A 110225-nucleotide genomic window follows, 5' to 3' on the forward strand; every position below is an offset into this window, starting at 1 on the left:
TTCCGGCGCTTCGCTGGCAAGGGCGTCCGTACTGCCGTCCCTGTCTGGACTCGTGCCGGGCCTGCGCGGCGATCCAGCCGGTGGCGACGCTGAGCGCGGAACACCTCTGCGCGGCGTGCAGCGGCTGACCGCCGCGCCAAGGCACCCACAGGTGACGGATGGTGGTCAGTCCACGTTTTCGCGGCCGTCGGCCTCCAGCTCGCGCAGCCGCTGGTCCGCCTGCCGGGCCGACTCCCGCGCCGACTCGGCCTGCTTGCCGGCCGCGTGAGCCGCATCCTGGGCGGCCCGCGTCCGTTCCTCGGCGCGCGCGAGATCGTTCTGGGCGCGGGTGTCGCGCGCCTGGGCCTCGGTGAGCGCGGCGCGGGCGTGCTCGGCTTCCACCGCTGCCCGTCGGCGGGCCGCCTCGGCGTCGGCGAGCGCGCGCGCTGCGTCGTCGAGGTGGCCTGCGGCGTCGTCCGCGGCTCGCCGGGCCGCGGCTGCCGCCTCCCGGGCCCGTTCCTGGTCGCGTAGCCGCTCTCGTCGGGCCGCCTCCCGGGCCGCGGACCGTTCCTTCGCCCCGGCGGCCGCCTCGGGCGAGGGCGCCGCGCGGTGCCCGGGTGCCGGCCCGCGCAGCGACACGGGAGCCTTCCGAGCGCCGTCGTGTGGACCGCCCGGCGCGTCCGGCTCTTCGGCCTCCGGCGCAGCGCCCGGCCAGAGCACCGGTTCCAACGGGGCGGTCAGCCGGCCCGCGGCGAGGGCCTGCCCGGCATCCCGATCGGCTAGCGCGGCACTCAGCGTTCGATCGAGGTCGGCGACGGCTGCTGCGCCGAGCGGATGGCCGGCCGCCGCCGTGTCCCGTTCCGCCTGCTCGGTCAGCGCCCGCACCAGACGGCGGCGCTGCTCGGCGAGGGCGCGCAGTTGCTCCCCGGCGAGGTGCTCCTGGGCGTCCCGTAGGGCCTGGCCGAGCTCCAGCAGCTGCTCGACCAGGTCGCTGTGGCGGTGCGCGAGAAGGTTCGCGGCCCATGCGGCCTGGGCGGGGCGGTGCAGCGCGCGGACCCGCTTGGCGAGCTGCGGGTGGCTCTTCCTGAGCTCGGTAGCGCGCTGGTTGCGGGCCGCGGTGAAGTCGGCCGGGGCGAGGAGGTAGAGCTCGTCGGCGGTCGCCTCGAAGGTGGGCTCACTGGTGGTCATCGTCTCGGACTGTACGGGCGCCGGGGCGGTTGCGCGCGGTCGGCCGCGGGGGCCCGTTGTCGGTGGTGGCCGGGATGCTGGGGGTATGGACGACGATGCGCTGATGCGGGGCCGGGTGTACGGGGCGGACCATGACGATCCGGATCCGGGGCCGCGGCGAGGGCGTGTGTACCGGGAGCTGGTGGCAGGCCCGCTCGACGGGCTGTTGCTCGACGTCACCGGCTGGAGCCGGCACGAGCTCGAGGACGGTGCGGCGCTGGTCACCGAGATCGGCGCCCACGGCGCGGGCGGGCGCGCCCACTACGGGCCCCGGCCGGGCAGCGACCGGTACTGGGACTGGGAGGGCGACAGCGCCTGAGGTCTGACCGGCCGGAAGGCCGCCGCCCGATGGCGGCCCGGAGCAGGTGCGGATTCGGGTGGGCGCCGGCGTTGCCTGAGCGGGTGTTCGCGGAGTTGATCGTGCACGCGCCTGCCGGTCACGACCCCTGAGACCGGACCTGCCGTCACCACCTTCGATCCCTCGGGGCTCCGCCGGGATCCCGGCGGTGCTGGTCCACGGCCGGCACGACATGGGCAGCCCGGTCCAGACGGCGTGGGAGCTGGCGAAGGCGTGGCCGGACGCGCGGCTCCACATCTTCGAGGACTCGGGGCACGTCGGAAGCGACGCGATGGGAAAGGCGGTCCGGGAGGCGATCGAGGAGTTCAAGAAGCGCTGATCCTCGGGGCGCGTTCGTGCAGGCCCCACGTGAGACCTCCGGGCCCCGCGGCACGTGGCGCGGCGTCAGGCGGGCGCGGGGGCCGGGTCGTGGGGGCTGAAGGTGCGGCGGTAGGCGGCGGGCGAGACCCCGAACGCCGTCCTCATGTGCGTGCGCAGGGAGTTCGCGGAGCCGAGGCCGGCCCGGTGGGCGACCAGGTCGATCGACAGGTCGGTGGTCTCCAGCAACTGCTTGGCCAGCTCCAGGCGCTGCGCGGTGAGCCACTGCACCGGGGTCATGCCGGCCTCGTCGCGGAAGCGCCGGGTGAAGGAGCGCAGGCTCATCCGGGCGTGTTCGGCGAGCCGGGTGAGGGGCAGCGGCTCGCCGAGGTGCTCCAGGGCCCAGGCGCGGGTGGCGGTGGTGCTGGCGACGGTGGGTTCGGGGACCGGGCGGTCGATGTACTGGGCCTGTCCGCCGTCGCGCCACGGCGGCACGACGCACATGCGGGCGGCCCGGTTGGCGACCGCCGCGCCGTGGTCGCGGCGGATCATGTGCAGGCACAGGTCGACGCCGGCGGCCACGCCGGCGGAGGTGAGCACGTCGCCGTCGTCCACGAAGAGGACCTCCTCGTCGACCCTCACCTTGGGGTAGGCCGCGCGGAACTCCGGGGCCAGGTTCCAGTGGGTGGTGGCCGGCCGGTCGTCGAGCAGCCCGGCTGCGGCGAGCACGTAGGAGCCGGAGCAGATGGACACCAGCCGGGTGCCGGGCCGGATGCCGGCGATGGCCGCGCCGACCTCGGGGGGCAGGGGGCCGCCGCGGCCCAGCTCGGGCATGGCGTGCGTGGGCGGCAGGATCACGGTGTCCGCGGCGGCCAGGGCCTCGGGGCCGGCGGCCGGCTGCACGGTGAAGCCTGCGTCGCTGAGGACGGGTGCGCCGTCGGCGGTGCAGACGACGACGTCATAGAGCGGGCGGCCCTCGGTGTCCTGCGCACTGCCGAAGACCCGGGAGGGGATCCCCAGCTCGAAGGGCGGGACCCCGGGCAGGGCGAGCACGGCGATCCGGTGCCGCCGTGGTGGCGCCCCGGCCGCCCCGTCCCGCTCGCTCTCCGTCACTGCCACCTGGACTCCACCCATGGCCAAATCCTGTCACATAGTGGCCAAACGGCCAACACCGTGGCGGGCCGGGATGCCGGATCGTGGACTGCGTCGCCCGGGAACCCCGCGGCGTACGGATCGAAACGGACGACGGAGGCGGAACAGCATGCGAGCGGTGGTCGTGGAGCAGTGGGGCGGGCCGGAGAACCTGGTCGAGCGCGAGGTCGAGCGCCCCGAGCCGGGGCTGAACGAGGTCCTGGTGCGCGTGCACGCGGCCGGAGTGAACCCGGTGGACTGGAAGACCCGGGCCGGCGGCGGCCTCATCGAGTGGGGCGCCGTGCCGGCGGTCGGCTGGGACGTCTCCGGCACGGTCGAGGCCGTCGGACCCGGCGTGGGGATGTTCCGCCCCGGCGACGAGGTCTTCGGGATGCCGCTGTTCCCGCGCCAGGCGGGCGGATACGCCGAGTACGTGGTGGCGCCGGCCCGGCACCTCGCCCCCAAGCCCGCGGGCCTGACGCACGTGGAGGCGGCGGCGCTGCCGCTGGCCGCGCTGACCGCCTGGCAGGCCCTGGTGGACACGGCCGACGTGCGCCCCGGGGAGCGGGTGCTGGTACACGCGGCGGCCGGCGGGGTCGGCCACTTCGCGGTGCAGATCGCCAAGGCCCGCGGCGCGTACGTCATCGGCACGGCCAGCGCCGGCAAGCACGGGCTGGTGCGGGAGCTGGGCGCGGACGAGGTGGTCGACTACCGCGCCGTGCGGTTCGAGGACGTTGTGTCCGACATCGACGTGGTGCTGGACGGGCTCGGCGGCGAGACGGCCGAGCGCTCCCTGAAGGTGCTCCGGGCCGGCGGCCGGCTGATCACCCTGCCGGGGCCCGACGACGTTCCCGCCGCCCAGGACGGGGTGCGGGCCGTGTGGGTCCTGGTCGAGCCGGACCACCTGGGCCTGCGGGAGATCGCGGCCCTGGTGGAGCGGGGCGCGCTGAAGCCCGTGGTCGAGACGGTCCTGCCGCTGGCGGAGGCCGCGAAGGCGCACGGGATCGGCGAGCAGGGCCGCACCACCGGCAAGATCGTCCTGACGGTCGCCTGAGCCGAGGCGGCGGGCGGACGCCGCCCCGGGCGCCCCGTTGCCGCTCGTCGGCCGGGTGGTCCGCGACCGACCCGGCGGGGGCCGGCCGCTCCGCCCGGCCCCGGTGCCTGCCCCGGCGCGGCCGACAGGCGGGCGGTCTCCGCTCGTGCGCGCCCCGTTGCCGCTCGTCGGCCGGGGACGGGCGAGCGGCGGCGGGTCAGCCCTCGGACGGGTGTGTTCCCCCGGGTGTGTCGTCGGGGCGGCCCGGTCGGGGTTGGTGCACCGTCGATGTCATGACGACGACTGCACAGGGCTCGCTCGTGGAGCCGGCCCGCGGTATGGCGTGGATCCCGGGCGGTGGCTTTCTGATGGGATCCGAGGATTTCTATCCGGAGGAACGGCCGGTGCACCCGGTTTCGGTCGACGGGTTCTGGATGGACGAGCACCCGGTCACGGTGGCCGCGTTCCGGCGCTTCGTGAAGGCGACCGGCTACGTCACCGTGGCGGAGCGTCCTCTCGATGCGGCCGACTACCCCGCCGCCGATCCGGCCGGGCTCGTCCCCGGGTCGCTGGTCTTCCGGATGGCCTCCGGGCCCGTCGACCTGGATGACTGGCGGCGGTGGTGGCACTACGTCCCGGGCGCGTCCTGGCGCCACCCGCACGGTGCCGGCAGCACCCTGAACGGGCGCGAGCGGCACCCGGTCACCCAGGTCGCCCACGAGGACGCCCGCGCCTACGCGGACTGGGCCGGCAAGGACCTGCCGACGGAGGCGGAGTGGGAGTTCGCCGCCCGGGGCGGCCTCGACTCGGCCGTCTTCCCCTGGGGCGACGTCGTCGCACCCAGAGGCCGTCGGATGGCGAACACCTGGCACGGCCGCTTCCCGTGGGAGTACCTGCCCGCCGGGAAGACCAACCCCGCCCCCGGCACCACCCCGGTCGGCTCCTACCCGCCCAACGGCTACGGCCTGTACGACATGGCCGGCAACGTCTGGGAATGGACCACGGACCACTACACCACCCGCCATCGAGACCCCGCGCCCAGCGCCTGCTGCGCGCCGCGCAACCCCCGCGTCGACGCCCCGCCCGCGGCCGGCCCCGGCGGGTCGCTGCCGGAGCGGTTTCCACGACGGGTGATCAAGGGCGGGTCGCACTTGTGTGCGCCGAACTACTGCCTGCGTTACCGGCCCGCGGCCCGGCAGGGGCAGAGCGAGGACACCGCGACCTGCCACCTGGGTTTCCGCTGCGTCGTCCGCTGACGTCCACCCACCCGGTCAGCCCGTGCACGGCCGCATCGGCCGCCGTCCCGTCAGTCGAGCAGGACGCCCGGGTTGAGGATGCGGTGGGGGTCCAGGGCGTCCTTGGCGGCGCGCAGGGCCAGCGCGAAGGGCTCCGGCCGCTGGCGGTCGTAGCCCGGGCGGTGGTCGCGGCCGACGGCGTGGTGGTGGGTGATGGTCGCGCGGTGGCGGTGCAGGACGTCGGTGGCGACGGCCTTGATGTCGTCCCAGACCTCGACCTCCTCGCCCGGCCGGCCGGCGACGGCCACGGTGAAGTAGGGGGCGGCGCCGTCGGGATAGACGTGGGTGAGGCGGCAGTTGACGGTGGCCGGGTGTCCGGTGGCCTTGAGGGCGGCGGCGCCGACCTCGGCGCGGACGGCGTCGATCAGGGCGGGGATCCTGTCCCAGGTGGCGGCGGTCTCGAAGGTCTCGACGACGGCGCCCATGCGGGCCAGGCCGTCGCGCAGGTAGGGCATGCGCAGGAAGGCCGAGCGCCAGGCACCCACGGCCGCATCGGCCGGGGCGTCGCCCTCCGCCGCGGCCGCCCCGCCACGGCCGCCGTGGGCGCGGGCCAGCTCCAGGGCGCTCGCGAGCCGGTCGGCGACGCGGGCGGTGGCGGACTCGAAGCCCAGCACCAGGACGGCGGAGCCGTCGTGCGAGGCGCCGGACAGCAGCGCCTCGCCGGGGTCGAGCAGGCGGCAGTTGGCCGGGGCGAGGTCGGACTGCGCGATGGCGCGCACCGCGTCCAGCGCACGGTGGAGGTCGGCGAAGGCCACCGAGGTCGAGGCCCTGTGCCGGGGGCGTTCCTGCAGGCGCATCCAGGCCTCGGTGATGACGCCGAGCGCGCCTTCCGATCCGAGGAACAGGCGGTCGGGCGACGGTCCGGCGCCGGATGCGGGCAGCCGCCAGGACGCGCCGGTTCCCGCGGGCGTGACCACGCGCAGGGACTGGACGAAGTCGTCGATGCGGGTACGGCCGGTGGCGTAGTGGCCGCCGGCCCGGGTGGCCAGCCAGCCGCCGAGGGTGGAGAACTCGAAGCTCTGCGGGAAGTGGCGCAGGGTGAGGCCGTGGGGCCGCAGCTGCGCCTCCAGTACGGGGCCGAGCGCGCCGGCCTGGATGCGGGCCGAACGGCCGGCGGTGTCGACCTCCAGGACCCGGTCCATGGAGGTGAGGTCGAGCGACAGCACGGCGCGGTGGGCGTCGCCGCGGTACTCGACCCCGCCGACGACCGAGGAGCCGCCGCCGAAGGGGATGACGGCGACGTCCTGCTCGCCGGCCCAGTCCAGCAGGTCGGCCACCTGCCGGTCGTCGGCCGGGCGGGCGACCAGGTCGGGGATCCGGCCGGGCCGGCCGCGCAGCGCCCGGATGACGTCGCGGTAGGCCTTGCCCATCGCGTGCGCGGCGCGCGCCTCGGGGTCGGCGGTGACCAGGTGCGCCAGGGCCGGCGGGGGTGTCGCGCGGGGCCGGGCGACGGTCAGGTCGGCGACCCGGGGGACCGGCAGTGGGCGGGCCAGGGTGCCCGGCAACAGCGCTCCCAGCGCGGCGCACTCCGCGTCGCCGGGGTGGGCGTCGGCGTAGCCCCAGCCCCACCAGGACCGGGGACGGGAGGTGCCGGGGACGGGCGGGGCGACAGGCATGAGTGTGCTCCCAGCAGGGTCCAGGTAACTTACCCAACAGAAAGTTACCCTAGGGTAATATCAGGCCCATGACAACACCTCCTTCCAAGGCCGGCACCAAGGGTGTGCCGAGGGCCGAGCGAGAACGACAGGTCCTGGCCGCGGCCACCGAGGAGTTCGGCCGCCGCGGCTACGAGGCCACCACCGTGGCCGCCGTCGCCGCCCGCGTGGGCGTCACCAAACCGCTCCTGCACCAGTACTTCGGCAGCAAGCAGAACCTCTACCTCGCCTGCCTGGACCCGGTCGGCGACCGGCTGCTGGACGCCGTCCGCACCGCGATGGCCGAACACCCCGCAGGCGCACCGCCCACCTCCCTGCGCGTGCTGAACGCCCTGTTCGGCGCCCTGGACGGACAACGCGAGGCATGGTTCGTCCTCTACGACGCCACACTGCCGCCCGGCAGCGACGCCGCCCACCGTGCGGCGCACTACCGCGACGCCATCGACGACCTCGCCGCGACCGGCACCTCCGACCTCCTGTACGCGGCCGGATCCGGCGACCCGCTCGACGCCGACGCCCTCAAGTACGCCTGGCGCGGCCTGTGCACCGCCCTGGTCCGCTGGTGGATCAACCACCCCGACCAGTCACCCGAGGCCATGACGCAGCGCTGCGCACGGCTCTTCGCCGCCGTCCGCTCCGTCGAGCCGGATGAAGCCGTCCACCCCGTCGGCGGGCGGAGCTGATGGGACCGATGGGCATGTCCTCCCGGGAGGTCCGCCTCCCGCTCGACCGGGGGTGACCCTGCCCCGAGAGGGGCGTGCCGTGGACCGGCCGGGCGATCGTTTCCGCCCAGCCTGTTCGGGCTGCGAGACTGGGATCATGACCCCAGACCGTCGCAGCCTCGGGCTGCCCGCATTCTCCGAGCCCGCCGCCGACGCGGCCGTGCCCGCCCAGTCCGGCGTTCGCCCGCCGCTGCCGGTCGCGCAGGGCGCCGACTTCCGCCAGCCGCCCGGCGAAACCGCGACCGACCCGGCCCCGGCCCCAGCCCCGGTCCGGCACCTGCTCGCCGCCGGCGGCCCGGCCTTCTCCGACCCGGCCCGGCAGATCTGACCGGCTCCCACACGGCTGCCCGGCAGGGGTAGGGGACTCTGGTCGCCTGGCATGTCCGCGGCCGGAAAATTGCAGGTCAAGGCCCTGTTCAAGGGCATCGAGCCGGTCTAGCATTCCGGTCACAGCAGCCCCACCACCCCCTCGACGGGCTGCTGAGCAGACCGGCTGCGCCTCCATACGGCCGGTACCCCCCCACGGCCGGGACCCCGGGGCGCCCCCCGTCCCCGCGGTCCCGGCCGACTGCACCTCCACCGATCACCCTCCACCGGCCTGACTCGCCCGGCCCGCCTCCCTCGGCCTCGGTTCCGGCCCCGCCACGGCTCTCCCGCGCGCGCGTCCCAGAAGCCTCCTACCGTGGAGGGGCAGCCCGGCCGGCGCCCGTCTGTCTGTTCCCGGCAGCGCCCCGGCGTCGGTGCCGAAGCACCAGGAGGCCCCTCACCATGTCCACCTCATCGGAAACGCCCGTCCTGGACACCCTCGCCGCCATGACCATCGACTCGATCGAGCGGTGCGGCCTGGCCCCGGACACGCTCATCCTCACCCGGATAGCCGCACTCGTAGCCTGTGACGCGCCCCCCATCTCGTACCTCGCCCACATCGATCCCGCCCTGCGGTCCGGCCTGACCGCCGAGAAGCTCCAGGACGTCCTGGTGGCGATCGCCCCCATCGTCGGCACCGCCCGCGTCATGACGGCGGCCGGCAACATCGCCGCGGCGCTCGGCGTCGCGATCGCCGTCGCCGACGCGGAGATCGAGGCCGCGATGGAGGCCGAGGGCTGACCCCGGCCGTCCGGCCCCGTCCGAAGGCGGCGTTCGGACCGGCCCCCGGCGATCCACGTCCACAGGCCATCGCCGTCTCCGGGGGCGGCTCCCAACCGCTCATTCGGTCCCGGTACGACAGGCTCCTGCCGTACCGGGGCTCCGGCGTGCCGGGACCTCGGCGCGCCGCCGGCCGTGGCCGGCCCTCCACCGAGCCGAGCGGATGCGTGAACCGGGGGCCGCGCGCAGCATGAGGACATGAGTGAGCGCACACCCGTGCCGCCCTCGGTGACGACGTCCGTTGCGGTCGCCGCCCCGATCGACCCGTTGCACGTCGGCCCCACCCGGCCCGACGCCGCCGCCGGAACCCGGATCCAGACGCTGCCCGGAAACGGCTGGTCCGCCCTCCTGCCCCCGCGCAGCGCGGAGCAGCCAATCCCCGGCACGACCTGGCACCCCGGCGAGGTCCAGCCCCCACCCCGGCTCCCACGCCGCACTCGACCTCAGCCCCACGACTCGGGGCGGCCCAGGCCGTTCCGGGACAGGAGATCAAAGCCATGAACCTCGCGGCCGACTACCCGCTGTTGAACGTCTTCTGGACCATTTTCTGGTTCATGCTGTGGATCCTCTGGTTCATGCTGCTGTTCCGGATCCTCATCGACCTCTTCCACGACGACTCGCTGAGCGGCTGGGCCAAGGGCGGCTGGGCCGTGTTCCTCGTCTTCCTGCCGTTCCTCGGCGTCTTCGTCTACCTCATCGCCCGCGGACGCGGCATGGGCGAGCGCGAACTGAACAAGGCGCAGAAGAGCGACGAACGGTTCCGCGCGTACGTTCGCGAGACCGCCGGCGCGCCGGGACAGCAATCCACGGCCGACCAGCTGGCAAAGCTCACCGAACTGCGCACCGCAGGCCAGATCACGGACGAGGAGTTCGCCCAGGCCAAAGCCAAGATCCTCTCCTGACTCCACTGCCGCCTTCCCCCGCGACCGGGCGGGCTGCAGGTGACGGCGGCAGCGGCGTCGGTCGGTCCGCAGCGTCGAGCCCGGGTGGCGGCCCGGGCCGACGTCGTCCCCGCGGCGACCGCCCTGCCCTGGTGCGAACGTGGTCGGAGCGTACGACCACCGGGAACGGGACTCGGCCAGGTGCCGACGGTGCGTTCGTCCGTTCGTCCGTTCGTCCCGTTCGTCCGTTCGTCCCGTTCGTTCCGTTCGCCCCGTCGGTCGCGGTGGTGGCCCGGGTCGGCCCGCCGCGGCCGCGCGGGCCCCGGGGGAGTCGAACGTGCGACGGCGGCGACCGAGGGCGGGTCGAAGCGGCAGCTCCGGCGCAACGTGTCCCGGCGCATGAACGCCGCGGGCGACCCTGATCGAACGAGGGAGACATCCATGAGGGCCTACCCGGCGATCGCCGGGCACGACGTCACCGGCGGTCTCCGTACCCCCGTGCCGGGCGCCGCGGCCATCGCCCTCGACGAGCACCTCGACACGGTGGAACGCGGCGGAGCCGATGGCTGACTCCGCCCCGGCACGCACGCCCGCCGCCCTGCGGCGGGTCGTCGCCCCGCTCGCCCTCGCCCAGTTCATCTGCAGCTTCGCCGGCTCGAACATGAACGTGATGATCAACGACATCAGCGACGACCTCGACACCACCGTGCAAGGCGTGCAGGTCGCCATCACCGTCTTCCTACTGGTGATGGCCGCCCTGATGATCCCCGGCGGCAAACTGACCGACCGCTACGGCCGCAAGCGGTGTCTGCTCACCGGCCTCGTCGTCTACGGCGCAGGCGCGCTCATCAGCGCCGCCGCGCCGGGCCTGGGCGTCCTCATCCTCGGCAACTCGATCCTCGAAGGCGTCGGAACGGCCCTGCTCATCCCGCCCGTCTACATCCTCACCACGCTGCTCTTCACCGAGACGACCTCACGTGCCCGCGCCTTCGGGACGATCATGGCGCTCGGCGGCATCGGCGCGGCGGCCGGCCCGCTGATCGGCGGGCTCATCACCTCGGCAATCAGCTGGCGGGCCGCGTTCGTGTTCCAGGCCCTGGTCATCGTCGTGATCATCATCCTCAGCCGCCGGATCCAGGACCCCCTCCCGCCGGACCCCACCCGTCCCTTCGACACCGTCGGCACCATCCTGTCCGCCGTCGGGCTCGTCCTCGTCGTCACCGGGATCCTGGCCGCCGACAACAACGTCTGGCTGATGCTCGCCCTGCTCGCCCTCGGCGCGCTCTTCCTGACCGGCTTCTTCCTGTGGGTCCGCGCCAGGGAACGGGCCGGCAAGGAACCGCTGCTGTCCACCAGCCTTTTCCGCAGCCGCGTCTCCAACCTCGGGCTGGTCACCCAGAACACCCAGTGGCTGCTCCTGATGGGCGTGTCCTTCACCGTGGCCTCCTACCTTCAGGTCGTCCGCGGCTACGACGCGATCCAGACCGGCGTGATCTTCACCGCGGCCACCCTCGGCATCCTCGCGTCCTCCCTCGCCGCCGAACGCCTCGCCGAACGGCACGCGCAGCGCACCCTCATCCTGACGGGCTTCCTCGGCACGATCGCCGGCATCGTCGTCCTGATCGTCGTGGTCGGCGGCTCACCCAGCCCCTGGGCCTTCGCCCCCGGGCTGCTCCTGATCGGCCTCGGCCTCGGTGTGATGCTCACCCCCTCGGTCAACATCGTCCAGTCGAGCTTCGCCGAAGACCGGCAGGGCGAGATCTCCGGCCTGTCCCGGAGCGTCTCGAACCTCGGCTCCTCCCTCGGCACCGCGGTCGCCGGCACCATCCTCGTCGCGGGCCTCACCAGCCACGCCTACGCCGCCGCCATGATCACCCTGGCCGCCGTCGGACTCATCGGCCTCACCGCCGCCGCACTCCTGCCGCACACCCCGGGCCCCGCAGGAGAGTGACGAGGGCCGGCAGGGCACGGCCGACCCGGGCGAGGCTGATCTCGGCGGTGCCGAGCACGCAGAGGTAGTGCTCCCAGTCGTTGGTCTCCCGGTAGCGGCGCGCCCAGACGTCCCGGCCCTTCGCCCACGCCCGTCACCACCCGGCGGAACGCGGCCGACAGCGTCACCGTCGACCTCCCGGTCTCCGGCACCAAGCTGCGCTGGTACCTCGACGGCAAGGAGGTGACGGCCCTGCGCGACCGCAAGACGATCGCCGTCTCCGACCTCGGCCCCATCGGCCCCAAGCCCGCGGCCCACGAGCTCAAGGCCGTTGCGAACGACCCCACCTCGGCCGTCGTCGACCCGGCCCTGACCCCGGCGCTGACCCGCAGCCTGGTCTGGAGCGTCACCCGCTGACCGGGGCGTGGACCCTCGCGTCCGGGCCGGACGGGAGGGTCCACGCCCATGACGGAGGGCGGCACCACGGGCCGGGGCCGAGGCCCGCTCACCGGCGTCGAAGCCCGCGCCGTCGTCGGACGCTGCGCCGGCGCCGGGGGACCGGGGCCGGACGAGGCCGGGGTCCGGGTCCGGTCGTCACGGGCGACCGTGCGCACCCGGTCCGGGCCCCAACCCCAGGCGCCGGGCGTCGTGTTCGGGGCGGATGGCGATGACGGCGAGCGCCCCCGCCACCGTCATCACGAGCGCGGCGACGAGGAAGGCGGTGCGGTAGCCCGCGCCGGGATCGCCCGCGGTGTCGAGGAGACGGCCGGTGAGGGAGGGGGCGAGGAGCCCGGGCAGGGTGCCGGTGGCGGCGACGATGCCGAAGAGGGCGCCGCGCTGGGCGGCGGGGACGACCTCGGCCGCGGTCATGTAGTGCAGGGGGACGGCGACGGCGACGGTCCCGAAGGCGAGCGCGATCAGGAGCACGCGGGGGAGGGTGGCGCCGGTGAGGGGGAAGGCGGCCATCGCGCATCCCGCCCCGCAGACCGCCATGCCCTGGGCCGCTCCGCTTGACCAACGGCTAGACACGCCCCGGGACTTGAGTGCGTCCATGAGTGGGGAGACGGTCAGCAGCAGGACGAGGCTGAAGGTGGAGACGGCGCTGATGGTGGTGGCGGCGGCCTCCGGGCTCATGCCGAGTTCGGTTCGCAGGTAGGCGGGCAGCCAGGCCTGGCTGAGGGAGAGGGCCCAGGCGGCCCCGAAGGCACTGGAGATGCTGCCGAGCACGGTGCCGGTGGTCAGCAGCCGGCGGTAGGGCAGCCGACGCGGGGCGGAGTCCGGCGTGCCGTCCGTGGCCGGGGCGGCGCGGGCGTGGTCGAAGGGGCCGTCCTGGCCGACGCGCCACCAGACCAGGCCCCAGAGCGCGCTGACGACGGCGAGGGCGGCGAAGGCCGAGCGCCAGCCGAATCCGGAGATGAGCCAGGTGAGCACGGGCGCCGCGACGAGCGTGCCGAGGGCGGCGCCGCCGATCTGCAGGGCCGAGGGCAGGCCGCGGCGGTGCGGGGGGAACCACTTGTACAGCGCGTGCATGGACATCGAGGCGGCGGGACCCTCCGCGGCGCCGAGGAGGGCGCGCCCCGCGATCAGTGCGGGCACGGTGGCGGCGAACAGGACGGGCAGCTGGGCGACGGCCCACAGCAGGGTCATGGCGAACAGGAGCGTCCGGCTGGAGATCCGGGTGGAGAGGAAGCCGACGAGGAGGCCGGAGAGGCTGAACAACAGGGAGAAGGAGCTGGAGACCAGGATACGGCGGGTTCGGGGCTCTGGCGTTCCGGCTGGTGTCCGACAACTACATCGCGCTGTTCTCCCACTTCATCCCGTGCGGGGTGTGGGAGGCGGTGTACTTGCTGGATAGGGGCTTCGCTGCCGGTGTTCGGCCTGGCCGCGCTCCTCGGATTCGACCTCCTTCCCGCATACGCAACTGGCACGACCTGAACTTCTACCGGCCGGACGCCAAGGTGCGGTACAAACACATCGACTCCCTGTGTGACGCCCCGGCGGCCTGGCTAGGTTGAACGCATGACTGATGCGGCGGGACGGGGCAAGCCGTCCGGGGTACGGGCCACAGCCGTGGGCGTGGCCCGGGTGAGGGCGATGGAGACGGCACGCGCGCAGCCGCTGTTCCGGGACCCGCTGGCGCTGGCCTTCTCCACGGCCGGCGGGAGAGGCCCCGGGACGCCGCCGCCCCCGCGCGCGCGGACGAGGCGGCGCGGCGCCGCTGGCTCGGTGTGGCCCCCTCGACCGTCATCCGGACGAAGTTCCTGGACGACCTGCTGGAGCGGGCGGTCTTGGCTCACCCAGCTCCAGCCCGAGTGGCGCCTGTGCCACGGTGCCCGTCCTGCGCCGGGCGCTCGGCTGGTACGTCCAACGCAGCATTGCCCTGCCCACGGCCCTGCGGGCGCTGCCGCCGGTCGGCTGACACCGGCTCGCAGGGTGGCGCCGGCCGGCCCGGTGCCACCCGCCGGCCTCCGGCCTCGATTACGACGACGCCGTCGAGGCCATCAAGGGCTCCGGCCGGCCCAAGTGATCTTCCTCAACTGCCGCCCTGAGGAGGCATGTTGGCGCTCAGGCCAGATCGCGCATGCGGCGGATCGGGCTGGCCAGGAGGATGGCCGGGCTCGCCACGGAGGCCAAGGCGAGCAGGAGGAGGGCCGTGCGGGGGCCGAAAGTCGAGGCGGCGGCGCCGGCGGCGAGGGCACCGACTGGGATGGTGCTCCAGGAGACGAAGCGCGCGGTGGCCATCACCCGCGGCAACAGCTCTGGCGGGGTCTGGGTCTGGCGGTGGGTGCGGGTGACGATGGCGGTGACCACGACGCCGCCGTAGAAGCCGGCGCTGCCGAGGGCGAAGACCAGCATCGCCCAGCCGGACTCGGCCAGGGGCAGGAGGAGGGCGAAGGCGCTGGCGATGACGGCCGACCAGCACAGCGCGCGCCCGCTGCCGATCCGGGCCACCAGGCGGGGGGTGAGGGAGGCGCCGATGACGCTGCCGACGCCGCCGGTGGCCATCAGGGCGCCGACCGCGGCGGCCGGAGCGTCGAGGGTGCGGACCAGGAAGACCGGGGTGAGCGTCATCAGCCCCCCGTAGACGATGTTCACCGCGGTGGCGCCGGCGACGCACGGCCTGATCACCGGATGCCGGGCGACGAACTGCCAGCCCTCGCGGATCTGCTCGCGGATACCAGGGCGTTGGGAGGCGACGGCTGACGGTTCAGGCTGTTCAGCACGGGGCAGGCTGCGCAGCAGTGTGGCCGAGGCGAGGTAGCTGACCGCGTCCAGCAGCATCGCCGCCGCTCCGCCCACGAGTTGCACCAGCACGCCGCCCAACGACGGCCCCGCCAGCTCAGTCGCGGCGACGCTGCCGGAGATCAGGCTGTTGCGGGAGGTGAGCTGCTCCTTGGCGACGATCGCGGGCAGGAAGGTTGAGTTGCCCACGTCGAAGAGGACGTTCGCGAGGCCAACCAGCAGCGCCACGACGATCAGCTGGGCAAGCCCGAGCACCCCGAGGGCCGCCGCCAGCGGCACCGAGGCGACAGCGGTGCCGCGGAGCAGGTCCATCGTGACCTGGACGCCGCGCAGCGGCAGCCGTTGGACCAGGACGCCGGCGGGCAGTCCGAGCAGCAGCCAGGCGACATAGGCGGCGGCCGTGATCAGACCGACCTGGAGCGCCGACGCATGCAGGGTGGCCACGGCGATCAGCGGCAGCGCCACCGCCGTCACCTGGTCACCGAGGCGGCTGACTGTCGAGGCGGTCCAGTAACGCCAGAACACACCCACGCGGTTGTCTCGTACCGCCTCTGCTGCCGCCGTATCCACCGTCTGTGTCGACACGTCCACCCCTTCGCAAGTCAATCTCTCTTGGGAACTCATAGGTGGCGGCCGTGCGCACACGGAAGGGGCGGACCCCGACTGCGCGGTCTCCCAGGCCCTGACCGTGGCCGGGGACGCCTGGACCCTGCCTCTGATCAGGAACGTCGCTGGTGGCACGCACCACTTCGACGCGCTGCAGAAGGGGCTCGGCACCACTCGCAAGGTCCTCGCCGGGCGCCTCAAAGCACTCGTCGCCGACGGCGTCCTGGACCAGGCGCGTCATAGTGCCGACCGGCCACCGGTTGCCCGCCCTGAACCTCGCCGCCGCCACCGGCGACCGCATCGACCCGGTCTTCACCGACCACGCCTGGACGGTGCCCTACTGCTATCCGGCCGCCTCCGGCCGTTCTTCCTGTTCAGAGGCTGCGTGGTGAGTGTGGTGGGCCGATGGGCTGGACCGACCGGTCCGTGCTCGACCTGTACAGCGGGAAACGCCAGGTCGAGTCTGCCACCGAGGGCAAGTGACGCCACGGCGACGTCTACCGATTCCGGCGGGTCAACTCCTTTCGGTGTTCTCGCGCACGATGGTTCAGGCCACGAGAAGGCGCAGGCCGAGCTCCGCCGTGTCGAGGGCGACGAGGTCGCGGTTGTGCTCGGCCCAGCGGCCGGAGGAGAGGTCGTCGCGGAGCATGTTCACCGCCCGCTGCTCGGCCTGCGGTCCGACCCTGGTCCAGACGGATACCGCGCGGCGCACGTGTTCGTCCAGGTAGGCCTCGGGGCGGCGCCAGTGGGCCTCGAAGAAGCCGTCGGCGCAGTCCCATGGGATGAGCACCGGCTCCGCGCGGCCCCCGATCGCGCGGGTCATGTCGGCCAGTGAAGGCCAGCCGACGAGAAGGTCGGCGAATTCGGGCAGGTAGTCGCGTGTGAGCCAGAACCGCTGGAGCCAGCCGGTCGTGCTGGCGTCGTATGTGAACACCACCACGCGCCGGGCCACCCGCTTGAGCTCGCGCAACCCGGCGATCGGGTCCGGCCAGTGGTGCACGGTGCTGACCGCCATCGCGGCGTCGAAGGACTGGTCGGCGAACGGCAGGCGCTCCGCACTGGCGGCAATGCACGGCGCCGCGCCCGCAGGACGCTGCGCCCGCATGACCGCCGATGGTTCCACCGCCGTGACCTGGCGGTCCGGGGGTTCGTAGGAGCCGGTGCCGGCCCCGACGTTCAGGACCGTCCGGGCGTCCCCGAGCGCATCCCAGATCCTCGCGGCGATCCGCGGCTCGGTGCGCCGCGTCGCAGGGTACGCGGACCCGATGGCTTCGTACAGCTGCGCGCCGAACACTTTGAGTTGTTCCTCCGGTGTGGTCCTGATCCCCATGGCCCGTGCCGTCAGTTCTCTGTCTATGGCCGTCACCGTCGCGGCGGCGCGGTCGCGCTGTTCCACCAGCAGGCCGCGAAGCCGGTGCAGGTGCGCGACCGCGTCGGTGTTCGGGTCGTCAACCAGATCCGCGACCTCGCGCAATCCGAAGCCCAGCCGCCGGTAGGCGAGCACCTCCCGCAGCCGCTCCACGTCGTCGGGCGAGTAGGCCCGGTACCCGGACGCGGTTCGCGCGGACGGGTGCACGAGGCCGATCTCGTCGTAGTGATGCAGTGTGCGGACGCTCACGCCCGCCAGCTCGGCCACGCGTCCCACGGTCAGGTGCTCTTCCACGCCACCGACAATGCAGCATCACGCCACGTGAGGGTCAAGCACCTCCCTTCTGGTACCGCGCGTGGCTGACCATGACCAGGCTCCGCATCCGCGACGATGCCCGCCCTGAGCTGGCCCACCTGGCGCGGACAGCGGCAGGCCGGCGCCCGCCGTTGCCACTACCAACGTGGGCCGCACACAATCGAGGGGCGGTCGCGAGCAGACCGCCCCTAATCGGGCATCAGCCCACTACGCTCACCACGACGCAGCCTCTGAACAGGCACAACGTCGAAGTCCTGCTGGCGTACTAGGCCCCGGTGTCCTAGCTCAGACACCAGCCGCAAAGCGAGCGGCATCCACGGCCAGCGGCAACCGCCTCCTGCACGGATGCTGGATGGACAACCGGACTCCGCAGAGCTGGGTCAACTCCCGTGGCGCGGTGATGTTCGCCAGCGAGTCGTGCGGCTTCATGACCGGTACGGAGGGGGAGGTCACCTACAACATCAATGAAGGCGGGCAGGTTCACCTGACCTGGAACAACCCCTACTCCGGTGCCAACTCCTACACCTGCGCGGTGCCGAGCGGCTACTCCTGCGTCTACAGCGGCGGCTCGGGCAACAACGCCCAGGTCACCTTCACCTTCACCAAGGACTGATGCGCAGCCGGCCGGCGCGGACCCGGGCGAGGCCCCGCACCGGCCGGGTGCGTGGCCGGCTGCTGCACCGGATGGCGGCCCTGAGCGTCGCCTGCCCGAACACCTGCGGTGCCGGAGCACCGAAGCTGCTGGTTCTTTCACCCCCGCCTCCACCGCGCTCGCTCCGTCGGGGACGGGTCGGCCCGGCGGTCCTGCCGTCGGCGTGGTGCGTGCGGCATTCGGCTCACTCGGTGGGCGGTTTCCCCCTGGGGGACGTGGACTGTGGGAAGTCGAATCGAGGAGGTGTCGCCCGATGGCGATCATCATCGTGCACGAGACGCCGGGTGGGACCCGGGAGCAGTACGAGCAGGTCACGAACAGGCTGAGCGGCGGCAAGGGTGCTCTGAGGTCACGGGGTGACTGGCCCGCGCCGGGGCTGCTGTCCCACGTGGCCGGCCCGACCGCCGACGGGTGGCTCGTCGTCGACGCCTGGGAGTCGGAGGAGGCGTTCCAGCGGTTCGCCGAGCACCTCATGCCCGTGCTCAGGGAAGTCGGGATGGCCGAGGTGCCACCGAAGATCTATCCCGCCGTCAACGTCGTCACCGACTAGCCCTCCAGCCTCGCCTGGGGCCGGGAACCGCCCGGCGTCAGTGGGGGAGCCTCACCGCGACGTCGTCGTCGGGGCAGTCGTCCGCGAGGGCGGTGCGGGCCCGGTGCTCTCGGGCGTCAACGGTGAGGTTCTCCAGCGGGGCGGACACCTGACGATCCGGTCCACGGATCGAGACCCCCCTTCGCACGGCGCCCGTTCCCTCCGATGCGGGGTCGTCGTTGCACCTGAGCTTCGGCAACGATCCTTCGCGCGCGATGACGGTGTCCTGGGCGACCGCGGCGTCGGTGAGCCGCCCCCGGCTGCGCCTGGGCGCCGCGAAGGCCGGCTTGGGGCGGGTCGAGGCGGCGGAGACCCGCACGTATGCCGACGGCCTGAAACAGGAGAAGGCCACCTGGTCGGCGGTCCGCGACCCCGACACCGCCTTCCCCTACGGCGTCGCGGTCTTCGACGTCGACCCGGGGTCCTTGATCGGCGGCCGCACCACGATCACCGTCAGCTACTACCACACGCCCGCGGCCACGACGGCGAACCCGGTCCCGACCCCCGTGCTGTTCGACCGCTTCATCCTCCACCGCCTGCGGCGTGACGCCCGGCCCGCTTCTCACGGAGACCTGGCTACCGCACGTCGCTGACGAGACGCGGACGGTTCGACGAGGGCGTCCCGCCCGCCGGCCACCTCCCGGCGGGACGCCCACAGCGACGCCGCCGCGATGCCCGCCGCGGGCCCGGCTGGGTGGCAGTGTGTGGCGCCGGGTCGCTGGTGCGCCGATCGGCGCGTTGCGAGCGCCGCCATGCTGCCGGGCGAGCGTGGCCGGAGCGCACTGCAGGCCCTGGTGGTGCTGCGCGGGCGGGCCGGTGCAGCCGATGCGCTTTCCCGGCCCGGCTGACAGGCTGGGCGGTATGAGGATGGAAGACTCCCGACGTCTGATGGTGCTGCGGCACGCCAAGTCAGCTTGGCCCGACGACGTGGCCGACCGCGATCGGCCGCTGGGCGTACGGGGGCTGCGCGACGCCCCGGTGGCCGGCCGGTGGCTGCAGGCGGCCGGGTGCCTGCCGGACGCCGTCGTGTGCTCACCGGCCCGCCGCACCCGCCAGACCTGGGAACTGGTCGCGGGTGAACTGAGCACCGCACCGGCGGTGACCTACGACGAGCGCCTGTACGGCGCGAGTGTCTCCGTCCTGCTCGCCGTGGTGCACGAGGTGCCGGACCACGTCCGCTCGCTGCTGCTGGTCGGTCACTTCCCCGGGGTGCAGGAGCTGCCGCTGGCCCTGGCCGGAGACGCACTCGGCGACGCGCGCGAGCGGATGGCGGCGAAGTTCCCGACCGCCGGGCTCGCACTGCTGACGCTGAGCGGACCGTGGGCGCAGGCCGACGCAGGCTCCGCCGTGCTGACCGACTTCGTCGTCCCCCGTGGGCAGAAGCCCTGACGGGCGTTCCCTCCCACGCGGCCACGCCGCATCCAGCACAGCGGAACGGGCGTCAGAACGTGCGGCAGAACGTGCGTCAGAACGGCGGCCGGGCGGGAGCCTCAACGGCCCCCGGGCGGCCTCTGCCCGTTGCTCAGCCTCCCGTTTCCTCAGCCGCGTTCAGACCGGCTGTCGCAGCCACGCGTCGAGAGCCGCGTAGTCGCCATCGGTCAGACCACGGCGGGGATCGACGCGATGGAGCATGGCGCGTCCCGGGTGGTGGGCGGCAACCCAGGCCCGATCGGTGTCGGTGACCTCGTCGTCGACCCAGGCGAACGGGCGCCCCGCCGCCCATTCGACGAGGGCGCGCGTCTTCCAGTGCAGTCCGTTCCGCTCGTCCTGGTCGTCGATGTCGGACGGCTCCGGCCAGAGCACCACCGCCAGCTGCGGCAGACCGATGCGGGGAGCGATCCACTCGTTCGCGTCAGCCATCCATGTCGTGGCCCAGACCACCTCGCACGGGAGCGCGGCCAGCCGGAGCCCGTGCGCGGGATCGATCCTGCTCAGGAGCGGATTCGCGTCGGCGCCAAGCGGTTCAGGGCCTGCGTCATAGGTCGGATACTGCTGGGACGCCGCGCCGAACGGGATGAGGGGTCCGTCGACGTCGAGGAACAGCAGTGGACGCTGCACCGAACCGGTCACGGGATCACGATAGCGCGGCTCCCACCAGGGACCGCCTCGACGACGAGAGCCCCGCCACCGACCGTTGCCGCCCGTGGGCCCGTACGGAGCCTGGGCGTGCGGCCGGGGGAGGGTGGGCGAGGTGCCCATCCACCGGGTCTGGTCGAGGCCGAGCGGGCGCAGGATGCGCTCCTCGATCGCCGGGAGAGTGCCACAGGCCGGGACGGACGCCGGGCGGCGTCTGCGCTTTTCGGATACGTGGCCGCCACGCGAAATTCACGGGCAGGGGTCTACTCGCATAGACATCGTCGGTCCATCCTGGTGTCGTACCGCTCCCGCACGGTTCCCCCCACTCACACCAATACCCCGGCCGCCCTGCGAACACGATCGGGGCCGGGCGGGTCATGCGTTTCCCCCGCGCCGAAGCACTGCCGCGACACCGCATCACCGCACTGCCGCACTGCCGCACTGCCGCACTGCCGCACTGCCGCACTGCCACATGGCACTGTGCACGACCCCTGTGTGGTCGGCCCCCGCCCGCCCCGCGCTCGACTGCCCGCCCGGCAGGCCGAGGCCGGGCGCGTCCGGCCGACCACGAGCGGGGGTGCCCTAGTCCGAGGTCAACCACCTTCACCGGGAGAGCAGATGAAGCCCCGCACCGCAGCCGCCGTCGTCGCCCTGGCCCTGGCCGGGCTCGCCCTCTCGGCGCCCACGGCCGGCGCCAGTGGTACCAAGCTGTCGCAGTCGACGGCCGCCAGCCAGTTCAGGAGTGCCGGCATCACCTGGAGCTCGAGCGGTGGCTGCACCACCCGATCCAACTCCACCTGCACCTCGTTCGAGCAGATCAACTCCGGCACGGTGAGCACGATCATCACCCTCAAGCAGTCCAGCGGCTGCGCCATCAACATCACGGGCGGCACCGAGGTGGGCCACGCCTCCGGAACCTACAGCCACTACAACGGGTACAAGGTCGACATCTCCCGCAATTCCTGCATCGACGGCTACATCCAGAACAGCTTCACCTACATCGGCCTCCGGGGTGACGGCTACCCGCAGTGGAAGGCCGCCTCGGGCAATCTGTACTGCAACGAGGGCAGCCACTGGGACATCCTCGTCTACTGACGCCGGCCTCGGGAGGCGGGCGCCGGGACGGGGCCCCGGTCCGGAGGAACGTCACGGCGGCGAGCCGGTGTCATGGCGGGGAGGTATCCATGCGGACCCCCGTCGGCACCGGCCCGCCGAGCCCCTGCCGCGTCCGTACTGCACTTCGTGCCGCGTCCCACGGCACCGCCACCGTGGTGTGCAGGCGGGCGGTGACGCACCTTCGGGGCGAACACGGCTCCGTTCCTCGCACGGTGGGGGGCGCGCCTCACCGGCGATCAGATCGGGGCGTCGTCGGTCAACGAGGGAACGGCGTACGGACGCAGGACCATGAGCGAGCCTTCCAGGGTCGCCACCATGGCAAAGGGGAACCGGTCGAGCTCAAGACAGAGCGCGACGTCGTCGGGATGGACTCCTTGACGCACTCCCTCCTCCAGTTCGGCGGCGGCGCGCGACTCGGCAGCGCGGCGGAGGAACTCGGCAGCGTCCGTCCCGGCCCCGGTGGCCCTCCGGGCGATGTATTGAGCACACGCCAGATCTTCGTCGGCCTGCCCGTCCTCGCCAGTGACCACGAACGTGACACTGTCGCTCCTGCGCGTCCGCAAGAGCTGAGCCGTCGCCTCCGCCACCACGAAGCCGGCGCACAGCACCAGCGGCGCCTCCTTGACCGCGAGGGCGCCGACCGTTCCTGCCGTGGTCTTCTGCACAACGGTCCGTCCGCCGAGGTCGATGGACCGCAGCAGGCCCGGCGAGTTGACGGCGTCGAACCCAGGTGCGGGCGGACCGTCCTTGAGTGCCACCCAGTCCGGGTGGCGGGCCTTGAGCGCCAGGGCTTCTTCCAGCGACGCGGCGAGAACGATCTCTTCCGCCCCCTGGGCGAGCGCCCAGGCGGCCACGGTGAAAGCACGCATGACGTCGACGACGACCGCCACGGACGGGACTTCGACCAGCTCGGCGATACCAAGGAAACGAGCGTCCATGCCGATCATGATCGCGCATGCCCGGCCCGAGGCGCCCGGAGGGTGATGCGCCTCACATCGGCGGATGTCCCTCAGCCTCCGAGCCGTGGTCGTGGTCCCACGGGCGCCGCCTGCGGCGGTACGGTGTGGGGCGCGTTGAGCAGGACGGCGGCCGCGGTCGTGGGGTAGTGCAGTACCCGGCTGCGCTCGCGGCGGCTGGTGATGAGTCCGGCATCGCGCAGGCTGGTGGCGTGCTCGGAGGCCGAGGCCAGCGAGACGGAGACCCGGTTGGCCACCTCGGAGGTGCTCAGCCCGGGCGCGGCGGTGACGGCATGCAGGACTGCGGACCGGGTGGCGCCCAGCACCGTTCCCAGCGCCTTTGCCGCATGCTGTTGCCGGCCGTCCGATGCGGGCCGGGCGAGGGGGTTGGCCACGGCATCGAACGCGAGCGGGTAGATCAGTACCGGCCGATCGTCGCGGTCGCCGACCAGAAGCCGCGGCCACGGTCCGCCGAACACTACGGGAGCCACCGTCATGCCACGCCCGGCCAGGTGGATGTCCTGGCCGAATGGGGAGGGCACCGTCAGTACGGGTGACTGCCAGCGCAAGGCCGGGTGGAGGCCGGAGAGCAGCGCACCGACGCCGTGTCTGCGCAATGTCGTCACCCGCCGGGCGAGGTCGGCGTCGACAGCGGTCTGCATGCGGCGGACGTGAGGCGCGATCGCCAGGTCGTGGTACGCGGCCAGAGCGCGAGTGACCGCGTTCATCGCGTCCGGGTCGCCGTCGGCAAGCCCGCGCACCCACCCGGGTAACGAGTGTGCGGACGCGAGCCGGATCAGATCTGCCGTCAGCTGCCGCCGCGGAACGGCACGGATGGCCTCCAGCACGTCGCGCACGCTTCCGTTGTCCCTGGTGGACGTGAGGAAGTCCGGGATCCAACCGTGCGTGGGTACCAGGTCCAGCAACGGTCCGACCTTCGCCGGCAGGTTCCCGCGCAGACTCCGGCGCCAGTCGTCGAACCGTAGCCGCTGATCGTTGCGACGCAGCGCCTGCACGCTCAGCACCGCCTCGCCCAGCTGCGGCAGTTGGCTGATGAGCGTCACGCTGCACAGGTCGTCCGCCGTGAAATGAACGCGCAGCACGTCCACCCTCCCGCAAGTAGCCGGGTTCTGCCTTTCGGAGGCAGGGTCACCGTCGTGCCGTCCGCGACCGTACAAGGCTACCGGAGAGCTTCGGCGCAGGCCGAAATAGCGTGCGGCCCGGCGCCGTTGGCGCCCAGCATGGAGATGCACAGCCGAACCGGCCGTCACGGCCAAGTGCGCCGACATCCCTGACCTGGGCGCCGGCAGGATCAACGGCCCCGTCAACGAGTACACCTGCAACGGAACCTCGGGCGACAACCAGCAGTTCTGGCTGCTGCCCCGAGCCAACGGGGGCTCCTGGGTCGTCAACCTCAAGAGCGGCCTGTGCCTGGACGTCGACGGCGTGCGGACCGGCGGCAACGACGCCCGCCTCACGCTGTACTACTGCAGCGACAACGACGACCACTCCTGGAAGCTGATCTGAAGCCTCCGAGCCCCGCGGCCCCGAACGGAGCCGTCCACCTGACCGCCGAAGCGACCCGGGGCCCTCGGACCCGCAGGTGAGGCAGGCCCGGCCACCCGCGCCGCCCCCGCTGGGGGCTCTCCAGGAACGCGAACCGGTGCCGACCGCGAACACCGCGGCCGGCACCGTCCCGTCCTGGCGACACCGGCCGACCGGGCACACCCCGGGCGACTGCCCGCAGCGCTACGCCCACGGACTCGCCAACCCGTCGAACGTCCCCAGCCGGCGGCGCAACTGATCCCATCGGGTGATTCGAATGGTCAGCCGAAGGTCAGGCGGTTGCCCCATGCGCGGCTCCATCCACCGCGCCGCACGGCCCGTCCAGAGTGGGTGAACGTGCGGCCGACACCGATGCCCCGGTCGTCCCCTTCGTTCCGGATATCGGGGTCGGCAAGGCAGCGGAGGCCGTCGAGCGGGAGCACCGTGAAGGCGTCACTCAGGGCGTCAGCGTAGTGCTGGACCTCGACCCAGCTTCACACACGAACGGGAGACTCCGCGTCAAGTCGTTCAGCTGGCATGTTCTCCCCTTCAACGCTCGGGGGACCGGTGTGCAGGCAGGTCGTGTGTGTGGGTAGAGCAATGCGCTTGCCCGGCGGGCCGGTGCCGGCCCGCCGTACGGGCCCGCAATCCCGGCTGCCCGGAGAATCCGGCGACCCAGCACGCCAGGGCGGCGCGGAGCAGCAGCTCCGTAGCGGACGAAGGCAGGAGATTCTTCGGCGCCAGCCAGTGGGCGACCGTCATTTGAGGCTGTGTGAACCGAAAGATTTCCCGCCGGACGCCGGACGACGGACGCCGGTGCAGATGATCCGAAGGAAGCGCCCTGGCAGTGCTCGGTCACATGTGGGCGCTGATCTCGCCGCCGGCGGTGAGCACCATGTAGACGCCGTTGGCGACGCCTCCGACGTCCTGCTGGTTCGACTCCAGCGTGCCGTTCACGGCGTTGTCGATGCCGAGGATCTGCGCGCGGTACCGGAGCTCGCCGATCTTCGTGACCTTGGCCGTCCAGCCGCCCGCGAGCTTGAACGTGCCCGGCCCCTGGTGCCCGCCGCCCATCCAGGAGTGGACCTGGCCGTCCAGCGAGAGCACGACGAACATGTCGTTGGCGTCCAGTCCGGCGTCGGATCCGTTCGTCTCCAGCGTGGCGAGGACGTCACCGCTGTGGACGATCTTGGCGACGTAGTGCTGGGCCCCGACTTCCTGGACCTCGGCCGTGCTGGCGTCCACCAGGGGCTGGGTGTGGACCGGGGACTTCGCCTTGGCCGAGGTGGCCGGTGCCGTGGCCCGGGGCGGGGCGGGCGAAGCGGGCGGGGCAGCCGGTGCGGTGGCGGCGGGCGCGGCGGGCGCGGCGGGCGCGTTGGCAGGAGCGGCGCTGCCCTGTGCGGCAGGAGAGACGGGCGTGGTGGGCGCGGCGGGTGTGGCGGCGGTCGGTGCGGCGGTGCCCTGCGAGGCGGGCGTGGTGGGTGTGGCGGCTGAGGTGGCCGCGGTGGTGCCGTTCGCGTCGGACGCGGAGCTGCAGGCTGTCGCGGCGGGGACGATCAGAGCGGCTGCCAGGACGGTGCGGGCCAGCGTGCGGACGGTGGTCGCGCGACGGGTCGTCGATGGGAACATGCGGGTTCTCCTGAGCGAGGTACGGGTGAGGTCTCGCACATTGCCCGTCTCCTCTCGTGCAGGAACCGCGAGGCAATGCGGCGGCGTGCACGATCGAACCTAGTGCGAACAATCGACGGAATAGAGCCTTCCGCGTCACCGGACTGCAACGCCCCGGACAGTACGGTGCCGATCACAGCGGCAGCGCCTCCGCCCACTTGAGTGACCGTCAGCCACACGAGGCGACGCTGCGACGCCGGCTGGACACCTCCGCGCGGTCCGCCGGCCGGCCCGCGGCAGACGCCTGGCGGTGGCCCTGCTCCAGCTGAGTGGAGTAGTCGGGGCTGACCGAGGCCGGCAAGGCCACTTCCCCCCGGCGCAGGCCCTCGGCCCTGGGCCTGTCGCCGGCCGAACCGTGAGGGTGTCGTCACTCGAAGCGCGTGGGGTCGCCGGCCCCGCGTCGGACGATCTCGGCTGCGCCGCCGGAGAAGTCGACGACCGTCGTCGGGTCCGTACCGCAGTCACCGGAATCGACCACGGCGTCTAGCACGTGGTCGAGCCGCTCCTTGATCTCCCACCCCTGGGTCATCGGCTCGTCCTCGCCGGGGAGGAGCAGGGTGCTGGAGACGAGGGGCTCACCGAGTTCGGCGAGCAGGGCCCGCGTGACGACGTGGTCGGGGATCCTGACCCCCACCGTCTTCTTCTTCGGGTGCATCAGACGGCGCGGGACCTCCTTGGTGGCGGGGAGGATGAAGGTGTAGCTGCCCGGCGTCGCCGCCTTGACGGCGCGGAAGACGGCGTTGTCGATGTGGACGAACTGCCCCAGCTGGGCGAAGTTCTCGCACATCAGGGTGAAGTGGTGGCGGTCGTCGAGACGCCGGATCGACCGGATACGTTCGAGGCCCTCGTGGTTGCCCATACGGCAGCCCAGGGCGAAACAGGAGTCGGTCGGGTATGCGATGAGGGCCCCGGACCGGAGGCTGTCGGCCACGGTGCCGATGGTGCGGGCCTGGGGGGTCTGCGGGTGCACGTCGAAGTACTTCGCCATTGGTCGACTCTACGTGATCCACCCGGCACACCGGGGTCGGCCCGCGGCGGAAGCCGACCACTCTCCCCAGTGGGTGCCGCTCGCCGCTCCGCACATCCCGAGGCCCGCCCAGCCGGCCGGTAACCTCGGCCGGCCATCCGCACGGGCACGGTCCTCCGGCACCCGGAACCACCTTCACCTTCCAGCCTGTCAACGACCGGCCCTTCGGATCGCCTTCGACAGGCACATCCGATACGGAAATGCTGTTCTCCCACCTATGGAACGGCGCCCACTCGGGGGCTGGGCCCTCCTGGCCGCCGCCTCGTGAACAACCACTGCTTCCGGCGGGACGCCGGGGTGATGGTCCGTTCGCCACGAGCTTCACCTTCAACCCGGAGGGACGGCGGCATCGATCGGGACAAGCAGAGTGATCCCCGGGCCGTTCCAGCTCGTGAGCCGATCACGCTAGGCGATCCCGGAACGCTGGTCAGAGCCGTCTGCCGCGTCCGCTGACAACGGGCGCTGGGCCAAGAATACGAACTCACCTCCCGGCCGGTCGGGCGCATCGCGAACTTCCCCGATCACGAAGCCGTGCGCGACCAGGTCCCGCTCGACCTCCTCCCGGCCTCGGAAACGCAGGGTCGAGTCCGACGTCAGCACCTGTCCGTCTGCCGCGAACCCGTAGGTCCAGCGGAACGTCACCAGGGGCGGGCTCACCTCGAGCAGTTGGACCCAGCTCTTTACGGAGCCGACGCCCGGGATCTCCGTCACGCGGTAGGAGTTCTCGCGGGTCCACTCCTTCCAGGCGTGTCCGGCCGGATCGCGGGTCTCGAAGACCAGATGCCCGCCAGGCCGTAGTGCTTCGTAGGCTCCCCTTAGCGTCCCCTGCCACGCTTGCGGATCAACGATCGCCTGGGCAACGTTCGCTGTCATCGTCGTGAGGTCGACCTGCAGCGGCGGGAGGCCTGTCGCATCGCCGTGGATCCAGCGCGCTCGCTCACTGCCCGGCTTGGCCCTGGCGACCTCGATGGAGGCCAGTGCGGGATCCACCCCGACGACCTCGATCCCGCGGTCGGCCAGCAGAAGTGCGAACACCCCTGTGCCGCAGCCGATGTCCAGCACTCGGCGTGCCCCGAACTCCTCTGCGATCCGGAGGTATGCATCAAGATCGCTGCGGTCGGCGTCGAGGGGATCGTAGATCGCGGCGAGCCGCGGACACGCGAAGCAGTCGTCGGCCATGCGGGCGAACGTATGTGGAGCCGGGACCGGACGGCTACTGAGTTTCCGTGTGGCGGCGGTCGGTTGGGGAAGAGCGGGCCGAGGGTGCATAGTCGGCAGGGGCAGTCGAGGCCGATGTGGAGGTGGCGATGCGAGTCGTGTTCGTGCACGGGGCGTGCGTGCGGGACGGGTCGTGGTGGTGGCACCGCACCGCCGAGCTGCTGCGGGAGCGGGGGGTGTCGAGCGTGGCCCCGGCGCTGCCGAGCTGCGGCGAGGCGGGCCTGCCCGGCGGGGTCGCCGGCCCGGGGCTGCCCGAGGATGTTGCCGCCGTGCGGCAGGTGCTGCAGGCCGGCGACGAACCGACCGTCGTGGTCGCCCACAGCTACGGCGGGGTCGTCACCGCGGAGGCCGCTGCGGGAGTCGGGTCGGTGCGCCACCTGCTGCTGATCTCCAGCTACCTGCCCGAGGTCGGGCAGAGCCTGTCGGAGTTCGGGGACGGCAGCCCCGCCTCGTTCCTCGACGTCGACCCCGACGCCCGCACGTTCGGGGTCCGCCCCGAGCTGCTCGTGGACACGTTCTTGCAGGACTGCGACCCCGAGGTCCAGGCGCAGGCGGCGGACCACCTCGCCCGGCAGAGCGTGCAGGTGACCGTGCAGCCGGTCGGGGCGGCCGCATGGCAGCAGTTGCCCTCGACGTACCTCGTCTGCGCTCAGGACCGGGGCACCCCGCCGCGGCTGCAGCGCGAGTTCGCCCGCCGGGCCGGCAGCGTCGTCGAGCTCGACGCCGGCCACCACCCGTTCCTGTCCCAGCCTGCAGCGGTCCGGGATCTGCTGCTGAGCCTGTGACGGCAGCCGCGGACGAGCCGGGGCGGTGAACCGAGGGCCGGAAGGCCGTCGTGCGTGCCGCGGAAGACCTGCTGCCGACACCGTGGCCGGTCCGCCGTCGCCACCCGCCCCGTCCGCCGTCGCCACCCGCCCCGTCCGCCGTCGCCACCCGCCACGTCCGCCGTCGCCACCCGCCCCGCGGCGGAGGCGGAGGAGGTGGTGGAGAGCGCTGCGCGTCCCGGTGTGTGAACCCTTGCTACGACGAGTCAGCGCGGCCGGCGAACTCCTCGGGGGTGGACCGGCCAAGGACAGCGATGGGTGACGGAGCCTGTCGCGCAGGACCACGGGACGTCGGTCGGGCACGCCGGACGAGTCGGTTCCACCAGGGCTCTTGGAGTGGGAGTTGTGGAGCTCCCGTCGTGATCGGGACGAACCGGCTCTCGATCGGGATGTCCCACTCGATCAGCGCGGCCGGGAACCAGGTGACCGGCTTGGTGTCACCGAGGGTGTTGGCCCAGGCGGCCACGCGTTCCGCGGCGTCCCGGGAGGGGAGCAGGCCGCGCTCGTCGGTGATCACGCCCATGGAGCGAACGGCGTCCTGGTGCAGGTCGTTGCAGAGCCAGGTGTGCAGCAGGCCGTAGTCGTAGCCGAGCACCTCCCAACCGATCTCGCGCCCACCCTCAGCCAGCTGCGGGATGGGTGTGCGGTCGCCACGGCCGTCCTTTTCCCCGACCCGGCCGTCGAGGTGGGTGAGCAGCACCGGCTCGTACGTCGCGGCCGCGCGGATGTCCGCGACGAAGCCGGCGGTGTGGTCGGCCGGTACCAGCATGGCGTACACATACGCTTCTTCGAGTCCTCGGAGGGGCGCGCACGCCTCCAGGGCCTCCCGGGCGGTGTCGAACCAGCAGCCGTCCTTCGGGAGCCGGTCGATCAGGCAGTCGGATGCCGTGGTCAGCCGCTCCGTGCCGGGTATTGCCCCGGGGCCGGTCATCCGCGCGGGGACCGCCACGAAGTAGCCGGCGAGCAGCGGCTCCGCGGTGCCCGGTGCGGGCACCGGCGCCGCGGCGGCCGACCCCGCCGCCTGGCGTGGCAGCGGCCGCCTGTCCGGCCGTACCGCTCCGGGGCCGCTCCAGCAGGGGCATCGACTCGCCGGCGCGGCCCGGACGCCGCTCGGCGAGCCAGAAGAGGTAGCCGCGCAGGTACTCCTCCAGCCCGTGGTCGAGGTAGGCCGCGTAGTCGCGCAGGCCCTGGGCGGCGTCCCGGAAATGCACGCGGTACTCGCCGCGGACGCGCGACCAGCGGTCGGATACCCCGAAGGCCCACTCGCGCACCCGCCCGCGCTCCTGCCACCACTCGCGCACCGCGGGGACGCTCCAGTGCGCGTCACCGTCCATCGCGAAGCCGCCGTGGCCGAACAAGCAGCCGCTCAGCAGGTCGAAGGTCTGGGAGGGGCCGACCGGCTGGCGGTACACGAACTCCATGCCGGCCAGCGGCCCGTGCTCGTCGTCGTAGGCGATGTGGAACGGCGCGTCGTGGCGGCCCATCTGCATACTGTCGGTCTGGGCGCCATAGAACGGGCCCGGGACATTGCGCCAGTTCCGCTCCTCCCAGAGCCCGCCGAACTGGTCCAGGTACGGATGCTCGATGAGCAGCCGCCGGGCGGTGGGCAGCGGGTCCCAGTAGTCGCCGAGGCCGTCGTGATTCCCGTTGTCCACAGGTCGGGTCCATTTCGAGGTGCCGGTCGCAGGCTGCCAGTGATAGCAGAAGCCCAGTTCACCCGGTGCACGGCCCCCGGAGCTCGCCTCCGGGGCGGCGGTACGGCCGTCGAGCCGTCCTGCGCTTCATCTCCTCTCGGGTGTGCCTGGGTGACACGCTCGGGCACCTCCTGGCGGTCCTCCGAGGGGGTCAGGACGTGCCGGTGGCCGAGAGGGCGCCCGCGGCGAACTTGTACGTCTGTGCGGCGGCTTCGTCGATCGGTACGTGCTTGCCGTCCGGCGGGAAGAGGTCGACGACGCCGATCGCTCCGTAGTTCGCCCAGAAGCAGGTCGTCATGGGGAAGGTGTCGCTGACGTTCTGCTGACACTTGACCACCAACTCCTTGGTGGTGAAGGTCTTCGGCTGGCCGACCGGGTTCCGGCCGTAGCCCTTCTCCAGGTCCATGGTGTGGGAGAAGACCTCGTTCAGTGAGGCGGCGGGGTCCGTGACTTTCTCGTACAAGGTCGTTCGGGTGGTGAGGTTCGGCACGGTCGCCCGCATCCCGCCCTTGCCGAGGGTGATGCGCGTCGCGCCGAAGCAGGAGACCTTGTCCTCCCCGGAGTCCTGCTTCACCTGCGGCAGGTCGTCGTCACCGGCGATCAGCATGTCCAGGTCGCTGCCGAAGTGGAAGCCTCCGCTGCCCTTGTCGCAGGTCATGCCGTCCAGTGCAGGCACGCCGATTGCCCTGTACCGTGCTCCGGTGTCGGCAGCGAGCTTAGCCGCCTTCGGCAGAGCGTCCTTCTTGTCGCCGCCGTCGGATCCGCAGCCTGTGGCGAGCACGCCGACAGCTGTGGCGGCGGCCAGAATCCCCCGCTTGTTCTTCATTGCCGATCTCCCCTGATCAGTGATCACCAAGGGATCCTACGGCCCGGGGGGACACCCGGGATGTCACTCCGTCTGCCGGCTCTACCGCACCAGTCCCGGCATCTGACCAGGTGCCAGCTTGATCTTCAACGTCGCGCGGCGAGATGGGCTTGGAGCGTGGGTTCGCGTTTGAACGGTTCTTGCCGACGTCGTGGCGGGGTGCCGGCATGCGGGTTTTCGAACCCGGTGGCCGTCCGGGGCCGGGACGGGAGGTTCGGCACTCTGGTTGGGGTGAGGACCTTCGCGCGGATGTCGCGAAACCCGCGGCGGCCTCGAGCTGGATTCAACTTCGTTGTGGGCAGGGAACGTTCCCAGGGGCGGCGCAGTCTGCGGCCAGCGGGCGGGCCAGGCGGAAGCTGGGTGTGGGCGACGATGACCAGCCAGGTCCACAGTGACCCGTCTCAGCGAAGTTTGACGAGTCTCACCGAGGTTTGACCGGCGCCAGCGACGTCGTTGGTCGTGATCTGTGGCGGAATCTGTATGGGGGTCTTGCGGCTTGGCCTGTCATCAGGGACCTTGCGGTGACGACGTGAGCGCCAGGCTGCCTCGGCGCTTCACGTACACCGAGTCCTACGGGGGGATGCAGTGCACGACGGGGTACAAACGCTCCTGACCATGACAGTGGCCGTCGCTGGGTTATGGCTGGCCCACAACTACCGGCGCCAGCTCAAGGGCAAGCTGACCGAACGGATGCTGGTCGCCTACTCAGAGCTCTGGGCACTGTCCGCAGTGTCCGACCTCAATCGGGAACCGCCGATGACCGACGAGGAGAGCCGCCAACTCGCTGCGGAGATGATGACCTGGTACTACGCAAACGGTAGCGGCATGTTGATGTCGCCCAAGACGCGTGCTCTCTTCTTCGTCGTGCGCAGCAACTTGGTGGCACCCACCCAGCACCTCCGGCCTGTATCTCTACGAACCACTCCCGCAGGAATCACCGGGCCAACCGCCGCTCTGAGGCTCACCTGTGTGCGGGCTCGACAAGTATCCATCCTGCGGACACGACTGAAGACGGACATGGCCGTCTACTTCGGCGCAGGTCACCTGCGCAAGCTTCGCCGGGATGAGTGGGAGCTGCTACGCCTTTGCGGCATTGCCAGGAATCCGCTGGCACGGATACGTGCCAGCAGGTGGCTAGCGAAGCGGCTAGAGCGGACTCCTTGCTACTGCGGACAGTGTGGTTGAACCCACCGGAGGTCAACACGGCGGCCCGCTGCCGCTCGGCTAGGGCGGGCCGCTTCACCCATTTCGATGAAGTTTGACCGTTCTCAACAAAGTTTGGCCACGTACCTTCTACGCTCTGGGCCCGGTTTCGGATTGGCCCTAAGGAAACGGGTGGCTGGACTTACGCTCGCGTACGGCGACGAGGCGTTGTCGGCGTTCGACCTGGCCTTCCGTCGTGGCGACGAGCTCCACCGTGCTCGTCTCGGCGGGTGCTGGGATGTGCGGTTCGAGGAGCCGCCACTGACAGCCCGTCCGGTTCTGGTAGAGCAGCGCGTTCACCACCTCGCGCAGGTCGCACGAGCCGGGGTCCCCGGTCGCCGAGCGGGACACCCGCTCCTGCTCCCAGGCGGTGACGAGCGGCTGGATCAAGGCCCATTGCCCGTCGGACAAGTCCGTTGAGTACGGCATCCGTTCCATGCACCAACACCAACATGCACACGACACGCGAGTCAGCCTGAACGACTCCGTACCCACGAACGGGCGACACCAGACCATCCAGAAACGGACTTAACGTCCTCTGAACGGGCGGTCAAACTTCGATGAGACAAACCCTTGGCGGTCAAACTTCGATGAGACACGTCAAAACTAACTTGAGACGGGTCACGCAGGTCGGCGGTGTCCGGTGCGCGGAAGTGCGGCGCTGTCCAGCCGAGGGTGCCCTTGAGCAGGCGAAACGTGTGCTCAAGGTCGCATCTGCGCAGGAAGGTGCGCCATATCCGGTCCAGGTGTGTGGTGTCGATGCCGGCGGCCGAGGACCACAGCCACAGCGGCTTCGCCTCGCGTTCGCCGGTTGCCATACCGATCACGGAGTCTGTCGATCGAACGGGAGTCTCGATCGGGTGATCGCGGGCTTTGCCCGGCATGAGAGCAGAGCCTGGCGGCATGCGGGGAAAATCCAGGGGAGCGGATGGCCGCGCGCTGCTACGGTCGGGTGCCATGAGCTGGCTTCCCGATGACTTCGTCCACCCCGTCCTGGTACCGCTGCCGGGCGGTGGTCATCACCTACGGCCGATCCGGGAGGTGGACACCCCGCTCGACTATCCGGCTGTGATGGGTTCGCGCGAGCGGCTGTGGACCATTTTCGGCCCGGCCTGGGGCTGGCCCGCGGCCACCATGACCTACGAGGCCGACCAGGCCGACCTTTTGCGGCACGAGAAGGAGATCGCCGCGCACCAGTCCTTCAACTACGCGCTGTTCGACGCGGCGGAGACAGTTCTGCTCGGCTGTGTCTACATCGACCCGCCGGAGAGGGCCGGCGCGGACGGGGAGATCGCCTGGTGGGTGGTGGACGAGCTGGTGGGCAGCAAGGTCGAGCAGGCCCTCGACGCGCTGGTGCCGCAGTGGATCGCCGCCGACTGGCCGTTCGAGCAGCCGCGCTTCCTCGGCCGTGAGATCTCCTGGTCGGACTGGCTCGCCCTGCCGCAGCATCCCGGCACGTAAGTGGTTGTCACCCGTACCGATCTCGAAGGCTGCCGGTCGAACGGGAGTCTCGATCGGGTGACTGCGGCGATTTCCGCGCGTGGAAGCAGGGCCTCCTGGTAACTCGGGGTGCGATCCCATTCCGAGTCCCGGAGGCCCTGTTGTCTTTGTTGTACGTGCCCGGGCACGTTGACTTCAACTCGCCCGCCGTGTCGTGCGATCGCCTCGCGCATGTGTACGGCAACGCGGCCGACCATCCGGACCGGGTGCGCCGGTATCCGGGTCGGACATGACGGACGCGGAGTGGGCGGCCGACGGCGGCTACACCGGCGGCCTTGTCGGCTGGTGCCGGGACAAGTTCGCTCTGACCCTGGAGGTCGTCAAGCGCACCGACGACATGGCAGGGTTCGTGGTGCTGCCGAGGCGGTGGGTGGCAGAGCGCACGTTCGCGTGGCTGATGCATTCACGCCGCCTGGCCCGGGACTACGAGACCCTGCCCGCCACCAGCGAAGCGATGATCCGGTGGTCGATGGTCACGCGGATGAGCCTGCGTCTGCCGCGGCCTCGGGTCACCGATGTCAGCGGACACGGCAGACTCCCCGCTGTGTGAGGTCCCAGGTGATCTTGGACAGTTCGGCACTGGGACATCGTTGACGGTCCCAGGACATGGTTGTCCGGGTCTCACCGAGGTCAAGGTGGTGCTGGCAACACACGGCTCGGCTCAGGCTAGATTCTCCGGGTGACCGACATCGATCCGCTGGTTCCTGTCCTTGCCGGACTCCTCGTTGACAACCTCTGGTTCCTTGATAGCTGTGATGAGGACGAGGTGGATTCCGACTCTGCGGTGAGGGTGCTGGAGAGCGCCGCCTCGGTGCTCAAGGGCCTGTCGCCCGAGCAGCTCGACCGGCTCCTGTTGGTGATCGGGAATCTGGCCGAAGCCGAGACCGATCCCGGTCGGCGTGAGTTCTTGGAGGCGTTCCCCTCCGCCTGCGGACTGATCGAGGAGGCTTGAGCCGTAGGTCTTGCCTGCTCTTCATGACTGGGCCGCGGTCGATCTTCGATGCGCGCCTTACCGAGCTCAGTGACCGTCAGTCCGTTGCTCGGGCAGGGGACGGAAGCGGGAGATCGGACCGGTGGTCCTGCGGGGGTGAACCGACAGCTCGACGTCTCCGTCAAGGACGCGGAAGACAGTGTCCTCGATGACGATGGTGACGGTCTTGCCGGCGTGGGAGGCCCCAACACGCAGACGCTGGTTGGCGACCATGGTGACACCGTCCTTCGGAACCTTCCTGACCGCTTGCTGCGGCCCGGGTGGCGGTGGAGGCAGCTGGGCCGCAGTTACGCGGGCGCCGACGATGGAGGACCGCTTGGCCTCGTCGATCGGGCAGGCCAGGGTCTTCACGAGGTAGCCGCCCGCGATCACGTGGAGGACTCGGCCTTCGAAGCGCAGGGTGATCTGCTGGCCCGCCAAGTGGGCAGCCAGCAGGATCCGCTGCCCGGCGAGCTGGATGTCTCCGTCCCGGTTGACGGTTCGGTCCACCTCGATGGCCTGCCGGGGCCCGGCCTGGGCGGCGGAGGGTAGGCCGGGTTCGGCGCCGGCGATGCGGGCGCCGCGCATGACGAGCTTGCGCAGATCGGCCGGAGTCATCCGGGACGAGCGGGTGCGGATGAGCTCGCCGCCCAGCAGGACGTGGATGCTTCGGCAGTCCGCCCAGACGGTGACGGTCCTGCCGCCGAGTGCCGGGGTGAACTTGACCTGCTGGTTGTTGATCAGGACCAGGCGGCCGATCGCGGAGATGGTGGCCTCCCACTCCACCGAGCGGATCTCCTCGTCGGAGACGGGCGTCTGCGGCGAGGGCAGTTCCGCTGTCAGACGGAGTGGGACCAGTCCGAGCTCGGCAAGCGGGGACTCATCGCTCTGCGGAGGGGCGGGCAGCGCGATGTGGCTGCCGGGCGGCCCAGGGCGAAAGGCGGCAGCCGGCACGGCCATGTCCAGAGCCTGGTGCGGGCGGTCGTGGTTGTAGGCGTGAACCCAGGCGTCGATCCCGGCCTGGGCAGCGGTCTGGTCGGCGAACGGTCCGACATGGTCGAGGAGCTCGCGTCGCAGACTCTTGTGGAACCGCTCGATCTTCCCGGTGGTGGTGGGCGATCGGGGCTTGGTCAGGCGGGCGGCCACGCCGTTCTCGCGGCAGATCCGCTCGAAGAGCACCTCGGCGGGAAACGGCTTGGTGAAGCGGCCGGTGAACTGCTTGCCGTTGTCTGTGAGGACCTCCGAGGGAACTCCGTAGACGCTCATCGCCTCGGCGAACGCGGTGGCAACCGCCCGGCCTGTGGGCTGGGCCACCACCTTGGCGATCACGATGAACCGGGAGTGGTCGTCGATTCCTGTCACCAGCTTGCACTCGCGGCCGCCAGCCAGGAAGACACCGCCCATGATGTCCAGCTGCCACAGCTGCATCGGGGCGTCGCGCTGCCAGCGGCGGTAGACGCGCCGGTGGTTCTGCTCCTGGTGCCGGACCAGGCCGTTGCGGACCAGAATCCGGTGGACGGTGTTGCGTCCCGGGACCGTGGTTCCGCCGCGGCGCTCAAGCTCGTGGACGATACGCCGAGCTCCCCAGCGCGGGTGGGCCAGCCGCAGCTCGCAGATGGCCGCCTCCACGTCCCCGGCGATCTGGGTCGGTGAGGTGTGCGGGCGGCGGGAACGGTCAGCCAGGGCTTCCAGCCCGCCCTCGTCGTAGCGGGAGATCCACGAGTACACCGACTGCCGGGATGCCCCCGCCTGCCGGGCCACCTGCGCTACAGGGTCGCCGTTCTTGACCTGCAGTACGGCCCGATATCGATGCTCGGTCAGCCACCTGCGATCGCTGACGTCGTCCTGGCCCTTCTCGCCCATGCCCGGTCCAACGATGATCTCGCGTCAAGGATGTGCCCGGACCGTCCAGCATCTCACCGGACTACCGTGCCCAACATCTCCTGGGACTTCACAGCGCGAGTTCCGTGAAAGATCTTGGACCTGGTGTAATCCCGGGGTGAACGAGTACCGGAAACCGGGATGGCTCGGTGTGGTGGCAGGGATGAGCGGACAGATGGCGGCAGCAGAGAGCCGGGATGCCATGGCCTGCCGGACGCGGGTGAACTGGGAGCTGACGCCCCTGGATGGCGTTGGGCCGTTGCGGTTTGGCATGCCGGTCACCGAGGTCGGCGAAGCACTGTCGGGCATGAGCGAGCTGCACCGGTTCCACGCCGGACCGTCGGAACCGGACACCCTGGGCGTGGCGTTCGGCACGAAGCCTGCAGAGCCTGCTGTGTACGGTTACTTCATCAGCGGGCAGCTGTTCTGTGTCGCGGTCGACGCGGCCTTCGGACCCCAGGTCACACTCTGGGGAAGGGAGTTGACGGCCTGCGTCCCGGCGGATCTGGAGCGGTTCCTTCTGCACGCTTCCGAGTGCGGGGTGCTCGGTGTGTCCTACGGTCCGCGAGGCAATCCAGGAGCCGCCGGCATCGGCCTGGTCCTGCGGGTGCAGGAGGTCGCGGGCCATGCAGTGACCCGGCCGGTGATGGTGGGCCGAGGCTGGGAAGAGCGGTGCCCCGACGACTGGGAAGGGCCGATACCGGAATGCGAATGGATTGGCCGGCAGTGGTTCTACCCGGGTTACGCACAGAACTGGCCGCCGGCAGGCCGGCTGCCAGCCTGGGGTGACTGGCAGCGTCCCTTCTAGGTTGAGTGTCAACGGACACGGCGGTGGCCGACCGCTCGGGTACAAGTTCCGTGAAAGCCGCCCGCGGGTCTTCCCGGTTAGCGATCATGGCGGGTGTCTGCCTCTGAGCTCTTGGCCGTGCTCTGTCCCCAGTTCGCTCTGCTGCAGGTGGACTTGGTCCGATCGGTCGGCCGGTCCGTACGAGTTCATGCCCGAGGTCGGATGCCGAAGGCGGAGTGTCCGGGCTGTGGCGGCTGGTCCGAGCGTGTGCACAGCGGCTACGAGCGGCGGGTCGGCGATACGGCGGTCTGCGGGCGGGAGCTGGTGCTGCACCTGCGGGTCCGCCGGTTCTTCTGCGACACCGCCGAGTGTGAGAAGCGGACCTTCGCCGAGCAAATACCGGGCCTGACGTTCCGCCATGGCCGCTGCACCCTGCCACTGCGGAAGGTCCGCGAGGCTGTCGCGCTCGCGCTGGGCGGGAGGGCTGGGGCCCGGCTGGCCGAGCACCTGGCGGTCGGGATCGGCCGCGACGCCCTGATCCGCCTGATCCGCGCGCTGCCGGACCCGCCCGCCGGGCGGGTGCGCGTGCTCGGCGTGGACGACTTCGCCCTGCGCAAGGGTCACCACTACGGCACGGTCCTGATCGACATCGAGAGCCGCCGTCCCGTCGATGTTCTGCCCGAGCGGTCCGCCGACGCCCTCGCCGCCTGGCTCACCGAGCACCCCGGCGTCGAGGTGATCTGCCGCGACCGGGCCCGCTACTACGCCGAGGGCGCCAACCGTGGCGCTGGAACGGCCACGCAGGTCGCGGACCGGTTCCACCTCTGGCAGAACCTCGGCGAAGCGGCCGAGCGGCTGGTTGCCCGCCTGCGCCCGCAGTGGGTGGCGCCCACGCCGGAGAAGGAGAAGGTGGTGCTGCCCGAGGGACGGCTCGCCCAGCGGGCCCGCGAGCGGCACGCCGCTGTCCACGCCCTGATGGACAGGGGCATGGGGCACGGCCAGATCGTCGCCGAACTGGGCCTGGACTGCAAGACGGTCCGCAAGCTCATGCGGGCCGCCACCCCCGAGGAGCTGATCGGCGTGGGGCCCACCGGCGGTCGGCAGACCAGCCTGGACGGCCACACCGCTTATCTGATCGCCCGGTTCAACGAGGGCTGCACCAGTGCCGACCGCCTCCACCGCGAACTCGCCGAACGCGGACTGACCGTCAGCGAGCGCACCGTGCGCCGCTTCGTGCACCAGCTGCGTGAGAACGCCAAGCCTGCCAGCCGCCCGCCGGTCCCCACGGTCCGTGAGGTGACCAGGCTGATCCTCACCCACCCCGACAACCGCCCCGAGGCCGGCCGCGTCCTGCTAAAGGAACTCCTGGGCCGCTGCCGAGAGTTGGACGAGGCATGTGACCTCATCGGCCGGTTCGCCTCGATCCTCGTCAACCGCCGTGGCCAGGAGGACCTCGAACAGTGGACCGCGGACGCCGAGGCCAGCAGCCTCCCCGAACTGCGCGGATTCGCCACCGGCCTGCGCAAAGACTGGGACGCCGTCATGGCCGGCCTCACACTCCACTGGAACTCCGGCCCGGTCGAGGGACACGTCAACCGCATCAAGATGATCAAGAGACAGATGTTCGGCCGCGCGAAGCTCGATCTCCTCCGCAAGCGCGTTCTCCTCGCATCCTGAAGATCACCGGGCACGAGCGGACTGGTATACCCCTTTGACCAGGAGTTCTTCGTCCGTCACGATGCTCCGGTGACACTTGAGACCACCCTCGTCAGGGTCGACGCGGACCTTCGCGCCGGCCGGATACCCGTCGCTCGTCAACGCCTGCGCGGCCTGGTGTCCTCCTACCCTGCGGACCTCACGGTCAGGCAGCGGCTGGCCGAGGTCTATCGGCTGTACGGCGAGCCGGCCGAGGCAGGTCGCTGGGCCTATCTCGACACGGACCGGGATCCAGCCGAGACGGCGGCCTTCGAGGCCCGTCACCCTGATCCACTCGACCGGATGGTGGCCCTCGCCTGGCGGGGTCCCGAACAGTCAGCACCGACAGAGACCGCCCGCACCCGGCTGGCCGAGCTCCGTGAGGCGGCCACTGCACAGGCAGGCCACCCAATCCTCTGGCACCGCGCGCCCTACCACGCCAAGAATCGTGACCACCCCGCCGAACACACGGATCAGGACGACTCGCTGTTCTGCGTCGGTTTTGCCTTTGCCGGTCTCGCACTCCTGAGCTTCACGGCCCTCGGCATCATCACCTTCATTCGCTGGTGGCTCTGACCCTTCGCCGCTGGCGCCGTTGTCACCGGAGAGCTTTCACGGAACTCGCGCCAGAGCCAACTCCTACTGTCCCTTGACACACCGACCGGCACTGAATGCCCCCGACGCCTCCAGGAGGAGCCACCCGCGCTCCGCCAGGCGCCGGGCTTTCGACCGCAGCCCCTCGCGTGCCCGTGATGGGCGACGGGATCGATCCCGGTCGCCGTCCATGCGCAGGGAGAGTTCCTCCGGCGTGATGCCACGAGCGAGGACGATGCTGTGATGCCAGTGATCGCGATCCACCAGCCACTGAATACCGTCACCCACGACACAGCCCCTTCCCCCGAGCGCAGGTGATGATCTCCGCGCATCCACGTGGCCACCCTGGACGGCGGCACTGACGTCTTCTCAGCGACGATCAATTCCAGATTCGGTTGAGGACGAGGGCAGCCCTGGCGATGTCGCCGATTCGGCTCGGGCTGAGGGCGATGTGTTGCAAGGTGCGCCAGCGCTGCTTGAGTTCGGCGGCAGCGTGTTCTCCGAGGGCGCGGACGCCTCTGATCAGGTTGTTCGGCTAACGCGCCACACGGTAGCGGAGGTAGACGACTTTCGAGCTGAAGGTGCGGGTCTCGACGAGTTCGAGATCCACCCGGCGCTCGCGCCGGGGAAAGAACGGAATGCCACCACCGACCAGCACCGGGTAGACGATGGCCCGGTACTCGTCGATCAGATCCGACGCAGCCGCCTCGGCGGCGAGAGTCGCGCCGCCGATCGCGATGTCGCCCTCCCTCGGCTCGGCTCGCAACCGCTCGATCTCCTCCGCCAGGCCGCCGGAGGCCAGGCGGGCATGGCCCTGCACCGCCGACAGCGTGGTCGAGAACACCACCTTCGGGAGCGGCTTCCAGAGTGAGGTCCACTCGCGCATCGAGTCGTCGAGCGATGGATCCTGGTCGGCGGTCTCCCAGTACAGCATCGTCTCGTACAGCCGTCGTCCCAGCAGGTGGACGCCGACCTCCCGAATCTCGTCGATCCAGAAGCGAAAGACCTCCTCGTCCGGCGCCGTCCAGTCGAAGCCGCCGTCCGGCCCGACGATGTAGCCGTCAAGTGAGACGCCCATCGAATAGGTCACGCTGCGCATCAGAAGTCCTCCTCGGTAACGGGTTCGACTGTACGACCGCCGGACGCCGCAGGCTCATCGCGGCTCGCGGGACCTCCTGGGCCGAGTCACCTCACGAGATCATTTCGTTGAGAAAACCTCACTGACCAGCCATCTCGCGGCCCGGTGAGGGGAGCGAACGGTCGAACGTCGTTGCGACTGGTCACACTTCTCCACGTTGTTGCACGGGACCGGGCCGACCCTTCGATGAGAGGCCGTACCCCAGGGCGGCGGGCTGAGTGGCTTGTCGGTCGCTGGGAGTAGGACCAACGCCTCATGTGAGCTTCCGAACCGCTGAATAGCATCGGCGATCATGAAGACCACGGGAATCGCTCGTCGTGATGTGGCGGAGCGCAGGCGCGACACTCTTGGACGGCTCTCTGAAGAACGGGACATATGGGTGTCGACGGGCCATCCGGATCACGGCCCGCATCAAGTGCCGCTGTGGTTCTGGTGGGACGGACAGGCCGTGTGGATGTGCACCGGCGAGACCTCCGCGACTGCGCGTAACGTGCGAACCGAGCCCCGCGTGCGCCTGGCGCTGCCGGACACCTTCGATGTGGTGCTCCTGCAGGGGGAGGCAAAGTGCTTCTCGGACCGGGTCGTGCCGGACGACGCCGCGGATGCGTTCGCCGGAAAGTTCGGATGGGACCCACGTACGGAGGAAGGGCCTTTTCTGTACATACGCGTGGCGCCAAAGTCGGTGCTGGCCTGGCGTGGTGAGCCGGAGCTGCGCGGCAGAGTCCTCATGCGCGAGGGAGCGTGGCTGGAGTAGTGACCACCCGGCAGGCCGGGATCCGCTCGCCCGGCGGACGCCGGGCCTGCGCCCGCCGGGCGGCACTCGGTCCGCCAGGACGGATCAGACGGTCAGCCTCCTCAGTCTGACGGGTGCCCGACCCGGTGACTGTCGCGCGCCCAGGCGGTGGTGACGACGGTGGTGCCGGCGCCTGCGGCGGCGTGCCGCGCGAGGACGCCGCCGGCCAGAAGGGAATCGTCGTCCGGGTGGCCGAAGACCCCGAGAAGAGACGGCAGGGGTGCGGGACGGGGAGGAATCACCGAATCGGTGCCTTCCAGGGCTCGACAAGGAGGTGACCGGGACGCGGAGCCCCGGCCGCCGCTTCGACAGCCGGGTTGCCGAGCCCGTGGTGACCACTCACTCGAACGACGGCTTGCGATCCCGGGTCCGCTTGAGCTCGAAGAAGCCGTCCGTGCCGGCAACCATGACCAAGCCGTCCCAGAGCCGTCCGGCCGCTTCGCCACGGGGCGCCGGCGTGATCACGGGACCGAACAGGGCCGTGCCCCCGATGCGGAGGACAGGCGTTCCGACGTCGAGGCCGACCTCGTCGAACGCCTCGTGGTGCGAGTCCTTGATGAGCTGGTCGAAGTCCGTGCTCATGGCGGCCGCGGCCAGCGAATCGGGCAGGCCCACCTCCGCGAGGGCCTCGGGGACGACGGTCGGATCGTCGCGACGTCGGTGGTGGTGAAACCGGGTGCCGATCGCGGTGTACAGCGGTCCGAGGATGCGGCGGCCACTGTGTTCGGCGGCCGCCGCGCAGACCCGCACCGGCCCCCACGCCCTCGTCATCAGCTCCCGGTAGTCCTCGCTGAGTCCCTTGCCCTGGCGCTGGTCGAGGTTCAGGTAGGCCAGCGACATGATTCGCCAATCGGCGCGTACCGGCCGGACCTGCTCGACCTCCAGGAGCCAGCGCGAGGTGATCCACGCCCAGGGGCACAGCGGGTCGAACCAGAACGGAACGTCCACGCGGTCCGGCAGTTCGTTGATCATCAGATGAGCACCGTCCTTCCTCAGGTTCGCTGTTGCTTCCCCGCCCCGGGGCTGGATGTCGAACAAGCCGCCATGGACTGGCATGGACCCCCTTGCGGTCGCTGCCGGTCGGTGACGGCGAGCCGGATGTTCCGGGCAACGGCTCGATCGGCCCCCACAGCACGGCGGCGATGAGAGCGGAGCGGGTGATGCGCATGGAATCCTCCGGGTTCATTGCGTAGTGGAGCGTATACGCAATGCAATCAGAGGCCACTGACAATCGCGCCTGACCCTGCTCCATGGCAACCGTAAGGAGCCATCCGATCTGGCCGCACGTCACCTGGAGTGGCCGGGCGTGCGTCCCGCCGCGGGGGCGCGCCCGCCCCATCTCGAGTCCGTCAACAGGCCCGGCGTTCACGGCTGAGGCCATGCGGGGGATGCGCCCCTGTCGCATAGGGTGTCATGGCCATCCGGACCCCGGCGCAGGTGTACGGTGGCGCAAACAACTGCGCAGGGTGATCGCATCGTCACCAGTACGGGGGAAGCAGCTGTACCAGCGGGTCTTCCGGTTGCACAGGCAGCGTGTGACAAGCTGCGCGCGCCGGCCCGGCCGGCCCCGGTCGCGGGCCGGATCGGCCTGGGCGCCGTGGCGGGGCGCGAGCTCCGTGCGAGTCGTGCGGTGCCGTGGTGGATCGTCAACCTCGCCGCGGTCATGGGCTTCAGGTGGTTCACCATCTGGTTCCTGCCGGCCGGGAGAACCACCTGGACCGTCGTGCGGGTGGACCGAGACGGCGCGGCTGGTGGCCATCGGGCAGCTGCTCACCGACCTGGTGATCCTCGGCCTGGCCGTCAAGGTCGTCGTGGGCGCGGCCCCGCGCGGCACGCAGTGCAAGGCGAGCCCGGGCAGCACCCGGGCTGGGGGTGAAGAACGATGAGCCGGTCCCGCAGACCGAAGCCGCTGACGCCCACGTCGCACCGGCGCGGCCGGCAGCCGCGAACCGGCGCCCCGGCGACCTTCGTCGACCATGTGCGCCCGGACGGAGTCGTGGTCCGGTGGGAGTCGCGGCGCCACCGCAAGCACCAGAAGCCCGCCGCCGGACCGACCTGGTGGGCGCCCAACGCCCGCGGCTGGTGGATCGCGGTGCTGTTCGCCATCGGGTCGCTGCTGTTCGCCGTCGGCTCGGTGCCCGGCTACACCGGCGCGGTCGGAGCCCGGTGGGACACCGTCACGTACTTCATCGGGTCGCTGTTCTTCACCGCGGCATCGTTCCTGTCCTACCGCGAAGCGGTCGATGCAGCCCCGAAGGCGCAGAACCCCGGGCACCGGCGGTTCTTCGTCTTCCAGCCGCGGCGGATCGACTGGTGGGCCACCGCGGTCCAGCTGGCCGGCACCTTGTACTTCAACGTCAGCACCGGAGTCGCCGTGGCGAATCATCTGTCCGCGGCCACCGCCCACCAGCACGTCTGGCGGCCCGACGCGATCGGCTCGGTGTGCTTCCTGGTCTCGAGCTGCCTCGCCTGGTACGAGACCTGCCACCGCTGGGCGGCCTGGCGGCCGAGATCCTTGTCCTGGTGGATCACGCTGGCCAACCTGATCGGGTCCGTCGCCTTCGGTGTCTCCGCCGTCGCCGGGTACATCGACCCGGTCACCGGCCAGGTGCACAACGCCACGGGGGCCAACACCACGACCCTGATCGGTTCGATCTGCTTCTTCGTGGGCGCTGTCCTCCTGCTGCCCGAACGCACCGAGGAGGCCGGTAGCCGAGTGACCTCGCCAACGGGCGGTGGCACCTGACAGCGTGTATCGCGGCATCGGCTCGCTCGGGCCCGATCTCTCCTCCCTGTTGCCCGACTTCGCGGACACCACCGGCTGCGTGATCCGCCCGATCGCGCGGACGCCAGGCCGTCTGCCCTCTTCGAACGGAGGCGGGGTTCGTGTGGCCGGGCGGTTGGCGGGAGCCGGCTGCCACGAGTCGGGCGGCACACGGTTCGGGACAGCGACCCGACCGGGGCCGGGTTTCGGAGTGCGGCGAGGATCGGGCAGCCGCAAGATCGGTGGTTCCGTCAGGGGCGGCGCGTCGACCGGGTACAGGGGCCGAGGTGTTGGCCGAGACCGTACCTGCGCACAGCGCGGTGGACTGGGGGAGCGCTGGCACCGCTCCTGTCCCGTGGGCTACGTTATGCGGTGATGACTACCGGGACTTCGTTGCGTCACACACGGATCGGTGACCCGGCGCTCCTTTGAGCGCCGTACGGGCCGGTGCCGGCCCGCTGTTGGATCGAGGATCCGGCGCTGCTGCGCGGGCTCCGCCTCCTGTCGTGTTGATCTCAGCTCGACACGTCAACCACGACAGGAGAACTCATGCCCACCAAGACGCTGCACATTCCCACCGCGGACGGCCAGGCCGACGCTTTCGCCGCCTTCCCCGACGGTGACGAGCGGCACCCGGGGGTGCTGATGTACCCGGACGGTTTCGGCATCCGGCCGGTGCTGCGGGAGATGGCCCGCGAACTGGCCGGGCACGGCTACTACGTGCTCGTCCCCAACCTCTTCTACCGCCACGGCCCGGCACCGGTGATCGAACTTCCCGCGCACATCGGCGAAGAGGCCAGGCCCGCGGTCTTCGCCCGGCTGATGCCCTTGATCGAGGCGCACACCGTCGAACGTGTCCTGAGCGACGCCGACGCCTACCTCAGGTTCCTCACCACCCAGCCCGAGGTCGGCGCCGGACCGGTCGGGGTGACCGGCTACTGCATAGGCGGCCTCCTGGCGATGCGCACCGCCGTGGCCCACCCCGGCCAGGTGGCCGCCGTTGCCGGATTCCACGGTCCCGTGGGCGTCGACGGGCCCGACAGCCTCTCCACGCTCACGGCCCAGGTCCACCTCGGCCACGCCGAAGGCGACATGACGCCCGAGGCCCTCGGCGAGCTCAACCGGGCCCTGGATGCCGCGGGTGTCGGCTACACCTCCGAGATCTACCCCGGCACCATCCACGGCTTCACCATGTCCGACACCGATGCCTTCAACCCCTCCGCACTGCAGCGTCATTGGGAGCGCCTGCTCCCCCTCCTCGACCGCACCCTGGACAACAGTGGATCTTCGCGACCGGGGAAGCGGTCGGAATCGCGAACCTGAGGAGGCGGGGGCCGTATCGCCGGGGGTGATGGTGACGCTGCCGGGGAACTCGGGGGACCTGCGGAGGTCCTCCATCCTCGGCAACCGCTGCGCTGATCACCACGATCGACCCGTCCCGACCCGTCCCGACCCGACCCGTCCCGACCCGTCCCGACCCGTCCCGACCCGTCCCGTCCCGACCCGTCCCGACCCGACCCGTCCCGACCCGACCCGTCCCGACCCGCGGACCGGGGAGGCGGACCGGGGAGGCGGGTGCGGGGACGGCGGGCACAGCGGGAACGGTCGGGCGGCGGCGCGGCGCCTGGGCCCGGGCATCCGCTCCCTCGCAGGTAAACGCCCGGACCCGCTCGGTGTTGTCGCGCCCGGTGTCGGACAGCTCAGCCGAGCCCGGTCGACCGGTGTGGGCATGGCCTGCGGCGTGCGGCCGAAGCACGGACGGGGGACGAGATGTTGCCGGCCTGGTCACCGGGGGAGAGGCTGAGCGGGCGTCACCAGGTGCCAGAGAGTGCGGTCGGCGCCGCGTCGATCGTGGTGCGCGGAAGGAGCGAGTCCACATGAGGGTCATGCTGAGAGCCCACTTCGACACCCAGGTCTCGAATGAGGCGATCAAGGACGGCACACTGCCGAAGATCATGGAATCGATGGTCGAGCGGCTCAAGCCCGAGGCGGCCTACTTCGGCCCCAGCGAGGGCGGGAGGTCCTGCACCCTCGTCTTCGACCTGCAGGACAGCTCACAGCTGCCCACGATCGCGGAGCCGCTCTTCCAGAAACTCGGCGCGAGGATCGAAATCCAGCCGGTGATGAACCCCGCAGACCTGCAGAAGGGTCTTGCGGCTCTGAAGTAGCAGAGCCGGAGCGCGAGGACCCGGCGCTCCCGCCCTGGGCGTGGCTGCGCGGGCGAGCCGGGTCCCGCGCCGCGGGAAGCCGACCGGAAGGCGCCGCTCCCGGCGAAGGAACCGCGTCTGCCGGCACGGGCGCAAGCCGCGGTGGTGCCTGGCCGCGGCCGGCCACCGCGAGGCCGCTGCGTTGCTCCCGGCCGGGGCGAGGCCGGCGGCGCTGCGCCCGGACCGGGAGGGCTGGTGTGCTGCGTTCTCCGAGCCCGCCCTGGACGTCGTCCACCCGCAAGCGTTCTCTCCGGGCTTTGGCCCGGCACTCGTCACCAAGACTCACTCGTCCCAGCGCCTGCTCGGTCGTGTGGGCGTCACCGCTGACCAGACGCCACAGCGTGCTCAGCAGGTGGATTCGGGCCGGAGGTGACAACTCACCTGCCAGTGCTGAGGGCTTTGTCCGAACGAGGCCCGGCCGTACAAGGCTCTCTTGCCCTTGCACGAGAGGCGGCGGCGGGTCCCTGGACCCCGCGGCCGGGCTGCCGAACACGCCCCCGGCCGGCCTGCCCCGGACAGGCCGGTGGAGGCCTCGGCGTGTGCCTTTCGCCGCCGGCGCCCCACCCCCTGGGAGGTGGCGGGGACGGGGCGCCGGGTGGTGGGGTGTGCCCGGGTCAGCTCCGGGTGACCACGAGCTGGCTGGAGCCGTCCGGCAGGCCGGCGATGGCGGCGCGCTGGGCCGGGAAGGTGCTCGCGCCGTACGGGCCCTGGACAGCGCCGAAGCCGGACCAGTTGCCGTTGCCGAAGCGGGTCTCGTGGTAGACGTTGCCGTCACCGCCGACCACTGCCACCTGGGACGAACCGTCCGGCAGGCCGGCGATGCCGACCGTCCGCGCGGCCATAGTGGGCGCGCCATTGCCGGGGAGCGCGGCGAAGCCCGACCAGCTGCCGTTGGCGAAGCGGGTCTGGTGGTACACGTTGCCGTCGGTGCCGATCGCCAGGACCTGGGAGGAGCCGTCCGGCAGTCCCGTGATGGCCACCCGCCCGGCCGCCATTCGCGGGCTGTTCACACCGGGGAGCGCGGCGAAGCCCGACCAGCTGCCGTTGGCGAAGCGGGTCTGGTGGTAGACGTTGCCGTCGTTGCCGATCGCCAGGACCTGGCTGGACCCGTCGGGCAGGCCGGCGATGGCGACGTCCCCGGCCGCCATGGTCGCGGTGCCGATCCCGGGGAGCGCCGCGAAGCCGGACCAGCTGCCGTTGGCGAAGCGGGTCTGGTGGTAGACGTTGCCGTCGTTGCCGATCGCCAGCACCTGTGAGGAGCCGTCCGGCAGACCCGCGATGCCGGCCCGGCGGGCCGCCATGGTGGGCGTGCCGATCCCGGGGAGCGCGGCGAAGCCGCTCCAGCCGCCGTTCGCGGCGCGGACCCCGTGGTAGAGCTGGCCGTCCAGGCCGATGCCCAGCTCCTGCGAGGAGCCTCCCGGCAGCCCGGCGACCGCGGCCTCCGAGCCGCGGAACACACCCGCCCCGCCCGCCAGCGGGCTGAAGCCGGGCCAGTTGCCCGAGCTCTGGCGCACGCCGAGGAAGAACCCGGAGGACTGCGACGGCGGGGCGCCGGTGAGCTGGATGTCGAGGTAGTCCTGGTCGATCCCTATGGTGAAGCCGCCCCAGGTCTCCGGGTCCTTCGGCGAGGCGTACTGGTGGGCGCGCTGGTGGTTGGACCAGTAGCCGGCCGGTATCGCCGGGTCGTTGGTGTCCTCCTGGCCGTTCCAGTTGGCGCTGAGGACGGCGTCGGGCATGGTGTAGGCGCTGTTGCCGGCGTTGGTGGCCAGGTCCTTCATGCCGGACGAGGAGCTGCTGTAGACGCCGGAGTTGTAGCCCAAGGCGTGCAACTCGTTGGTCCAGGCAGTGAGGAAGCCGAGCACGTTGCCCGAGTACTGCGCGACGTAGGCCTCCATGTCGTAATAGAGGATCGTGCCGGGGCCGAAGCCGAGGGCCTGGGCCTGGCTCACCGCGTCGTCGGCGGCGTTGGCGCCCTCGGTGGCGGGGGAGACGATCTTCGAGGCCTGCACGCCGACGTACAGCGGCATGAAGGCCCAGCCGCCGGCCTGCTGCTGCTGGACCCAGGAGGCCGTCAGGTTCGGCTGGGCGCAGGCCCGCTTGGCGCCTCCGATGTAGATGCCGACCGCCCGGTACGGGGAGGAGGTCATCCACGCGTTCATCGCTGCGCCGGAGGGCGCCGTACAGGCGTCGAACCCCTTGCCGGTGTAGTTCGTCGCCGACGCCGGTATCGACGCCGACACCGACGCCGCGGCCGGCGCGGCCATGGCCAGGTCGGACGGCGGGGCCGCGGCGATGGTGGACCGCGGTGCGACGGCCGTCCGGGGCGCCGCGGGTGCCGGCGCCGGCTGGTGCGCCGGCTCGGGGGTGAGCCCGGCGCCGGTGATGATCCGCCGCACCAGCGGCTGGTCCGTGTCGTACGTCCCGGTCACCGCGACGACACCGTCGTTCGCCAGGATCGTGTGCGCGACGGGGTTGGAGCCTTCCCGGTCCGGTACGGCCGCCGTGGCGGGCTCGACCAGCAGGGCCTCCGTGCGGCCGATCAACCGCGGCGGACAGACCTGCTGTTCGCCCGGATGCCCGAGGTACACCGCGTGCTGGTCGAAGCGGACACAGGCCTGCGGGTCCACAGCCAGATCCACCACCGGCCAGGCCGCCGGCACCTGGAAGACGTGGCCCTTGTACGTCACCGTCTTGGTGTCCGGACTTCCGGCGGGCGCGGCTTCGGCGGAGCCGGCGGCGGGCGCCGCCATGAGCACGGCCGCGGCGACGGCCGTGGCGCTCCGGAGCGCTGTCATACGGGACTTCACCCAGATCTCTCCTGACATGGCGAAGGCCGCGGCGCTGAGAGGTCGGCCGCGGCATCGGCGGCCACGATATCCACGCCCGCAACGGCCGACCGAGGCGGGCCCCTCCCGTCCGGCCTCGCGGCCCATCTCGGGGCCAGTGCGGATCACCCGGCCGTGGACGCGGCGGAGGTGGGCCAGGACCGAAGCCGGACCAGCTGCTCCTTGCCGAGCTCCGCCCGGTGGGCCTTCGAGCTGTCCGGCCAGGCCCCGGCGACAGCCCCTCGTCCGCTTTGCGCGCGGCACCTTGGTATGTCCCTCCCGCTCGACGAGCGCTGCTGCCGGTGCCGCTGGAGGCCGCCACCGGTGACGGTCTCCAGCGGCACCCGCGGACGGTTCGCCGCTGAACGACGTCTCCTGACAGTGCGCCAGGTAGGGACGAGCCGGACCGATCCAGCCCTGGCCGCAGCTCACGCCCCTCCACCCCGTGCTCGGCGAGCCGCGCGAGCCTAGCTTCGCCCGGCGGTTCTTCTGGATGTCCAGCCACACGCCGAGGCCCACCTGGACGACCTCGGCGCTCGTCTCGCCCCCCCCGGGGCCAGGAGCGTCTCCAACGGCTCCCTGTCCCGGCTGCCACGGGTGCGAGGGGGATCCACCGGGGTGATGCCGAACGAGCCGCCCGGACCCTGGCGCCGGCGGGCATCACGGCGAGTCCGTGTCGGTACGTCTGCGCGTTCTGCGGCCGGGGGCGGTCCCGCCCCGATACGCTGGATCGGTGAACCGCCTCCTGCCGTGGCCGCGCAGACACCCGGTCGGCCGGCCGGAATCGCGGACGGACTACGCAGGCGCGCTCTACGGCTCCCTCCTCGCCGCCTCCGTCATCGCCGCGGCGAGCGCGGTGGGCGACTTCCCCCGGCTCCAGCTCGTGGTGCTGCTCCTCGTGACCGGCCTGGTCTTCTGGGCGGCCCACGTCTACGCCCACCTTGCCGGCGAACGACAGGTCGGCCAGACGATCGGCTGGGCCGAAGCACGACAGGTCGGGCGGCACGAGTGGTCGATCGTCGAGGCGGCGGTGCTGCCCGCCGTGGCCGTGGGGCTGAGCCCCTTGCTGGGACTGGGGCTGAGCGGCACGGCGTGGCTCGCCCTCGCGGTCGCGGTGGCTCAGCAGGTGGCCTGGGCCTACCTCGGCGCCGTGCACGCCGGAGCGTCCCGTACCCAGGCCGGTGTCGAGGGGATGATCAACCTCGTCCTCGGTCTGGTCATCGTGGCGGCGAAGGCGGCCATCGGACACTGAGCGGGGCGAGGGGGGTGGGATCGCTTCGGTCGCGGACCAGCCGTCCCGGCTCGGTCTGGCCTGGACGGGTTTCTACCAGGACAGTCGGGGGTCCTGTAAGAAATCGGGGGACTGCGGGGCCAGCGACTCGAAGTGTGGCTCGTCGGTCCTGCACAGGTACCCCGGGCCCGGCTTGTACGTGTGGACACGCTGGACGTGTGCGATGGGTACCTCGACGAGCGCGCCGTCGTAGAACATCCACAGTCCGAAGCAGTGCACCGCAAGGTGCGCCGTCAACGGCTCGACCACGCCCACAAGACCGCCCTGGCCCTGGTCCGTGCACACGACGTCATCGCGCACGAAGACCTCAAGATCCGCAACATGGTCAAGGCCCCCGCGTCGAAGCCCGACCCCGGGCAGCCAGGCGCGTTCCTGCTCAACGGGGCTGCCGCGAAGGCCGGACTCAACCGCTCGATAGCGGATGCCGGATGGGGGGTGTTCCTCGCGATCCTCACCGGCAAGGCTGAAAGCGCCGGTCGGGAAGTGATCGCCGTGGACCCCCGCAACACCTCCCGGACCTGCCCCCGGTGCGGGCATGTCTCGGCGGAGAACCGGCCCACTCAGGACACCTTCCACTGCGTCGCCTGCGGCCACCGCGCGCACGCCGACACGGTGGGAGCCACCAACGTTCTACGGGCCGGGCTGGTCCGTCGCGAGGCCAACCCGGCTTAGGGCGTCCGCCAGTAGGTCATCGGATGCGGGGGCTTCGAGGCCGGGTGTCCCAGCGGTAGACAGCCCAGGCGCGGCGGATGAGGCGCCGGACGATGATGATTGCGCTGGCCAAGGCGGAGAAGAACTCGACGGCTGCCTTTCGCCGTTCGGTGCAGCGACGGAGCTTGCCAAAGTTGTTCATCCACGAGTTCGTGCGCTCTGCCACCCACCGGCCGCCGGTCTGGATCGGGGTCTTTGCGCCGCGCTCGGCGATGCTGGCAGTGATCTTCCTGTCTGCCAGGTCGTTGTGGACGATGCGGTAGTCGTAGCCGGCGTCCAGGCTCAGACGGGGCTGCTCGGGCAGTGGTCCCAGGGATGCCTCCAGGGCGGCAGGGCGGTCGAGGGTAGCGGGCAGCAGGGTGTGGTCGCGGGTGTTGGCGGGGGCTGGTTCGGTGACCAGCGGTATGCCGGATCCGTCGGTCAACTGCGAGCGTTTCAGGCCGAGTTTGGCCCGGTCAACTGGACTCTTGCCGGCGCATTCGCCGCCGGAGGGAGCCTTGGTGATGCAGCCGTCGGCGGACAGGTGCTCGAGTTCGAGGCCGATCATGCGGTCGTATGCGGCGAGCGCGAGCAGCCGCAGGTTCTCCATCACCCCGGCGGCGATCCACTCGTCCCGGCGCCTGCGCAGGGTGGTGGCTGAGCAGTGCTCGTCCGCGACGCGTTCGTAGCCGCAGCCGAAGACCAGGACCTGCACCAAGCGATCGAATACCACCGTGTCGCTGATCCGCGGGTTGTGACAGCCCAGCGGGTGCCGTTCTTCGCGAGTGGGCAGCAGAGCAAGGAACTGGTCGCGGATCGGGTCGAGAATGCATGATGGGACGGCAGGCACGGATCCCCCGGTGATCATGAAGCGTAGAGAACATCCCAATGCCGTTGTCAAGCCGCCGCCGTGACTGGTGGTGTCGCCTGGCCGGTCGCCGCCAGCCATGGCCGCGGAGGGGCCGTTGATCCACAAGCTGACGTTCGCCCCCTTGCGGAGCGCGGCAAGCAACTCGTTACGCATCGCGCCGTGAGCCAATTCGAGGACCTGGCTGTGAAGGCGTTCCTGGACGCACGGCTGCGTCGAGGACGCCTCTGCCTCCTGACGACATCGCCGGCACGACTGCAGGGCGTGGGGAACGAACAGATGCAGATAGCGAGTGGTATGCCGCGCCGAGATGCCGCACAACGTCCCCCGCCCACCCGCCGCGTGCTCGACACCGGGAACGCCGTTCACCTCGCAGGCACCGAATCGGGCCACTCCCGTGCTGTTGCAAACGACCAGTCATCGTTCGGGGCATCGATCACGCGGACGAGCATGCCACAGCCGCCCCTGGCCTGATCCTGGCCGCCGACATCACGAGTTCAACCTGAGTAACGAACCGACACAGAATCGGGCCTCGAAGTCAACCCCCGAAGGATTTCCGGAGCCGACCACTTAGCGAGAAGCCCCCGGATTCATCCGGGGGGAGGAGTCACGACCATCCGTTGTCGACGCGAGACGAACAACTGGGCAAGCAAACCGTCACTGACCGGCTGAATTGCGAGGTTACATTTCCTCGACGGGTTCGTTGAGGTCGGCCAGCAGCTTCTCGCTCCTCTGGCTGGTGCAGCGGTGCCGTTCGACCTCCCGGTCCCAGCCGCGCTCGGCCGCGTCCAGGGCGAGGGTCTGCTCGACTCGGCGACGTGCCCGTAGCCGTGGCGCGTAGTCGGGTGTCGTGACGAACTTGGCGCACGTCAGGTAGAGGTCGCACTCACAGGGCCCTCGGCGGGCAGCCGTAGGCATCGGCCGGGTTCGAGTTCGCTCTTGAAGAAGTCGGTCTTGAGCCAGTCGATCGAGGCGTCCGGCAGCGCGCCGGTCCTGAGCTCCTCGGCGGCCGGCCCCGCGATCGTCGCTCCGGGCCCGCGGACCGCGCGGTAGCCACGGAGTACTTCCTGGTCGCTGACCTGCGCGTAGGCGAGCGCCCTGCTCACGAGGTATGTCCGAGCACCTTCATGATGGTGTGCAACTTCGCACCGGGTTCAGCGAGTTGGGTCCCGACCGTGTGGCGGAGTCGGTGGGCGGAGACGGTGCCGCGTCCAGTGCCGCCGCGACCGCCCGGACGGACCAGTCCGGCAGCCTTGCAGGCGTCCTGGATCGGGGTCCAGTTGCTCAGCACTGCCTGCGTGTGACCGAGGGGACCGGAAGCCGCACGAGCGGCCGGCTCCGGAGCCCGCCAGCGGAAGCCCCCTACCGGCGGACACTCCTAGCGGTCCTCAGTCGGGCCCCGGTGTCGTCGTCGAAGTCCTCGCAGAACGCGGCGAGGGCATCGGTGAGGTGATCCATCGAGCGTGCGGCGAACAGGACGGGCTGGTACCCCTCGACCCGGTACGCGGTGCCTGCCATCGCGCGCAGGTCCCAGTCGCGGATCTCGCACCAGGGCAACCGGCGCAGCTCGCCGGGCGAGGAGAGCAGCGCCGCGCCGTACGCCTTGACCGCCCCGGACTCGGTGACCACGCCGCATTCGAGGGTGTACCAGTACACCCGGCTGAGCAGGCTGAGGGCTTCCTCGGTCCGCGCTTGTGCGGCTGCCCGGCCGACCAGGCGGTACAGCTCGGCGAACCGGGTCGAGGCCAGGTGGACGCCGTGGCCGAACACGTCGTGGATCACGTCGGGTTCGGGCGTGTACAGCGGAGCTGCGGGGTGCCGGACGAACTGCACCGCGTGGAAGTAGCCGTGCCGCAGCGCCCCCAGGAACCGCCGGTTCGGCACGAAGCCACCGGCCAGGGTGAAGTCGAATCCGGTCCGGGCCCGCAGGTGCGCCCCGACCTCGCCGTGCTGCGGGATGCGGTCCGCGGGGATGCACGCGTCCTCGCGGGCGGCCAGCACCGCCCGGCACGCGTGGGCCCGCAAGGCGGGCTCCAACGCCGCGTGGACCGTGCGCCACGTCGCGTGCTCCGCAGTGCGGTACGCGACCGACGGCGAAGGGTCGCCGACCCAGTGGCTGCGCGCCAGCGCGACGAGCGCGCCTCGCCGCGCCAGATAGCGGGGGTCACGCAGACCGGGGTGCAGAGCGACAGGAGCGAGCCTGCCGTCCGGCGTGACCGGGACCAGCTCCGATGCATCGCTCATGGCGTCTACCGTTCCCGGTGGGACCGTGAATCACCATCAACGACTCCACGGCACCCCCGGCTGGGCCGGAACGATGAGGCTTGCCCGAGGTCTGCGCCGTACCAGCGGGAAGGAGCTTTCTGCGTTTATCTGGACAACTTCGAGTTGTGCGGTGGTGCGTTCCTTCGATCAGGTGTCACCCTTCCGAGGACGACGTCATCGCTTCCTTGCCGCGCAGTGCTCGGAGCTCTCGTCAGCGAAGTCACAGAATTGGCTGATGATCTTGCGGCTGCTTTCCGGTGTGCCGTGGTGCTCCTTGCGGGGTGGTCCGTCGATCCACTGGTGCCAGAGACCGTCGGGGGCCAGGAACCGGGCTGCTCGATCGGCACCGAGCTTGGTGTCGAGGTGCAGGAGTGCGCCCATGGCGGCTGCCTGGTCATAGTAGAGGTCGGGGCGTCGCAGGTAGCGATCGAGGTAAGCGGTCAACAGACCCGCGTCGGCAGAGGTCCCGAAGGTAGCGAGAGCGACGCAGTAGGCGATGCCCGCGTAGCAGACCTCGCTGTCAAGCAGCAGTTCGCCGAGGTGTTCACGGAACTCGGTTCTGCGGGCGACGGCGATGAGCCAGGCTGCGGTCTTGCGCTCACGCCACCCGCCTTCGAGCAGGATGGTCAGTTCACGGGGCGTAATGTTGCCGGCGGCCTCGCCGAGCTCCCGTGTGACCTTGGCGCGTTCGCTGCCGGTCACGCGCAGAAGGCTGCCGCCGAGCCTGAGGTAGCGCCGATCGGGAGTGACATAGCGGCGGACCAGATCGGCCAGCTCGGGATCCTTGTGGGCGTAACGCATAGCCGCATCCTGTCCTGGGCGAAGCCGTCCCACCAGTGTATTTCTCGGCCGCACCCTTCAGCCGGAGTGTTGATCATGAGGTTCGCCGAGGTCGTCGAGGAGACTGGTGATGCGGTCAGCGACACGCTGGTGGCGGTCGATCTCCCGCTCCCAGCCTCGATCCCTCGCGTCGGTGATCAGTTGCCGTTCGGTGCAGAGGCGTTCACGCAGACGGTTGCGCCCCGGCACCTTCTTGGCCCCGTCGTACCCGCGTGAGGACGCCGGCACCGAGGCCGCCGCACGCAGGGACTGCGCGTCGATCACCGCGGCGGTCGGCTCCGGGCCGCGGCCGGCGTCCTCGCGCACCAGGCCCCGCAGCCGATCGTGCAACTCCGCCAGCAAGCCCCGCCCACGCCACCGCCTCGCGAAGGCGTAGACGCGGTCCCACGCGGGGAAGTCCGCCGGCATCGCCCGCCACTTGATCCCGTTGTCCACCAGGTACCGGACAGCGTCCAACATCTGCCGGTGGCAGTAGCCCTCCGGCTGCCCACCCCGCCCCTCCAGCCACGACGGGACCGGCAGCGCGTCCCTCACGATGGCCCACTCCGCGTCCGTCATGTCCGAGCCGTAGTGGCGCACACGGTCCGGACGGTCACCCGCATTCCCGAACCGGTGAGCGAGGCAATCACACGACCGGGTAACCGAGTTGGACGACATGGGCATGGGGGCGCAAGACTGCGACACAGGGCCTCCCGGCCGGCTCGTTCGGACTTCGACAATCCCGAGCTGGGCAGGAGGCCCTGCCTTCATGCGTGCCCTGAGGAAAAATCACTCAGCCGTGTGGCCACACTCGAACCGATGTTCACCATGATCGGTACGACAACGGCTTCTGACCCCAGCCCGCAGCAGGCCGACCGCTCCCATGTCCCTCATGTCGCTCACATAGCCGTATGCCCGTGGCCAGCACGGATCCGCTCCCGACCCCGGACGATGACGTGCCGAGCGTGGTGGAGACCTACGCGGTGCGCACTTCGTCCGTGGCGTACTCGCGGACCGGGCTGTCAGGGTGCAACCGGACGCCGGCCCTGGCTGCCCGGCTGTTGTCCGTACGGCGCGACGGGAGGAGCCCGTCGTAGGAGGCGGCGCGGGGCGGGGCGGGTGTCGGCGGGCAGGGCGGCGAGGACGTCCTCCGGTCCGAGGCCCGCTGCGCCCTGTCCGCCGGCGCGCGGGATCTACTGGGGGGCGGTTTCAGTCGTCGCGCCCGGTACCGCGATCGGGAGCGCTCATGTCGCCCGTCCCGGGCGTGCCCTCGGCGAGCCCGTAGCGCAGGTACACGGTGCCCTTCGGGCCGGCTGCCGGCGGTTCGAGGAGTGTGAGGTTCGTGGGCACCGCGCCACCGTCGAACACCTTCTTCCCGACGCCGAGCACGATCGGGTGCACCCAGAGGTCGAGACGGTCGAAGAGTTTCTCGCGCAGGAGGGTCTGCACCAGGTTGAGGCTCCCGACGACCTTCACGTGCTCGTGCCGGTCACGGATCTCGCGCACCGCGCCGGCCAGATCCGGGCCGAGCTGCGTGGACCCGGCCCACGAGAGGTCGGGCCTGCCGCGGGAGGCCACGTACTTCGGGACGCTGTTGAAGAGCGTGGCGATGGCCTTGTCCTCGCCGCCTTCCTGGTGTGGCCAGTAGGCGGCGAAGATGTCGTACGTCCGCCGGCCGAGCAGGAGGGCGTCCGTGCCCTCGTACGCGGCACCGATCTGTGCCCCGGCGACCTCGTCCAGCAGGGGCGCCTGCCAGCCGCCGAACGGGAACCCCACAGGGTCCTCGTCAGGGCCGCCGGGCGCCTGCCCGACGAGGTCGAGGGTTGCGAACAGCTCGATGTGGATGAGGCCCATGCCTTACTCCCGATTCCTCGAAGAGCACATGCCGACCGATCTCGAAGCGCGCAGCACGGTGCCCTGCCTACGCCATCAGGCCGGGGCGCTGCACCGGCACTCCCGCTCACGATAGATCACAGGCCGCGTCCGAGCAGGGTGGCCGGCCTGTGTCCGGCGTCGTGGCCAGGTCACCCGGTGCGGCGTCGACCAGGGCGATCTGGCGGGTGCCGGGCGACCTCCGGCTTCACAGCCTGGGCGGCATCGGACGGGAGCACCGCCGCGCGCCACAGGACGTGGCGCAGGGAGGAGCGACTGGGCTCGACGCCGCCGCATCGGCGCTCGGGACGGTCCGCTCGTGGGTGGGCGGCAAGGCCCGGGGCGCCGGCCGCCGCCCGGTGCCTCCAGTAGCCACCCTGACGGAGCAGAAGCGCGACGGCCACCTCGCCGACGCGCACCTCCCCGCCACCGGAGCCGGCCGTGTGCGGCCCCGGCTCCGGGCGGCAGCCCGGACGCCGGGTCGTGGAGGAGCGACTGTGCGTGGGGTGGGAACCGGTGTGCTGTCGGTGAAGGCCCCGAAGGTCTCACGGCAGGCGCTTGAAGCCCGCTGATCGGTCAAGGTGGAACGTGGGTCCCGGCTGGTCGGGTTCCCAGCCCAGGGATCGTGCGGAGCGGATACTCGCCGCGACCATTCCCGGCAGGACCGGCTCGGCCGGGGCATTGAGCCAGTTGCCTGGGTGAGACTGTCCAGTTCCGACCACAAGCACGGTGCCCGGACGGTCCGCAAGCTCGACCGCGAAGGTCAGGGGGCTCCAACAGAGCCCCTGGGAGTAGGTGGGTCTCCTGCGGACCCGCCATCGATAGGTCGCGCCATCCACGGTGATGCGTCGTGAGCCCTTCTTGACCAGCGCCATTCGGTCCTCCTCAGGTGGACCATATCGGGCCGTCTCGGCCCCTGCACCGCCCGGGTCCTGGGCGCCGACGCTGGTGCCGGTCGTCCCCAGTGAGGCCGTGGAGATGGACCCAGCTCGTCCCCGCCTGCCCGCCAGGACTGCGAGCCGGCGGGCGGCCTGGACGATCTCGCGGCTCAGCCGGCGGACATCCTCTCGGCATCGCCCGGACCGGCCGTCCATCACTCGTAGATCGCCTGTCTACGCACGCTGCATAGCGTCCTTTCCCACAGCCGGCCCGACCCGGGCCGTCGCCGAAGGGAGAACTCTCGTGCTGCGCAAGACCCGCGCCCTGCTGACCGGTTCAGTCGCCGTCCTGGCCCTCAGCCTCACCTCGACCTCCTTCACCGCCAACGCCGCCGGGGACCAGAGCGGCATTGACGCCTGCGCCCGCGAGGCCCAGTTGGCGGGCTTCGCGAAGGACAAGTCCGGCGAGGGCCGCAACGACGACGCGATCTACGCCGTGGCGATCGCCATGGCCGAGTCCGGCTGCGACCGCCTGGCCGTCCACACCAACCTCCCCACCGACCCCGACCCGGGCACCAAGGACCTCGGTGCCTGGCAGATCAACGAGCGTTGGTACCCCGAGGTGCACGGCCACGATGCCGGGATCGTCACCGCCGAGAACTGGCAGGACATGGGCTGGGCGGCCCGCAAGGCCTACGCGATCGACAACGACGGCACCGGCCGCGGCTGGGCCTCCTGGGCGGCCTGGCACCTGGGCACCTACCAGCAGTACCTCGGCCAGGCGCGCGACGCCGTCTACCGCGTCTGGCAGTGACGCCCCGCCTCGGGTGACCACCTCGAGTTCCCGCACCCGCCCGGCCGCCCCTGGTGCCCCCACCCGGCACCAGGGGCGGCCTGCGTCAACCGTCCCCGTTCCCGCACCCCGGCCCGTCGCCTTGGGTCACTGCTCCTCGCCGGCCACAAGACGTGGAAGGAGCGGCTGAAGCACGAGGTCGAGACGGCGAAGGCCGAGCGATCCGCGCGGACCGCCGGGGGAGCAAGGCAGCGCTCGACACACCTCCGGCTGGCTCAGTCCCGGTCGGAGTCACCCGGAGCGGGGACGGGCGGTGGGGCGGTCGAGGCCTTCCGCGGGGCCCTGTGCCGTCAGGAGGCGGCGCGACGGGGTCGGCCGGATTGTTCGAGGGCGTGCTGGAGTTCGTCGCGGGTCATGGTGGAGCGGTGGGGGACGTCGAGGTCGGCGGCTCGTTTGTAGAGCTCGGCCTTGGTGAGCTCGGAGAGCTGCTGCTTGCCGGTGGCGCTCGCGGGTTTCCTGCCCGCGGCCCGGCCGGCGGTCGACGCCTTGGCGGAGGTGCTCTTCTTGCCGCCGGCGGCCTTCGGGGACCGGGACGCGGCTGCGGGGGTCTTCCGGCCCGGGGACTTCTGCGTCCTCTCGGCAGGTTCGCCCTTGCGGGCGCTGTCGACGCTGCGGCGCAGGGCGTCCATCAGGTCGATGACGTTGGTGGCCTCGGGCGCGGGGCCGGTGGAGACGGCGATCTCGCGGCCGGCGAGCTTGTCCTCGATGAGGTGTTTGACCTGGTCCTCGTAGGTGTCGTGCCACTCGTCGGGGTTCCAGTCGACGGCGAGCATGCCGATGAGCTCCTCGGCGGTCCTCACCTCCTGCGCCGACAGCTTCACGTTCTCGGGGAGGTCGTCGATCTCGCGGCGGGGGTCGCGGACCTCGTCGGCGAAGTGCATGGTGTGCAGCTCCAGCAGGCCGCTCTCGGAGCGCACCGCGGTCAGGTACTCCTTGCCGCGCATCGCGAACATGGCCAGTCCGGCCTTGTTCGAGTGCTCCAGGGCCTCGACGAGGAGCGCGTAGATCTTTGCGTACTCCTGGCCCTTCGGGCCGAGGTAGTACGTCTTGTCGAAGAAGATCGGGTCGACCTGATCGAGGTCGACGAAGCCGCTGATGTCGATGGTGCGGGAGCGGCCGGGGGAGATCTGCTCAAGCTCGTCGGGCTCGACGACGACGTACTCGCCCTCGGCGACCGGGTAGCCCTTCACGATCTCGCCGAACTCGACCTCTTTGCCGGTGCGCTCGTTCACCCGCTTGTTGCGGACCCGGTCGGAGGTGCCGCGCTGCAGTTGGTGGAAGTGGACGTCGTGGGACTGCGTCGCGGTGTACAGGGCGACGGGCACGGTCACCAGCCCGAAGGTGAGCACCCCGGTCCACACGGGTCTGGCCATGACGACTCCTCCTTGCACCACGCCGGTGTCCGCCGCCGGTCGTGCGGGACGACGACGGGTCCACCGCCAGCGTCGCCGCCGGACGGCCGTCTCGCACGCGGTGCTGGGCCGACGGCGACCCCGCCGGCTTCGGCCCGGTCGGAAACACGACGGCGCCCACCTCGCACCTGGGCATGAGTTCACCGCCCAAACCCCGGCCGGGCTGTCATGACCGGGTGTGGTCAGTCGACCGCGTCGCGATGGACATCCGCACCCGCGGGGAACAGATCTCTGCGGGCCGTCAAGCCGCCGGTCGGCGGTCCTCGCCCGTGCGATGCCGGGCCGGTCGGGACGCGTCGGTGCGGCGTTGCCGGGCGCGTCTGAGGGCGAGGTGGGTCAGCCAGGCCATGCCCAGGGTGAACGGCGCGGCAGTGTCCTCGGGCGGGCCGGGGACGGCGGAGCAGACCACCATGAGGGCGAGCGGGATCCAGACCTGCAGCAGCGTGTGCCGGACCGCCGCCGTCCCCGGTGCGAGCCCGGCCAGGAAGGGGAGGAGGAGGCCGATCACGGCGCACGGAACGGTGAGGCCCAGGTGCTTCACCGCCTCGAACACCGTCCAGGCCGACAGGAGCAGGCCGAGCGCGCCCCAGGCGGACCGCACGGCCCGCGGCACCGGCCTGGTCCTGCCGCCGGCGGATTCGGGTGTCATGGTGTCAGGTGCTTTCCGGTCGGTGTCGTGCCAGGAGGTCGGTGCGGCGGCCGAGGGGGCCGCCCGCGCGGGCCCCGGTCTCTCGCGCGTTCACTGCTTGAGGAGTCCAGCGAAGCGGTCCAGCGCTTGGTCGGTGCGGTGGCGGTCGCCGGTGGTTGTGAGATCGAACAGCAGGCCCCGGACAACGGCCATGACCAGCGTGGGCGTGACGGTGTCGTCAGGACCGGTGGAGACGTCACGGAACGTGGCCCCGAGAGTGTCGAACCAGTCCGTGATCGCCTGGCCCCGGTCGGGGTAGTTCTCGGGGTGGGCCAGTCCCTCGGCGTGCACCTCGAAGAACAGCCGGACGAACGGCGCACGTTCGTCTGCGCTGATCCACGCCCAGATGCCGCGCAGTCGCTCCTGCACGCAGTCCGTGTCCGCCGGAAGGTGCTCGGCCAGGCGCACCGCGCCTCGGCGGCGGGCCTCGGCGAGGACCGCCGCGACCAACTCCTGTTTGCTGCCGAAGTCGTAGAGCAGCATCCGTGGGCTGGTGTCGAGGGCCGCGGCCAGGGGGCGCAGGCTCAGCCCGGCCAACCCGTGCGCCAGCACGTAGTCGGTCGCCCGCGCCAGTGTGCGCTCGCGGCGGGCGGGATCTGAAGGGCGCCCCACGGTGGATCTCCTCTCGGCAGCCCAGCAGCCCAGCAGCCCAGCAGCCCAGCAACTCGGCAACTCGGCGACTCAGCAACTCGGCAACTCGGCAACTCGGCAACTCGGCGACTCGGCAACTCGGCGACTCAGCAACTCGGCGACTCGGCAACTCGGAACCGAAACGGCGTCAGCAAATATATGGTACGACTGTTTCAACAACGAGGGGGAGACCATCATGCACACTTTCGACCGAGCACTCGTCCTGGGCCCCGGGGGTCACGTCGGCGCGGCCTGGATGGCCGGCCTGGCCCACGGGTTGCGCCGTGACGGTCTGGACCTGGGCGAAGCCGACCTGATCGTCGGCACGTCGGCCGGCGCGATCGTCGGAGCGCTGCTCGCCACCGGCCAGGACCCGGGGCGGCTCGAGACTCCGGCCCGCCGGCCCGCTCACCGGCTCACGGCGGACCCCGCGCGGATGGGCGCGGTGTTCGCCGTGCTCGGCGATCGCAGCCTGGAACCCGGTGAGGCGAGGCGTCGCGTCGGCCGGCTCGCGCTCGACAGCACGAACCCCCAGGCCGATGAGGCGCTGATCGCGGGCCGCGCCGCCCTGATCGGTGCACAGGCATGGCCGGAACGGCGACTGCTGATCACCGCCGTGGACGCAACCACCGGTGAGCCCGTGGTGTGGGACCGCGACAGCGGCGTGCCGTTGGTGCACGCGGTGGCGGCGAGCAGTGCCTTTCCCGGGGCCGCGCCGCCCGTTGCCATCGAAGGCCGGCGGTACATGGACGGTGCGCTGCGGTCGGGTACCAATGCCGATCTCGCCGCCGGAGCCCGCACGCTGGTCCTGGTCGAGCCGATGGCCCACATGTCTCCCCGCGAGCCACTCGACCAGCAGCTGGCGGCCGTGGGGGCGGACACCGTGGTGACCATCAGCCCCGATCCGGCCTCGGTGCGCGCCTTCGGCGTGGACATGGGCGACCCGGCAGCCTGGGGACCGGCCTACCGAGCGGGTCTTCGTCAGGCCGGCGACATCGACGCGCAACTCCGCTCCGCCTGGAGGACGGAAGCCGACGCGGACTGACCGCCGATCAGGTCGGTGATGCGTGGGCGGTGGCAGACCGGCGGACGAGCCGCCGCGCAGGCCGACCCCTGCGCCAGCACGGCGGCGCATTGGGCCGGCCGGCCTGCTTCTGGTGCTCGTCCATGCCCGGGCCGTTCCCGGGATCCTGATGCATCGTGCGCGGTCCGCGGCCTGCCGTGAAGCCGCCCGAAGCCGAATCCGGTTGCCGCGTCGTTTCCGGCTGTGCATCCTGCTGGGATGCGCTTCTCCATCAACATCCCGAACTTCGGTGACTTCGCCGACCCCCGAAACGTCGCGACCGTCGCGGTTGCCGCCGAACAGGCCGGCTGGGACGGGCTCTTCGTCTGGGACCACGTACTGCACCGGCAGCACCAGGGGCGGCCGTTCGGAGACCCCTGGATGCTGCTGACCGCAGCCGCGCTGGCGACCTCCCGGATCCGCTTGGGCACGCTACTGACGCCGGTCCCTCGTTACCGTCCGCAGCAACTGGCCCGCCAAGTGGCCACCCTGGACTGCCTCAGCGGCGGCCGGGTGACCTTCGCCGCGGGCCTGGGCGGTCCGATCGACGACGAGTACCGCAGCTTCGGCGACACCGCCGAGCCACATCTCCTCGCCGAGCGGCTGGACGAGGGACTGGAGCTGTTGCGGCGCTTCTGGTCCGGCGAGCCGGTGAACCACCACGGCCGGCACTACGAAGTCCGGGACGTGACGCTGCTGCCCGCCACCGTGCAGCGGCCCGGTCCGCCGGTGTGGATCGGCGGGTTCTGGCCGCGCCGCCCGCCCATGCGGCGGGCGGCGCGGTGGGACGGCGTGGTGCCGCTCTTCGAGACGGCCCGGCACGGGCATGTGCCCGATGTGGCGGAGGTGGAGGACCTGGTCGGCTATGTACGCAAACACCGCACGGCCGAGCCCGAGCGTCCCTTCGAGTTCGTGCTCGGCGGTGCCACGCCCCCGGACGCGGTGAAGGCCAAGGACGTGATCGGTCCGCTGTACGACGCCGGCGCCACCTGGTGGGACGAGCGGCAAGTCCAGACCGGCCCCGACCTGGACCGCCTCACACCGGTGCTGCGCCGCATCGAGGCGGGGCCGCCAGTGCTCTGATCAGCCACTCGAGGTCGTGCCGGACGTGTGACGAAGGGCCCGGCGAGCGGCACGGTTCGGCGAGGCACGGCCCGGCGGCGGCCACCGGTCAGCCACAGATCCACCACGCTGGACCTGTCACCGCCGGACCTGCCACCGCGCCCTTGGTGGGAATACCGCGTCTTCGAGGTTTGCGACGCCGGGCGCGGGTGACACGTAGGACATGGGTAGCTATGTGATCACCGTTCCCGGGACAGTCCAGCGACCGCTGGAGGAGTCGGCGCGCCGTACCGTGCTGGCCGTCGTGCACGGTGCGGATCCTGAGGAGGTCGGTGCGCAGGTCCCCGACCTCGACGTGCTGACCCTGGACGAGCCGGAGGGAACGTTCGTCCTGCGCCTGGAGGTCGAGGCCGCCGACCGCACCGCCGCCGGTGAAGCGGCGCTGGTCCTGGCCCGGCGGGCTTTCGCGGCGGCCGGGTACGAGGAGGATGCGGTGGGCATGGGCACTCCGGCGGTCACCGGCATCGACGTCGGCTGATCCACACCGTCATCCCGTCGTTCCACCGCCGATCGGCCGACGGTTCACCTGTCGGGCCGACGGTTCACCTGTCGAGGGTGTGCACAGCCGAAGAAGGAGACGCTCCGCCGTGACACCTGCCGTTGTGCCGAATTCACCGGACGACGTCGCGGTGGTGCTGTCGGGCTACGGCCCGGTCGGCCGCGCCTACGCCGACCTGCTGCGCACGCGGGGCGATGAAATCGCCCACCGGTACGGCGTCCGGCTGCGGCTCGGCGCCGTCCGGACCGGCTCGGCACACTGCCTGCCGCGCCCGGGCGATCCGGTACCGCCGCGTCCGGCCTGGGGGCCGCCGGTGGCGCTGGAGCAGAGCCTCGACCGGAGCGGCGCACGTGTGCTGGTGCAGGCGCTGCCTTCCTCACCGGCGGTGCGGCGGCAGGCCGCCGCAGAGGCCGTTGTGGCCCTAGGCCGCGGGGTCCACGTGGTCACTGCCGCCAAGGGGCACCTGCTCACCCACTGGCGCGCACTTGGCGAGGCCGCGCAGGCCGGCCGCAGCCTGATCAGGATCTCCGGGGCCACCGGGGCCGCGCTGCCGGCGGCCGACCTGGCGCGGGCGGGTGTTCGCGGTCTCGGGTGTGAATCCGTCCGGGCGTGCCCCAACGGGACCGCCACCTTCGTCCTCGACCGGCTGGCGGCGGGGGAGTCCCTGGCCGAGGCGGTCGGCGAGGCGCAGCGGCGAGGCATCGCCGAGGCCGACCCCTCGGCCGATCTCTCCGGTGAGGACGCGGCCACCAAGGTGCGGCTGCTCGCGGCCCTGTTGTGGGGGTGGGAGCCGTCGGCCGTGCGGGTGCGGACGGAGCCGGTGGACGGGCGCACCGTGCAGGTGGCCCTGGCAGCGGCTGCGCGGGGCAACAGGCTGCGGGCGGTGGCGGGCGCGAGCGTCGACGAGCCCTTGGTGGTCCGCGTCAGGCTGGAGGAGACCGCGCCGGGTGATCCGCTCCATGCGCTTTCCGGTCCGGAGAAGGCTGTCGTCTACGGCTGCCCGGAAGCGGGGGACGTCACCGTGAGCGGTGGCCGTTCGAGCCCGGTCGGTGCGGCCCTCGCGATGCTCAAGGACACCCTCGACGTGACGACGGCCGGCCGCTTCGGGTTCGGCTGAGGGCTGCTCGGCGGACCGGGCGGGCGAGCAGTCGGCCGCCCTGACCGTGACACAGCTCACTGGAACTGTTCCGTGCCGGCCGGACAACCACAGGCGTGGACTTTTCGATGCACGAACGGATCAGAGCCGGGGATCCCCGCGCCTTCCGGCAGTTGTTCCAGGAGCACGCGCAGGCGGTCCGCCGGCACGCGATCCGGGTGAGTGGTGACCGTGCCGGCGCCGAGGACGTCATGGCGGTGGTCTTCCTTGAGGCATGGCGTCTGCGGGGCAAGCTCCGCGACGAGGGGACCACACCTCGGCCCTGGCTGATGGGCATCACCGTCAACGTGCTGCGCAACCGCGCCCGGGCGGCCCGTCGGCATGCGGCCGCCCTCGCCCGCATGCCGGCGCCCGAACCCGCCCCGGACTTCGCCGACGAGCTGGTCGGCCGCCTCGCCGACCACGATCAACTCCTGGCGGCCAAAGCCGCGCTGGAGAAACTCCGCCGTGGGGAGCGCGAGGTGTTCTCCCTGTGCGTGTGGGCCGGCCTCAGCTATCCCGAGGCCGCCGAGGCGCTGGGCATCCCGGTCGGCACCGTCCGTTCCAGGCTCTCCAGGGCCCGCACCCGGCTGCGTGCCCTGGCCGACAAGGAACTCCGGCAGGCTTCGAGAATTCGTCCGGAACCCCTGCGGGCAGCCGGACAAGTACAGGGTGGCCGGATGGTTCCGGCCCGGTCGCACAAGGAGTGGAACAGATGACCAGCACCCCGAAGCGGCGGCAGTCGCTCGACCACACGGAGCTGAGGCACCTGCTGCCCGCGGCCGAAGCAGCTGCCGCCCCGCTCGGCCGGCAGCGCCAGATCGAGGAGTTCCTGATGAACGAGATCGCCCGCACACCCGAAGCCGCAGTGCCGGTCCGCCCGGCGGCCAGGAGCCGTCGTCGGCTGCTGATCGCCGTGCCCGCCACGCTGGCGACCCTCGCCGTGGCCGCCACCGTGGCGGTCCTCACGCCCGGCGACCAGGGAGCGGCCCGCGCGCGGAGCGAGCGCGTCGCCGCCCCCGTCGTCCCGGTCACGGTCGGCTCCGTCACCGGCCTGGCCGGCGCGGTGGAGCGGATCTCCCAGGCCGCGCAGGCCACGCCCGACCTCGTCCTGCGCCCGGGCCAGTACGTCTACATCGAGAGCACCGTGTCCCACCTCGCGAGCACCGTCGACGCCGACAGCGGCACGGTGAAGTCCTGGGTCGACAAGCCCCACCAGCGGCAGGTGTGGCACTCGGCCGACGGCCGCAGCGGCTGGCTCACCGAGGAGGGCAAGACCCCGGAAGGCGGCACGGCGTTCAACTCGGGTACCGGCGCCGCCCTCAACGGCCCCTCCTACGACTACCTGCGCACCCTGCCCACCGACCCGCAGGAACTGCTGCGGAAGATCTACGCCGAGACGAAGGGAGCCGGCAGCGGGCCGGACCAGGAGGCCTTCGTCACCATCGGCGACCTGATCCGCGAACAGGCCGTGCCCGGCACGCTCGCCGCCGCGCTCTACCAGGCCGCAGCCCGTATCCCCGGCGTCGTCCTGGTCGACAGTGCCACCGACGCCGCCGGGCGCACCGGCATCGCCATCGCCCGCACCAACACCTCCAGCGGCTCCCGCGACGAGATCATCTTCGACCGCACCTCGTACGCCTTCCTGGGCGAGCGCAGCGTCCAGGTCACCGAGGTCTCCGGGGTCAAGCCCGGCACCGTCACCGCCAACACCGCCGTCCTCAAGCGCGCCGCCACCGACGCCCCGGGCATCCGGCCCGGCACCGCACAGGCCTGACCACCCCGCCCGCCGCCCCGGCCTCATCCCCGGGGGCGGCGGGCGCACGGGATCCGATACCTCGTCAGGAACCGCTGCTGCGGTCCCCAGCGGGTAGGGTTCGGCGGCGCGGCGCGGCGGTACGACAAGGTGGCCGCGACAACCCGTTCGCCGGCCCCGGTCAGGCCGCACCTGATCAGCGGTGAGGTGGATACGCGTCAGTGAGCAGGGACCGGACGGCGCCGAGCCGGCCTTCGAGGTGCCCCACGACCTGCGTGCCGAGCAGCTGTTCCTCGGCACGACGGTGCCCGCCGTAGCCGCTCTACTGCGATGATGATCGGGTGAACGAGGACCCATCCGCGCCGACGCCCGTCATCCTCGGCATTGACGACCTCCGACCGCTCCCCAGAGCCACTCGGATCGCCCGCACCAGCCGCGAAGGTATTCAGCTCTTGCAAGAGCACCGCGCCGGCTTCATCGACGAACTCTGGCTCGACCACGATGCATCCGGGTCGACCAGTCCCCGCAACCCGGGCAACTGTGCCCCGCGGCCGAAACTTGGGCCTTCGCGTTCACCGGCTCGACGTTCACCTCGACCGACAGCACAGCGATACCCGCGATCGACGGAAACAGCAGTCCCTCCAGGCGTGGCACCGGATCGTCCACTTTCCGGCACTGTCGGCCACCTCGGCCCGGCCGCTGGCGATTTACAGGCAGCCTTCCGCCGCCGACCGCACCACCCGATCGTCACTCACCGTGCGCAGGCCGCGGATTTGAGCCAGAACCTGAGAAGTGACAGCGGCTGTGTGGCGGCTGGCCCAGCAGTCGCCTCCGCCGATCGAGGACTGATCCACGATCACGGTCTGATGGCCAACCAGGCGGTCACGGCCGCGGTGGCGGCGAGCCCGACATTGAGTGTGATCCGCCGGTCTTCGCCGGTCAGGTGAACGGCGATCGCACCGGTCTGCAGGAGGACGAAGCCGATGGCTGCGGCCGGCGCCAGCCAGGGAGCGGTGTCGGTCAGCGGTGGCAGGATCAGACCGGTCGCGCCGAGTATTTCGATCGTCCCCAGCGCCCGGAGGGCAGGCAAGGGCGTGCGGTCGACCCAAGCCATCATCGGTCGGAGTTGATCGCGGCTGCGGATCACCTTCAGCGTGCCTGCGTAGAAGTAGAAGAGCGCGAGCAGTCCCGCGACGATCCCATAGGCGATGTTCATGGTTCCCGTTCATGGGCCCCCGGGTTCGCGGGGGCCCGTCGATTGCGTCGATTGCGTCGATTGCCAGGGAAGCCCCTGGAGAAGGCCGGTCCGTCGTCCGAGGAGTTTGGACACGAAAGGTGGGAGCGCCACGGCCTCACCGGACGGAAGTCGAAAAAAGGCGGCCGGGCCGCTCCGTTCCGTCGGCTTCAGGCGACGTCGGTGGCGGGCCGTGTCGCGTAGCGGCTCATCGTGTCGATGTTGGCCTGTGGCGTCAGCGGCCGGCTGCCGGCGAGCGCCTCCTGGAGGTCTCGGAAGTACTGCATGTACAGGTCGGGGGTGAAGGTGCTGAGCATGACAGCGGGTTCGTCGGTCAGGTTGGCGAAGGTGTGCGGGGTACCGGGCGGAACCATCACGAGCGTGCCCGTGGTGGCGTCGTGGTCCTCCTCTCCGACGGTGAACCGCACGGTGCCGGAGAGGACGTAGAAGCCCTCGTCGTGTCGGGCATGGCGGTGCTGAGGCGGTCCCTGGGTGTGCGGGGCGAGGACGGACTCGGCGATCGCGAGGCGGTGGCCGGTGTGGCTGCCGTCCTCCAGAACGCGCATGCGCGTGGTGCCCAGAACGATCGTCTCGCCGTCTCGGGGACCCACCACCGATATGGCGGGGTCGGCCTGTGGCTGGCTGGTCTTCGCTTCTTCGGTCATGTTCACGAGTGCACCGCCGGGAGCCCGCCGGTGTCCAAGACCCATTCCGCGGCGCCGATACCTCGTGGGTATATTTGCAGCGTGGAGCTACGGACCTTGCGCTACTTCGTGGCGGTCGCCGAGGAACTCCACTTCGGCCGGGCCGCCACCCGACTGCATATGAGTCAGCCGCCGCTGAGCCGGGCGATCAAGCAGCTGGAGGCCGAGGTCGGGGCTCTGCTCCTCGCCCGCTCGACCACCGGCGTCACGCTCACTCCGGTGGGCACGGTGCTGCTCGACGAGGCGCGAGCCCTAATCGAGCACGCCGACCGCGTCCGGGTGCGCGTGAGCGCGGCAGCCGGCCTCGCGACCATCACCGTCGGCATCCTGGGCGACGGCACCGACCCGGGAGTGGCCAGGCTGGCTGCGGCCTACCGCCGAAACCACCCCGGCGTCGACATCCGCATCCGCGACACCGATCTGACCGACCCGACGTGCGGACTACGTGCCGGACTGGTCGACGTCGCCCTCACCCGGGCGCCGTTCAACGAGACCGCCCTGACGGTGCGTGCGCTGCGGACCGATCCGGTCGGCGTGGTCCTGCGTGCCGACGACCCGCTGGCCCGCAGCGACCGGCTGCGGCTGGCAGAGCTGCGCGACCGCCGCTGGTTCCAGTTCCCGCAGGGTACCGACCACATCTGGCAGTCGTACTGGAACGGTGGCAGGCCGCGTGAGGGACCAGTGGTGCGCGGCGTCCAGGAATGTCTGCAGGCTGTGCTGTGGAACGGCACTGTCGGCCTGGCCCCACTCGGACACGACCTGCCCGCAGAGTTGACCGTGGTGCCGCTGATCGACATGGCGCCGAGCCGAGTGGTGGCGGTGTACAACCAAGGGGACACCAACCCGTTGATCCGATCATTCATCGAGATCGCGACAGCCGCGTACCGCCACTGAGCACGGGCGACGGCGCTGCCGCGACTCGTAAACGATTCGAACGCTGCAGCCCTCGTGACCGCCTCCCGAATTGGGGAACATCTGTTGTCGCTTCTCGGGTTCCGGCTCAAACGATCCGTCCCCAGCCGGCGGCGGTCATGTACGGGGTCACGGCCCGGGTGAGGAAGAACGCCCCGCGCAGACTGACCCCCACGACCGCGTCCCACTGCTGGGTGCTGGTCTCCTCGACGCCGAGGTTGGGGCCGCCGATGCCGGCGTTGTTGACCAGCACGGTCGGTGGTCCCAACTCGGCGGCGATCCGGGCGACGGCGGAGGCCACGGCCGTCTCGTCGTCGACGTCGGAGCCGAACGCCGCCACCGTTCCGCCGCTGTCCGTGATGGCGTCGACGGTGTCGGCGCAGTCGGCCTCGTACAGGTCGACCACCGCGACTGCCATTCCGTCGTGCGCGAGTCGTTTGGCGACTGCGGCGCCGATGCCGCGGGCCGCTCCGGTGACGATCGCTACGCGCTGCGTGGGGGCTTCATGTGTCATGGGGGAGAGTCCACCCCACACGCATTTCGCCGCCAATCAATGTAGCCTACAGCTTAATGATCACTTTCCGGCTCGGCGTCGAGGATCTGGCCGACACGCGCTTCGCCCTCTCCCCGCTGAACGAGACCGTGTTCAGCCTCCGGGTGCTGCGCGAGCCGGGACTGTCCGCACTGCACCTGCCGTGGCGCCGGTCGGTGCTGGGCAGGCTGGGCGCGCTCGACACCCGGCTGCTGATGTCCCTGGTCGCGACGAGGCGCACCCTTCCCGACTTCGTGACGCCGAGGCCGGAGAGCTTCGCGCCGGCCTTCGAGGACGAGCTGGCCGTCGTCCGCCGGACGCCCCCCGACCTGGTCCGCCGGGACCTGCTGGTCACCCACGAGCCGGACCCGCTCCCCGACGCCGTGCGCGACGCGACCGGCGACGACGCGGCCGTCGTGGCGCTGCGTGACGCGATCTGCGAAGTCCTGCGGCAGTACTGGGAAGTCGCCGTCAGACCGGTGTGGCCGCAACTGCGCCTGCTGCTGGAGGCCGACATGACGTACCGCGCGAGGCAGCTGGCCGTGGGGGGTGCCCGCTTGCTGTTCGCCGACATGCACCCGAACCTGCGCTGGCACGACGGCGTGCTGCACATCGACCGGATGATCAGCCGGCACCACGTCACGGCGTCCGGCCAAGGACTGCTGCTCCTGCCGTCCGTGTTCGCCCACAAGCCCGCGCCCCCGGTCAGCCCGGACCGGCCACCCACGGTGGCTTACCCCAGCAGGGGAGTGGCGACGCTCTGGGCCCCGGCCCCCATGGCCGACGCAGCCGCTCTGGCCTCCCTGCTCGGCGCGCCCCGGGCGGGACTGCTCCGCCTGCTCGAAGAACCGCTGCCCACGGTCGAGATCGCCCGCCGCCTCAGGGTCACCCCGAGCGCCGTGTCCCAGCACCTGCGCGTGCTGCACGCCACCGGTCTCGTCACCCGGGCGCGCGACGGGCGCCACGTCCTGTACCGTCGCAGCCCGCTCGGCGACCAACTGACGGGGTAGCGGCGGCGCCCGGGGCGGGGGCAGCCAAGGATGGAATACTCGCTGCGTGAACTTCGCGAGCAGCTGATCTTCCTGATCGAGGCCGAACTCCTCGTAGAGACCGACTCCCAGAGCCGACGTGTCCCCGCGCGACGTAGCCGGCGCACCGGGGACAGCCTGACCCCGCGACGCGTCTGTGTGTACGGCCGCCCGCCACGTGTGGCCGTCGTCGCACACCGCGCACCGCGCACCCGGAACACCCGCCGGTGCGAGCCGGGCCCGATGGTCGCCCTGTCCAGGCTCTCGTTCAGGCCGGTGTGTCACCGGGCAGCGATCAGTGGGTGCTCCTCGATGAGGGAGCGCGTGCGACGGGTCGTGATCGTGAACCGTGCGAGGGCACGCTCACCTCACGTCAGCCCAGCATGCGGTGGCGGTGAACAGGACGATCGCCGCGTTCGTCCTCGCTCGGACTACGAGCCCTTGGGGACGCCCGGGTACCACTCGCTCCAGCCGTCCCACGGGGTGAGGGTCCGGGACCAGGTCACGTTGTTGCTGTCGACGGAACTGATGGTGAAGTTGAAGTCGCCCTGGTGGTTGAGGACCTTCACCTGCCGGACGAAGGGGCCGCCGCCGAGGGAGCCCCATGCTCCGTTGTCGTCGTTGATCCACACCGCGTGGTCCAGGCCGATCACGAAGCGGGCCTCGCCCTTCGACGTCTTCATGATGGTCTCGCCGGAGCCGTAGGCGAACCCGCAGTAGAAGAGCCCGCCCCGGTTGGAGCAGGTCTTCCCGACGACGACCGGCTTGTCCGATGCCCCAGCGGCGGGGGCGGCGGCCAGTACGGCGGCCAGTGCCGATGCGACTGCGACCGCACCTCGGATCTTGTTCATGGTTCTCTTCTCTTGCTCTTGGCAGGGCTGCGCGCCGGAGATGGTGATCCGGGCACGAACCACCCTGTCGTCCTTGCAGACGCTTGGTCAAGATCCCGCCGTGACAACGGCGCGAGCCCGGGCAGTGCACTGCCCGATCGTGCAGGCCGGCCTCGTTCACGAGATCTCGTGAACGAAGCCACGGCTTCGACCGTCGAACGCGAACGGCAGGCGCCAGAGGCACGATGGCAAACAGCCAGGGGTCCGACCTGGGCGGAGCGGATGGCCCACCTGGGGACCGGCTGCGCGGCGTCACCGACCGTCGGGGACGGATGAAGCGTCTTGAATCGCGTGGGCCGATCTTCCTTGCCCGGCGGGCGCAGGGGATCGGCCTGAAGTAGTGACCGACGGTCACCCTCGCGAGGGCATCGAGTCCTCCGCCGGAAGGGCGGCCGCCGCGGCTCCGGGCGAGCTTCGATGGCAGGGATGGCTGCTACGAGCCGGGCGAACAGCTGCTTCGCCGGCACCAGCCGTACCCCGGAAGGCTGACCGACATCACGCTTTCAAGTTCGGTAGCTCGTCATACCCGGGAAGGAAGGTCAGGTCACCGAAACCGGCCGGTTCCGACTACCGCGTCACGTCACAGTTCGCCGGAGACGAGCCACCGCCAGCGTCGGCGCTCCGTGACCAGGGTCGCGGCGGCCAGCAGGGTTACGGGGCCGGCCGCCCACACGGGCCAGGCCAGCCATGAGGAAACCACGGCCGCGGCGAGCTGGAGCAGCACCAGGAGGATCGTGACGAAGCCCGGTACTGCGATGATCACCTGCGCTTTGTCACCGGGAGTGGAGAAGCACGTGGGAAGGCCGACCAGGAGCACCACGGACAGAGCGGCGAGCCACCAGGAGTGGCCGGCCAGCGCCCAGGGTGTCGCCACCCAGGCGACGAGTTCCACCGCGAAGCGCAGAACGGACGCGGCGCGGTCGTCCGGTCGAGCCGAAAGCGGTTCCCCCGCAGTATTGATCACCTGTGGACGGTTTCATCGCCCGTACCCAACGGTCAAGTGCCTGAGCACCGTTGCTCGCCAAGCAGGCTTCTTCCTGTGCTCTGTGCCCTGTGCAGCTGGCTGCCGCGCGGCCCGGCTGACGCAACCCGCAGGACGAGGACCGGCTGCTGTTCGCCGGCGAGATCGGCACGGCCCGGCTGTGGCCGCGACCGGCGGCACCGGCCGACCCTGGAACCGTGGGCACGGCGCAACAGGACAGGCCGGTAGTGCGGTCGACGGGTCGGTGGACGGCCTTCGGGTGCCCGGCCGGGCGCTTCCCGGCGCTGTGGTCCGGGTTGCTCCTGGGCCTGGGCGTCGGCGCTGTGCCCCGGGGCGGCGCGGCGGCCGCTGCGGGGTAGCGGGGTAGCGGCCGCTGATCAGGGCGGCGGCCCCGGCGGCCCCGGCGAGCGCGGGCGGCGTGCCCTCGGCTAACCTCCCCCCTCGTGGACGATCACCCCGAGCCCTCGACCCTGCGCGTCTTCGTGGCGCTGGCTCCGCCCGACGACGCCAAGGACGAACTGGCCCGGGCCCTGCAGCCCGCCTACGCCATGTACCCGCGGCTGCGGTGGAACCGGATCGAGGACTGGCACATCACCCTGGCTTTCCTCGGCGAGCTGCCGTCCACGGCAGTGCCGCTGCTGCGGTCGGCGCTGGCCGGTCCGACGGCGTCGCGCCCCGCCCTGCACCTGGGCCTGCGGGGCGGCGGCCACTTCGACCAGCGGCTGCTGTGGAGCGGGATCGACGGCGACCTGGAGGGACTGCACCTGCTCGCCGCCGACGTCCGGGATCTGGTCAGGTCCTGCGGGATCGAGTTCAGCGATCGCCCGCTGCGCCCCCATCTGACCCTGGCACGGTCCCGCCGCGACGATCCCACCAGCGTGCCGCAGGCCGCGGCCGGGCTCACCGGGTTCGTGGGCCGGCCGTGGCAGGCCGAGCGTCTCCACCTTGTCGGCAGCAACATCGGCCGTGGCCCCGGGCCGATCCGCTACCGCGACATCGATGCGTGGCGATTCGGTCCTGCCGTCCGGGCCGGGGGCGGCGGCGCTCCCACCGGGCCGTAGCCGGCAGGCGAGTGCCTGCGGTGGGTGGGTGGTTGTGTCGGTCCGTTGGTGACGGAACCCCGGGTGGGGGGTGCTGCGCCGGGCCGGGTCGGGCCGTGAGGCCCGAACCTCGCGGCCGGCTGCTCCTCCGTTCGAGGCGGAGCTCAGAACGTGAGGTAGACCAGCCCGCCGAGCCCGGCCAGCGAGCAGTACCAGGCGAACGGTTTCAGCGTGTGCGTCTTGAAGTACTTGCTGAGGAAGTGGACGGCCGCGTACCCGCCGACGAAGGCCAGGACGCTCGCCACCGGGACCTGTGCCCCGAGGTCGGCGCCGTCCGCGTCGATCAGCGAGGGCAGTTCGAACAGGGCGGCGGACCCGATCACGGGCGCGGTGAGGAGGAACGCGAAGCGGGCCGAGTCCTCGTGGGACAGGCCGTTGAGGACACCGGCGCCGATGGTGATCCCCGTGCGGCTGATCCCGGGCAGGAAGGCGGTGATCTGCGCCGCCCCGATGCAGACCGCCTGCCAGAAGCTCAGCTGGACGATTCGACGGTCCGACTGTCCCTCGGCGGAGAGGTCCTTGTCGCCCGGGGCGACGTACGGCTGCGCCCGCCGTCGGCCGGAACCGTCGCGCCGGAGCAACTCGACACCGAACAGCAGGAGGCCGTTCACGGTGAGGAAAACGGTGGCGGGGACGGGCCTGCCCAGCGTCGCCTTGAACACCCCGCTGATGGCCAGCCCGGCGACACCGACGGGCGTGGCCCCCGCGATGACCAGCCAGGCGAGGCGCTGGTCCGGTTCGCGGATCAGCCGCCGGCGGACCGAACTGAACAGGCCACGCGTGATCCGAGCCCAATCCTGCCGAAACCTGATCACCAGAGCCAGCGTGGTGGCCAGGCGAAGCCCGACCAGGACGGCCAGGTACGGGGAGCCCGGCGCGGACACGTCGAGGTCGTGCCGCCAGCGCCCGCCGACCAGCGCGGGCAGCAGGATGCTGTGGCCGAGGCTGGAGACCGGGAACAGTTCGGTGACACCTTGGAGCAGGCCGACACCGACGGCCTCGGGATAGGTCAGGACGGACATCTTCGACGATGACTTTCACAATCGGCGGGAGGTCCGTGCAGGGCCTCCGCACGAGGGTGACGCCGCTTCCCCCGTCCCTCGGGCGGAGCGAGACTACTACAAGATGATCTATGTATTCCGCCAGCTCCCCTACGTTTGGTCCCCGACCGGTAACCAAGCCGAATGAACCGACGGACCGTCACGAAAGACCGGGGCCAAGCCCGCTGCGCCCTCGGCGAGCGGTTCGGCGGTTCGGCGCCCTCCGACCGGCACGGCGGAAAGACGCCCCCCGGGCACCCCGGTCGACCGACCCAATGCGCCGGTCGATCCGAGAGTATGTCGGGTCGACCGGCCGTTTCGTTCAGGCTGCCGCGTCCGGGACATCGCGTACCAACGGGTGTAGGTCTCCTGGACGACGTCCTCCGCGTCGGCCAGGGAGCGAGCAGTCGGTAGGCGAGATTGAGCAGCTGTCGCCGCTCGCTCGTGATCGTGTCCGGACCCGGGCCGTGTTGCTCCTCCGCCTGCCGCTGCGACTGTTCCCACGGCGTGGTCATACGCTCTCCGGCTCCCTCGTTCGCGGCCCCTCTCCCTTACGACAAATCAGAGCGGCGGAATGTGAGGTCGGCGGCTCGCCTCACATTCGGCGGGGCCGCGTTGTCGGACCGGGTGAAGGGGAACACGCCGGCCACAGGACAGGACGCCGAACGGTAAGAGCACCTCAGCGGCGTACCCGGCGGTCAGGGCGGCGGGCCAGAACCAGCGGCGCAGGCGCAGCTCCCCGAAGCGCCGTGTCGCCCAGCCGGTGGGGTGGCCGGTGGGGTGGGCGGTGCGGGTGGTCGGTGATGGTGTGGTGGCGGCCGGAGCTCCGCTCGGCCGCTCGGACGTGCTGGGTGCGCTGTGCTGCTGCATCGAACTCTGCTTCCTCCCCTGATGGTTCGGCTCCGCCGGGCACCCGGGCACGCGGGGCGTCGGAGGGCGTGCCGAACCGCGGCGCGGCCCGTGGCGGGGCGAGCCTCATGTCGTGTGACTGTGTATATTGCTGATCTACATATGCAGGTGAAGTGAGTCTGCGGGGAGGGGTCTGGCGAGAGCGGGCATTGGTTCCCCCGGAACACGGCTGCGGGCATGCCGCAGGAACATCTGGCTATGACTGTGGGAAAGCAGTGCGCGCCCCGGCGGCCCAGGCTGTCCGGGTGCCGTCGTCAGGGCGGCTCTGCTGCGACGCGAACAGGGAGACTGGTTTGTCGGCCTCGCCGCTCACTGTGGAAGTCCGACGCCCGACGCCCGACGTCCGGCGGTAGCCGCCCGACGCCCGGCGGTAGCCGCGCCGCGCGGTTCGCGGATCGCCACCACCTGCAGCATCAGCTCCAGGGCCTCCGCGTTGCGGCCCAGACCGGACAGGCATGCCGCCATGGCGTTGAAGGCGGACGCCTCGCGGTCGGTGTTGCCTTCGCGTTCGGCCGGCTCCAGAGCGAGGGCGGCGTGTTCGAGGCCCAGCCGGGGGTGTGTTGCAACGGTCGCCGGGCGGTTCGAACTCCACGACATAGTGCGCGCCTACGCCCTGGAGAATTCTTTTCCGACGCCCCGTCCGGAGCCCGGCGCACCGGCGACATCGCCGCGCAGGCCTGGCCGCGGGCGTGCGGTCGACGAAGATCATTCCGCGGCCTATGCTGTCGCGATGTTCGACACCACGCCCCCTACCCTGCTCTTCGTCATCGGCCCGGCGGCGGTCGGCAAGATGACGGTGGGCGGCGCCATAGCAGAGCGCACAGGGTTCAAGCTCTTCCACAACCACCTGACCATCGAGCCGCTGCTACGACTGTTCCCCTACGAGTCGTCTCAGTTCCAGCGCCTCAACCATGCTTTCCGTGAGCAGATCTTCGCCGAGGCCGCCGCGAGCGACCTGCCCGGGTTGGTGTTCACCCTCGTCTGGGACTTCGACGATCCGGAGGACGCCGCACTGGTGGAGCGTTATTCCGCCCCGTTCCGTGATCGCGGTTCGCGTGTGCTGTTCCTGGAGTTGTATGCCGACCAGAGCGTTCGGCTGGAACGCAACGCCGGTGAGTCCCGCCTGGCGGAAAAGGCCTCCAAGCGGGACCTCGCATGGTCCAACGCAAACCTGGTCGGCATGGACGCGAAGTATCGCCTCAACTCGGTCGACGACTTCGCCCATCGCCCCGGGGTGCACCTTTTGCTCGACAACACCCATCTCGGACCCGCCGAGGTTGCCGAGCGGGCCGTGGAACACTTCGGGCTCCGACCCCCCTCCTGACCGCCCGTATCCGGGGTTCTGGTGACCGCGGCCGCCGTGCCCGCCGGGCCGGCCCGCGCTGCCAGGACTGACCCGGCGGCACCCTGACGCGCAGCCCGCCGTGCCCTGCCGGGTAGCGTCCCGGCGGGGGAGGGCTGCGCCGCGGCGCCGGCCTCAGACGCCGCCCGCCGTCCTGGTGTGGGAGCCGGGTGCGGGCCTCGACCGGTACCGGGCCGGCAGTGCGGCCTGGCAGGGGGTGCGTAGGCGGCCAGGGCGGCGACGCGTTCGGCTTCCTCCGGCCGGCCCCGGCCCGGCCGGCCGCTCCTCGCTCAACCCCTGCCGGACGGATTCCAGGTCACCGCTCCAGGACCCCGGCGCCGCAGGCAGGCGTGCCGCTGGGCTGTTACGGCTACCAGCGCCCGCTGTCCCGGATCCGGGCCGGGTCCGGGCGCGTCGCCGCGAGGCCGGCATCGACGAGATCAGCGCCGCCAGCGGAATTGGGTACGGTGCTGATGGAGGTCGGCCGGACGGGCGAAGGCAGGTACCTGTGCCGCCGAGCCGTAGGTCTCCGCCGAACAGCTTGGCGAGCGGGAGGTCGAGGACGCGGCCCTGAGTGCGCTCGGCTACAGCCTCGCCCAGCTCGAGGAGCTCGGGGAGCGGTGGCGCGCCGTCTTGTTGGAGGGCGGCGACGAGACCGAGTACTTCCCGAGTCTGGCGGCTGCACGTTCTGACGAGTCCTACCGGACGGGCCGTCACCCCGATGACGCCTTTCGGATCACCGAGTCCGCGGTCGTCGTACTCGCCTCCGGATTCGTCGCTGTGAAGTTCCTCGGGCCGTTTGTGGAAGCCTTTGCCACAAAGTTGGGCGAACGGTTGGGCGAGTCGGCAGTGGCCGCTGCCGGACGGCTACGACTGCTGTGGAACCACAGGGACGGCCGCAGGGACCTGGATGTGCTCACGCCCGGTTCACAGCGGACGACCGCGGTTCCCGTCCGCACCGACCGTGAGCGCGTACTGCTTGCGCTCGCTCGTCTCCTTGGGCAGTCGGTCGTAGCGAACTGGCCGGCCGTAACGCCGGGCCCACTCGTCCGTCATCAAGGCGGACACCCAGTTCTCGTCCGCTGCGACCAGTTCCTCCAGGGCCGCGCGCAGGGTCTCGCCGACCAGCTCGATCCGGTCCAAGCGCCGCACCGCCGCCAGGACGTGGGTGGAGTCGGTCCGCTGTCGCCCGCGTCGTTTGACCAGCCCCGCCTCCGCCAGCCGTTCCACCATCACCGTCAGCAACCGGTCCGCCCGATCGCCCTCGGCCATCCGGTCACGGAACTCGCTGAGCACCGAGAAATCGAAGCCCGGATCATCCAACTCCAGCCCCAGGCAGTAATTTCCAGTCCAGACGACACCGGACGGCCTCGGCGGCCTGATGGTCGGTGAGGTTCTGCGCGTACTGCAGCACCGACACCAACGCCAGTCGCGCCGGTGACAGGCCGCGACGTCCGTCAGCGGGGTACCAGTCGGCGAAGTCATCGTCCGTGAACAGCCCATCCAGATGATCCCGCACCCACATCGCAGCCGTGCCCCGAGGATTGCTCGCCCGTGCCATCCGCGCGGTCGGCGGCGGGATCTCCCGCCCGGACCATGAACCCATCGCCACCACAGTCCACCCCTCTGACCAGCCCGATCTCCAGGCCAGGACAGCAGACAAGCACGGGCTCAATCAGCCGAAAGGCGGCAACATCACTCTCATCGGTGAAGATCACCAACAGCATCCGGAAAGTGATCCAGATCCTGAGAACGGGAGTCAACTGCCGCAGGCCTTCCCCCCGGCGTGTCCGTCACTGCCCGTTCCGGTTGGTGAGGGGCGGTTGAGAGGCGGCCGGTGGTGCGAATAGTGCCTGGGCGGTTTCGGTGGCCAGGTCTCGCAGCCAGCTGTGGGCGCGGTCGTCGTCGTAGCGCTGGTGCCACAGCAGGTACAGGGGGACCTCGGGCAGCGGGAGTGGCGGCGGCATTGTGGCCAGGCCGAGTTGTTCCCGGGCTGCGCGGGTGACCGCGTCGGGGAGGGTGACGACCAGGTCGGTGTCGAGGGCGAGTTGCAGTGCGAAGGCGGCGGAGGGCCCGGCGGCGACGACGCGTCGTTCGAGGCCGCGGGTGGTCAGAACGTCGTCGATCGGGTCGCGCAGGCTTCCGCGTCGCGAAACGGTGAGGTGTTCGGCGGCTGCGTAGCGCTCGATGCTCAGCGGGCCTTCGGTGAGGGTGGCCTGGTCGGACGGCGACGACCAGCCGGTCGCTGCCGATGAGGCGGTGGCGGATGTCGGGGAGCGTCGGAGCGCTGGAACTCGATTCGAGGTCGACCTCACCCCGGCGCAGCTCGGCGTCGTCCGTCCCGGGTTCGGCGGACAGGCGCAGCCGGACGCCGGGGGCTTGGCGGTGGACGGCGGTGATCAGGGCGGTGCCGCAGGCGGCGGTCAGGGCGTCGTGCCAGCGCACGGTGAACACCCGGTCCAGAGCCGCCAGGTCGAGTTGCTGCCGTGCGGACAGAAGGTGGTGGGCTTGCTGTACGAGGGCGTGGACCTGGGCGCGCATGGCCAGCGCGCGCGTGGTGGGGACCATGCTGCGGCCGCTGCGGACCAGGATCTGGTCGCCGGTGGCCTTGCGGATGCGGCCCAGGGAGCGGCTCATCGCCGGTGCGGTGACGTGGAGGCGGGCTGCGGCGCCGGCGACGCTGCCCTCTTCCAGCAGTGCGTCCAGGGCCGTGAGCAGGTTCAGATCCAGTTGCATGCCAGTAACTCTATAAGTGAATAGCATGCACTTATTGTTAATGATCGGGGGGCCTACCTTCGAAGTGCGGGTGCGAGACAAGCCGCCCAGGTCGTGCGTACCGCCTGGCGCGGGACACCTTTGCTTCGATGCGTATCCGTTGTAGACCAGCGTCAGGCACTTGGCGCAGCGACGCCAATTCGACTGGTGGTCGGCGGTATCGAGTGACCCCTCGGGTACGGCGAAGGAATCGTCGTACGGACTGTGTCCGGCAGGACTGCCGAAGCAGAGTCCGCCCCGGGTTGCCCGGAACGAGTTCGAAGAGGCCCTCGCACCGTGTGCAGCGCCGCCAGTTGGTTGACGACCCGGCGGCAGAATGTGAAACGTAGAAGTAGACACCGAGAGGGTTGTGGCTGCGGACGGTGCCGTCAGGTAGCACGCATGTGCCGATTCGGGGACTGAAAGATAGCGAGTCGTCAGCGGCTCTGACTGATCGGGCGTAGCGGTCGAGAGTAGGTAGGTGCCGAACTGAGGGTTCCCCGGCCGGGTCTGCCCCGAGTACTTGGGAGAGGCGACGCCGGCAAAGACGTGAACGCGGTCGTTCCAGGCGAATGCGCCACCAGGTCGCTCGAAGGACTTCAGAGCGCCGACCAGCGGCTCACCCCGGAATGGGTAGAACTGCCCGTTCTCTTTCGACCCGCTCTCGAGCACCGGAGTCAGTCTCAGGCCGCCGCCCACCTGCCGGCGCCGCTTCCCTCCGAGCAGAAGAACAGAGAGAAGCATTTGACGCAGTACCGCCACTTCGGCTGCTCTGTGCTCGCCGGACCGCCCTGCTGGTTGCTGTTGGGGAGATAGAACATCCAGCCGATCGCGGAATGCCCGCCGTGCGTATGGACGTGCGGTTCGCTCGTCCACGCGATGAGGTCGAGGTTGAGCCTCCCCTCATCGTACGGATGCGGATTGACATCGCCGAAGTAGATGTACGTCCGCCCGCCGAACCCGACACACACCTTCGTCGGTGCCGAGAACTCCCCACCTCATCGTGTCTTGCAGCGGCGGTGGATTCTGATCTGCAGGGCCCGTGAGCGGTCCGATGCGTACCGTGCTCAGCCAAGTCGGCATGCCGTCTCCTTGCAACCGGCCCAGGGCGGCGTCGTTCAGGCGAAGTATCCGTCTTGATGCCGGTTCAGGCATGGGATGCGGCTGCGGTGTTCATGGATCGGGCTGGAACGGAGGCAGGCACGGACTCCGGGTGATCATGAGGTGTCGAGTCCCTGACCACCGCAACGGAAGACCGTGCCTGCCCGAACATCATCGCCCATCCCCGCTGGCCTGGGCCAGCTCGCCGCCGCCCGGCCCGCCGCGCCCGGGGAACACCCACACCGGAGCAGGCCGATGCTCCCGCGATACCGCGCCACGTCCGCGAGCACTGGGGAATCGAGAACAAGATCCACCACGTACGCGACACCCCTTCGCCGAGGACGCCTCACGTGTGCGGACCGGCACAGCACCCCGGGCCATGGCAGCCCTGCGCAACCTGGCCATCGGCGCCCTCCGCCTCACCAACTGCGACAACATCGCCGCCGGCCTGCGCAAACACAGCCGAGGCGCCACCCGACCACTGGCCTCCCTCGGCATCACATGATCAAACCGGACGGACTGCCAGAAACGACGCCGCCCAGCCAGAGACCCCGATGCTCCCGCCGGGCATCGTGGAGATCAGCCGATCGATCTCGCTTGCGGCAGGGCCGGTGAGAAATGAATCCTGCCGCCTCTTGTGGTCGTCCCCGGCAGAGTTGGGTCGGGCTTTCAGCGGGTGATCGAGATGGCGAAGGGTGCGAACCCGCTGGATCGGATCACGTGGGGGACGAACAGGATCGCGGCCTCCGTGGCGCGGGCGGTCTCGATCCCTCCGAGGTCCGTGATCCACTCCTGCTGCCAGCCGAGCTCGGCGAGAAGCCCGCCTATGACCTGCTTGGCCTGCGGGTCCTCGCCGGACAGGAAGACCGTCGGCGTCTGGGAGAGCGCGGCGGGTGCGGTCATCACCGGGAAGAGCATGGTGTTGAGTGTCTTGACGACGCGCGTGTCGGGGAGCGCTACCTGGAGCTGCTCGGCCAGGCTCGAGCCGGGGTAGATCAGGTCGCCGGGCAGCCCGTCGGGGCCGTCGTGGGTGGCGTTGGAGACGTCGACGAGGATCTTGCCCTGCAGTTCCTGGCGCAGCGCGGTGAGCCGTTCCAGCGCGCCGGCACCCGGGGTGGCGTTGATGACGATCTGGGCGGTCCGGGCGGCGTCGGCGGCGGCGCCCGGCGCGCGGTCCACTGCGGTCACCTCGTGTCCGGCCCGGGTGAGGGCGGTGGCGAGGTTGCCGCCGACGCGGCCGTTTCCGAGAACTGCGATCGTGGTCATGCTGATGTGGTCCTTCCGGTGCTTGCGGTGCTCGTGGTGTTTGTGGGGGTCAGCGGGAGAGCGTGGTGACGGCTTCGGCGTGGACGCCGGGTGCGGCGGCCAGCAAGCTTTCGCTTCGCGGGGTCCAGGGGCGGCCCTGGGCGTCGGAGATCTGTCCGCCGGCCTCGCTGACGAGGAGCGCTCCGGGGAGCAGGTCGGCGCGGGCGCCGGCGTACTGCCAGAAGGCGTCGATCCGGCCGGCGGCCACGTTCACCAGATGCAGGGTGGCGGGCACGGAGGTGCGCACGACGAGTGCGCCGAGGAGCATCGCGGTGATGGAGGAGCCGATGCGCCGCACGATCTTCTCGTCCTCGTCGGGGCGGGCCTGGCTGGTGGCCACGATGCTCAGGCCGAGGTCGGTGGTGTGCGAGACGTGCAGCGGGCGGCCGTCGAGGTGGGCGCCGCCGCCGGTGAGTGCGGTGTAGGTCTGGCCGGTCAACGGCAGGTGGACCGCGGTGAGTACCGGCTGATTGTCGCGCACGAGGGTGGCGGTCACCGCCCAGTCCGGCAGGGCGTGCAGGTGGTTGACGTTACCTTCGGCCGGGTCCACGACCCACCACTCGCCGGCTGGCAAGGCCCCGCCCGCGAGCTCGTCCTCCACGAAGCGGGAGTCGGGGCGCAGGGCGGTGAGGGCGGGGCGCAGGATGTCGAGGGCGGCGTCGTCGTTGGCGGCGAGCGCCTGCATCAGCTCTTCGCGGGTCTGATAACGGACCACGTCTCCGAACCGCTCCCGCAGCACCGAACCCGCCGCGCGCACGGCGTCAGCGGTCTGGGCGAGCAGGTCGGCGTCGGACGCGGCGCCAGCGGTCGCAGCGATGTCGGTGGTCGGAAGCGACTCGGACATGGTGGTGCTCCCATTCGAGTAAGGGGTCGTCAGGCGGACCAGGCGAAACCGTCTTTCGCTCCCGCCCGCATCTCGAAGGTAGAAGAGCCGATCATTAACCTCAAGTGCATGTAAAGCACGGCTGAGATGATTCTCATGCAATTGAATGGAGGGGGCTCCTCGCTGTCGCAGACGGCCTGGGACGGCAGAGCGCCATCCGCGATGCGATCCGCCAACTTCGACACCGACGGCTTCGACTCGTCCTACCGAAGTACAAGGGCGGGCGGCCAGGACGTTCACGCCGCCCGAGCGCCGCGAGATCACGAAGATCGCCACCGGCGTATGCACCTCGCCCACCACCAGCCGCTTGGCATGCCGGCCCACGAGATCTGCAACATCCGTGATCGTCGGCCCTGGCCGACGTCCCCTGCGCCTTCCGGGAACTCGCCTTCTGGTGAGCACGCGCGGCCTGGGTTTCGCGCGGACGGCGGGCCGGCGCGCATGCAGGGGAACCGGCACCTGGTCTGCCTTCCCGCTGCTGCCACCGACGACGGGACAAAGCCGAGCGGCTTTACAGTCGCGATCCTCGCAATGGTCCCCAGGCCCATCGCGGTTGTGTTGACGGAACGCTACTGGTCAAAGGTGTGGGGGGTGGTGAACAGGTCCTGGAGGGTCTGTGTCGCTGTGTTGAGCAGCCAGGTGTGAGCGGGGTCGTCGTCGTAACGCTGGTGCCAGAGCAGATAGAGAGGTACGGGCGGCAGGTCGAATGGCAGCGGCAGCGTGGTCAGGCCCAGCTGGTCACGGGCGGAGCGGGTGACCGCGTCGGGGAGGGTGACCACGACTTCGGCGTCACGGGCGAGCTGCAGCGCGGTGTCCGTCGCGGGGGCGGAGACGATGACACGGCGCTCGTGGCCGAGGGTGGCGAGGAGCTCGTCGACCCGGTCGCGCAGGCTTCCATGCCGGGAGACGGCCACGTGATCGGCCGCCGCGTACCGCTCGACGGTCACCGGCCCTTCGGTGAGCGGATGACCCGCCCGGACAGCGAGGATGATCCTGTCCTGGCCGATGAGGCGGTGACGGATGGCGGGCTGAGACGGCGGGCTGGCACTTGAGGCCACATCGACCTCCCCGCGACGCAGCTCAGGGGTGTCGTGGCCGGGTTCGACCGTGAGACGCATCCTCACCCCCGGGGCCTGGCGGCGCACCGCGGCGACGAGGGCCGTCCCGCAGGCAGTGGTCAGGGCGTCGTGCAAGCGGACGGTAAACACCCGCTCCAGGCCCGCCAGGTCGAGGTCGGCATGGGCGGACAGCAACTGGTGAGCTTGCTGTACCAGAGCGTGGACCTCGGTGCGCATGGCCAGGGCACGGGGGGTGGGCGTCATGTGGCGTCCGGTGCGAACCAGGATCTGGTCGCCGGTGGCCTTGCGGATCCGGCCCAGCGAGCGGCTCATCGCCGGTGCGGTGACGTGAAGCCGGGCTGCGGCCCCGGCCACGCTGCCTTCTTCCAGCAGCGCGTCCAGAGCGGTGAGCAGATTCAGATCCAGTTGCATGACGGGAACTATACAAGTGAAACCCATGCACCTATTGCTAACGATGAGGGCTTCTGCCTTCGAGATGAGAGGCCGGGAATACCATCCGACACCGTCCCGCTCTTATCAGATTCAGGGAGCCCGCTATGACCCCCACCATGCCTTTCGACGCTGACCCGACGTTTCCTGTCCGCGGTGGCCACCGTGTTGAAGGAGGCCGCAGCCGCTGCGGAAGCGCTATACACCCCGGCCGGGGGTGAGCCTGCAGGAGTCGTCGGGAAGGCCAGCACGAACGACGACGCGATCCTTGCCTAGCCGACGGCCCACGGTCACAGCTCGAACTCCCGGGCCCTGGACCGCCGGTCAGCGTTCGTCACAGCCCCGCCAGAGGGCACAGCGCGGCGCTACGTTCAGTCCATGGCCAGAACCTCCCCCAGCCCCGCCCGACCAGCGGTTGATCGACCCAGCGGCGCAGCACGGCGCCCGGGTGTCGGCGCGCCATCTTGAGCGCTGGCGCAGCCGTCCGTACCCGCTGCTCCCCTCCAACCAGCGGAACTACCCCGGCAGGCCTGTCGGCGGCAGCTCCTCGACGGCCGATGACCGGCTGGTCGACCTGGTCGTCTGGCTTGCCTGCAACCGGCGGCCGGGCGCCGACCGTGCCTACCTCGCTTTGCGGGCCTTCGGCGCCGGGTTGCCTGTGCCGGAGGAAGCCGTCCGCGACGCCTTCGTCCGCGTGGCACAGGAGATGGCGGACGAGTTGCGCCGCGGGTTCGGGCCCCTGCCCGAGGATGGGGACCTCGAGGAGTGGGTGTACGACGGCGCCGACATGCTGGCCGGCAGCCGAGAACGCCGCCCAACCGCGGTGGAACGGCGCATCCGAGCGATCGACCAGCAGGTCCAGGCCCGCGACATCCTCTACTCGGATTCCGCGGTGGCTCCGGGTTCCGCGGTGGCCCCGGGCGGCGCCGCCGAGTCCGATCCTGACGGCGAGTAGACGGCCGGCCCCGAGGGGAACGACCACCGGCGCCCGGCCGGGCTCACCCGCGAAGTCCCTTGCCGACGAGGTCGGTGAGCCGCTCGACGACGTCCGCATCCGATGTGACCACTCAGCCGTGTTCTTGAGCCGCTTGTGAGGACGCCGGCCCTCACCACGAGGTGCCCTGAAGAAGTTTCCGGCTCACGGCAACCTTTTGCGGAGCCTGCGACCACAAGGAAGTAGATCCGGCCAGTACCGGTGTCCGGATCCGCCTTCCTCTCATGCACGGTTCGCAAGGAGAACGTCTACCCATGAGCAACCCCCCAAACGGCGGGCGCCGCGGGCGTCACCGCCGTCGCTTGAACGCCACCGCTCTGCTGGTCGGTGTGCCCCTCGTCGTCGGGTCGTACTACGTGTTCACACACGAGGAGTCCCAGGCTGCGACGGTCGACGGCGATGCCTACTACAGGCTGGTCTCCGTACGCAGCGGCCAGGTGTTGGACGTCAACGGCTTCTCCACCGCCGACGGCACCCGGATCCAGCAGTGGACCGACCAGAACACCGCCAACCAGCAGTGGCGACTGAGGCCCACCGGGGACGGCTACTACGAGCTGGTGAACCGCAACAGCGGCAAGGTGCTGGGCATAGCGGGCGGCTCGACCGCCCGGGCGGCTGCCGCCGAGCAGCAGACGGACAGCTCCTCCGCCTCCCAGCAGTGGCGGATCGACGGTGTGAGCGGTTCCGAGGCCGTCACCTTCACCTCCCGCAAGAGTGGTCAGGTCCTGGACGTCTCCGGATACTCCAACGACCGTGGCGCGCAGATCATCCAGTGGCCCGGCCAGGGCAGCAGCAACCAGCAGTGGAAGCTGGTGAAGACGGGCGGGAGCCTGGAGCCCGGGTCCGGCGGCGGGCAGACCGGGTCCGGATCGTACGCATGGAAGAACGCCCAGGTCGTGGGCGGCGGTTACGTCACCGGGCTGGTGTTCAACCAGAAGGAGAAGGGCCTGCTGTACGCGCGCACCGACATGGGAGGCGCCTACCGCTGGGACACCGGGGCCGAGCAGTGGATCCCGCTGACCGACTGGATCGGCGAGAAGGACTGGAACCTGCTGGGCATCGACTCGCTGGCCACCGATCCGGTCGACCCCGACCGGCTCTACCTCGCGGCGGGCACCTACACCAACGACTGGGCCGGGAACTCCGCGATCCTGCGCTCCACCGACCGGGGCCGCACCTTCCAGCGCACCGATCTGCCGTTCAAGCTGGGCGGCAACGAGGACGGCCGCGGGGCGGGCGAGCGGCTGGTGATCGACCCCGCGAACCACGACACCCTGCTCCTGGGCACCCGTAAGAACGGCCTGTGGCGCAGCACCGACCGCGGTGCGACCTGGAGCCAGGTCTCCTCGTTCCCCGTCAAGGACGGGGCGAGCAGCGGCGGCGGCATCTCCTTCGTGACGTACGGCCCGGCCGGCAGCAAGACGGTCTACGTCGGCGTCGGCGACAAGTCCACGTCCCTGTACCGCTCCACCGACGGCGGCAACTCCTGGCAGGCCGTCTCCGGGCAGCCCACCGGCCAGCTGCCGCAGCACGGCGTGATCTCCGGTGACGGCTCGCTGTACCTGACGTACACCGACGCCCTCGGGCCCAACGGCGTGACGGCGGGTTCGGTGTGGAAGTACACGCCGGCCGGCGGGGCGTGGAAGGACGTCTCCCCGTCCAAGGGCGGCTACGGGTTCTCCGGTCTGGCCGTCGACCCGCAGCACCCGTCCACGGTGATGGTCACCACCCTCGACCGCTGGTGGCCCGAGGACGAGCTCTACCGGACCACCGACGGCGGTACCACCTGGAATGCCCAGGCCGCGAAGTCGGTGCGGGACGCCTCCGGTGCTCCTTTCGTCGGTACCGGCATCGGGCACTGGATGACCGCGCTGGCCATCGACCCCTTCGACTCCGGGCACGTGCTGTACGGCACCGGCAACGGCATCTGGCGCAGCAAGGACGCCACCGCCACCGACGGCGGCGGCACCAGCCACTGGACCGCGGGAGCCCGCGGGCTGGAGGAGACCGCGCTCGCGGACGCGATCGCCCCGCCCGGCGGCGCCGCCCTCATCACCTCCATGGGCGACCAGGGCGGTTTCCGGTACGACGACCTGACCAAGGTGCCCGCCGGGCGGCTGAAGAACCCCCTGATGAGCACCAGCACCGACATCGACTTCGCCCAGTCCAACCCCTCGATCATGGCCCGGGTCGGCCGGGGCGGCGAACAGGACGGCGCCTACTCCACCGACGGCGGCCTCAACTGGATCGGCTTCAAGGCCAAGCCGGTGGGCAGCGCCCAGGCGGGCCACGTCGCGCTCGCGGCGGACGGCTCCACCATCGTCTGGACCGGGGCGGGCCAGGTCCCGTACCGCTCGACCGACAAGGGGACGAGCTGGTCGAAGGTCGGCGGCCTGGGCACCGACGCCGAGGTCGTCGCCGACCGCTCCTCCGCCAACACCTTCTACTCGCTGTCCGGCGGCACGCTGTTCGCCAGCACCGACGGCGGCGCGAGCTTCGCCGCCCGCGCCACCAACCTGCCCTCCGGCCGGCTCGCGGCCGTCCCCGGCACCGCGGGGGACCTGTGGATCTCCGGCGGCGGCAAGGGGCTGCTGCACTCCACCGACGGCGGCCGCACCTTCACCGCGCTCACCACGGTGCAGTCCGCCTCCGCGCTCGGCTTCGGCAAGGCCGCGCCCGGCGCCTCGTACCAGGCCCTGTACCTGATCGGCACCGTCAAGGACGTCACCGGAGTCTTCCGCTCGACCGACATGGGCGCCACCTGGCTCCGCATCAACGACGACGCCCACCAGTGGGGCGCCATCGGCAGCCTCGGCATCATCACCGGCGACCCCGACGTCTACGGTCGCGTCTACATCGGCACCAACGGACGCGGTCTCCAGTACGGCGACCCTTCCTGACCCCACCACCCCCGTGCGGGGCCGCAAGCTCAACTGCCTGCGGCCCCGCCGTGTCTGACGGAACGTCAAGGCTGACACCTACCGCGCCGACGCCGGGACCGCCGCGGGCGCCCTCGCGGTCCGGGGCGGCTTCGCCCCGACGGGATGAGGGCCGCGCCGATCTCCGGCTCGACAAAAAAAGTCCTCCCGATCACGGCAACCTTTGTGTGCGTGGCGGCAACTGACAGGTAACCGTGGCCAAGATCAAGGCCCACTGCGCCAGAGGGACAAGCTGTTGCCAGATCAGAACCGCTCTCATCGCCGCCGGCCGACAACCCGCCGCATGATCGCCGCCGCCGTGGTGCTCGCCGCCGTAGGTGCAGCCGTACCGCTGGTCGCCCAGGCCGCGTTCACGTCGAACGCCGGCACGCCGACCGTGCTCGCCGACGCAGCGGCCGTCAGCGGCCGCTACTTCGGCGCCGCAGTGCCCGCGGGCAGGCTCGGCGACTCGGCGTACTCCACCGTTCTCGACCGGGAATTCAAGATGGTCACCCCGGAGAACGAGATGAAGTGGGACGCCATCGAGCCCTCCCGCGGGTCGTTCAACTTCGGCCCCGCCGACGCGATCGTCAACCACGCCTCCGCGCACGGCCAGAAGATGCGCGGCCACACCCTGGTCTGGCACTCCCAACTGCCCGACTGGGTCAAGTCCATCAACGACGCCAACACCCTGCGCGGTGTGATGAACAACCACATCACCCAGGAGATGGCCCACTACAAGGGCAAGATCTACGCCTGGGACGTGGTCAACGAGGCGTTCGCCGACGGCGGCAGCGGCCAGCACCGCGACTCCGTGTTCCAGAAGGTGCTGGGCAACGGCTTCATCGAGGAGGCCTTCCGCACCGCCCGCAACGTCGACCCCTCGGCCAAGCTCTGCTACAACGACTACAACATCGAGAACTGGTCCGACGCCAAGACCCAGGGCGTCTTCAACATGGTCAAGGATTTCAAGTCCCGCGGCGTGCCCATCGACTGCGTCGGCTTCCAGAGCCACTTCGGCGCCGGCGGCCCCCCGGCCAGCTTCCAGACCACCCTGTCCAGCTTCGCCGCGCTCGGCGTGGACGTCCAGATCACCGAGCTCGACATCGCCCAGGCGTCCGCCACCGCCTACACCAACACCGTCCAGGACTGCCTCGCCGTCGCCCGCTGCACCGGCATCACCGTGTGGGGCATCCGCGACAGCGACTCCTGGCGCACCGGCGAGAACGCGCTGCTGTTCGACAACAACGGCAACAAGAAGCCCGCCTACAACGCCGTCCTCACCCCCCTGGCCGGCGCCGGCGGCGGCACCCCGGGTGGCGGCATCAACTCCGGCACCGTCTACACGCTCTCCGGCGTGGGCGCCGCCGGACGTGTCCTCGACGAGCCCGCCGGACAGAACGGCAACGGCACCCCGCTCCAGGTGTGGGACGCCAGCGGCGCCACCAACCAGCAGTGGCGGGCCACCAAGAACGGCGACGGCTCCTACACCCTCACCAACGTCGCCAGCGGCCGGGTCCTGGACGAGCCCGGCAACCAGACCGGCAACGGCACGAAGATGCAGGTCTGGGACTCCAACGGCGGCGCCAACCAGCACTGGAAGGCCGCCCGGAACAAGGACGGCTCCTACACCCTCACCAACGTCGCCAGCGGCCGAGCCCTGGAGACCCCCGGCAACCAGACCGCCAACGGCACCACCGTCCAGATCTGGGACTCCTGGGGCGCTGCCAACCAGCACTGGAACTTCAGGTCGTCCGGGTCGTCCACCCCGACGACGCCCGCGCCGACGGGCGGCGCGTGCACCCTTCCGTCGACCTACCGATGGAGCTCGACCGGTGCGCTGGCGCAGCCGGCGAACGGGTGGGCCGCGCTGAAGGACTTCACCACCACGACGTACAACGGCAAGCACCTGGTCTACGCGACGTACTCCGACGGAAACTGGGGCTCGATGGGCTTCAGCCCCTTCACGAACTGGTCGGACATGGCGACGGCCACCCAGACCAAGATGAACCAGGGCGCGGTGGCACCCCAGCTGTTCTACTTCGCGCCCAAGAACATCTGGGTACTGGCCTCACTGGGGTGGGGCACCAACTGGACCTTCACCTACCGCACGTCCAGCGACCCCACCAACCCCAACGGCTGGTCCGCGCCGCAGAACCTGTTCACCGCCGGCTTCCCCGCCGGCGAGGGCGGCGTCCCGATCGACCCGACCCTGATCGCCGACGGCCAGAACATGTACCTGTTCTTCGCCGGTGACAACGGCAAGATCTACCGGGCGAGCATGCCGATCGGAAACTTCCCGAGCAGCTTCGGCTCGTCGTACACGACGGTCATGAGCGACACGGAGAAGAACCTGTTCGAGGCGCCGCAGGTCTACAAGGTCCAGGGCCAGAACCAGTACCTCATGATCGTCGAGGCCCGGGGCGCGAACGAGCAGCGCTACTTCCGCTCGTTCACCGCCACCAGCCTCAACGGCTCCTGGACCCCCCAGGCCGCCACCGAGAGCAACCCCTTCGCGGGCAAGGCCAACAGTGGCGCCACCTGGACCAACGACATCAGCCACGGCGACCTGGTCCGCAACAACCCCGACCAGACCATGACCATCGACCCCTGCAACCTGCAGATGCTCTACCAGGGCAGGTCCCCCAGCGCGCCGGGGGACACCACCCCCTACGAGAAGCTGCCGTACCGGCCGGGCGTCCTCACCCTGCAGCGCTGACCCGCCCGATCAACGGTGATCGCGATCAGGTGCAGTCTGCCGGCACATGGACGAGCGGTCTACGGCGTGGGCAACTCCACCTGCTGACCGGCACTCACCGCCTGGAGGAACCCCAGCCGTGCGTCGGCTGGGGTTCCTCTCTTTCGTGGACCTTCATCGCGGCGTCGGCGGCGCGCCCGGCGGCGCGTCGGGCCGTCATCCTGCCCAGGACGCTCATGGGCGGGTGTCGCACCCGCCGGCGTCCTGACCGGAGTTGACGCAGATTGCGGGCCTGGTGCTCAGTTCGCCGGGTTGCTGGAGCGGCGGGTTTCCAGGTAGGCGGTCCAGTCGGTGGCGGCGTGGCGGCACCATTGCTGGGCGGAGATGACGTGGAGGCCGATCACGGGCGCGAGGATCGCGGGCGGCAGGTCCTGGGCGAGTTGGACCAGCGGTGGTGCGGCCCGGGCGGATGGGGATGTGGTGGGCGGTCAGGCGCCGGGACTGGGTGGAGGCGGGGACGTGCTGCCCGGGCGGATGCCGGGGAAGAGCCAGCGGGTGCCGGGGTTGCCGGAGGGCCAGGCGTCGACCGAGTGCTGGGTGACGTCGGAGAGCGCACCCTCCACCACGCCCCGGCAGTGAACACGCGGCACCTGAACATGCGAGCTCACCAGGCGCAAGGCCGAGTACGGTGTCGACCTGGTCGCGGGCCCGGGCCTTCACCGGGGTGGTGACCAGTTGGCCGACGGCCTGCTCGGGCAGTACCGCGTGCGGCAGTACGGCGGCCAGTGGGGCGCCGCGGAAGTACGCGGTGGTGCACCTGTAGGCCGCCGTCTCCTCTGCCTCACTCGATTGGGCCCCCGTCAGCTCTTGAACTCCCGTTCATCCGGGCGTTGCCCGCCACCGTGTGGGCCGGTCGATACTGCTTCCCGAAATCGGGCGACCCATCGGGAGACAGCATGTTCAGCAAGACCTACGCGGCCGCGGGCCTCGCCCTCGCGATGACCGTGGTGCCGGCCACCGCGGCGACGGCGGACGACGGCCGCGCCGCGCACGGTGCCCGCGCACCGTTCACGCTGGCCGTGTACGGCGACGCCCCGTACGGCACCTCGCCCACCGACACCTCCGAGTTCGAGGCGACCCCGGCGTTCATCGCCTCCGTCAACGCAGACCGGGACGTCAGCACCGTGATCCACGTGGGCGACATCCATTCCGGCAAGCAGTACTGCACCGAGGCGTACGACCGGTCGATCGCTGCGCTCTGGAAGACCTTCGCCGACCCGCTGGTCTACACGCCCGGCGACAACGAGTGGTCCGACTGCCACAAGGCCGCCGAGGGCGGCGGCAAGTACAACGCCGCCACGGGCCGGATCGACCCCGTCCTCGACCCGGCCACCGGCCAGCCCGTCGACTACGCCGCCGGCAACCCCGCGCAGAACCTGGACCTGGTCCGCCGGACGTTCTTCGCCCGGCCCGGCCACACCCTGGGCAGCGACACCCTGCGCGTCCTGTCGCAGGCCCAACTGCCGAACTGGAAGCACCCCGAGGACTCCGCGTACGTGGAGAACGTGCTGTGGGTCGAGAACGGCACCCTGTTCGTGACGGTCGACCTGCCCGGCGGCTCCAACAACGACGCCGACCCCTGGTACGGGGCGCCGACCGCCTCCCAGGAGCAACTCGACGAGGCCGCCCACCGCACCGCCGCCGACCTGCGCTGGCTGGACACCGCCTTCATCCTCGCGCGGGCCGGCGGCGTCTCCAGCGTGGTGGTCACCGCCCAGGCCGACATGTGGGACCTGGACGGCAAGCCGGCCTCGCACGTGGCGAACTACGAGCCGTTCGTCGCCAACCTGGCTTCGCACACCACCGCCTTCGGCAAGCCGGTCCTGCTGCTGATGGGCGACTCGCACGTCTACCGCTCGGACAACCCGCTCACCCAGGGTTCGGCCTGCACCGGCGACGAGGGCGTCTGCTCCTACGACGCCTGGAACAGCCACCCGAGCTACCAGGTGCCGAACTTCCACCGCATCGTCGTCCACGGCAGCACCGTCCCGCTGGAGTGGCTGAAGCTGACCGTGACGCCGGGCGCCCACAACCCGACCACCTCCACCTCCTTCGGCCCGTTCACCTGGACCCGGATCACCGAGGGCTGACCGCACACCCGCGCGCGCGAGTGGGCCCGGCCCGGTGCCGGCCGTTGTCTGGGGGTGGGGAATGCCTGCCAGGGGTCGGGGAGGTCGGCGTCCGGATCGTCACCTTCGGTGGGCAGGCCGGTGCGGGCCCGCAGCGCGGGGCGGGTGCCGGGCACCGCCGAGCGTCGCCATGGTCTGGTCCGGCACCGAGGGGTCCGGCAAGCCGGTCGCGGCCGGGCTCGCGGCCCTCGCGTGGGGTGTGATCGCCGCTCTCGCGCTGACCGGCTCGACCCCGGTCCGGATGCGTCGTGTGTCACCCCTGCCCCGGCTCTCTCGCTGCACGCCACCGTCAAGGTGTCCGACGCCGTGGGCCGCCGACAGGTAGCGACGGCGTCGGCCTGCCCGCAGCACGGGAGGGACCACGTGGCCGCTCGGCCTCCCGAGTAGGGAACGAGGCGCGGGCCGGCCAGGACGCATCCTGGGGGCCGTCGATACGGCGAAGGGCGGCACCGGAGGGGCCGGTGCCGCCCTTGGGCGCTTTCGGGTGCGGACCGCCCTGCACCACGCCGCGCCCGCACCGAGCGGCCGCCCGACCCGACACCGCCACCGGCAGCCCGCTGCCGCTCCCGGCGATGACCGGACCGTCCCACCAGTGGCGCTGAAGGCGTTCACCTGATGGTCGCCCCAGGACGTACGCCGATTCCTTGATGACCGGCCCGCCCCCGGTCGAGCCCCGCTGGTCTCAGTCCTCGCTCCCTGCATCGCGGCGGGGGGCGCTCATGTCCCCGGTGGCGGGGGTGCCGTCGGCGAGGCCGTAGCGCAGGAAGACGGCGCCCCGTGGGCCGGCGACGGGGGGTGCGAGCAGTGTGACGTTGGTGGGGACCGCGCCGCCGTCGAACACCTTCTTCCCGGTGCCGAGGACGATCGGGTGGACCCAGAGGTCCAGGCGGTCGAACAGCTTCTCGCGCAGGAGGGTCTGCACCAGGTCCAGGCTGCCGACGACCTTCACGTGTTCGTGCCGCTCGCGCATTTCGCGCACCGCACCGGGCAGGTCCGGCCCGAGCTGGGTGGACCCCGCCCACGGGAGGTCGGGCTTGCCGCGGGAGGCGACGTACTTCGGGATGCTGTTGAAGAGCGCGGCGAACGGGTTGTCCTCGGCCTGCGGCCAGTAGGCGGCGAAGATGTCGTACGTCCGCCGGCCGAGCAGGAGGGCGTCCGCGCCCTCGTACGCGGCGTCGACCTGCGCCCCGGCGACGTCGTCCATCAGGGGGACCTGCCAGCCGCCGAAGGGGAAGCCCACCGGGTCCTCGTCGGGACCGCCGGGCGCCTGCCCGACGAGGTCGAGGGTCGTGAACAGCTCGATGTAGATGAGGCCCATGGCGTGCTCCCAATGAGTCGGTTGTCCTGTCGGGAAGTAAGACGGGCCGGGACGGGCAAACTCATCGCTCCGCCGCCGCCCGGCTGCTCACCTTGATGGTCCCCCCGGAGGCGTGCCGATGCCTTGGCCGCGCCCCGGGCCGATACCTTGGCGGCCAGGTCACACCGAGACAGCGCACCAGGGCACTCCATGAGGTCGGCCTACTCGTGGGGGAAGGCATTCCGGCGGCCGGTGACCTGGCCCCATCCGTCAGCGAGGATCGCGCGGCGGGTGTCGACGGCCGCTGCCAGCAGGCGCTCGTCCAGCATCGTCTCGGCATCCCGGGTGGCGTCGTTGACGGGGATCCGGGTCCGCCGGTCGATCAGCGCCGTCACGGCGGGCAGGGCCGGCCGTGCCTGGTGGCCGATCCGGGCGAGGGCCTCCAGGTAGTACTCGCCCACCGTGTAGTCGCCCAGGTGCGGTGTCAGGAGTTCGAGCAGCCGCGGCAGCGCGGTGGGGCCCGCGTGCCGCAGCCAGAGCGGAGCGCACCGGGCCTGCATCCGGCCCGGCCGCCGAAAGACCAGGTTGTAGAGCTGGGCGGCCTGCCGGAATGCCAGCGGTCCCGCGTCCAGCAGGGCGCCGAAGATCTCGGGGGCGTCCGTCAGCCGGGCGATTCCGATCGGCCTGGCAGCGAGCAGCGCCGCGGCGGTCGGCCCGTCGTACGACCGGCGCGGTCCGGCGGCGAACCGGCGGGCCCTGCGGTAGGGCCGGAACGGGACGGTGGCCGCGAGAGCGCCGTGTGTGCGCATGGCGGCCTCCGAGATGGACGCCGTGACGAGGGCCTTCGCCAGGGCCGGGGTGAGCTCCCGCCGGCCGTGCCGTACGAGGAGGGGTAGGAGTCCGACGGGTGCCGCCCGCCAGTCGTGGCAGGCGCTGCGGGCGAGGTCGGCACCGGTGTCCCGGGTGGCCGGGTCGGCGAGGAGGCGGGCCACCAGCGCGTACGTGTGCCGCTCACGCCCCAGGCGTCCGAGCACCCACCCCCAGCGACGTCCGACGCCTTCGAGGTGTCGTGCCGCCTCCCGGGCGTCGGCGAGCAGCACCGTGTCCAGGGCGGGCCAGTCAGCGGGAGGGGCGGTCCGCAGAGTCTCCAGGTGGCCGAGGAAGCGTACGGACGGCAGCGGATCGGCCCTCAGATGCACGGCGGAGGCACCGAATGCGTCGGCGAGTGCTGTCCTTACCGCCGGGTCGGTTGCCTCGTCGAGCGCCGTGAGCACCGGACCACGCCCGGCGGCGGACACCAGAAGCCGGGCGGCCCGGCGGCGCACCTGGTCGTCGGGGTCGGCGAGCCGGGCCAGCGCCACTTCGGCGGCCTCGGGCCAGCGGACCCCGTCCCAGGCGAGGGTCTGGAGGAGGTCCACGGCCTCACGGCGTACGAAGAAGTTCGAGGAGTCGGCGAGTTGGAGGAGCCGCGTCGCCACGGGGCCGGACCGGTCGCCGCGCACCGCGGCGAGGACCGCGACACGGGAGGGGTGGGCGGGCGCCGCCGTGGCACCGGAGGCCACGGCCTCGTCGAGCCACTTCACCGGACGGGGCGGTGGCCGCCCTTCCGTACGGGGGATTCGTTCATGGTGCCGATGATGCCACGTGTGGGACCGGTCGATCCACGGAACTTCCTGCGGGGTCGCGGTGCGGGGGCCGGGGGTCGGGGGTCGGGGGTGCGGGTGGTCCACCAGCTGTTCTTGCAAGTGCGGGATGCCCGTCAGAATGCGACTGGCGGTGGGGTGGTGCAGGGTCAGGGCGCCGGTGCACCCGGTGCAAGGCGACCGGTTCGGAGACGGGGCCCCCGGCACCGGCTGAGCCCGGCCCGCCCAGGTCAGGCAGCAAGGGCGGGCCGGGGCGGCTGCGGGCCCGGCCACGCCGTTCCCCCTCCACCACCCGGCCGGCCCCACCGTGTACGGGACGGAACGTTCGCGTGTGCGTCGGTGACTTCCTGTACTCCAACTCGTACTCCTGCGAGGGCTACTGGTAGGCCTGTGGGCCCGTAAAAGCCTCCACGGCACCCCCTCCTTGCGGAGGGGGTGCCTGACAGTGTCCAGACCGAGTGACGGCCCCCGGGATTGCGCATCCGAGAGCATGCTCGACGCGGGGCGCTTCGGACCGTCGGGCGGGCAGGGGGGACGAGGGTGCTGGTGCATCAGTCGGCGGGGCGGGTGGTGTCGGCGGCGCTCCGTTCGGTCACGGGTGTCCTCCTGGGGGCGGGTGAGCGTGAGGCTGCCGGCCCGCCCACCGGCTCCCGAGGGGTTACAGGAGCCGGAGGTGGTCCAGGGCGAGGTAGGCCGCGGCGGTGTCGGTCATCTCGCCCGTGCGGAGCACGCGGGTGCGGAACTCGTCCAGGGTGAGGGTGGCGACGTGGATGAACTCGGTTCGCTCCGGCTGCGGTTCGGCGGCCTTGGTGCAGTCCGTGGCGACGAAGGCGAAGCGGCGGGTGTCGCCGTAGGCGTCGTGCCAGTACGGCCCGACCACCTGGACTTCGCCCCGGTAGCCGGTCTCCTCCAGCAGTTCCCGGGCGACGGCATCGGCCGCTTGTTCCCCGGGTTCGATGAAGCCGCCGGGCAGTTCGAACAGCACACGGCCTGGGCCCGGCCGGTACTGGCGGGCGAGGATGACGCGCTGGTCGGGGGTGAGGGCGAGCACCGCGCCGGCCGGGCGCTCGCTCTTCAGGTAGAACTCCTCCCTCCTGCCGTCGGGCAGTTCGAAGTCGACGCGGTCGACGGATCGGCCGAACCTGCTGAAGACGGTGGTGCGTTCGATCTCGCGCCACGACGTGGGGGTGGTGTCGGTCGTCATGGCCAGGACTGTACGGCTCCGGCCCGGTGTGGGTTGCCGGTGCGCTGCCGGTACCCGGCGGCGGGTTGGGCATGTCCAGGAGACCACCGGAGCGGGTGATGGCGGCAGTGCGGATCGGTGGGCCGTCCGCGCCGTAGCCGATACGCCGAATCCTCTCCCTGAAGCGACAGTTGGGGGTGGGGTGTCATGGTGAACGCGCTGTTCGGACGCGCGCGGCTCTCCCGGGACCTGACACAGCGCCAGGGGCGCCGAGCGGGATGGTCGAGGAGGTGACCGAGCGGGAATCGTCATTTGACGCCGGCCACGTCTCGCGCAGAGAACGTGGCCTCATCATCTGGCCGCACAAGGCACTACAGGCAAGCCATCTGCCGTGTCCCGGGAGCCGGGGACAGCGGCCGAGCCGGGCCTGGTCGCCAAGCAGGCCGGTGGGCCGCCGAGGCAGCCACCACGCAAGACCGGGCACGGGCGATGGCCACCGCCCGCCTGGCCACCGTGCTCTACCGCCAGGGCGACCACGCCGAAGCCGACCACTGCGCCGCGCAGGCCGGAGCGCCAGCGACCACCGTCGCCTCCGCCCGCCTCGCCTGCGCCCTCACCGACATGTGCCACGCCGCTGTACGGTGGCCGCCCCAGGAGCCGGATCAACCGGCAGGCCCTCCTGCCGGCGGTTTTTCGGTGAGTGCCCGGCAGGGGACCTGGGGCTGGGGATACTGCGGGCATGGTGTTCTATGTGCTCGCCGCCCTCTTGTTCGTTCTGTTCGGGGTGGACATGCTGATCGGCCTCGTCACCCGGGACAGGGGTGAGGGGTCGCGCTGGGAGAGGTGGCAGATCTTCGGCTACGGACCGCTGTTCGTGACCATCTGTCTGGCGCTGGCCCTGGATGTCTTCCTCGAACCTGACTGGTCGTGGGCCGCCCGACGTCCTGTCCTCCTCGGGCTTCCGGTGGTGGCCGTTGTGTTCGGGGTCGGCTGGTTCGTCACCTTCCGGCGCCGCCTGCGGCGCCTCCTCCGCGCGAGGAGAGCCGCCCGCGAGTCCGCGGAGCTGCGGACCTGATGACCGCGGGTGGCGGGCCGGGGTGCGGTCGCGTGCGAGCGGCTGCGCGGATTTCTGGTGCGGACAAGCTACCTGCTGACGGAGGCGGGCCGGGCGCTGCGGCCGCTGTCGGTGGAGGTGTACCGGACGGGGGTCGCGATCGGAACGGTGCCTATCCGGTGTGCCTCGGTTCGGCATGTTCGGGCAGTTCCCTGTGCTGCCGCCGCGGCTCCCGCTCGCCGGGTCAGCGACCTCCCGCACGGCGAAACTTCTCGCCCGACGCCCGACATTGCGCAGCAGCCCTCATACGCGGCGTTGACCGGAACCGATCACGAGCGTGCCGGCTCGGTCAGAGGCCCGGTGCCCCTGCTCCCAGGTGTGAGGTGCGGTGCTTCCCGGTCCGCCCCGGCCGCGCCTGGCCGCCGGGCCCGGGTCGGTGGCCGCCTGCTGGTCCCGGCTGGCCGGGAGCGGTGCGGTCGGGTGGCAGGCCGAGCGCCTCGTGCAGGGCCGGCAGGTGCTCGCGGGCGGCGCGGGTGTGCCGGGCGGCCTGGGTGAGCTGCCCGCCGTCGATCGCTCCCAGCCGCTCCGGTCGCTCCTTGTCGGCTGGCGGTGGGGAGTGGCGGCCGCCGGGCTGGTGCTTGAGTTGGTTCCGGCAGGTCAGTTGCCGGCCGCCGCCTCCAGGGTGGCGCGCCACAGCGGGCTGTCGACGTAGTGGTTGTCGTACTGCTCGGAGGAGTCCTTGATCTCCTGCGGGCTCGCCTCGCCGCGCATCACCCGGCCGAGCAGGCGCAGGTAGTCGAAGCGGGGCATGCCGGGGGTGAAGGTGAACAGCACGTCGGCCTCGGAGCCGGGTGCGGCGGCGAAGGCGTGCGGGGTGTGCGGGGGGACGAGCAGGAAGTCGCCCTCGTGCAGCGTCTTCAGCTCGTCGTCCACCAGCACCTGGAGGGCGCCGCCGATGACGAAGAACAGCTCCGAGGCGCGGGTGTGGAAGTGGGCGGGGGCGCCGACCGCGCCCTTGGCGAAGGTGGAGCGGTAGGTGGTGATCGGGCTGCCGTCGGTGCCGCAGTCGGCGAGCAGGGTCATGACGCTGCTCGGGTCGCTGGTGGTCTCGGCCTCGGCGGCGCGGGTCAGGACGGGCTTCAGCGGGCTGGTGGTCATGGTGGCACTCCCCGTATCGGGTGGTCCCGGCTGTCTGCCGCGACCTCGTGATGATCACTCTAGTTCGGCAGTCGACCACCAGAATGGTGCATTCCTATACCGAAACGGTGGGTCAATTGACATCCGGGGCCGGCCGCGACCGCCCGCGCCGAGCAGGCCTCGCCCGCCCGGTTCGAGCCCGGCAGCACCGCAGTGCGCCGCGACGTCCACGCGGGCCGGGTCTGGACCGCGATTGCCGCAGCGCTTCCTCGCCGACACCGGCGACACCCTTCAGCTCGCCCACTGGCCCGGCATCACCTCGCTCGCCCCGACCACCTGTCGGTTCCAGGTCATCCGGGACGCCGTCTACCGGGCGCTCGCGACGCGCACGCCGGACGGCCGCCCCTCGGTGTACAACGCCCAGGACAGCGTGCTGCCGACCGACTGGGCCTGTCCCGAGTTTGTGCGGAACATCATCACCGGGGGTTGGCTCACCAACAACTGGGCCAACCTGAGCGAGGTCCTCCTGACCTGGTTCCGGACCGACCCGCGCGGCGATCTCGGGACCACGGTCGATGGAGGCAGGATCCGGGACACGTTGGCGGGTGTCCCCTTCACGATGGCCAAGGTCCTGACCCTCCTCGCGGTCGCGCGCGTCGACGCGGTGGCCCTGCCCGGCAACGGCTGTCGGCGGCGGCCCCTCCAACTGGAGTCCGGAACGGCCGACACCGGTTCGGACGTGTGCACCGCCCGGCCGAAGGCCATCGACGCCGCGGTGTCGGTCGAGGAGAACCCGGCCACCGGCCTGACCTGGGAGGGCGACCGGAACGCGATGGACCCGGCCCTGCCGTACCGGGGGCACTTCAACCTCCTGAACACCTACAAGAAGCAGCACCCGGCGGTGAAGACGCTGATCTCGGTCGGCGGTTGGGCGGACACGCGGGAGTTCTACGCGATGGCCGCCAACCCGGACGGCTCGGTGAACCAGTCGGGGATCGACACGTTCGCCGATTCCGCGACGGCCTTCCTCGACCGGTACGGGTTCAACGGCGTGGACATCGACTACGAGTACCCCACCGCCCTGCCCAGCACGGGCAACCCCAACGACTGGGACGTCTCCGACCCACGCCGCAAGGGCCTCCAGCAGGGCTACAACGCGCTGATGAAGACCCTGCGGCAGAAGCTGGACCAGGCGGGCGCGGACAAGGGCCGCTACTACCTGCTGAGTTCGGCCGGGTCCGCCTCCGGCTACCTGGTGCGCGCACATTCTCTTCCAGTAGCCCGGGGTAGTTCCGGTGGGTGGATTTGTACAGGTCGGCGCTGATACGGACGGCGCCGCCGCGCAGATCGAGCACAGTGTGCAGGAGATCTGCGAACGTGGTCCTGCCGCCACCGGGCGGGCCCGCCACGAGGATCACCACCGGGTTCTTCTGGGCAGCGGCTCCGCTGGTCCAGGTCGGCGACCAGGCCTTCCAGGACGTGATGCTGCACGGCACTCCCGAGCAGGCTGCCTTCACCGTCCGCCGCGCCTGCCTGCAGAACCTGTGACGCGCGGGAAGCGCTGCCGGGCGGCGTCGGGGGCCGGTGTCCGGTGGTGTGGGGTAACGAGTAGGGCACGGGGTCGAGTGAAAGCGGTGAGAAGCTCCGGTCGGTGAGTGGTCGTTGCCTAGGCTGCCGGGTGTGAATCCGTCTTCCTTATCCGATTCCCGTGACGCTTCGTCTGTGGCCCTTGCGCCGCGTCCGCTGGGGGTGGTGACGCCGGAGCAGTTTGTCGGGGTGATGCGTGAGCTTCGCCAGTGGTCGGGCCTGAGCTTTCGCCAGCTTGAACGGCGGGCCGGGCAGGCCGGTGAGGTGCTACCCCGTGCCACGCTGGCGGGGGCCCTGGGCCGTGCCGACCTTCCGCGCGAGGAGCTTGTGGCCGCGTTCGTCAAGGCCTGCGGGGGCGATGCGGACGATGTCGTGGTCTGGGTCACGGCCCGCAAGGCCGTTGCCGTCCAGTCGGCCCGGACGTCCCAACCGGTGCCGCCGGAGGCATCGGAGCCGGTGAAGTCGCCGGAGCCGCCGGAACCGGTGAAGCCGGAGTCGGTAGAGCCGGCTTCGGCGGGTCCGGCGGAGACGGCCGTTCTGACGCCGTCCCAGCCCGCGGTCCGGTCCGGTGTGAGCGGGGATACGGCGGCGAGTGCCGCCACCGGGTCGGAGCCGGGCGGGACCAAGGGCGGGCAGGAGAAACCGTCGGCGGCGGGCGCGGACGAGTGGGCAGTCGGCGTGCCGGGCGATGCCGCGCGGTCGGCCGCTGCGGCTGAACCGTTCGGGGCGGCGGCGTCGCGACCGGGGCGGGGTGTGCCGCGTGTGGTGTTGCGGACGGCTGCGCCTGCGCGGCGCACGGTGGTGGCGGTCACGCTCGCGGTGGCGGTGGTGGTGGTGACTGCTGTCGTGCTCGGCATCGAGGGCCTGGCCGACGGGGGAGGACCAGGGGCCGCGGAGCCGTCCACGGCCCCCACGGTGACCGGCCCGGTGACGGCGGCGAGTCCGTCTGTGGGGGAGGGGGCCGGCCCTGCGCCGGGGCCGGAATCGGCGACCCCGACGGGGGATGCCGGGGCTGCTGTTCCTGTGGCAACCACGAGCCCGACTGCGCGTCGGACCGCAAGCACAGCAGGCACCGCAGGTGTTCCGGGGGCTGCGGGAAGCGGGTCGACGGGCAGATCCGCGCCGGCCACCTCCGCGGTTCCACCACCGGCGCCGGTAAGGACGTCGCCGCCGCCGTCGGCGGTCGCGCCACCGCCCCTGCCGACCGCGACATCGCCGGCGACGGTGCCGCGGTCCACGTCGGGTGGCTGGCCGACCCAGTTCTCCACCGGCGGGGCGTCGCCGTCCGGCCCCGCGTCGGAGGACCCGTGCTGGGACAGCGCGCCGGGCTGCAACGACGGTGTGCACCACGGGTGAGAGCGGGCCCTGGGTGGGGCCGCGGGTGCACGGCCGCCCCGGTCGGTCGGCTCGGTCCCGTGGACCGGCGATCGACCAGGGCCTTTGCCGGTAGGGCCTGTGGGTCCTTGCCGGTGATCGTGCCGCTGGCGTCGGCTGGTCAGCGAAGACGGTCCAGGCAGGCGTCCAGGCGTGGACCCACCGCTGGTGCGGGTCGGTCCGTGCCCCTGGGAGACACGGACCGACCTGTGCGATACGGATCAGACCTTGACCGTCTTGTGGCCGAAGGTCCGGAACTTGCTGGCGGCGCCGCTGCCGACGCGGAAGGGCTTGGCGCTGTCCTTGGGGATGCAGGAGTCCCACATGCCGGAGACCAGCCACTCGCCGGGGGTGTAGTACACGTCGTAGCTGTGGTGCGGCGCGCTGGAGCGGTCGCGAAGGCCGTCGATGCCTTCCTTCTGGTAGCGCCGCTGCCACTTGTAGAAGCAGTTGCGGCTGATTCCGTAGTACCGGCAGGTCAGCGAGACGTTTCCGGTGACTTCCTCGGCGTGTCTCAGGACCGCCAGGCGCCGCTGGGCCTGGCGGTCCTGCTGCTGTAGCGGCGAAGGGGCATGGCAGATCTCCGCCATGGTCGGAGACCCATGTGTGACAAACGTCCGGCCGTTTTGTCACCGGCTCGCCCGGGTCGGACCCGGGCTTTCGCCCCTGTAGCGCCGGCGGGGCTCAGCCACGCGAGGTGAGTCGCTGCAAAAGCGAACGGGGGGCGAGGGCCTGTTGAATGCTGAAGTGGCAGATACCTGCTGACCACCAGGATCATCTTACGTAGAGATCATTTGCCATGGAGGCAGGCGCGGGGCGGCAGTGTCCCGCGCCAAGTGATCTTGACCATTTGTCAAATGATCTTGACGGCCGGTGGGTTCTGTCACTTGTTCTTGATCGGCGGGGGAAGCTGCAGCCGTTGCCGCGCCGGGCCCGCGCTGTCGGTCGGCTGTCAGCGGGGACAGGGACCTGCCGGTGGGATGTGAGTGGCCCCCGGGACCGTAGGGACTGTGCGTGGCCGGCTGTGAATGTCCGGGCCCGCTCTCCTTGAGACCACTCCGAGCTTCCGGGAGCCCGCCATGTCCTCCGTACCCCAGGCCCCGCGATGGGACGTTCGCCGACTGCCTCATGCGCGGGGAAAGAGCTTTCTGGTCACCGGCGGCAACGCGGGCATCGGGTATTTCGTCGCCGAGCAGCTGGCCGGCACCGGGGCCACGGTCGTTCTCGGCAGCCGAGACAGGGCGAAGGCCGACGACGCGATCGCTTCCATCAGCTCGCGCGTCCCCGGCGCCAAGGTGGAGCACATGCCCCTGGACCTAGCCGACCTCGCGTCGCTCAAGGCATCCGTGGACGCGCTCGGGCTGGACCGCCTCGACGCGGTCGTTCACAACGCCGGGGTGGCGCTCGACCATCCACCGCGCCGCGAAACCGCGGACGGCCACGAGCTGATGTTCGCGACCAACCACCTGGGGCACTTCGCGCTGACCCACCACCTGGCCCCCCTGCTCATGGCTACCCCGGCGAGCCGGATCGTCACCACCGGAAGCTTCGCTGCCAAGTCCGAACGCCTCAACCTCGACGATCTCCAGAGCACGCACGACTACCAGCCCAAACGCGCCTATGCGCGCTCCAAGCTGGCCCAGATGCTCTTCGCTCTCGAACTCGACCGCCGCCTGCGTGCCGCCGGCAGCACAACGCTGAGCGTGCTCGTTCATCCCGGCGGCGCGCTCGACTCCCTCACCCCTTCGCGCCCGCCATTCCACGTCCGAACCGCCGGCGAGCGGCTGAGCCGCCTACCGCTCGGCCTTGTCGTCCAGGGCAAGGACGCTGCCGCATGGCCCGCAGTCCGGGCCGTCCTCGACCCGAGCGTCCGCGGCGGTCAGATGTTGAGCCCCCGAGCGTTCGGACTGCGTGGTACACCCAGGACCGAACCCCTTTGGAACCACCTCACCGACACCACGACGGCGGCACGTCTCTGGGCGGCCAGCTGCGACATGACCGGCAACGACCCGACGGTCACCGCACCGACAAGGTTCGGCGAGACCGAAGGCCCGGCGACCGAGCGCGGCGAAGCAGACGCCCCGGCCGGATGAGATCGGGCCTGCGGGCAAGATCGTTCGGCAAAGCGGGGATGCGAGGCGGCAGCGCAGAGCCGTGGGCCACCCGATCCCCGGTGCTCCGGTGCTGGCAGCGCGGCGGGGCGGCCGACCCGGCGGCTGCGGCCGGATTCGCGCGTGACCGGGGTGCTTCCCGCGTAGGCCTTCAGGTCGCGGGCGGTGTCGAACCGGGTGCGGTCGTCGCCGATCTTCGCCGGGATTCGGGCACCGGTGAGTACGGCGAGGCCGGGGGGCCGGTGATGATCTCTGCATCGGGGTGTTGCAGGAAGAGCTCCTCGGTGGCCTGGGCCAGGTCGTCGCAGGCCCGGCAGGGCGCGTCCAGCTGGGCGAGAAGCGCAACGGTCTGGCGTCCCATCGCCGCTTCCACCAACGTCGGTTGGCGGAGCCTGGTTCGGCGGAACACCTCCAGGAGCCGGTCGGTCTCGGCGAACGCCTCGAGAATCGCCGGGTAGTACTCGCGCAGGTGGGAGCGGAGCCGGTTGTGGGCGCGGGTGCGGTCCCAGACCGCGCCCTGCTGGGCCCGGGCGAGGACCGCGATCGCTCTGACCAGGTCGGAGTCGTCGGGCAGCGGCCGGTGCAGGCCGGCGTCGATCGGCGTCGATAGGCCGGCTCCTGCGCGATCGCCTCCTGGAGGAGGCCCATGTCGCGGCGGGCCTCGATTCTCCTCGCGCACGATCGCGGCCAGGACGTTGACGGGGTGTAGGTAGAGCGCGTGTCGGTGGCTTGGGGCGGCGTGTCGATCCGAGTGTTCCCGCGCCGCGTCATGGTGGGTGGTCTCCTCGCCGGATCCCCGGCCGAGCGGGCGGCGGAGTTCCCCGGGGGTCTTGTTCCGGTGGAGGTTGCTGGTCTGCGCCGACCTCACCCACCCGGCGCGGTTCGTGGACTCCGCCCACGTGCTCCCGCCCCGTCCTGGTCGCTTGACCGGGCGGGCCCTGGACGGCCGACCTACCGTGGAGACATGGCCGAACCGAGGGGCCACGGATGGTCGTGGCTGAGCTGGGACCGGAGCCAGTCCGGTCCGGACGACGCCGAGCACCGTGTGCTGCTGCTGCCCGGCGGACTGTGCACCGCGGATGAGTACCGCGAGCTGCTGGCCGAACCGGCGCTCGCCGCCGTCCGTCTGACCGCCGTCACCCTCCCGGGCCACGGCGGCACTGCCCCGCCCAGGGACTTCGATCTGGAGAACTACGCGCGGCTCGCCGCCGAGTGCGCGGCCGGCTTGGGCGCCGATCTCGTGGTGGGGCACAGCATGGGCGCCAACGTGGCGATCGAGATGGTCGCCACGGGCCGTTTCCGGGGGCCGGTGGTCCTGCTCGCGCCCAGTTTCTCGCGGCAGGACGAGTCCCGGTTCCTGCGCACCCTGGACCGGCTCACGTCGGTGCTGGGCCATCTGCCGTACGTCGCGATGTTGAAGCTCCTCGACGGCGCGGGCAAAGACAGTCCGCTGCCCCCGCAGCGCCGCGCCGAACTGATCGCGGATCTGCGCCGCAACGATCCCCGGGTGATGCGCCGCGTCATGCGTGGCTACCTGGAGTACCTGGACCGCTACGGGGCCCTCGCGCCCCGGCTGCGGGCCGCACAGGGCCCGGCCTGGGTAGTGCACGGCGAGAGCGGCGACGGCGGCATCACCGACGACGAACGCCGGATACTGCTGTCCCGCCCGGGGATCCGGGTCATCACCCTCCCCGGCGAGAGCTTCTTCACCCCGGCCGAGGTGCCGGCCCTGGTCGCCTCGTACATCACCGAGGCCCTGACCGCGGCCCGCGCCCCGGCCCCGGACGCCTGACCGCCGTCACCCGCGGTCGGGAGCCCGGGGCGTCGGCGCTGCGGTCCTCGGTGGCGGCCGGGGCCGCGGCCGGGCGCTTGAACATCCGGGGCGCGGTGATCTCGCCGTGGACGGCCGGGCCGTCCGGGGCGGCGGTGGGAAGGCCCGGGCCCTGCTGCTGCGCCCTCCGGCGGATCACCGTGCCCATCCAGGCGATCGCGGTCCGCATAGTCGACCGCGGCCAGCGGCCCCAGCCAGTCCCGCCCCACCCGCTCCCACCGCTGTGCCTACCGCACCACCCCGGCCGGCACCCCGGCCCGCCGCGCCGCGTACGACCGGTACCCGAAGGACCGGGAGAAGAAGACCCCGCCGGGCCCACTGGGAGCTGATGCGGAGCCTGGCCTGTGCCGACTGCGGCGGGGTCCCGAAGGAGGAGGGTGCCTAGGAGTAAGGGCTTCACGGACAGTGAATCCGCCGCCCCCAAGGCCGCTGTTACCCCTGCTACCAGAAGCACGAGGAACGGCAGGACAAGGACGCCGCCAAGGCCCTCAAGCGCCTGGAGAAGGCCCGGGAGGCCAACGCCGCGCTGCGCCCGCGCTGAGCCCGCGCTGAGCCCGCGCTGGACCTGCCGGGGCTCCATCGGCGGGAAGGCGGGCTCACCGCTGGAACCCGACGAGAAGACCGGCCCCGCGACCGGTTGGAGTGCCCTCAGTGCGTGAGCGACCGGGAGGTGGAGGGACTGGGCCCGCTGGTGCTGCCCGCCCCGACCAAGCGGGAGCCGGTGGCCGCGTTGGTGTCCGCTCCGGACGATCCGTGGTGGGAGCTGCGGCTGCTCCACGGCAAGCTCTGCCCCGCCTGGAAGCGCCCAGTGTGATCTGCTTCCAACTCAGGGCGCCTGTATAGGGTTCCTGGGCCGGGGTGTGTGGGGGGCTGGGTTGGCCACTGGCCGCATTCGTCGAAGGCGGCCTGGAGGCCGCCGGCCGGGGATCGGAGGTCGCGTGCTTAATCAGGGCGCTGACATCTGGGGCACAGCTCGTGTCGGCCCTCGGGTGTGATCACGGTGCCCCAGCTGCGGCATTCCTCGCAGCCGCGGGCACGGTCGATGTTGGCGCGGACGGTAGGAGCGTGGGGGTGGGCTCCATGAGTCATGGGTGATTTTCCTCTGTAGAGCATTATCACTTTCGCCCAGTCTGCCACGGTTCGTATAGATATGCGGCATGGGTAGCTGGAGCTCGTGATCTGCTCGGGCGGCAAGACACAGGTCCACGGCAAGCGCAAGGTGCGCCCGGATGCGGTGCTCCAGGCGCCGGAGATCGGGGCGCCGGTGTCGATGATGGCGCCGGCCGCGACGATGAGGGCGGCGGCCAGGCCGCCAAGGAACTCGGGCAGGCGGCGTACAGCAGGGTCGCTCACCTGGCCACCATCGCGGCGGCACGCTGGGTGTGCCGGGCACGCAGGCGCTTGAGCTTGCGGCGCACCCGCTCGCCGAACTCCGCAGACTGGCCCGCATCGATGGCGGCCTGAGCCCATGTCTCCCCACCGGTCGCCCAGGACCAGACGGTCGCGTCCTCGTCCGGGACCAGGACGGCCAGGAGCCGGCTGTCGGCCAGCTCGGCCCACAGCGCCCCCTGCCCGAGTTGCGGAAGCGTGCCGTTCCCGCGTACCGCTCCGCCGATCCGAAGCCCGTGATCCGGCAGATGGCCCGCGACCTGGGCGCGCACCACGAGGCCTGCGCAACTGGATCCGCCAGGACGAGGCGGACCGGGGCGAGCGCGACGACCGGCTGACCACCGTCGAGAAGGAGGAGCTGGCCGCTCTGCGGAAGGAGAACGCCGAGCTGCGGCGCTCGTGCGAGATCCTCAAGGCCGCCTCGGCTTTTTAAGCATCCAGGAGCTCGACCCGACCCGGCGACGGTACTGAAACTCATCGACGAGCATCAGGACCGCTTCGGGGCCGAGACCGTCCTCCGGGAACTGCATCGAGGCCGAGGTCACCGGTCGACACGTGGCCGAGCTGGAGCTGGGGGAATGGTGGGCGGAGCTTCTCGTTGCCGTACAGGGCGCGTGTGCTGACGGTGCTGCGCTTCGGGCTCAGGCACCCCCTCCGGCGCGGTGATGATCAGGGTCTTCATCTGCCGTGACACGTCGGCGCGTTGGCGTACCGCGCTGCGGCGCGCGACACGCAGAATCCGCAGGGCCTCCACCCGGCCGTCGCGACGCTTGGGTATGCCGGTGCGGCGCTGGGCCAGGGCCGCGCGGTCCGCCGCCTCGGCGTCGACCGGGTCGGACTTGCCCTGCCACCGGCGGGCCCTGCGGTCCGGCCGGTCGATCTCGACCACCGGCTCGTCCTGTTCGCGGAGGTGGCGGGCGAGAACGGCCCCGTAGGCTCCGGTGCCCTCGACCCCGACCAGCACCAGGGGGCCGAACGAGC

At 71.1% G+C, this 110225-nt stretch carries 105 protein-coding genes and 13 pseudogenes (2 of these 118 only partly in view); 62 read left to right on the plus strand and 56 right to left on the minus strand.

All coding sequences use genetic code 11. The annotated features are described in order from the left end of the window. Positions 1-128 carry the end of a hypothetical protein gene (locus ACZ3YO_RS16650; protein WP_465569707.1) on the plus strand. It extends 556 nt beyond the left edge of the window, so only the last 128 of its 684 coding nucleotides appear in the window; its start codon lies off the left edge, out of view; it ends in the stop codon at positions 126-128. 37 nt (positions 129-165) lie between these two features. Here the strand turns inward: ACZ3YO_RS16650 and ACZ3YO_RS16655 are convergent, their stop codons facing one another. Continuing rightward, the gene (locus ACZ3YO_RS16655; protein ID WP_465569709.1) at positions 166-1167 is read right to left on the minus strand and encodes a hypothetical protein; all 1002 of its coding nucleotides are present in this window, start codon (positions 1165-1167) and stop codon (positions 166-168) included. 85 nt (positions 1168-1252) lie between these two features. On the opposite strand from ACZ3YO_RS16655, the gene ACZ3YO_RS16660 reads away from it, so the two are divergent. Continuing rightward, positions 1253-1525, plus strand: coding sequence for a hypothetical protein (locus tag ACZ3YO_RS16660; protein ID WP_465552538.1), 273 nt, complete (start codon positions 1253-1255; stop codon positions 1523-1525). A gap of 121 nt (positions 1526-1646) precedes the next feature. Further along, positions 1647-1883 (plus strand): annotated as a pseudogene (locus tag ACZ3YO_RS16665) (alpha/beta fold hydrolase); the annotation flags it as partial. 65 nt (positions 1884-1948) lie between these two features. Here ACZ3YO_RS16665 and ACZ3YO_RS16670 read toward each other — a convergent pair. Further along, positions 1949-2995 carry a GlxA family transcriptional regulator gene (locus ACZ3YO_RS16670; RefSeq protein WP_465569712.1) on the minus strand — a complete coding sequence of 349 codons (1047 nt, stop codon included), beginning with the start codon at positions 2993-2995 and terminating at the stop codon, positions 1949-1951. Positions 2996-3122: 127 nt separating this feature from the next. On the opposite strand from ACZ3YO_RS16670, the gene ACZ3YO_RS16675 reads away from it, so the two are divergent. Together ACZ3YO_RS16675 and ACZ3YO_RS16680 are read left to right on the plus strand one after the other, a co-directional pair. Further along, positions 3123-4046, plus strand: a complete 924-nt coding sequence (locus tag ACZ3YO_RS16675; RefSeq protein WP_465569714.1) for an NADP-dependent oxidoreductase — start codon at positions 3123-3125, stop codon at positions 4044-4046. A 272-nt stretch (positions 4047-4318) separates the two neighbouring features. Beyond that, entirely contained in the window at positions 4319-5281 is a 963-nt protein-coding gene (locus ACZ3YO_RS16680) for a formylglycine-generating enzyme family protein (protein ID WP_465569716.1), read from the plus strand. Positions 5282-5331: 50 nt separating this feature from the next. Here ACZ3YO_RS16680 and ACZ3YO_RS16685 read toward each other — a convergent pair whose 3' ends face one another. After that, positions 5332-6936: an FAD-binding oxidoreductase gene (locus ACZ3YO_RS16685; protein ID WP_465569718.1), complete on the minus strand. Its 1605-nt coding sequence runs from the start codon at positions 6934-6936 to the stop codon at positions 5332-5334. Between the two features lie 68 nt (positions 6937-7004). Between ACZ3YO_RS16685 and ACZ3YO_RS16690 the strand changes: the two genes are divergently transcribed. The 7 genes from ACZ3YO_RS16690 to ACZ3YO_RS16720 all read left to right on the plus strand — a co-directional run bounded on the left by ACZ3YO_RS16690 (position 7005) and on the right by ACZ3YO_RS16720 (position 12071). Then, positions 7005-7658, plus strand: a complete 654-nt coding sequence (locus ACZ3YO_RS16690; protein ID WP_465569720.1) for a TetR/AcrR family transcriptional regulator — start codon at positions 7005-7007, stop codon at positions 7656-7658. A 136-nt stretch (positions 7659-7794) separates the two neighbouring features. Further along, positions 7795-8025: a hypothetical protein gene (locus ACZ3YO_RS16695; protein ID WP_465569722.1), complete on the plus strand. Its 231-nt coding sequence runs from the start codon at positions 7795-7797 to the stop codon at positions 8023-8025. Between the two features lie 440 nt (positions 8026-8465). After that, positions 8466-8804, plus strand: coding sequence for a carboxymuconolactone decarboxylase family protein (locus ACZ3YO_RS16700; protein ID WP_465569724.1), 339 nt, complete (start codon positions 8466-8468; stop codon positions 8802-8804). 536 nt (positions 8805-9340) lie between these two features. Beyond that, the gene (locus tag ACZ3YO_RS16705; protein WP_465552520.1) at positions 9341-9745 is read left to right on the plus strand and encodes an SHOCT domain-containing protein; all 405 of its coding nucleotides are present in this window, start codon (positions 9341-9343) and stop codon (positions 9743-9745) included. Between the two features lie 420 nt (positions 9746-10165). Then, positions 10166-10294 carry a hypothetical protein gene (locus tag ACZ3YO_RS16710; protein ID WP_465569726.1) on the plus strand — a complete coding sequence of 43 codons (129 nt, stop codon included), beginning with the start codon at positions 10166-10168 and terminating at the stop codon, positions 10292-10294. Further along, positions 10287-11675 (plus strand): MFS transporter, encoded by a 1389-nt coding sequence (locus tag ACZ3YO_RS16715; RefSeq protein ID WP_465569728.1) that lies wholly within the window; start codon positions 10287-10289, stop codon positions 11673-11675. Before ACZ3YO_RS16710 ends, ACZ3YO_RS16715 begins: the two co-directional genes overlap by 8 nt. A gap of 222 nt (positions 11676-11897) precedes the next feature. Next, complete coding sequence (locus tag ACZ3YO_RS16720) at positions 11898-12071, plus strand: hypothetical protein (RefSeq protein WP_465569730.1); 174 nt, start codon at positions 11898-11900, stop codon at positions 12069-12071. Positions 12072-12248: 177 nt separating this feature from the next. On the opposite strand, the gene ACZ3YO_RS16725 is transcribed toward ACZ3YO_RS16720, so the two are convergent. Then, complete coding sequence (locus ACZ3YO_RS16725; RefSeq protein ID WP_465569732.1) at positions 12249-13373, minus strand: MFS transporter; 1125 nt, start codon at positions 13371-13373, stop codon at positions 12249-12251. Between the two features lie 11 nt (positions 13374-13384). On the opposite strand from ACZ3YO_RS16725, the pseudogene ACZ3YO_RS16730 reads away from it, so the two are divergent. After that, a pseudogene (locus ACZ3YO_RS16730) lies at positions 13385-13660 on the plus strand (Tn3 family transposase); the annotation flags it as partial. Positions 13661-13673: 13 nt separating this feature from the next. Beyond that, positions 13674-13939: pseudogene (locus tag ACZ3YO_RS16735) on the plus strand (class I SAM-dependent methyltransferase); the annotation flags it as partial. A gap of 280 nt (positions 13940-14219) precedes the next feature. On the opposite strand, the gene ACZ3YO_RS16740 reads toward ACZ3YO_RS16735, so the two are convergent. Then, a complete protein-coding gene (locus ACZ3YO_RS16740) occupies positions 14220-15482 on the minus strand; it encodes an MFS transporter (protein WP_465569734.1) in 1263 nt (420 codons plus the stop codon). Between the two features lie 103 nt (positions 15483-15585). Between ACZ3YO_RS16740 and ACZ3YO_RS16745 the strand changes: the two are divergent. Next, a pseudogene (locus tag ACZ3YO_RS16745) lies at positions 15586-15684 on the plus strand (winged helix-turn-helix transcriptional regulator); the annotation flags it as partial. Between the two features lie 79 nt (positions 15685-15763). Next, a complete protein-coding gene (locus ACZ3YO_RS16750; RefSeq protein WP_465570135.1) occupies positions 15764-15895 on the plus strand; it encodes a hypothetical protein in 132 nt (43 codons plus the stop codon). A 155-nt stretch (positions 15896-16050) separates the two neighbouring features. Here ACZ3YO_RS16750 and ACZ3YO_RS16755 read toward each other — a convergent pair whose 3' ends face one another. Further along, a complete protein-coding gene (locus tag ACZ3YO_RS16755; protein WP_465569736.1) occupies positions 16051-17139 on the minus strand; it encodes a MerR family transcriptional regulator in 1089 nt (362 codons plus the stop codon). A gap of 400 nt (positions 17140-17539) precedes the next feature. On the opposite strand from ACZ3YO_RS16755, the gene ACZ3YO_RS16760 reads away from it, so the two are divergent. The 4 genes from ACZ3YO_RS16760 to ACZ3YO_RS16775 all read left to right on the plus strand — a co-directional run bounded on the left by ACZ3YO_RS16760 (position 17540) and on the right by ACZ3YO_RS16775 (position 19817). Further along, positions 17540-17800: an aegerolysin family protein gene (locus ACZ3YO_RS16760; RefSeq protein ID WP_465569738.1), complete on the plus strand. Its 261-nt coding sequence runs from the start codon at positions 17540-17542 to the stop codon at positions 17798-17800. 292 nt (positions 17801-18092) lie between these two features. After that, positions 18093-18389: a hypothetical protein gene (locus ACZ3YO_RS16765; RefSeq protein WP_396320323.1), complete on the plus strand. Its 297-nt coding sequence runs from the start codon at positions 18093-18095 to the stop codon at positions 18387-18389. A gap of 218 nt (positions 18390-18607) precedes the next feature. Further along, a complete protein-coding gene (locus tag ACZ3YO_RS16770; protein ID WP_465569741.1) occupies positions 18608-19021 on the plus strand; it encodes a fibronectin type III domain-containing protein in 414 nt (137 codons plus the stop codon). A gap of 268 nt (positions 19022-19289) precedes the next feature. Beyond that, a complete protein-coding gene (locus ACZ3YO_RS16775; RefSeq protein WP_465569743.1) occupies positions 19290-19817 on the plus strand; it encodes a SixA phosphatase family protein in 528 nt (175 codons plus the stop codon). 159 nt (positions 19818-19976) lie between these two features. Here the strand turns inward: ACZ3YO_RS16775 and ACZ3YO_RS16780 are convergent, their stop codons facing one another. Next, positions 19977-20498 carry an HAD domain-containing protein gene (locus ACZ3YO_RS16780; protein WP_465569744.1) on the minus strand — a complete coding sequence of 174 codons (522 nt, stop codon included), beginning with the start codon at positions 20496-20498 and terminating at the stop codon, positions 19977-19979. A gap of 624 nt (positions 20499-21122) precedes the next feature. Here ACZ3YO_RS16780 and ACZ3YO_RS16785 point away from each other — a divergent pair. After that, positions 21123-21599, plus strand: a complete 477-nt coding sequence (locus tag ACZ3YO_RS16785) for a hypothetical protein (RefSeq protein WP_465569746.1) — start codon at positions 21123-21125, stop codon at positions 21597-21599. Positions 21600-21856: 257 nt separating this feature from the next. Here the strand turns inward: ACZ3YO_RS16785 and ACZ3YO_RS16790 are convergent, their stop codons facing one another. Together ACZ3YO_RS16790 and ACZ3YO_RS16795 are read right to left on the minus strand one after the other, a co-directional pair. Continuing rightward, a complete protein-coding gene (locus tag ACZ3YO_RS16790; protein WP_465569747.1) occupies positions 21857-22558 on the minus strand; it encodes a 2-phosphosulfolactate phosphatase in 702 nt (233 codons plus the stop codon). Positions 22559-22629: 71 nt separating this feature from the next. Next, positions 22630-23685: a winged helix-turn-helix domain-containing protein gene (locus ACZ3YO_RS16795; RefSeq protein WP_465569749.1), complete on the minus strand. Its 1056-nt coding sequence runs from the start codon at positions 23683-23685 to the stop codon at positions 22630-22632. Positions 23686-23857: 172 nt separating this feature from the next. Here ACZ3YO_RS16795 and ACZ3YO_RS16800 point away from each other — a divergent pair. Together ACZ3YO_RS16800 and ACZ3YO_RS16805 are read left to right on the plus strand one after the other, a co-directional pair. Next, positions 23858-24103 (plus strand): annotated as a pseudogene (locus ACZ3YO_RS16800) (RICIN domain-containing protein); the annotation flags it as partial. Between the two features lie 136 nt (positions 24104-24239). Continuing rightward, positions 24240-24380 (plus strand): hypothetical protein, encoded by a 141-nt coding sequence (locus ACZ3YO_RS16805; RefSeq protein WP_465569751.1) that lies wholly within the window; start codon positions 24240-24242, stop codon positions 24378-24380. A gap of 596 nt (positions 24381-24976) precedes the next feature. Here ACZ3YO_RS16805 and ACZ3YO_RS16810 read toward each other — a convergent pair. The 3 genes from ACZ3YO_RS16810 to ACZ3YO_RS16820 all read right to left on the minus strand — a co-directional run bounded on the left by ACZ3YO_RS16810 (position 24977) and on the right by ACZ3YO_RS16820 (position 27995). Then, positions 24977-25750, minus strand: a complete 774-nt coding sequence (locus tag ACZ3YO_RS16810; RefSeq protein WP_465569752.1) for a hypothetical protein — start codon at positions 25748-25750, stop codon at positions 24977-24979. Between the two features lie 406 nt (positions 25751-26156). Further along, the gene (locus ACZ3YO_RS16815) at positions 26157-26777 is read right to left on the minus strand and encodes an L-threonylcarbamoyladenylate synthase (protein ID WP_465569754.1); all 621 of its coding nucleotides are present in this window, start codon (positions 26775-26777) and stop codon (positions 26157-26159) included. A gap of 444 nt (positions 26778-27221) precedes the next feature. Beyond that, positions 27222-27995 (minus strand): class I SAM-dependent methyltransferase, encoded by a 774-nt coding sequence (locus ACZ3YO_RS16820; RefSeq protein ID WP_465569755.1) that lies wholly within the window; start codon positions 27993-27995, stop codon positions 27222-27224. Between the two features lie 128 nt (positions 27996-28123). On the opposite strand from ACZ3YO_RS16820, the gene ACZ3YO_RS16825 reads away from it, so the two are divergent. Further along, the gene (locus ACZ3YO_RS16825; RefSeq protein WP_465569757.1) at positions 28124-28819 is read left to right on the plus strand and encodes an alpha/beta fold hydrolase; all 696 of its coding nucleotides are present in this window, start codon (positions 28124-28126) and stop codon (positions 28817-28819) included. Between the two features lie 235 nt (positions 28820-29054). Here ACZ3YO_RS16825 and ACZ3YO_RS16830 read toward each other — a convergent pair whose 3' ends face one another. Beyond that, on the minus strand, positions 29055-29852 hold the full coding sequence (locus ACZ3YO_RS16830) for a hypothetical protein (protein ID WP_465569758.1): 798 nt from the start codon (positions 29850-29852) through the stop codon (positions 29055-29057). An 851-nt stretch (positions 29853-30703) separates the two neighbouring features. Then, a complete protein-coding gene (locus ACZ3YO_RS16835; protein ID WP_465569760.1) occupies positions 30704-31378 on the minus strand; it encodes a hypothetical protein in 675 nt (224 codons plus the stop codon). A 654-nt stretch (positions 31379-32032) separates the two neighbouring features. Between ACZ3YO_RS16835 and ACZ3YO_RS16840 the strand changes: the two genes are divergently transcribed. Next, a complete protein-coding gene (locus tag ACZ3YO_RS16840) occupies positions 32033-32602 on the plus strand; it encodes a hypothetical protein (RefSeq protein ID WP_465569761.1) in 570 nt (189 codons plus the stop codon). Between the two features lie 257 nt (positions 32603-32859). Here ACZ3YO_RS16840 and ACZ3YO_RS16845 read toward each other — a convergent pair. Together ACZ3YO_RS16845 and ACZ3YO_RS16850 are read right to left on the minus strand one after the other, a co-directional pair. After that, positions 32860-33058: pseudogene (locus ACZ3YO_RS16845) on the minus strand (transposase); the annotation flags it as partial. A gap of 32 nt (positions 33059-33090) precedes the next feature. Continuing rightward, positions 33091-33504, minus strand: a complete 414-nt coding sequence (locus ACZ3YO_RS16850) for a hypothetical protein (RefSeq protein WP_465569762.1) — start codon at positions 33502-33504, stop codon at positions 33091-33093. Between the two features lie 73 nt (positions 33505-33577). Between ACZ3YO_RS16850 and ACZ3YO_RS16855 the strand changes: the two genes are divergently transcribed. The 3 genes from ACZ3YO_RS16855 to ACZ3YO_RS16865 all read left to right on the plus strand — a co-directional run bounded on the left by ACZ3YO_RS16855 (position 33578) and on the right by ACZ3YO_RS16865 (position 35072). Beyond that, positions 33578-34081, plus strand: a complete 504-nt coding sequence (locus tag ACZ3YO_RS16855) for a GNAT family N-acetyltransferase (protein ID WP_465569764.1) — start codon at positions 33578-33580, stop codon at positions 34079-34081. A 268-nt stretch (positions 34082-34349) separates the two neighbouring features. Further along, positions 34350-34670, plus strand: a complete 321-nt coding sequence (locus ACZ3YO_RS16860; RefSeq protein WP_465569765.1) for a transposase — start codon at positions 34350-34352, stop codon at positions 34668-34670. A 129-nt stretch (positions 34671-34799) separates the two neighbouring features. Further along, positions 34800-35072 (plus strand): hypothetical protein, encoded by a 273-nt coding sequence (locus tag ACZ3YO_RS16865; RefSeq protein ID WP_465569767.1) that lies wholly within the window; start codon positions 34800-34802, stop codon positions 35070-35072. A gap of 66 nt (positions 35073-35138) precedes the next feature. Here ACZ3YO_RS16865 and ACZ3YO_RS16870 read toward each other — a convergent pair whose 3' ends face one another. After that, positions 35139-36953, minus strand: a complete 1815-nt coding sequence (locus ACZ3YO_RS16870; RefSeq protein WP_465569769.1) for an IS481 family transposase — start codon at positions 36951-36953, stop codon at positions 35139-35141. Between the two features lie 136 nt (positions 36954-37089). Between ACZ3YO_RS16870 and ACZ3YO_RS16875 the strand changes: the two genes are divergently transcribed. The 3 genes from ACZ3YO_RS16875 (at position 37090) to ACZ3YO_RS16885 (ending at position 40029) form a co-directional block, all read left to right on the plus strand. After that, the gene (locus tag ACZ3YO_RS16875) at positions 37090-37779 is read left to right on the plus strand and encodes a hypothetical protein (RefSeq protein ID WP_465569771.1); all 690 of its coding nucleotides are present in this window, start codon (positions 37090-37092) and stop codon (positions 37777-37779) included. A 147-nt stretch (positions 37780-37926) separates the two neighbouring features. Continuing rightward, complete coding sequence (locus tag ACZ3YO_RS16880; protein WP_465570124.1) at positions 37927-39435, plus strand: ISL3 family transposase; 1509 nt, start codon at positions 37927-37929, stop codon at positions 39433-39435. 69 nt (positions 39436-39504) lie between these two features. Then, positions 39505-40029, plus strand: coding sequence for a DUF6584 family protein (locus tag ACZ3YO_RS16885; RefSeq protein ID WP_465569772.1), 525 nt, complete (start codon positions 39505-39507; stop codon positions 40027-40029). A 553-nt stretch (positions 40030-40582) separates the two neighbouring features. On the opposite strand, the gene ACZ3YO_RS16890 is transcribed toward ACZ3YO_RS16885, so the two are convergent. Beyond that, entirely contained in the window at positions 40583-41146 is a 564-nt protein-coding gene (locus ACZ3YO_RS16890) for a dihydrofolate reductase family protein (protein ID WP_465569774.1), read from the minus strand. Between the two features lie 331 nt (positions 41147-41477). Here ACZ3YO_RS16890 and ACZ3YO_RS16895 point away from each other — a divergent pair, with 331 nt between their 5' ends. Continuing rightward, complete coding sequence (locus ACZ3YO_RS16895; RefSeq protein ID WP_465569775.1) at positions 41478-41939, plus strand: pyridoxamine 5'-phosphate oxidase family protein; 462 nt, start codon at positions 41478-41480, stop codon at positions 41937-41939. Positions 41940-42317: 378 nt separating this feature from the next. Here ACZ3YO_RS16895 and ACZ3YO_RS16900 read toward each other — a convergent pair whose 3' ends face one another. Further along, positions 42318-42950 (minus strand): mycothiol-dependent nitroreductase Rv2466c family protein, encoded by a 633-nt coding sequence (locus ACZ3YO_RS16900; RefSeq protein ID WP_465569777.1) that lies wholly within the window; start codon positions 42948-42950, stop codon positions 42318-42320. Positions 42951-43729: 779 nt separating this feature from the next. Between ACZ3YO_RS16900 and ACZ3YO_RS16905 the strand changes: the two genes are divergently transcribed. The 4 genes from ACZ3YO_RS16905 (at position 43730) to ACZ3YO_RS16920 (ending at position 46910) form a co-directional block, all read left to right on the plus strand. Continuing rightward, a complete protein-coding gene (locus tag ACZ3YO_RS16905) occupies positions 43730-43864 on the plus strand; it encodes a hypothetical protein (protein WP_465569778.1) in 135 nt (44 codons plus the stop codon). Further along, positions 43861-44724: a hypothetical protein gene (locus ACZ3YO_RS16910; RefSeq protein ID WP_465569780.1), complete on the plus strand. Its 864-nt coding sequence runs from the start codon at positions 43861-43863 to the stop codon at positions 44722-44724. Before ACZ3YO_RS16905 ends, ACZ3YO_RS16910 begins: the two co-directional genes overlap by 4 nt. Positions 44725-45291: 567 nt before the next feature. Then, positions 45292-46065: a dienelactone hydrolase family protein gene (locus ACZ3YO_RS16915; protein WP_465569781.1), complete on the plus strand. Its 774-nt coding sequence runs from the start codon at positions 45292-45294 to the stop codon at positions 46063-46065. 554 nt (positions 46066-46619) lie between these two features. Beyond that, a complete protein-coding gene (locus ACZ3YO_RS16920) occupies positions 46620-46910 on the plus strand; it encodes a DUF3303 family protein (RefSeq protein ID WP_465569782.1) in 291 nt (96 codons plus the stop codon). A gap of 653 nt (positions 46911-47563) precedes the next feature. Here ACZ3YO_RS16920 and ACZ3YO_RS16925 read toward each other — a convergent pair. Next, a complete protein-coding gene (locus tag ACZ3YO_RS16925; protein WP_465569784.1) occupies positions 47564-49744 on the minus strand; it encodes a glycoside hydrolase domain-containing protein in 2181 nt (726 codons plus the stop codon). A 763-nt stretch (positions 49745-50507) separates the two neighbouring features. Here ACZ3YO_RS16925 and ACZ3YO_RS16930 point away from each other — a divergent pair. After that, positions 50508-51026 (plus strand): hypothetical protein, encoded by a 519-nt coding sequence (locus ACZ3YO_RS16930; RefSeq protein WP_465550728.1) that lies wholly within the window; start codon positions 50508-50510, stop codon positions 51024-51026. A gap of 252 nt (positions 51027-51278) precedes the next feature. Next, positions 51279-51737, plus strand: a pseudogene (locus ACZ3YO_RS16935) (RNA-guided endonuclease InsQ/TnpB family protein); the annotation flags it as partial. 16 nt (positions 51738-51753) lie between these two features. Here ACZ3YO_RS16935 and ACZ3YO_RS16940 read toward each other — a convergent pair. From ACZ3YO_RS16940 to ACZ3YO_RS16980, 9 genes are all read right to left on the minus strand, one after another. Further along, positions 51754-52605 carry an IS5 family transposase gene (locus ACZ3YO_RS16940; protein WP_465570125.1) on the minus strand — a complete coding sequence of 284 codons (852 nt, stop codon included), beginning with the start codon at positions 52603-52605 and terminating at the stop codon, positions 51754-51756. Between the two features lie 699 nt (positions 52606-53304). Next, on the minus strand, positions 53305-53541 hold the full coding sequence (locus tag ACZ3YO_RS16945) for a hypothetical protein (protein WP_465569786.1): 237 nt from the start codon (positions 53539-53541) through the stop codon (positions 53305-53307). Further along, on the minus strand, positions 53493-53729 hold the full coding sequence (locus tag ACZ3YO_RS16950) for a hypothetical protein (protein WP_465569788.1): 237 nt from the start codon (positions 53727-53729) through the stop codon (positions 53493-53495). The genes ACZ3YO_RS16945 and ACZ3YO_RS16950 overlap by 49 nt, the downstream gene beginning before the upstream one ends. Next, complete coding sequence (locus tag ACZ3YO_RS16955; protein WP_465569789.1) at positions 53726-53914, minus strand: tyrosine-type recombinase/integrase; 189 nt, start codon at positions 53912-53914, stop codon at positions 53726-53728. Before ACZ3YO_RS16955 ends, ACZ3YO_RS16950 begins: the two co-directional genes overlap by 4 nt. A gap of 71 nt (positions 53915-53985) precedes the next feature. Further along, a complete protein-coding gene (locus ACZ3YO_RS16960) occupies positions 53986-54867 on the minus strand; it encodes a phenylalanine 4-monooxygenase (protein ID WP_465569790.1) in 882 nt (293 codons plus the stop codon). 195 nt (positions 54868-55062) lie between these two features. After that, complete coding sequence (locus ACZ3YO_RS16965) at positions 55063-55689, minus strand: DUF6000 family protein (protein WP_465569791.1); 627 nt, start codon at positions 55687-55689, stop codon at positions 55063-55065. A 57-nt stretch (positions 55690-55746) separates the two neighbouring features. Continuing rightward, positions 55747-56286, minus strand: coding sequence for a transposase (locus ACZ3YO_RS16970; RefSeq protein WP_465569793.1), 540 nt, complete (start codon positions 56284-56286; stop codon positions 55747-55749). A gap of 630 nt (positions 56287-56916) precedes the next feature. Then, positions 56917-57561, minus strand: a complete 645-nt coding sequence (locus ACZ3YO_RS16975; protein ID WP_465569795.1) for a dihydrofolate reductase family protein — start codon at positions 57559-57561, stop codon at positions 56917-56919. Between the two features lie 563 nt (positions 57562-58124). Continuing rightward, entirely contained in the window at positions 58125-58454 is a 330-nt protein-coding gene (locus ACZ3YO_RS16980) for a hypothetical protein (protein ID WP_465569797.1), read from the minus strand. A gap of 307 nt (positions 58455-58761) precedes the next feature. On the opposite strand from ACZ3YO_RS16980, the gene ACZ3YO_RS16985 reads away from it, so the two are divergent. Then, positions 58762-59271, plus strand: coding sequence for a transglycosylase SLT domain-containing protein (locus tag ACZ3YO_RS16985; protein ID WP_465550758.1), 510 nt, complete (start codon positions 58762-58764; stop codon positions 59269-59271). Positions 59272-59600: 329 nt separating this feature from the next. Here the strand turns inward: ACZ3YO_RS16985 and ku are convergent, their stop codons facing one another. The 3 genes from ku to ACZ3YO_RS17000 all read right to left on the minus strand — a co-directional run bounded on the left by ku (position 59601) and on the right by ACZ3YO_RS17000 (position 62022). Continuing rightward, positions 59601-60683, minus strand: a complete 1083-nt coding sequence (gene ku, locus ACZ3YO_RS16990; protein WP_465569799.1) for a non-homologous end joining protein Ku — start codon at positions 60681-60683, stop codon at positions 59601-59603. Between the two features lie 280 nt (positions 60684-60963). Beyond that, positions 60964-61371, minus strand: a complete 408-nt coding sequence (locus ACZ3YO_RS16995; RefSeq protein ID WP_465569800.1) for a hypothetical protein — start codon at positions 61369-61371, stop codon at positions 60964-60966. Between the two features lie 90 nt (positions 61372-61461). Next, on the minus strand, positions 61462-62022 hold the full coding sequence (locus ACZ3YO_RS17000) for a TetR family transcriptional regulator (protein ID WP_465569802.1): 561 nt from the start codon (positions 62020-62022) through the stop codon (positions 61462-61464). A 1-nt stretch (position 62023) separates the two neighbouring features. On the opposite strand from ACZ3YO_RS17000, the gene ACZ3YO_RS17005 reads away from it, so the two are divergent. The 8 genes from ACZ3YO_RS17005 to ACZ3YO_RS17040 all read left to right on the plus strand — a co-directional run bounded on the left by ACZ3YO_RS17005 (position 62024) and on the right by ACZ3YO_RS17040 (position 68562). Next, entirely contained in the window at positions 62024-63085 is a 1062-nt protein-coding gene (locus ACZ3YO_RS17005) for a patatin-like phospholipase family protein (RefSeq protein WP_465569804.1), read from the plus strand. A gap of 237 nt (positions 63086-63322) precedes the next feature. Then, positions 63323-64186, plus strand: coding sequence for an LLM class flavin-dependent oxidoreductase (locus ACZ3YO_RS17010; protein ID WP_465569806.1), 864 nt, complete (start codon positions 63323-63325; stop codon positions 64184-64186). A gap of 202 nt (positions 64187-64388) precedes the next feature. Then, a complete protein-coding gene (locus ACZ3YO_RS17015) occupies positions 64389-64703 on the plus strand; it encodes a hypothetical protein (protein ID WP_465550770.1) in 315 nt (104 codons plus the stop codon). A 109-nt stretch (positions 64704-64812) separates the two neighbouring features. Next, a complete protein-coding gene (locus tag ACZ3YO_RS17020; RefSeq protein WP_465569808.1) occupies positions 64813-65841 on the plus strand; it encodes a homoserine dehydrogenase in 1029 nt (342 codons plus the stop codon). A gap of 107 nt (positions 65842-65948) precedes the next feature. Continuing rightward, entirely contained in the window at positions 65949-66578 is a 630-nt protein-coding gene (locus ACZ3YO_RS17025) for an RNA polymerase sigma factor (protein ID WP_465569810.1), read from the plus strand. Further along, entirely contained in the window at positions 66575-67636 is a 1062-nt protein-coding gene (locus ACZ3YO_RS17030; RefSeq protein ID WP_465569812.1) for a CU044_5270 family protein, read from the plus strand. The genes ACZ3YO_RS17025 and ACZ3YO_RS17030 overlap by 4 nt, the downstream gene beginning before the upstream one ends. Before the next feature lie 181 nt (positions 67637-67817). Beyond that, positions 67818-67949, plus strand: a complete 132-nt coding sequence (locus ACZ3YO_RS17035; RefSeq protein ID WP_465569814.1) for a hypothetical protein — start codon at positions 67818-67820, stop codon at positions 67947-67949. Between the two features lie 7 nt (positions 67950-67956). Further along, on the plus strand, positions 67957-68562 hold the full coding sequence (locus tag ACZ3YO_RS17040) for a cyclic-phosphate processing receiver domain-containing protein (RefSeq protein WP_465569816.1): 606 nt from the start codon (positions 67957-67959) through the stop codon (positions 68560-68562). Here ACZ3YO_RS17040 and ACZ3YO_RS17045 read toward each other — a convergent pair. Together ACZ3YO_RS17045 and ACZ3YO_RS17050 are read right to left on the minus strand one after the other, a co-directional pair. Beyond that, entirely contained in the window at positions 68472-68831 is a 360-nt protein-coding gene (locus tag ACZ3YO_RS17045; RefSeq protein WP_465569817.1) for a DoxX family protein, read from the minus strand. The two genes, ACZ3YO_RS17040 and ACZ3YO_RS17045, sit on opposite strands and share 91 nt — an antisense overlap. Positions 68832-69019: 188 nt before the next feature. After that, positions 69020-69514 (minus strand): cupin domain-containing protein, encoded by a 495-nt coding sequence (locus tag ACZ3YO_RS17050; RefSeq protein ID WP_465569818.1) that lies wholly within the window; start codon positions 69512-69514, stop codon positions 69020-69022. A gap of 81 nt (positions 69515-69595) precedes the next feature. Between ACZ3YO_RS17050 and ACZ3YO_RS17055 the strand changes: the two genes are divergently transcribed. Continuing rightward, complete coding sequence (locus ACZ3YO_RS17055; protein ID WP_465569820.1) at positions 69596-70447, plus strand: LysR family transcriptional regulator; 852 nt, start codon at positions 69596-69598, stop codon at positions 70445-70447. A 109-nt stretch (positions 70448-70556) separates the two neighbouring features. On the opposite strand, the pseudogene ACZ3YO_RS17060 reads toward ACZ3YO_RS17055, so the two are convergent. Next, positions 70557-70979 (minus strand): annotated as a pseudogene (locus tag ACZ3YO_RS17060) (SDR family NAD(P)-dependent oxidoreductase); the annotation flags it as partial. Positions 70980-71035: 56 nt separating this feature from the next. Between ACZ3YO_RS17060 and ACZ3YO_RS17065 the strand changes: the two are divergent. Continuing rightward, a complete protein-coding gene (locus tag ACZ3YO_RS17065) occupies positions 71036-72007 on the plus strand; it encodes an ArsR/SmtB family transcription factor (protein ID WP_465569821.1) in 972 nt (323 codons plus the stop codon). 449 nt (positions 72008-72456) lie between these two features. Here ACZ3YO_RS17065 and ACZ3YO_RS17070 read toward each other — a convergent pair whose 3' ends face one another. Beyond that, positions 72457-72876 carry a hypothetical protein gene (locus ACZ3YO_RS17070; RefSeq protein ID WP_465569822.1) on the minus strand — a complete coding sequence of 140 codons (420 nt, stop codon included), beginning with the start codon at positions 72874-72876 and terminating at the stop codon, positions 72457-72459. 619 nt (positions 72877-73495) lie between these two features. Then, positions 73496-73876 (minus strand): hypothetical protein, encoded by a 381-nt coding sequence (locus tag ACZ3YO_RS17075; protein ID WP_465570127.1) that lies wholly within the window; start codon positions 73874-73876, stop codon positions 73496-73498. Between the two features lie 464 nt (positions 73877-74340). On the opposite strand from ACZ3YO_RS17075, the gene thpR reads away from it, so the two are divergent. Then, positions 74341-74958: an RNA 2',3'-cyclic phosphodiesterase gene (gene thpR, locus ACZ3YO_RS17080; protein ID WP_465569824.1), complete on the plus strand. Its 618-nt coding sequence runs from the start codon at positions 74341-74343 to the stop codon at positions 74956-74958. Between the two features lie 143 nt (positions 74959-75101). Here thpR and ACZ3YO_RS17085 read toward each other — a convergent pair whose 3' ends face one another. The 3 genes and pseudogenes from ACZ3YO_RS17085 to ACZ3YO_RS17095 form a co-directional block, all read right to left on the minus strand. Continuing rightward, positions 75102-76019 carry an undecaprenyl-diphosphate phosphatase gene (locus ACZ3YO_RS17085; RefSeq protein WP_465569825.1) on the minus strand — a complete coding sequence of 306 codons (918 nt, stop codon included), beginning with the start codon at positions 76017-76019 and terminating at the stop codon, positions 75102-75104. 345 nt (positions 76020-76364) lie between these two features. Beyond that, a pseudogene (locus tag ACZ3YO_RS17090) lies at positions 76365-76552 on the minus strand (sigma factor); the annotation flags it as partial. Between the two features lie 703 nt (positions 76553-77255). Next, positions 77256-77543 (minus strand): hypothetical protein, encoded by a 288-nt coding sequence (locus ACZ3YO_RS17095; protein WP_465569827.1) that lies wholly within the window; start codon positions 77541-77543, stop codon positions 77256-77258. Between the two features lie 133 nt (positions 77544-77676). On the opposite strand from ACZ3YO_RS17095, the gene ACZ3YO_RS17100 reads away from it, so the two are divergent. Then, positions 77677-78270 (plus strand): hypothetical protein, encoded by a 594-nt coding sequence (locus ACZ3YO_RS17100; protein WP_465569828.1) that lies wholly within the window; start codon positions 77677-77679, stop codon positions 78268-78270. Between the two features lie 945 nt (positions 78271-79215). Here ACZ3YO_RS17100 and ACZ3YO_RS17105 read toward each other — a convergent pair. The 3 genes and pseudogenes from ACZ3YO_RS17105 to ACZ3YO_RS17115 form a co-directional block, all read right to left on the minus strand. Continuing rightward, complete coding sequence (locus ACZ3YO_RS17105) at positions 79216-79584, minus strand: hypothetical protein (protein ID WP_465569830.1); 369 nt, start codon at positions 79582-79584, stop codon at positions 79216-79218. Positions 79585-79603: 19 nt separating this feature from the next. Beyond that, positions 79604-79894 (minus strand): transposase, encoded by a 291-nt coding sequence (locus ACZ3YO_RS17110; RefSeq protein WP_465570129.1) that lies wholly within the window; start codon positions 79892-79894, stop codon positions 79604-79606. Between the two features lie 187 nt (positions 79895-80081). Beyond that, a pseudogene (locus ACZ3YO_RS17115) lies at positions 80082-81786 on the minus strand (LysR family transcriptional regulator). Positions 81787-82522: 736 nt separating this feature from the next. Here ACZ3YO_RS17115 and ACZ3YO_RS17120 point away from each other — a divergent pair. Continuing rightward, positions 82523-82648, plus strand: coding sequence for a hypothetical protein (locus ACZ3YO_RS17120; RefSeq protein ID WP_465569832.1), 126 nt, complete (start codon positions 82523-82525; stop codon positions 82646-82648). A 164-nt stretch (positions 82649-82812) separates the two neighbouring features. On the opposite strand, the gene ACZ3YO_RS17125 is transcribed toward ACZ3YO_RS17120, so the two are convergent. The 3 genes from ACZ3YO_RS17125 to ACZ3YO_RS17135 form a co-directional block, all read right to left on the minus strand. Further along, positions 82813-83409 carry an NADPH-dependent F420 reductase gene (locus ACZ3YO_RS17125; protein ID WP_465569834.1) on the minus strand — a complete coding sequence of 199 codons (597 nt, stop codon included), beginning with the start codon at positions 83407-83409 and terminating at the stop codon, positions 82813-82815. Positions 83410-83458: 49 nt separating this feature from the next. Then, positions 83459-84292, minus strand: a complete 834-nt coding sequence (locus ACZ3YO_RS17130) for an inositol monophosphatase family protein (protein ID WP_465569835.1) — start codon at positions 84290-84292, stop codon at positions 83459-83461. Between the two features lie 608 nt (positions 84293-84900). Further along, on the minus strand, positions 84901-85821 hold the full coding sequence (locus ACZ3YO_RS17135) for a LysR family transcriptional regulator (protein WP_465569836.1): 921 nt from the start codon (positions 85819-85821) through the stop codon (positions 84901-84903). Between the two features lie 433 nt (positions 85822-86254). Between ACZ3YO_RS17135 and ACZ3YO_RS17140 the strand changes: the two genes are divergently transcribed. The 3 genes from ACZ3YO_RS17140 to ACZ3YO_RS17150 all read left to right on the plus strand — a co-directional run bounded on the left by ACZ3YO_RS17140 (position 86255) and on the right by ACZ3YO_RS17150 (position 92470). Further along, complete coding sequence (locus ACZ3YO_RS17140; RefSeq protein WP_465569838.1) at positions 86255-86794, plus strand: hypothetical protein; 540 nt, start codon at positions 86255-86257, stop codon at positions 86792-86794. 293 nt (positions 86795-87087) lie between these two features. Beyond that, on the plus strand, positions 87088-89733 hold the full coding sequence (locus tag ACZ3YO_RS17145) for an RICIN domain-containing protein (RefSeq protein WP_465569840.1): 2646 nt from the start codon (positions 87088-87090) through the stop codon (positions 89731-89733). 322 nt (positions 89734-90055) lie between these two features. Continuing rightward, positions 90056-92470 (plus strand): non-reducing end alpha-L-arabinofuranosidase family hydrolase, encoded by a 2415-nt coding sequence (locus ACZ3YO_RS17150; RefSeq protein ID WP_465569841.1) that lies wholly within the window; start codon positions 90056-90058, stop codon positions 92468-92470. A gap of 467 nt (positions 92471-92937) precedes the next feature. Here ACZ3YO_RS17150 and ACZ3YO_RS17155 read toward each other — a convergent pair whose 3' ends face one another. Further along, entirely contained in the window at positions 92938-93099 is a 162-nt protein-coding gene (locus ACZ3YO_RS17155) for a hypothetical protein (RefSeq protein ID WP_465569843.1), read from the minus strand. Positions 93100-93405: 306 nt separating this feature from the next. Between ACZ3YO_RS17155 and ACZ3YO_RS17160 the strand changes: the two genes are divergently transcribed. Further along, positions 93406-94599 (plus strand): hypothetical protein, encoded by a 1194-nt coding sequence (locus tag ACZ3YO_RS17160; RefSeq protein WP_465569845.1) that lies wholly within the window; start codon positions 93406-93408, stop codon positions 94597-94599. Between the two features lie 721 nt (positions 94600-95320). Here ACZ3YO_RS17160 and ACZ3YO_RS17165 read toward each other — a convergent pair. The 3 genes from ACZ3YO_RS17165 to ACZ3YO_RS17175 form a co-directional block, all read right to left on the minus strand. Continuing rightward, positions 95321-95956 carry a dihydrofolate reductase family protein gene (locus tag ACZ3YO_RS17165; protein ID WP_465569847.1) on the minus strand — a complete coding sequence of 212 codons (636 nt, stop codon included), beginning with the start codon at positions 95954-95956 and terminating at the stop codon, positions 95321-95323. A 200-nt stretch (positions 95957-96156) separates the two neighbouring features. Then, positions 96157-97518, minus strand: a complete 1362-nt coding sequence (locus tag ACZ3YO_RS17170; protein WP_465569848.1) for a hypothetical protein — start codon at positions 97516-97518, stop codon at positions 96157-96159. A 718-nt stretch (positions 97519-98236) separates the two neighbouring features. Beyond that, entirely contained in the window at positions 98237-98782 is a 546-nt protein-coding gene (locus tag ACZ3YO_RS17175; protein ID WP_465569850.1) for an NUDIX hydrolase, read from the minus strand. 718 nt (positions 98783-99500) lie between these two features. Here ACZ3YO_RS17175 and ACZ3YO_RS17180 point away from each other — a divergent pair. Further along, positions 99501-99836 carry a hypothetical protein gene (locus ACZ3YO_RS17180; protein WP_465569852.1) on the plus strand — a complete coding sequence of 112 codons (336 nt, stop codon included), beginning with the start codon at positions 99501-99503 and terminating at the stop codon, positions 99834-99836. 636 nt (positions 99837-100472) lie between these two features. Here the strand turns inward: ACZ3YO_RS17180 and ACZ3YO_RS17185 are convergent. Further along, complete coding sequence (locus ACZ3YO_RS17185) at positions 100473-100973, minus strand: cupin domain-containing protein (RefSeq protein WP_465569854.1); 501 nt, start codon at positions 100971-100973, stop codon at positions 100473-100475. 766 nt (positions 100974-101739) lie between these two features. Between ACZ3YO_RS17185 and ACZ3YO_RS17190 the strand changes: the two are divergent. Next, a pseudogene (locus ACZ3YO_RS17190) lies at positions 101740-102213 on the plus strand (glycosyl hydrolase family 18 protein); the annotation flags it as partial. 58 nt (positions 102214-102271) lie between these two features. Here ACZ3YO_RS17190 and ACZ3YO_RS17195 read toward each other — a convergent pair. Next, positions 102272-102373 (minus strand): annotated as a pseudogene (locus tag ACZ3YO_RS17195) (hypothetical protein); the annotation flags it as partial. On the opposite strand from ACZ3YO_RS17195, the gene ACZ3YO_RS17200 reads away from it, so the two are divergent. Then, positions 102330-102500: a hypothetical protein gene (locus ACZ3YO_RS17200; RefSeq protein WP_465569855.1), complete on the plus strand. Its 171-nt coding sequence runs from the start codon at positions 102330-102332 to the stop codon at positions 102498-102500. The pseudogene ACZ3YO_RS17195 and the gene ACZ3YO_RS17200 sit on opposite strands and share 44 nt — an antisense overlap. A gap of 1634 nt (positions 102501-104134) precedes the next feature. Here the strand turns inward: ACZ3YO_RS17200 and ACZ3YO_RS17205 are convergent. Next, on the minus strand, positions 104135-104503 hold the full coding sequence (locus tag ACZ3YO_RS17205; RefSeq protein WP_465569856.1) for a helix-turn-helix domain-containing protein: 369 nt from the start codon (positions 104501-104503) through the stop codon (positions 104135-104137). A gap of 489 nt (positions 104504-104992) precedes the next feature. Here ACZ3YO_RS17205 and ACZ3YO_RS17210 point away from each other — a divergent pair, with 489 nt between their 5' ends. Beyond that, on the plus strand, positions 104993-106006 hold the full coding sequence (locus tag ACZ3YO_RS17210; RefSeq protein WP_465569858.1) for an SDR family NAD(P)-dependent oxidoreductase: 1014 nt from the start codon (positions 104993-104995) through the stop codon (positions 106004-106006). Positions 106007-106119: 113 nt separating this feature from the next. On the opposite strand, the pseudogene ACZ3YO_RS17215 reads toward ACZ3YO_RS17210, so the two are convergent. Continuing rightward, positions 106120-106619 (minus strand): annotated as a pseudogene (locus ACZ3YO_RS17215) (transposase); the annotation flags it as partial. Positions 106620-106988: 369 nt separating this feature from the next. Here ACZ3YO_RS17215 and ACZ3YO_RS17220 point away from each other — a divergent pair. Together ACZ3YO_RS17220 and ACZ3YO_RS17225 are read left to right on the plus strand one after the other, a co-directional pair. Then, complete coding sequence (locus ACZ3YO_RS17220; RefSeq protein ID WP_465569860.1) at positions 106989-107816, plus strand: alpha/beta fold hydrolase; 828 nt, start codon at positions 106989-106991, stop codon at positions 107814-107816. 694 nt (positions 107817-108510) lie between these two features. Next, positions 108511-108669 (plus strand): hypothetical protein, encoded by a 159-nt coding sequence (locus ACZ3YO_RS17225; RefSeq protein ID WP_465569862.1) that lies wholly within the window; start codon positions 108511-108513, stop codon positions 108667-108669. 535 nt (positions 108670-109204) lie between these two features. Here the strand turns inward: ACZ3YO_RS17225 and ACZ3YO_RS17230 are convergent. Together ACZ3YO_RS17230 and ACZ3YO_RS17235 are read right to left on the minus strand one after the other, a co-directional pair. Beyond that, complete coding sequence (locus tag ACZ3YO_RS17230) at positions 109205-109519, minus strand: hypothetical protein (protein ID WP_465569863.1); 315 nt, start codon at positions 109517-109519, stop codon at positions 109205-109207. Between the two features lie 266 nt (positions 109520-109785). Then, a protein-coding gene (locus tag ACZ3YO_RS17235) for an IS110 family transposase (RefSeq protein ID WP_465570131.1) crosses the window boundary here: on the minus strand, positions 109786-110225 show its 3' portion. Its footprint extends 226 nt past the window's final position; the window shows 440 of its 666 coding nt (coding positions 227-666); its start codon lies beyond the right edge, outside the window; its stop codon occupies positions 109786-109788.

The sequence above is a fragment of the Kitasatospora sp. NPDC022785 genome, from assembly GCF_055561295.1.

What these genes read in the sequence shown, in the direction of transcription:
- ACZ3YO_RS17050 (WP_465569818.1), bottom strand. Translation starts at nt 69,514, where the DNA reads ATGACCGAAGAAGCGAAGACCAGCCAGCCACAGGCCGACCCCGCCATA.
- ku (WP_465569799.1), bottom strand. Translation starts at nt 60,683, where the DNA reads ATGGCCAGACCCGTGTGGACCGGGGTGCTCACCTTCGGGCTGGTGACC.
- ACZ3YO_RS17130 (WP_465569835.1), bottom strand. Translation starts at nt 84,292, where the DNA reads ATGTCCGAGTCGCTTCCGACCACCGACATCGCTGCGACCGCTGGCGCC.
- ACZ3YO_RS16765 (WP_396320323.1), top strand. Translation starts at nt 18,093, where the DNA reads ATGGCGATCATCATCGTGCACGAGACGCCGGGTGGGACCCGGGAGCAG.
- ACZ3YO_RS17160 (WP_465569845.1), top strand. Translation starts at nt 93,406, where the DNA reads ATGTTCAGCAAGACCTACGCGGCCGCGGGCCTCGCCCTCGCGATGACC.
- ACZ3YO_RS16775 (WP_465569743.1), top strand. Translation starts at nt 19,290, where the DNA reads ATGAGGATGGAAGACTCCCGACGTCTGATGGTGCTGCGGCACGCCAAG.
- ACZ3YO_RS16995 (WP_465569800.1), bottom strand. Translation starts at nt 61,371, where the DNA reads ATGACACCCGAATCCGCCGGCGGCAGGACCAGGCCGGTGCCGCGGGCC.
- ACZ3YO_RS16960 (WP_465569790.1), bottom strand. Translation starts at nt 54,867, where the DNA reads ATGAGCGATGCATCGGAGCTGGTCCCGGTCACGCCGGACGGCAGGCTC.
- ACZ3YO_RS17175 (WP_465569850.1), bottom strand. Translation starts at nt 98,782, where the DNA reads ATGACGACCGACACCACCCCCACGTCGTGGCGCGAGATCGAACGCACC.
- ACZ3YO_RS16695 (WP_465569722.1), top strand. Translation starts at nt 7,795, where the DNA reads ATGACCCCAGACCGTCGCAGCCTCGGGCTGCCCGCATTCTCCGAGCCC.
- ACZ3YO_RS16910 (WP_465569780.1), top strand. Translation starts at nt 43,861, where the DNA reads ATGAGCCGGTCCCGCAGACCGAAGCCGCTGACGCCCACGTCGCACCGG.
- ACZ3YO_RS16890 (WP_465569774.1), bottom strand. Translation starts at nt 41,146, where the DNA reads ATGCGCAGCGTGACCTATTCGATGGGCGTCTCACTTGACGGCTACATC.
- ACZ3YO_RS17210 (WP_465569858.1), top strand. Translation starts at nt 104,993, where the DNA reads ATGTCCTCCGTACCCCAGGCCCCGCGATGGGACGTTCGCCGACTGCCT.
- ACZ3YO_RS17185 (WP_465569854.1), bottom strand. Translation starts at nt 100,973, where the DNA reads ATGACCACCAGCCCGCTGAAGCCCGTCCTGACCCGCGCCGCCGAGGCC.
- ACZ3YO_RS17120 (WP_465569832.1), top strand. Translation starts at nt 82,523, where the DNA reads ATGGCAGCCCTGCGCAACCTGGCCATCGGCGCCCTCCGCCTCACCAAC.
- ACZ3YO_RS16680 (WP_465569716.1), top strand. Translation starts at nt 4,319, where the DNA reads ATGACGACGACTGCACAGGGCTCGCTCGTGGAGCCGGCCCGCGGTATG.
- ACZ3YO_RS16760 (WP_465569738.1), top strand. Translation starts at nt 17,540, where the DNA reads ATGGACAACCGGACTCCGCAGAGCTGGGTCAACTCCCGTGGCGCGGTG.
- ACZ3YO_RS17045 (WP_465569817.1), bottom strand. Translation starts at nt 68,831, where the DNA reads ATGAACATCGCCTATGGGATCGTCGCGGGACTGCTCGCGCTCTTCTAC.
- ACZ3YO_RS17030 (WP_465569812.1), top strand. Translation starts at nt 66,575, where the DNA reads ATGACCAGCACCCCGAAGCGGCGGCAGTCGCTCGACCACACGGAGCTG.
- ACZ3YO_RS17025 (WP_465569810.1), top strand. Translation starts at nt 65,949, where the DNA reads ATGCACGAACGGATCAGAGCCGGGGATCCCCGCGCCTTCCGGCAGTTG.
- ACZ3YO_RS16670 (WP_465569712.1), bottom strand. Translation starts at nt 2,995, where the DNA reads ATGGGTGGAGTCCAGGTGGCAGTGACGGAGAGCGAGCGGGACGGGGCG.
- ACZ3YO_RS16925 (WP_465569784.1), bottom strand. Translation starts at nt 49,744, where the DNA reads ATGACAGCGCTCCGGAGCGCCACGGCCGTCGCCGCGGCCGTGCTCATG.
- ACZ3YO_RS17125 (WP_465569834.1), bottom strand. Translation starts at nt 83,409, where the DNA reads ATGACCACGATCGCAGTTCTCGGAAACGGCCGCGTCGGCGGCAACCTC.
- ACZ3YO_RS17220 (WP_465569860.1), top strand. Translation starts at nt 106,989, where the DNA reads ATGGCCGAACCGAGGGGCCACGGATGGTCGTGGCTGAGCTGGGACCGG.
- ACZ3YO_RS17180 (WP_465569852.1), top strand. Translation starts at nt 99,501, where the DNA reads ATGGTGTTCTATGTGCTCGCCGCCCTCTTGTTCGTTCTGTTCGGGGTG.
- ACZ3YO_RS16945 (WP_465569786.1), bottom strand. Translation starts at nt 53,541, where the DNA reads ATGCCTACGGCTGCCCGCCGAGGGCCCTGTGAGTGCGACCTCTACCTG.
- ACZ3YO_RS16790 (WP_465569747.1), bottom strand. Translation starts at nt 22,558, where the DNA reads ATGGACGCTCGTTTCCTTGGTATCGCCGAGCTGGTCGAAGTCCCGTCC.
- ACZ3YO_RS16660 (WP_465552538.1), top strand. Translation starts at nt 1,253, where the DNA reads ATGGACGACGATGCGCTGATGCGGGGCCGGGTGTACGGGGCGGACCAT.
- ACZ3YO_RS16675 (WP_465569714.1), top strand. Translation starts at nt 3,123, where the DNA reads ATGCGAGCGGTGGTCGTGGAGCAGTGGGGCGGGCCGGAGAACCTGGTC.
- ACZ3YO_RS16835 (WP_465569760.1), bottom strand. Translation starts at nt 31,378, where the DNA reads ATGAAGAACAAGCGGGGGATTCTGGCCGCCGCCACAGCTGTCGGCGTG.
- ACZ3YO_RS16980 (WP_465569797.1), bottom strand. Translation starts at nt 58,454, where the DNA reads ATGGCGCTGGTCAAGAAGGGCTCACGACGCATCACCGTGGATGGCGCG.
- ACZ3YO_RS16970 (WP_465569793.1), bottom strand. Translation starts at nt 56,286, where the DNA reads ATGACGGACGCGGAGTGGGCCATCGTGAGGGACGCGCTGCCGGTCCCG.
- ACZ3YO_RS16785 (WP_465569746.1), top strand. Translation starts at nt 21,123, where the DNA reads ATGAAGCCCCGCACCGCAGCCGCCGTCGTCGCCCTGGCCCTGGCCGGG.
- ACZ3YO_RS17070 (WP_465569822.1), bottom strand. Translation starts at nt 72,876, where the DNA reads ATGAACAAGATCCGAGGTGCGGTCGCAGTCGCATCGGCACTGGCCGCC.
- ACZ3YO_RS17205 (WP_465569856.1), bottom strand. Translation starts at nt 104,503, where the DNA reads ATGGCGGAGATCTGCCATGCCCCTTCGCCGCTACAGCAGCAGGACCGC.
- ACZ3YO_RS16715 (WP_465569728.1), top strand. Translation starts at nt 10,287, where the DNA reads ATGGCTGACTCCGCCCCGGCACGCACGCCCGCCGCCCTGCGGCGGGTC.
- ACZ3YO_RS16915 (WP_465569781.1), top strand. Translation starts at nt 45,292, where the DNA reads ATGCCCACCAAGACGCTGCACATTCCCACCGCGGACGGCCAGGCCGAC.
- ACZ3YO_RS16895 (WP_465569775.1), top strand. Translation starts at nt 41,478, where the DNA reads ATGAAGACCACGGGAATCGCTCGTCGTGATGTGGCGGAGCGCAGGCGC.
- ACZ3YO_RS16920 (WP_465569782.1), top strand. Translation starts at nt 46,620, where the DNA reads ATGAGGGTCATGCTGAGAGCCCACTTCGACACCCAGGTCTCGAATGAG.
- ACZ3YO_RS17065 (WP_465569821.1), top strand. Translation starts at nt 71,036, where the DNA reads ATGATCACTTTCCGGCTCGGCGTCGAGGATCTGGCCGACACGCGCTTC.
- ACZ3YO_RS16965 (WP_465569791.1), bottom strand. Translation starts at nt 55,689, where the DNA reads ATGCGTTACGCCCACAAGGATCCCGAGCTGGCCGATCTGGTCCGCCGC.
- ACZ3YO_RS16700 (WP_465569724.1), top strand. Translation starts at nt 8,466, where the DNA reads ATGTCCACCTCATCGGAAACGCCCGTCCTGGACACCCTCGCCGCCATG.
- ACZ3YO_RS16840 (WP_465569761.1), top strand. Translation starts at nt 32,033, where the DNA reads ATGACAGTGGCCGTCGCTGGGTTATGGCTGGCCCACAACTACCGGCGC.
- ACZ3YO_RS16870 (WP_465569769.1), bottom strand. Translation starts at nt 36,953, where the DNA reads ATGGGCGAGAAGGGCCAGGACGACGTCAGCGATCGCAGGTGGCTGACC.
- ACZ3YO_RS17150 (WP_465569841.1), top strand. Translation starts at nt 90,056, where the DNA reads ATGATCGCCGCCGCCGTGGTGCTCGCCGCCGTAGGTGCAGCCGTACCG.
- ACZ3YO_RS16825 (WP_465569757.1), top strand. Translation starts at nt 28,124, where the DNA reads ATGCGAGTCGTGTTCGTGCACGGGGCGTGCGTGCGGGACGGGTCGTGG.
- ACZ3YO_RS16685 (WP_465569718.1), bottom strand. Translation starts at nt 6,936, where the DNA reads ATGCCTGTCGCCCCGCCCGTCCCCGGCACCTCCCGTCCCCGGTCCTGG.
- ACZ3YO_RS16855 (WP_465569764.1), top strand. Translation starts at nt 33,578, where the DNA reads ATGAGCTGGCTTCCCGATGACTTCGTCCACCCCGTCCTGGTACCGCTG.
- ACZ3YO_RS16900 (WP_465569777.1), bottom strand. Translation starts at nt 42,950, where the DNA reads ATGATCAACGAACTGCCGGACCGCGTGGACGTTCCGTTCTGGTTCGAC.
- ACZ3YO_RS17010 (WP_465569806.1), top strand. Translation starts at nt 63,323, where the DNA reads ATGCGCTTCTCCATCAACATCCCGAACTTCGGTGACTTCGCCGACCCC.
- ACZ3YO_RS16820 (WP_465569755.1), bottom strand. Translation starts at nt 27,995, where the DNA reads ATGGCCGACGACTGCTTCGCGTGTCCGCGGCTCGCCGCGATCTACGAT.
- ACZ3YO_RS16975 (WP_465569795.1), bottom strand. Translation starts at nt 57,561, where the DNA reads ATGGGCCTCATCCACATCGAGCTGTTCGCAACCCTCGACCTCGTCGGG.
- ACZ3YO_RS16815 (WP_465569754.1), bottom strand. Translation starts at nt 26,777, where the DNA reads ATGGCGAAGTACTTCGACGTGCACCCGCAGACCCCCCAGGCCCGCACC.
- ACZ3YO_RS16850 (WP_465569762.1), bottom strand. Translation starts at nt 33,504, where the DNA reads ATGCCGGGCAAAGCCCGCGATCACCCGATCGAGACTCCCGTTCGATCG.
- ACZ3YO_RS17100 (WP_465569828.1), top strand. Translation starts at nt 77,677, where the DNA reads ATGTTCGACACCACGCCCCCTACCCTGCTCTTCGTCATCGGCCCGGCG.
- ACZ3YO_RS16810 (WP_465569752.1), bottom strand. Translation starts at nt 25,750, where the DNA reads ATGTTCCCATCGACGACCCGTCGCGCGACCACCGTCCGCACGCTGGCC.
- ACZ3YO_RS17095 (WP_465569827.1), bottom strand. Translation starts at nt 77,543, where the DNA reads ATGTCGTGGAGTTCGAACCGCCCGGCGACCGTTGCAACACACCCCCGG.
- ACZ3YO_RS17085 (WP_465569825.1), bottom strand. Translation starts at nt 76,019, where the DNA reads ATGTCCGTCCTGACCTATCCCGAGGCCGTCGGTGTCGGCCTGCTCCAA.
- ACZ3YO_RS16860 (WP_465569765.1), top strand. Translation starts at nt 34,350, where the DNA reads ATGACGGACGCGGAGTGGGCGGCCGACGGCGGCTACACCGGCGGCCTT.
- ACZ3YO_RS16705 (WP_465552520.1), top strand. Translation starts at nt 9,341, where the DNA reads ATGAACCTCGCGGCCGACTACCCGCTGTTGAACGTCTTCTGGACCATT.
- ACZ3YO_RS17110 (WP_465570129.1), bottom strand. Translation starts at nt 79,894, where the DNA reads ATGGGTTCATGGTCCGGGCGGGAGATCCCGCCGCCGACCGCGCGGATG.
- ACZ3YO_RS16690 (WP_465569720.1), top strand. Translation starts at nt 7,005, where the DNA reads ATGACAACACCTCCTTCCAAGGCCGGCACCAAGGGTGTGCCGAGGGCC.
- ACZ3YO_RS16655 (WP_465569709.1), bottom strand. Translation starts at nt 1,167, where the DNA reads ATGACCACCAGTGAGCCCACCTTCGAGGCGACCGCCGACGAGCTCTAC.
- ACZ3YO_RS17165 (WP_465569847.1), bottom strand. Translation starts at nt 95,956, where the DNA reads ATGGGCCTCATCTACATCGAGCTGTTCACGACCCTCGACCTCGTCGGG.
- ACZ3YO_RS17145 (WP_465569840.1), top strand. Translation starts at nt 87,088, where the DNA reads ATGAGCAACCCCCCAAACGGCGGGCGCCGCGGGCGTCACCGCCGTCGC.
- ACZ3YO_RS16710 (WP_465569726.1), top strand. Translation starts at nt 10,166, where the DNA reads ATGAGGGCCTACCCGGCGATCGCCGGGCACGACGTCACCGGCGGTCTC.
- ACZ3YO_RS17015 (WP_465550770.1), top strand. Translation starts at nt 64,389, where the DNA reads ATGGGTAGCTATGTGATCACCGTTCCCGGGACAGTCCAGCGACCGCTG.
- ACZ3YO_RS17135 (WP_465569836.1), bottom strand. Translation starts at nt 85,821, where the DNA reads ATGCAACTGGATCTGAATCTGCTCACCGCTCTGGACGCGCTGCTGGAA.